Below are 115,343 nucleotides of genomic sequence, written 5' to 3' on the forward strand. Positions count from 1 at the left end.
CCTCGCCTTGGCAAGGCGATGCTCTACCACTGAGCCACTTCCGCATAAATGGCGGAACTGACGGGACTTGAACCCGCGATCTCCGGCTTGACAGGCCGGCATGTTAACCACTACACCACAGTTCCACTTTAAATTTTTAGCTGGAGCGGAAGACGGGATTCGAACCCGCGACCCTCGCCTTGGCAAGGCGATGCTCTACCACTGAGCCACTTCCGCATAAATGGCGGAACTGACGGGACTTGAACCCGCGATCTCCGGCTTGACAGGCCGGCATGTTAACCACTACACCACAGTTCCACATTTTATATTTAGGTGTCTTAGCGACAACTAATAATTTACACTTTTTTAGCCAAAAAGTCAATATGTATTTTGATTTAAGCCGAACTTTATCCAGTTCGGCTTAAATTTAGCCTTTAAGTCAGCTCATTTAACAGCCTTTTTAAGTCTTTTTCATTAAAATTATATTTATCAGAACAAAAATGACATTGCACTTCTGCCATGGCATCTTCGTCCAGCATTTTTTGCAATTCATCTCTGCCAATACTAATCAAAATCCTTTCCAATCTGTCCCGGCTACAATTACAGCAAAACTGAATTGGGTTTTTTTCTAATATCTTAAATGGCACCCCGGCGCACACCATGGCAATAATATCCTCGGGGGTTTTCCCTTGGTTCACCAGGCCGCTAATGGGCGGCAAAACCGATAGGTTTTGTTCCAGTTGATCCAACAGCCCCTCATCAGCCCCGGGCATCAACTGCAGTATTAAACCGCCGGCAGCCAGAACACTGTTGTCGGTTTCCACCAATACCCCTAAAGACACTGCGGAGGGAGTTTGCTCTGATTTGGTTAGGTATAAAGCTAAATCCTCCCCTATCTCACCGGTTACCAATTCCACAGATCCAGAGAAGGGTTCTCTTAACCCCAGATCACGACTAACGGTTAATAAGCCGTTGCCCACCGCTGCACCCACTGCCAGCTTTCCTGGTTTGGGGCTGGGCAAGTGCACATGGGGATTTTGTACATAGCCGCGCACGTTTCCTTTGGCATCTGCGGTGACAATTACCGCCCCCAACGGCCCGTCACCAATTATCCGAATGGTAATTATATCTTCACCTTTCATATTGGCTCCCAACAGAAGGGCTGATATCATCGTTCTACCCAAAGCAGCGGTGGCAATGGGCCAAGTATTATGTCTTTCCCTGGCCTCCTCCACTAAGTCAGTGGCGGTACAAGCAAAAATTTTAAATTGTCCTTCTGCACCAATGGCCCGCACTAAATAATCATGCACAATTATCACTTCCTTCTGTAACATTATAACATCAGCAAGCCCATTCCCAAAAAGTTATATCAGTTTTTAAAAATGATAATAATAAAGTTTGAGCACATACTATGAACAAATTATTGTTAGGAGGCAGAAGCTTATGCACAAACGCGAAATAATTTTTACCGAACAGGCACCGGCAGCCATTGGACCCTATTCCCAAGCGGTTCGATTTGGCCCCATGGTATATGTATCAGGTCAAATACCCGTTGATCCCACAAGTGGTAGCATCCCTACAGATGTAGAACAACAAACCCACCAATCATTAAAAAACCTGCAGGCCATTTTAAAAGCCGCCGGCGGAAGCTTACAGGATGTGGTAAAAACCAGTGTATTCATTAAGGATATGAATGACTTTGCCAAGGTGAACGAGGTATACGGTCAATACTTTACTGAAAACCCACCGGCCAGAGCCTGTGTGGAAGTTGCCCGCTTGCCCAAGGATGTATTGGTGGAAATTGAATGTATCGCTGCCATACCACCTACATCCTGTGGCTGTAATCACGATTAAGCTGGAAAACAAACGATCCTCCCTTTGGTGGATCGTTTACTTTATTACATGTCTTTATATTTAATCAGTTGATGGTAGTTATCCAACAGCAATTCTACCCACTTACCATCTATGTCTTGGTGCTGCGCCTTATCGAGCAAAATCTTCTCCACTTTTTCCCGGGATAAACCAGCGCGATAGGGACGGTCTTCCGCTAAGGCTGTAAAAATGTCGCTCACTGCCAAGATTCTGGACTCCGGGCTCAACTGGTCCGCTGTTATTTTAAAGGGGTACCCATGTCCATGTAAACATTCATGATGATAAGAAGCCCATTTGTTTATGTCCTCAAAACCTTTAACTAACTCTAAAATATGGAAGGTGTAATAAGTATGGCCTTTAATTACATTAAATTCTTCCTTAGTCAGTGGGCCGGGTTTTTCCAATATTGTTTCCGGGATGGCCAGTTTCCCTAAATCATGCAATAGACCCGCCAGCCGAATGGCCTGGCACTTATGGTCATCAGCACCCGCTAACATCGCCATTTCACCAGCCACTGCCGACACCATGCGGGAATGATTATGAGTAAAACGACTTTTTTGGTCAATGACTTGGGCAAAGACTTCGCCAATACTTAACATCCCCGGTAAGTCCACATCTATCAGGTCAGCACTAATCCCTTTAGCCAGCAACTGGCCCTGTCGACCATTAACTAGATCTAACCAAAAGCTTTCCTTATCCACCAGATCGGCCAGTACATACACCAGATCTGGGTCAAACACTTTGCCAGCCAAAGATTTGATTTTGATTAAAATGTCATTCCGTTGATTTAATATATATTTATCTTTATTTATCAACACTTCCACCCGGTCGGCCAGGTGAATAATTCTGCTGGCCAAAGGAATACTTGCACCGGCTAGACCAGAAGGATTTTTCCCATCCCACCGATCATGATGAGATATAATAATATTAACCAGAGGTTGAAACAAAGGGGATCTGTTTAAAATTCTTGCCCCCACCAAGCAATGTTCATCTGGATGCTCCAATTCAAATGCCAACAGTTTTTCCTTATCACTCCATGTGATGGAACCAATATCATGGATAATGGCCGCTTCAACCACTTGTTGAACATTCTGTGGACTTAAACCGATTTTTTCTGCCAACCGTTGAGCAATTAAAGCTACCCGCACATGATGGCGCATTGCCCCTTTACCACCAAAATCCAACGCCGTGGACAAAGCACACAATAGTTTGAAATAATCAACCTTCAAATTTTGCAACCGATAACGCCCCTTTGTACTTAATTACTTGCTAGAATATAATGGATATTTTATCATAAATTGTGGAGGGATATATATGGAAAGATTTTTGACACTAGGTAAATTTTCTCAAACAGAAATTATTATAAAAAAATCTAAGTTTATTGCCTCGGCAACTCCGGTTTGTGATGAAAATGAGGCTAACAATTTTATTAAACAGATCAAAAAAGAGCATAGTCAAGCCACCCACAACGTATTTGCCTATGTAATTAATGATCAGATTCAGCGCTCCAGTGATGATGGTGAGCCCAGCGGCACCGCCGGACGACCGATGTTAGAGGTAATTAATCGCAAAAACTTAATTAAAACCGCCGTTGTGGTCACTAGATATTTTGGTGGCATTATGCTGGGGGCCGGTGGTTTAGTGAGGGCATATACCGAAGCTACCATTAAAGGCATTGAACAGGCGGGGATAATTGAGAGACAAATCTATCAACAATTACATATTCAATTAGATTATCAGTGGGTCGGTTTGGTCAAACGGGAATTGGAGAGCGCAGAAGGAAAAGAACTGGCCATTAACTATGGTCAACAGGTGGAAATGTCGGTATATTTGTTGCCAAAAAACATTAAATTAATTACTGAAAAACTGATTGAGGCAACTGGCTCCCAAATAAGTATTGAGGAAGGTTCCCTCAAGTACCTTTAATAAATTTAACTATCTATAAAAAGGATTTTTATGTAAGTTGTTTAATATGTTATTTAACGGTTTAATAAAGGAGTGTATATTTTGTACAAGAACGAAAATGAAATTTTACATGTTTTATTAAATTTAATTCGTGGCTTGCATAAAGCCATTGATGAAGATTGGCGCAAAGCGGCAGCTAAGTCCGGCTTAACGGTATCCCAACAGCATTTACTATGGATACTTAATTTTGAAAACGGCAGTACACTGTCAGAAATCAGCGAGTACGGACTGTGGCATTTATCCACCGTTATGGATCTGGTGGAACGAATGGAAAAAGCCGGCTTGGTACACAAAGAAGTGGATCAAAGTGACGCCAGAACAAAACGAGTATATATTACTGACAAGGGAAGAGAAGTGCTTAATTCCACTGCCAAGCGTATAGACAATTATAAATTCCTAGATGTGGTTTACAATGAAAGGACCAAAGACTTATTGGCAGAAAGAATTAACATGCTATATAACCTAAACAAAGCCTTTCATGGCGAAAAATTTGTTAACTATGTAGAGCAAAGTACCAATAGAGTAAAGGAAGTCACTCAATAAAAATTTAATAGCACTAATAATCCACACTCTCTAGCAATAGTTTAAATAGAAAGAAATCACCTTTAGGAGGTTAAATGTCAGAGAGTGTTTTTATTTTAATTATTATTATATTGGCATTGGTATTTGATTTTATCAACGGCTTCCATGACACCGCCAATGCCGTTGCCACATCTATTGCCACCGGAGCGCTATTGCCCCGGCAAGCCATAATACTGGCATCAACCTTGAACTTTATTGGGGCACTGGTTTTTACGGGTGTAGCCCAAACCATTGGAGATGGCATAGCCAATCCTAAACTACTTACCAATGGACTGGGGGTTGTTTTAGCCGCGCTATTGGCCAGCATTATCTGGAACCTAGCCACTTGGTACTGGGGGTTACCCAGTAGCTCATCCCACGCCTTAGTGGGTTCTCTGGCCGGTGCAGTAACAGCAGCTGTGGGGTTTAGCGCCGTTAACGTACCAGGTATTTTAAACATTATAAAAAGCTTATTATTTTCGCCTTTGCTAGCCCTTTTCACCGCCTCAATATTAATGTTATTATGTCAACTGCTAATTTTATCGCTAAATCTCCCCAAAACAAATCTGTATTTTAAAAAAATGCAAATCTTCACCGCTGCTTTTCAGGCCTTTAGTCACGGTACCAATGACGCCCAAAAAACAATGGGTATTATTGTCTTCACGTTAGTAACCGCCGGCTGGCAACCGGATTTAACCATCCCTTTGTGGGTTAAAATCTCTGCCGCCACCGCCATGGCATTGGGCACATCTGTTGGTGGGTGGAGAATAATCAACACTGTGGGCCAAAAAATTACACCCCTTCGACCAACCAATGGCTTGATAGCGGATATCAGTTCCGCAACCATTATCATCACTGCCACACTATTAAAGTTACCGGTGAGCACCACCCATGTGATTTCTTCTTCGGTCATTGGTGTGGGCATAGTCAGTAATGGAAATAGCGTAAATTGGCAAGTGGTCCGTAAAATGATTACCACTTGGGCAATTACCATTCCCAGCAGTTTTCTACTGGGGATGTCACTTTACAATTTAATGACCCTTACTGGTTAACAAAAACATCGGCGGGTGTACCAAAGTTCATACTACGCACCTGCACACCACTTATCTGTTGTAATTCTTGATGCATTTCTTCCCGCTCCTGTTCCGATGCTTCCATAGTTAAGGTAATAATGCCTCGGTTTTTACTGGGAGCAGGCACTCCACTGCGAGACAATATTTGGGCACCATAACGGGTTAACACCTGCTGCACTTCCGGTGCTCGCGAGGCCCGTTCATCCACAATTAAACCAAATATTGCAATGTTACGCTCCATAGTGGTTACCTCCATTCAAAATATACTTAATTTTAATCGCTCAGATAATTGCTGTAATATATAGACCCCGGCGATACTGTTTCCCTTTTCATCTAATGCCGGTCCATAAACACCGATACCAAATTTTCCTGGGACCACAGCCATAATACCACCGGACACCCCGCTCTTGGCCGGTATCCCAACCTTTATTGCAAACTCTCCGGAAGAATTGTACATACCGCAGGTGACCATAAAAGTAATGATAATCCTTACTATCGTGGATGGCACTATGACTTCACCTGCCAATGTGCGTCCACCATTGGCCAAGCATAGTGCTATTTGGGCAATATCATGGCAACTTACTTCGATTGCACATTGCTTAAAATATACATCCAGTACCTCTTCTACATCACCAGCTAACACCCCGGTATCTCGCATAAAGTAAGCCAGTGCTCGGTTGCGGTCTGCCGTTTCTTTTTCTGACAGATATACCTCTTCATTAATTTTAATATTATCATTGCCGGCTAATGTCCTTATCAGTTGCAATAAACGCTTAAATTTTTCATTACTGTCGCCACCTTTAATTAATGCAGTGGTTGCTATGGCCCCGGCGTTTATCATGGGGTTTAATGGTTTGCCCAATTTTAAGGTTTCTAATTTAATAATTGAATTAAAGGGGTCACCGGTTGGTTCCATGCCTACTTTGCTAAAGACCTCATCGGCCCCTCTGTCCATTAACGCCAGCATCAAAGCCAGTGGTTTCGAGATACTTTGCAAAGTTAAATTGCTACCACAGTGACCAACGGTGACTGTTTCCCCATTGAGATCAGCCACTGAAATTCCTAAATGTTTTGCATTGGCCTTGGCCAAGGCCGGGATATAGGTAGCTACCGCCCCTTGATTTACCCAATGTCGACTATTCTCCATTACACTAATTAGTAGTTCCCTCATAAATTAACCTCTCATAACCTTTTTATTATTTTTCCTAAAAAGATATAAAAAAATCGCAAAGACTATATATCTTTGCGATCTGTAAAAATAAGACTTCATTTTATTCATCCAGCATGCGAATAGCACTTGCTGGACAGTTAACCTCACATTCCATACAGCCAATACAGGCCTCGGGATGAACAACTTGGGATTCATGATCGTCGGTTTCAAAAACGTTTGGCTCAGTGGGGCAAACATTATAACAATTACCGCATCCAATGCAGGTTTCCTGATCAATAATTGGTCGCACAATACCACCTCATTTATTAGACTATAAAAATATTTTAATAAACTTTAGACAATTATACAATCTAATTGTCTAACAGTTAGTTAAATAATTTCTATATTCGATGGTAGAGGCTGTTGCAAAAAGCGGTGTCGAAGCAGATTTTCATGCCTGCCTCCAGTACCAAACCTTGCAACAGCCCCATTTTAGCGAATTATTGACATGATAAATAATATCACTAATCCCAAAACTAGGTTGGCATTGGATAAAACAATAAATTGTTTTTGCATGTTCATTAATGCCACTGATGGTTGTTCGCCCGGTGCCGGGGCCATTGCCGGAATCCTTTTAGCCATATAAAAACTTACCACCGCTGTAATAATAATCATTATTGCCACCAGTGTTAGCTTTAAGGTCATCAATTGTCCATAGCGACTCATGCTAAAAAGCTCCCACCCCTGATAACGCAACCGAGGAATTAGTTGATAAGATCCGCTGATTAACAATAACGCGATACTACCCCAGGCAAAATTGCGAAAACGTTGAATGCCCATTAATCTTAAAAATTGAGGTGGCACTCCTTTGCCACCCACCGCTGGAGTTAATACCAGCATCATAAAAATCATACCGCCAATCCAGGTTGTTATTCCAACATAATGCAGTAAATTCATCAGGTTAGCAAGGTTCATTGCACTAACTCCCCACTGTATGGATTATTTTACTGCTTCGTTTAATTCCTTTAATAATTTATCTATATCAAGACCGTGCAAAGCTGCACCCTTTTCCAAACTTTCCAACTGGGCAGTGGGGCAACCTAAGCAACCCATTCCCTTACTTTGAAACACAGGCACTGTTTCTGGGAATTCTTTAGCAATATAACCCATTGTCATGTCTTTGGTAATTTTCATAAAGCATATTCCTCCTTTGGTTTATATAATAACCATTTGAATTTAAGTTATTGCACAAAAAACACAAAAATTGTTTAACTAGGTTAATTACCTTACTTTAAGATTACTACTTTAGATATAAAATCACAGTGATAAATTTAATAGAATCAGTGTGATTTTAATCACCCGCACAAACAATTGCAATTTATTATTGGATGTGATATAGATCATTTATTAACATTGTTAGCAGTGTTATTATATGAAATCATATAGGGCAAATTATATATTAAAAGGAGGAAGAATAATGGCTAAAATCAAAAGACAAATTGTTAAAATAGACGAGGACAAATGTACCGGTTGTGGTAATTGTGTATCTCCCTGCGCAGAAGGTGCCATTGAAATTGTTAATGGCAAGGCCAAGGTAATTAAGGAAGAGTTATGCGACGGGGCAGGATTTTGTATTGGCACTTGCCCCACCGGCGCCCTTTCTCTCGAGGCCAGGGAAGCCGAGGCCTTTTCTGAAGAGGCTGTAGAGGAGCATATCAAAAATAAAGGTCATGTGCATATTGAGATTCAAAAATGTCATCGTTGCGGCAATACCGAAGAACAGTTTACGCTGTTGCCATGCCGCACCCAAGGACAAAGTTTATGGGTATGCACCAGATGTTTACCTGCCCTAATCCACGGATAATGTCACAAGCGCGCCGGCAAAAGCCTGCGCGCTGTTTTTTAGTGTTAAAGCTCCCCTTGTAATTGTATATCTTCCCTTTGTTTGTGGGTTTGGGTAAACATCTTTAACCCCCCTAGGGAGTAACGGTATTTAACCGGTATCGCTTCCTTGAGCCACGAGGCGGTAATCCCTTTAAATTTAAAAGTTTTTACATTGCCAAAGGCTTTGCCCCGCCCAATGGAAACCAACGTTCCCAATACCACCGGTTGATAAACTCGTTTTTCTTTGCCGGTGATATCTGCATAAATATTGTAAGCCGCCACTGCCCCCTGTTGTATTGCCGCTTGGGCTGTGGGCGTAACCACTTTGTTGTCTTTAGGGTCCTTAGCTAAAGCACTGTCACCCACCACATATACCTCGGGATCAACTAAAGATTGTAGATATTGATTAACCTCTACTCTGCCCCGGGCATCGGTTTTAAGACCAGACTGGGCTAGAACTTTATTTCCTTTGATGCCACCGGCCCATAATAGTAGAGAATAGGAAAGATCTTTGCCGGAAGTTAAATGTATTTTATGCTCTGTCACTCGTTTAATCAAGGCACCGGTTATAACCTGTACCCCCATTTCCTCCAGCGTTTCTTTGGCATAGTGAGCCATATTACCATCCATACCCGGCAGCAGTTCCTTTGCTCCTTCCACCACAATGATTTGGTAATCACCCGGAAATAAGTTATATTGGCTTGCACTCCTTTTAAGCTGAAAGGCCAATTCACCTGCAAATTCAATACCGGTTAAGCCCCCACCGCCCACCACAAAGGTTAGCGGTTTTTTATCGGTTTGCCGCAATATTTGTTGGATGCTTTTTCTGACGTGCCGCGCACTATAGAGGCTCCGTATACTCATGCTATATTCTTTTAAACCCTCAATATTGTAATACTCCGGCTCACTGCCCAAAGCAACCACCAAATATTTAAACGGTAGTTTGATGTCGCCGTGGTCCACCAGCACCTGGCGATTTATTAAGTCGATACCATCTACCCATCCCTTAACAAACTTGACGTCCTTGCCCTCAAGAATGGTGTCCAAAGGTACCATCACTTGATCAGTGTCACTGGTACCCGCTGCGTGTTGGTGGAGTTGAGTCATAAACATGTGGTAATTGTGCTTATTGACCAACAGCAACTGGTACCCTTTGCTCCCTTTAAGATAACCGTGCAACTGTTGCAGCGCCTTAATGCCACCATAACCAGCCCCCAAAACCACTATGTTATGTTTGTCCATCTACATTGCCCCCTAACCGTAACTGTGTAATCCAGACATAAAAATGGTCACTCCAAACAGAGTAAATAGCACTGCCAAAAAACCAACTATTGCCATCCAAGCAGCCTTTTTACCCCGCCACCCTTGGGCAAATCGAGCATGTAGGTAAACGGCATAAATAATCCAAGTAATTAAAGCCCAGGTCTCCTTGGGATCCCAGCTCCACCAACGTCCCCATACCTGTTCGGCCCACACCGCCCCGGTTATCAACACCAGAGTAAGCAAAGGAAAGCCAAAGGCAATGGATCGATACAGCATCTTTTCCAATACAGCTAACGTGGGCATTCCATGGATAACCTTTGCCAATTCATCCCTAAGTAAATATATTATTGCCACAGCAAAGGAAACGCCAAAGGACCCATAGGATATGATGGCTGTAAGCACATGAAACTGTAGCCAATTGCTTTGCAAAGCCGGCATTAACGGGCGAATCTCTTGGCTAAGGACCGATGAGTAGGCCAGAAGTATCAACGCCAAAGGGAGCACCAACATTCCCAACAAAGGCACTTTAAATCTGGCTTGAACAAACAAGTAAATCATCACCACGCCCCAGGAGAACAACAACACAAATTCATACATGGTGGCAAAGGGCAACCGGCCAGCGGCAACCGCCCGCAAGGTAATGGCAATGGTATGAAACCCAAAGGAAAGCACCGCTGTCCAATAGGCCGCTTTACCAAAAAGATCCCTTTTAATCCAAGTAACCAAAAGGTAAAACAGACCACTGATTAAATAGCCAACAAAGGCCAAATTAATTAATGATAACCCCCAATTATAAAACATTTAACAGCCTCCTTTGGGTTTGCCACCATATAGTCTAACCATTAAACCGGCCGTTAGTAGCAAAAAGCCAGTCCAAACCACCGGCACCCCTGGATCATGCCTCACTTCTAAACCGGTATAGGGTTTAATATCGCTGAACTCCACTGTGCCAAAGGGTGTTTTTATCTGTTCGCCCGGCTCGGCACTGCCGGTAAATGCCGGATGACCAGCAGTGCCAAATCTATAAAGTAAGTTTCCTTTGGCATCGGCTGTGGCGGGAATGGCCTGCAAAATATAATCGTTGTTTATCGCCAGTGTGTCACCTGCTGGAACACTAAATTGATTTGTCCGCCCGTTGGCTGTAACAGTTCCTTCCATCAACCATCCATAGCTGGATTGATATATTTTGGTACCACCATGCTGTAATGGATGATTAACTTTAATTTCCTCAGTGTTAAAGGGTTGGTTGTTTTCGATCAATGTTAGGGTTGTTCGATACTGTTTAGGTGACTGTTGGCCCTGTTGCTCGTCAGTACTATAATAATCAATGGTGAAGTCCTCCACTTTAATGTCAAATGAATAACCCTTTTCGGTTAACGTAACGGTGCTACCAATTGGCACTTCAAAATAGTCGCTGAGGCCTAAAAAACCGCTCACTAAACTACCGATAATGATTACCACTAAACCTAGGTGCAGTATGGGAGAGCCATACTGGCTCCAATGCCCTCCGGCCTTTAGGTTTTGGCATCTTCTGTATGTGCAAGCCATGAGGTTAATCAATAGCAACAGCGATAAGGCAACAAACCAGGAACTTTTAAATACCTCAGTTAAACCAACGTGAAAAATTAAACTTCCTAACCCATCGCCATAGACAGACTGATAGTAAATTTTAGCTTCGCCCTGGGGAATTATCGTGCCGCAAAAAACAGCCATGGCAATGACCATTAATAACGTGATACCAAACTTTAGTGACGCCAGAATGCTTAAGACAGAGCACCAAACGTTGGATTTTACCCTCATAGTAATTTATTGACCTCCAAGCAATATCTGCTAATTTGTAATATAGTTTCTCTTTTTTGGTATCTTTATACAGTTGTCATTGCTTTGGATATTAAAAATCTGGATAATTGATAATAATTAAGATATGTTAAAATAACTACAGTGGCTAGGAGTGAGGGACATTGTATAATAATTTAGCCCAATACTATGACTATATTTTCCCTGCGGGACAAAACCAATTAAACTTCTTTAAGCATATGTTTGCCGAGCACAAAATTAACAGCGTGCTTGATCTGGCATGTGGTTCGGGGAATTACAGTCTAGAGTTCGCCCGTTGGGGATTAGATGTAGTCGGTGTGGATTTTGAAGAGGCCATGGTCCGCTTAGCGAAGCAAAAGGCCGTAAATGCCGGCATAGAGCAAGTTAACTTTTTGGTGGGTGACATGAGGGATTTATCCGATTTACAACAACCCTTTGACGCCATTATCTGTATCGGCAATTCCTTGGTTCATCTCTTAACCGATGATGACCTTAACAAAGCTTTGCATGAAATGAATCGGTTGTTAAAGCCCAATGGGTTATTGATACTGCAAATACTCAATTATGATTACATTATCGAAAAGGGCATCACCACGCTGCCGGATATCACCAACCAGGCAGCAGGCTTAGTCTTTACCAGACAATATGAATCTAGAGCCGATGGTTTAATCGATTTTAATACAGCCTTAATTCTAAATGATGGTTATAAGCAAAGATCATTGGATACCGGCACCGTTCCACTGCGCCCATTGCGCCCCCAGGAATTAGAAAAGTTTTTATTAAATAATGGCTTTAAAGCAGCTAATTTTTACGGTGACTTTAAAAGCACTCCGCTGCAAATTAAAAATCACATGACACTGGTGGCCACAACAATTAAAGGATAGGTGAGCAATGGTAAAAACAAATATTACCTATTTAAAAAAGTGTTTTCTTTTTTCAGAACTCAATGAAGAACAGCTTCTTAAAATTGCTAAACTGATCCAAGACCGCCACTACCAACGGGGACAGTTTATTTTTATTGAAAGCGAACCAGGGAAAGCCCTGTTTATTTTGAAGCAAGGGTTAATCAAATTAACCAAGCGCACCGAAGATGGTCGAGAGCATATTCTACATTTTGTGCATCCAGGGGAGATTTTCGCCGAAGTGGTGCTTTTCGGTGATGCCAGTTACCCGGCAACAGCAGAGGTACAACAGAATTCCATCGTGGGATCGATAGGCAATGCTGACATGGAACAGTTAATCAAAGATAACCCAGAAATCGCTGTTTCCATGTTGCATATTATGGCCCGCCGCCTGCGCATCGCCCAAGACAAAGCGATGAATCTGGCGCTAAACGATGTCCGGAGAAGATTGATATTTGTATTACTGGATTTGGCCAGCGAAAATGGCTGTGCCACTGAAAAAGGTATTGAAATTAATTTATCCTTAACCAATCAGGAACTGGCCAACATGGTTGGTACCTCCAGAGAATCTGTCAATAGAATCATCAATGACTTAAAGAAAGGCGGCACGCTGGATGTAAACCGGCAACAAATTATTATTCTCAATAAACAAAAGCTGCGCAGCCTGATGTAAGCACATTTTAATCAAGCAAAAAATCCGTAAGGTGGTAGCATATGGTAAATACTAATGACGGGCAAAGGAAACCGGGTGTCTTTTGCTGTCTCCGGCAGGGTTCCCGGCAAATTCGCCGTCCATGGCTCAGTTGCCGGTGGCGCACGTCCTATGCGCCACCCTGCCTCCGACAATCTCCTTCGCTAACTTCGGTTCGCTGCGCCACTATATGTCGTTCGCTAACTGCAGCAGGTGCCAGGTTTTTCAATTTTTTATCTCAAAAGCAAAGGCAAAAGACACCTGGTTTGGTGCTTTTTTAATGTAGATTTTTACCTTCCATCTGGCTAATGATGGTTTTTAATATTTTTAAATGATCGTGATCTTCGGACAGATTTTCTTCCACCAATTTTTTATTCTCTTGATCCAATTGGTCCATCAAATTTTCAGTAGATGCAGTACCTTTATCTTCTCCGTCATACAGAGTCATTAAGGCATCCAATTCATCCAGTTTACCTAGGGTCTGTAGTTTAAACATAGATTTTGCCAACATGCCTTTAACCCCCAAATCATCCTCTACACTGCCGCCAATGTCTTTAATCCGTTGGGTTAAGTTTAAGACATGTTTTTCATGCTGTTGTTGAATTTGAACCAATAACTGACGCAAGTCCTCGTTATCTAACTTTTCAATAATCATATTATAGAAATCTATAGCCATATGCTCGCCAATAAGCACTTTATTTAGTACATCAACCTGCTTGTCCAGTACACTCACCTCCAAGACTATTGTTGCCATTAGCATAGCTCGGCATACACAATTCCTTGGCGGCCCCCTTAACCATGCCAGCATAAAGAAAGCACCCTATCTTTGAATAGGATGCTTTCTTAGTTTACTTATCTGGGTTCCAGTTCCACCTCTTTATAGGTGGTCAGTGGCAGGGGTTCATCAATATCTCTTCCTGGCACATATTCAAATAAATCTTGAACCTTCTTACTCATTACTTGGAACATGGCGCTCACTGGTATATTACTTGGACACGCCGCTTCGCACTGGCCACAGTTTACACAGGATGATCCCATATGGTTAGCTCTGGTTAAGTGGAACAGCACAGTATCGGTGGGCATTTCGATTTTCCCTTTGCGAGTTGCCCAAGTTAAATATTTGCTGGCGTCGTGGTTAAATGTCGGGCTTAAAAATACACATTCACGACAGAAACAAATGGGACAAGCTTGACGACAGTTGCCACATTTTAAACAAGTGGCCAATTCGGTCATTAAATTATCCATGCTGCTAAATCTTTCGTTATATTCAGCCAGAGCTTTATCCTTGGCTGCGCTTCGGTCATCGAGCAATTTTTTAATTACTGCATTGCGCTCAGATTTTTCACCAACCTCTGTCAGCCCAATGCTATTAATTTGGGCAGCGTACTGATCGTCAACTTCTATTAATAGTTCATTGGCAGCGTCCATACCTACCCAACCGATATGAATGGTGCCGTGCTCTGCGGTGATATGGTCACATATTTGGCAAGCCGGTCGCACATTAACACCATCTATTACAGTATCACCGGCAACAGCGCTTATTGCCCACTCTGACGGATTTAGTTTGCCTGATTTGACCAATTGGCTATAATCACTGGGGTTAAAGGTACCTAGACAGTCAATACCGATAATCACCAAGTTGTCTAAATTGGCTTGCTTTAGCTTAGTTAGCTCGATTAACGCCCTAACTTCGCAAGAACGCAACACTACACCTACTTTTTGATCCAACTCCCGATTGGAAAAATCAGCAACCAAACGGGCAGCATTTTGCAAACTAATAGGTGCCAGTGGGTTTGAGTCGGCCAGTGCCTCTGGGTTCTTAACCAATGCATGAACTGTAGCCCCACCCCGAGCAATTTGCTGGACAAACAATGCTTCCACAACACCTTGGGTTAACAACCCCTTCATAAAGCCAGCAACGGCAGCTACAGGATCTTTGTTTTCAACCTTTAATATAAAGTTTTTCACGGGATTCACCTCCTTAAGTCTGCCACTCTTTACCCAATGGGTTGGGACCTAATTGTTTTAATTTATCAACCATTTCGGTGATGGTTTGACCAAAGTAGTTAGCCTCGGAAGCGCTGATAAAACGGAACCATAAGCGATCTTCCGCTATGCCGTACTGCTTTAACAGTTCTTTGACCATCGCAATTTTGCGACGGGCTTTATAATTGCCACTACCATAGTGGCAGTCACCAGGGTGTCAGCCACCTACTAAAACTGCATCAGCACCCTCTAAAAGTGGTCTGATTAAATAAAGCGGGTCAACTGAACCGGTGCACATAACCCGTACAATGCGCACGTTAGGGGGGTATTGAATACGATTTGTACCCGCCAAGTCAGCACCGGTATAAGAACACCAGTTGCACATCATGCCAACAATTTTAGGTTCAAATTGAGCATCATTTTTGGGTTCTGGTATGCTCACAATTGAGCCCTCCCTTCTAATTAATTAGTTGTATTAGAAAATAGCTGCATCCAACATGGTAAGAATTTGTTGCTTTTCAAAACTGTTTTGCTGACTGGCGTTGCTCGGGCATGCTGCTACACAGGCGCCACAACCTTGACACAGTACTTCTCTTACCCGGGCAACATGGTTAATCTCATCTATATAGCGAGCGTCGTATGGGCAAATGTTAACGCACAGCCCACAACCTTTACACCATTTTTCATTGACGGTAGCCACTGTACCCAGGCTCTCCAAGCGATCTTTACCCAACATGGACAGTGCCCTAATGGCGGCAGCATTACCTTGGGCTAAGGATTCACCAATTAGTTTGGGTGAGTGCGCCAAGCCACATAAATATAAACCATCGGCGGCAAAGTCAACGGGGCGCAACTTCATGTGGGCTTCTGAATAAAAGCCATCGGCATTTAAAGTAACTTTAAACATTTGCGACAGTTTTTCGCTATCGGCCCGGGGAACTATACCGGTGGATAATACCAGCAAATCTGAATCCAATACTAACTGACGGTTTAGTACCGGGTCTTTTATTTCAACTTTTATTTTATTGTCATTGACAGACACTACCGGTTTGTCGTCCAGTTCATAACGAACAAAAATTACACCTTGTTCTCTGGCCTGACGATAATACTCCTCCTTCGTACCATAGGTACGGATATCGCGATACAGCACAAATACATTGGCTTTTGGCTTTGATTTTTTAATGCGTAAAGCATTCTTGATGGCATGGGAACAGCAGACCCGACTGCAGTAAGGCCTTCCCGGCTGCCGTGATCCCACACATTGAATCATCACTACGTTATTGATGCCAGTTAAATCTTCTTCGGCCAAACGTTGTTCCAGTTCCCGTTGGGTGACCACTCCAGCATTTTCGCCATACAAATATTCGGTGGGTGTGGCTTCTTCGGCACCGGTGGCGATAATCACCACCCCATGCTCCAACACTCTGGGAATGTCACCGATTTTAACAGTGGTGCTGTAGTTACCAAGGTAACCAGCAACCTCTGTAATTTCAGCATCAGTTAAAACCTCTATCATCGAGTTTTCGTTTACTTGTCTACTTAGATCGGCCACCAGCTGTTGCGGATCGTTACCGTCCAATGTATAGCGCAACTGATTAGCATTACCACCCAAAACCGCTTCCTTCTCCACCAGGTAGGCACTAAAGCCTTGGTTGGCTAAATTAAGGGCGGTGGTCATGCCGGTAACTCCGCCACCAATAACCAGCGCTTTGCGGTTAATTTCAAAGGAAGAGGTATGAACTGGCTTGGCTAATTTAACTTTGGAAACCGCCATTTTCACCAAATCCTTAGCCTTTTCGGTGGCTGCATCGGGGTTATCACGGTGAACCCAACTGGCATGCTCACGAATATTTGCTTGCTCAAACAAATATGGGTTTAAACCAACTTCCCGAATACTGGCCATAAATAGCGGCGCGTGGGTTCGCGGTGTACAGGATGCCACCACCACACGGTTTAAATTGTGTTCCACTACCCGTTCCTTGATCCGTTCAATACTATCTTGGGAACAGGTGAATAAAAACTCCTCGGAATGAACTACGCCGGGTATTTTTTTAGCATATTCCACCACTTCAGGTACTCTCACTATTGAACCAATATTGATACCGCAGTTGCAGATAAAGGCACCGACCCTAGGTTCTTCAGCGGAAACATCCCTTTCCGGCGGGTATTCTTTAACCTTGGTTAATGTCCCCCGCACTTCGGCCAATGCAGCCGCTGCCCTGGCGGCAGCACAACTGGCGTCGCCAACGGTTTCCGGAATATCTTTGGGAGCTACAAAGGCCCCTCCGGTATACACACCGGGTCTAGTGGTGGCACCGGGATTAAATTCATCGGTTTTGCAATACCCATATTCGTCCAACTCAATGCCCGCAGCCTTGGCCAACTCAGAAGCGGAACTGCTGGGTTTTAAGGCCACCGAAAGAACCAACATGTCGAACTCTTCTTCAACAAACTCGCCGTTAGGGGTCCGGTAACGAATTAACAAGTTGTTACTTTGCTGCAGTTCTTTAACAGACGAAACCATGCAACGTTTATAATTAACACCGTTCTCCAATCGGGCACGATCATAGTACTTTTCAAAATCCTTACCATAGGCTCTGATATCCATGTAGAAGATGGTGGTATCAACCTCACTCATATGTTCCTTAGCAATGATGGCTTGTTTAGTGGCATACATGCAGCAAACAGCAGAGCAATAACTATTGCCACGATTGCAATCCCGAGAACCGACACATTGAATAAACGCTATCTTCTTCGGCTCCTGATGATCGGAAGGTCTACAAACGTGTCCTTGGAAGGGGCCAGAAGCAGACAACATCCGTTCAAATTGAATACTGGTCAATACATTTTTATAAATACCCCAACCATACTCACCATAGGGAGTCGGTTTCAGCGGTTCAAAGCCAGGGGATAAAATCACAGAACCTACTTCCAGCACCAATTCCTCATCTTGCATTTGGTGGTTAATGGCTCCAGCTTCACAGGCCTTTAAACATTTACCACAGGCCTTGGGGTTCTTTAATCTTAAACATTTAGTGCTGTCGATTGCATAGGCATTTGGCGTAGCCTGGGCATACAATTTGTAAATGGCTTTTCTGATCCCCAATCCACCATCAAACTCCGATGGCACTTTAACAGGACATTCATCTGCACAACGTCCACAAGCTATACACTTAGTTTCATCAACGTACCTTGCTCGTTTGTATACTTTGGCTTTAAAATTTCCCGGTTGGCCTTCCAGATTTACTAAATCAGTGTTGGTTAGGATTTCAATATTTAAGTGCCTGCCAACATCCACCAATTTAGGAGACATTGTACACATCGCACAGTCGTTGGTGGGAAAAGTCTTATCCAACATGGCCATGGTTCCACCTACGGCTGGCTTAGTTTCTAACAGATACACCTTATAACCAGCCTCGGCTAAATCCAAAGCGGATTGCATGCCAGATATCCCACCGCCAACCACTAAAACTGCACCGGTAAGCAGTTTTTGATTACTATTCATTCTTTGCCACACCTCCAGTCTTTAAAAACAAATGTCGTATATTTAGTTAATTAATAACATTATTTTTCGATCTTATTATTAGCGAACATGAGAGCGTTAACTTTCCAAGGTCATCGATCTGATTAAAGGTGTGGGATCAACCATGTGCTTTTTAAACCAACTGTTAGTTTCCTTTAGTCCAAATGCTAGGCCCATTAATTCAGTAAAATAAAACACTGGTATATTTACTCCAGCTTGACGTCTGGTTTCTAAATTTGTTTGACATAACGGGCATGTGGTAACAATGGCTTGAGCCCCAGCTTCTACTGCTCCGGCAAGTATTTTTCCGGTCATCCCATAGACCATATCAGACTTGGTTATAGAAAAACTGGCCCCACAGCAATCAGTTTTATATGACCAAACCAACGGTTCTGCCCCTAAGGATTTCATCAATTGATCCATACTTTGTGGATTTTCTGGGTCTTCAAAGGCCACTGCCTCTTTGGGGCGAGATGTCAAGCAACCATAATAGCAAACCACCTTAAGCCCTGTTAACTTATTTTCAACCCTTTTCTTGATGGCATCCAGGCCAATATCCTTTACAAAAGCTTCTAAGGCAGATTTGGTGTTAATTTCACCGCTAAATCGGTGCCCCAGTAAACCTTCCACTTGACCCCTCAGTTGTTCACTTTTTTTGATCTCATGTTCCGCTGTTTTTAACCTGTTGTAGCAGGCTGAACAAGGAACCAGTGGGTTCAGTCTTAATTCTTCGGCAATCAACAAGTTTTGCGCTGGCAGAGCAATGGCCAAGTCATGGGAGGTGGCGTGGGCTGACGTTGAACCACAACAAATCCAATCTGGTAATTCTACCAGGTCAACCTCTAGAGCTTTACAAACTGCTCTGATTGAATAGTCAAACTCGATGGCGGTGGACTCTAAGGAACAACCAGGGTAATAAGCGAATCTCATTTAAACTACCCCCTTTCTTCCACTGACACTGTCGTATTGTTTTTAGCACAAACATTTAGATGGGTTTGATTATCATTAATTTTATTAAAAATTTGTTTGACTTTATCTTTGTTTTTAACCTTGCTGGGTAAAAGGGGCAGCTTACCACGGGTAAACAAGTCTAATCCCATTTTTATATCAGAGAATAAGTCCCCGCTCCTCAACTTATATTTCATCAACATAGTGACTTCGTGCACCCTAGCACCGGATTTTACCGCATTCAAGAAGTTATCGTGGAATACGTGCACCCGTTTCTCACTGGCCGCAACATTTTGTTCTATTGCCATTTCCCTTAATGCGTCAGTTACTGCAGAAATGGAAATCTCGTTGGGACAACGTGCTCCACAAGTATCACAGTTTACACAAAGCCAAATGGCTGAGCTTTTTAACAGCTCATCCTTAAGCCCAAACTGAATCATGCGAATTATTTGATTAGGTTGAAAATCTATGTATGAACCCACTTGGCAACCCGAAGCGCACCTTTGACATTGGTAACACAAATCAATCGGTTGGCAGCTCCGTTCTTTTACCTCTTGCATAAAATTAAAATCCATCTGTTGCAAACCGTTATTTGTGATTATATTCACTTTGACTTCCCTCCTTTATAATAATTTGCTGGAAACATTCTTTGCTTTATGAAAATTCTAACATATATTTAGATATTTTGGTACCCTAAATTCTGCTTTTTTTAAAATTAGCAAAATATAATTTCACTATAGTAGGAAAATAAAATATGTATTTATTAAAGCAACCAATTATTAGCAAGCTTTTCTACAATACTATTATAAACGTTTCGCTATATATTTAGTTGTAGCAGAAAGATATTAGTACTAGTATTGTTTTTCACAACCCATCACTTAAAAAAAACAGGCTATTTTTAGCCTGTTTTTTAATCCTCTTTCATGTATATTTTATATTCGGTACTATTTAATGTTCGGGTATTTGACCCCGCCGCCAGTAATACATTAGAGTAAGCCTTTTCTATTTGGATTACCTTACCGCTGGTTTTAATGCTTGTCTTCGCTCCAATTTCAGAACCCACTTCCTTAATTTTCACTGTCCCTTGACAGGTAATGGCACCGCCGCGAAAAATTGAATCAATAATCACATTGCCTTTAGCTTTGATAATGGTATTGATACAACCTTTGCCCACTACCCGAACATCACCGGCAGATTCTATGGTGGAATTTAAAGCATAACTGACAACCACATCGCCTTTGCTTTCACCTAGCGCGTCTAAATATGTTAGGGCTGTAGCTACCCGTTGTTGCATGATTTGTACTTCCTCAATTCCTTTGGCCTTATGCCAACCTAAGCGACGAAACTTAACTATTAATTCACTTATTAAGTCTTTAATGTTGGCTGAGATCACAGCATTCTGTTTACTCAATGTATACAATTCGTCAACTATTTTGGGCAAATCACCAAACTTTTTGCCAATTAACGCGGCAATCATCTGGCCAGTGGGAAATTGTTTGCCCAGCTCATTAGACCTTTGTTTTAAAACAACCAAAAGTTGATATAACTCAATAAGGGATTTATTTACAATTTGCAGTTTGGTTTTTAAATCATCCTGAAATTCAAGCATGCCACCGACACTGATAAAAGAACTGATCACATTTTTATGTATTGTTAGGTTACCTAGGGCGATTACTTTTGCTTCATATACCGACCCACCCACCTCTACATCCGCACTACTGAATACAGACATTCCTTCGGCAACATCTTTATTTATTCTTAAATTGCCATTAAACTCAATGTTTCCGGTGCTGAGGTTTACATCGCTATATTCCAGTAGCGGCAACACTTGAAAAGTCCACACATCTTTTTTAATGGCTACCGACGGCAACCCGCTATCCAATGCTACCACACTAAAGCCATCTTGCTGTAGCATTGTGCCCTGGCCGGCTTTTAATTCTAGGGTTTTGTAAGCCGGTGGTTCTATCTTACTGCCGTCAACAGCCATCCCTGGCTCTCCCGGTTTACCGGCAACTTTAACAGCCAACACTTCGCCAATATCAACCGAGGCTATCTTTTTCTGCTTAAAATCCACTCTACCATCGGCCAAAACTTTAGGACGATCATCTTTTTTGGTATCAAACAATATGGTAATGGATTCATCCACCCCTGGCTTTGGCTTTACGCCCCTGGCTATCAGCACTCTATCATCCGAGGGGTTTTGCAATAATGTTTTTATTGCCTGCTGGTCTATACCATAGGTGATACCCTTTTGTGCCAATGTACTTAGTATCATTGATAAATCAAACTGATACTCCAATTTAGTTTGCGGATAAATTTCCACCAACATTCCTTGTAAATTGTTTTTTAGGCCTAATTTAGGAGTTATTTTCTTGGTGGGTTTTAACTGGATGTAAGCCAATAATTTATCCTTAGAAATATCCACCATTACCTCACCGGCAACCTCTTTAATGGCAGCCTCAATCTTTACCGCATCACTTTTATCCACCGTTACCGGTGCAAAGGCTCGTTTACCGTTTATTGTAGTTATAATTTCCGCATGGGGAACCAGTTGTACAGACCCTAGCAAACCATCGGGTAATATGAGGTTGCCGCTAGTATCCAACTCTATTTGTCTAGCCTGCATAGCATTTGCCCCCTTAGTAAATATAGTTTGTTATAATTATAACATGAAATAGCTACCAATTTATGCATAAATCGATAGCTATTGCAATTTTATTTTACAGGTATTAACTTTACTCGACCTTTCACCGCAAGTTTGTCTTCCAACACTGCCACCGCACCCATTACACCGGAAATGGAGGTGGCATACTCAACCGCTTTATCAAGGTCACTAACTTGTTGTACTTTGTTGGCGGCCGAGGTTGCCACCGCATCGGCCAACATCACCGATGGAGCAAGTACAACCACTGCATCGGCTTTGCCAAAACTCAGTGAGTGCCCCACCGTTCCAGATGAAGTGCAAACCCCCATTGGCGTATGGGCTGGTATTTCCAGTCCAATTCTATTGGTGAAGGGTGACTGAGCGGCAAATATGCCAATGCATCTGCTTTTTTGGCAACAAATATAGATGTCGCCACCATTTTCTATGATCACCTCATCGGAATGACGCAATAATTCATTGCCAATGAGCTGAGAAAAAGCCCCCGCCACCGCCGCCATTGGACCCACTCCAGCCAGTTTAGCTGCCTCGGCCATTTGAATCACCATTGGCGGTGCTTCCGGTAACACTGGATGGGGTTGCAGCGTGGTGGCATATTCAGGATCGATTGCTATATATTTTTCTAATTGGTTGCGGTATTTCTCAATCAGAGCCTTGGTCAATTCTACCAACTCTGAGTTAAAACATTGACGTTGTACCGCCACATCCAAATCAGTTTCTTTCACCGCCACTTGGAAGTGAATTAAATCCTGCTGCCGGTGCAATTTCCGATATGTTCTTTCAACATATTCCAAGTTAGAACCTAACCTCCATAGCCTTTAGCGGGCAAACTTTAACACACAATTGACAAACAACGCATTTATCGCTGTCAAAGGTAACTTGCATCGAAGGACGTTGCAAATAAAGCGCTCCGGTGGGACAAGCATCTGTACAGGCACCACAACTGCTACAGCGTTGATGGTTATGGGTCACTTGTTCGGCCAGTGTCTGCACCTTAATATTTTGTTCCTCTAAATAATTGATGCCTTGTTGATAATTGTCTCCGGTGAGCTCAAGTATTAACGTTCCTTCTTTTTCCGGATTGATGTGGCCTTTAATGATATTGACAACCAGATCATAATCCTTCACCAGATGATAAATAATGGGCTGGTCCGAGGTGTCGGCAGAAAAGCGTAAAATTATTTTCTTGGGGGACATAAAATACACTCCTTATAAGCGAATTTAAAGTCTAAACTAATCCTTTAGCGCTTTGGCCACTATGTTATCTTTAGCCGCTGGCAGTGGCTGAACCGGTTGTGTCAACTGGAAATCTCCTTTTATAATCCATTCTTTAAGCTCAGTGGCAATTTCTACTGCCATGGGATAACTGGACATGGGGGCAGTTTTAACCTTTTTGCCTTGAATAGTAATCTCTCCGGATTTTAAGTCAGCATAACTGGCATAACCGAGACATTCCCCGGTGCCGTTCGGATAGGCATCGCTGTAATCCACAATGGGGGCATATAACTCTTTGTCGGAACGGGAAACCCAACGCAATACTTCTTCGTTAAGGATTGGAATTGGTATGCCAATTCCCACTGACAAAGAACAGCCATAGCCTAACATACTTGCACCCCGAAGGTAGCGGGGATTCATTTGTTTTAAGTCGCCAATTACCGCCAGAGTACCGCCGCTGGGATGCAATTCCACCCCCGAGGCATTTTGCATAGCAGGAAAATGTTGTGTTCCATGCCAAGCCACATATCCTACCCCGCCACCCAAGAAAATACGGGTACCAATGCCAATGGTGATAAAATTGGGGTCCTTTAACAATGGACTCAGCTGACCCGATGTACTGTAATGGGCGTTACCCAGCTTAGGTTGTAGCATCCCCATATAAGTATAGATGGTTTTATCACTTAGGTTTACTGCACAGTTATAGTTTTGGTATGCATTTCTGGGGTTAAATAAAAACGCTTCATTAATATCATTAATGGTGATATCCGTTTCCAGCTCTCGGCGGGGATAGCAATCAGTGCCATAGGATTGGGCCTTTAATCGTACTTTATTTCCAGACACCAAGTCTTCAATCACATGTCCGCCACCATAAAGGAACTTGCCGGGATGATCATTATTCAGTGGGTCATCTTCCGCCGCCTCGGTGGCCCCAATGTAAGCATCAACCGCAGCAATACCGGCGTAAGCTGGCACATTATTCAGCCAAACCTTACTCATTCTCATCCGTGGTTTGCTGTGACCAAAATTAAGAAAAGCGCCAGAAGAACACATTGGCCCAAAGGTCCCGGTGGTAACAACGTCCACTTCTTTAGCGGCCTGGGTTGCTCCCTTCTCTTCCACTAAAGAAATAACTTCTTCTGCTGTTAACACCACCGCTTTACCGCTTTTAATTTTCTCATTAATTTCTTGATAGGTTTTCTCGACACCCATACTATGACCTCCCAAAACTTATTTAGGTAAACAAAAAACCTCTTCTAACAGAAGAGGTACTGGCAAACAAGCTGAATTTGCTAAACCTCTTATCTGCCAAGATTGCAAAACCTTGCAGGAATTAGCACCGGACCGTTAGCTAGAGCTAACGCGGTTGCCGGGTATCATAGGGCCTGTTCCCTCCACCACTCTTGATAAGAGAATGAATATTTAATTAATGGACATAGTTTATCAGCTAAATTTACTATTGTCAATTGGTAAAAATGCGGTGATAATAATTAAGTGTCGACATAAACCCAGATATTACAAAGAAGATGTAGGCAATTTAAGTAGAATAACATAGTATTACTAAGCTAAAAGGAGTTCACCATGGGTAAAAACAAGAGCAATATTTTAAAATTTGCATTGAGTGAAACGGTAAAAGCAATAGCCGATTATAAAATGATTGAAAACGGAGATCGGATTGCCGTTGGTCTTTCCGGGGGCAAAGACAGTAGTTCTTTATTGTACATCTTAGCCTATTACCAAAAATATTACCCCTATGATTTTGAAATTGTACCAATCCATGTAACCATGGGGTTTGACGATATGGACATCACACCATTAAAAGAGTTTTGTGATTCCTTAGGGTTACCTTTGCATGTGCAACAAGGGGATATCGGCAAAATCGTTTTTGACATTCGTCAGGAGAAAAACCCCTGCTCATTGTGCGCCAATTTACGGCGCGGCGCATTAAACAGCGCTGCGGTAGAACTAAATTGCAACAAAGTGGCCCTAGCCCATCACTTAGATGATTGCATTGAAACCTTCTTTATGAGCTTAATTTACACAGCACAAATTGGCACTTTTTCCCCCCGCACATTTTTGAACCGCACCGGTTTAACAGTGGTGCGTCCCTTTGTTTATTTGCACGAGCGGGATGTAATCAGGTTGGCAAACAAATATGAAATACCCATCATTCACAACCCCTGTCCCGCCGATAAAAAGACCAAAAGGGAAGAGGCTAAAGCATTGGTGGATGAGCTTTCCAAACGTTTTAACCATCGGTTAAGGGATGATTTTATTACTGCATTGAAAAATTTTGACGCTAACAAACTTTGGCCAAAGGTAATGCGGTAAATTTTAGAATTATTGCATATGCAAGCACAAAACCTTCCCTTCCTCCATATTATGTTGCAAGCCCAGCACTTGTATCTGGTTGGATACCCTTTAGACTGACCTTCGGGCAGTCTATTTTTTTTACGGTATAATTACAGGGAGGGGATAGCTTGAGTTTAAATGTATACCAAGTTAAAAATCAGTACCAATTTGATATATTTTTAAATATGTCTCAAACCATATATTATGATGATCCCTTTTGGCCTGCCCCACCGCCCAGTGAAACTGCTCAGCAATTGCTAAACATACCGCGAAAAGATGTTAATTTATATGTGGCGGTAAATAACAATGCAGTGATCGGTAGAGTGGCAGGAATGCTCAACAATACTTTAGCCGATAAAAACACAGCAATATTTGGTTATTTTGAATGTATTAATGACCCTAATGCGGCATCTGCTTTAATGAAGGCTGTGGAAAGTTGGGCCAACGACAAAGGTTGTCGCTACTTAACCGGACCAGTTTGTTACAATACTAACGACAGTATTGGGATATTGGTTGACGGCTTTCACTTGCCGCCCCAATTTGGTATGCCTTACAATCATTACTACTACCAAACACTATTAGAACAATCTGGCTACCACAAATACTTTGATTTACTGGCCTACCGTTGGTCAGCCAATCACCCGATGCCGGAAAAATTGAAGCGGATTGCTAAAGGGGCGCAAAAAACACCGGGGTTGGTATTAAGGCCTTTTAACCTACACTTCCCTAAAAGGGAGGCCCAGATATTGGTTAAAGTGCATAATCAGACCATGGAAGGGAATTGGGGCGCTGAAACGCTAACAGTTTCCGATGCAATTCATTACTTAAACAGTTACCGTTCCTTTGCTGATCCTGATTTGCTGTTAACAGTAATTATTAACGGTGAACCGGCGGGTATTTGCTTAACTATACCCAACTTATCCGCAAAATATCATAGTTGTCGGGTGGCAGTACTGGGGGTGGTGCCAAAATTCCGCACCAAGGGTATTGCCGCTTTGCTAATCTATGAAACGATGCTTCGTTTAATCAAAAAAGGTTATCAAGAGGCTGAATTGTCGCTGATTATGGAAAATAACACCATGATGAATCGAATTTTAAGAGATACGTTAAAGTTTGACATTATAAAGCGGTTTAGGGTCTATCGGAAGGAATTGTGATGAAGTTTGTTAAGCCCATTGAAGAAAAAAGTAAGTGGATGGGTTGAACCGTCCACCTACTTTCTACCTCTTCTACTTTTTGGGGTTTGCTTAGAATTGTCCACGGCAACCCTGAGTTGGTTGTTCGCTTTATTCCGCAAGTAAAGTCCCACTACACTGATAATAATTAAAGTTAAACTAACCAATTGAGCAACTCTGAAGGGACCGGCCATTAAACTGTCTGTTCTTAATCCCTCTATAAATAATCTGCCCAGAGAATATAACCCCAAGTATAATAAAGCAATTTCACCTTCAAACCGCTTTTTATTCCAATATAAGAACAAGAATATAAATACGCTAAAATCCCATAATGATTCGTAAAGAAAAGTGGGATGATAGTACTGGCCATTGATAAACATCTGATTGGCAATAAATTGGGGGAATTTGGCGATAAACTCTGGACTAACGGGGCCACCGTGGGCTTCTTGGTTAAGAAAATTACCCCATCGACCGATGGCCTGTCCTAAGATGACACTGGGGGCACAAATATCCGCCATTTGCCACACCGATAATTTATATTTTCGCACATATAAATACCCAGCCAGTACACCACCGATTAAACCGCCATGAATAGCCAGTCCACCATGCCAAATGGCCAATATTTCTAATGGGTTGGCGGCATAACTTGACCACTCAAAAATCACATAATATACCCTGGCACCAATAATAGCTGCCGGAATAACCAATGTCACCATATTTACTATATGATCGGGATTTAGTCCCACTTTTTTTGCTCGTATGTATGCTAATATTATGCCAATTACAAAGGCCGCAGATATGATAATGCCGTACCAATAAATATCTCTGGGGCCAATGGAAAATGCCACTGGGTCTATCAAATTATTCACCTCACAATTTTTATGATAATTTAGCAGGAATTTGGTAACATTATATCGAATTAGCATAGGGTTTGACAAATTTAAGATTTTTAACTAAATTATATCATAGTAAACTTATCATTAATATAAGTCCAAACATCTTAGTTTGATCATCGCCACCAGCACTCGAAGGAGGAGTACATTTGAAAAATGTAACTGTAGTTAAACATCCAGTTGCCAAACACTGCTTAAGATACCTAAGGGATAAAAACACAGATATCGTGATTTTTAGAGATCACCTAAATAGATTAGGTACCTTTTTAGCTATGGAGGCCACCACTGATATCCCGACCAAGCAAATTCAGGTTGATACACCTTTGAACATAGCAACTGAGGCCACCGAAGCCATGGACGACAATGTATTATTAGTACCGATTTTAAGAGCAGGACTGGGGTTTGTTGAAAGTTTCTTAAAAGTAATTCCCCGGGCTAAAGTGGCTCATGTTGGCATGGCTAGGGATCACGAAACCCTCGAGGCCAAAGTATACTTGAGTACACTGCCCGATCATGTATCTACATTTGACAAGGTTTATGTACTGGATCCAATGCTGGCCACCGGTAACAGCTGCGTTAAAGCACTGGAGATCTTAGTGGAAGCCGGCATTAAACCAGAAAACATTGTGGTATCCTGTGCCTTCTCAGTAGAAGAAGGTATTCGACAAGTCCACAGCAAGTTTCCGGAAATCAGAATTGTAACCGCCACTGTTGACCAAAAATTAAATGAAGTTGGTTATATAGTTCCGGGTTGCGGAGATGCCGGAGATCGGTTATACTTGTTATAGCAATTTAAAAACTTAATAGTGTCTACCTTTAAATTAGTCCTGAGAGGCTAAAAAGGTGTGAGTTAGGGTAATATTGCTAACTGGCTACAGATCTAAGCAGTGTCTTGTCTGTAGGTAGTTAGTTAGGTAATATACGTCTAATTTATGCTTCCTGTCTCTCTAGGCAGGAAGCATTTTTTATTTGTGTTTCAAATTATCCTGGGGAAAGATAATTCTAAGAGGAGGTCTCTCGATGACAAAAAGAGAAATTCAAGTAGATGAAAAATTGCCTATTCTTCAAACACTGCCCCTTTCCTTTCAACACTTATTTGCCATGTTTGGTTCCACTGTTCTGGTACCATTCATATTCCAAGTGGACCCGGCAACAATTTTACTTATGAATGGTATTGGTACTTTAATCTATATTATATTGTGTAAAGGTGGCATTCCCGCCTACTTAGGTTCCAGTTTTGCCTTTATCTCTCCGGTGCTGGTGGTGTTAGCTAATAGAAGTTACGAAGCTGCCTTGGGTGGATTCATCGCTGTCGGTGCGGTCTTTTGCCTGGTGGCTTTAATCATCAAGGCCATTGGTACCAAGTGGATTGATGTTATCTTCCCTCCGGCTGCCATGGGTGCCATTGTGGCGGTAATTGGTCTAGAACTGGCACCGACAGCTGCTGAAATGGCTGGTTTGATTTTGCCCGCAGATGCAGCCGCTGACGCCGTCAAAGATCCCCAAGCAATTATGGTGGCGTTACTGACACTGGCCATTACCATCTTTGGTTCGGTAGTCTTTCGAGGCTTTCTGGGAATCATTCCGATTTTAATTGGTGTGTTAAGTGGTTACGCAATTTCCTTTGCTTTAGGCATGGTGGATGTACAAGCCATCGCTGAAGCAGAAATGTTTAAAATACCAACTTTTTATCGCCCGGAATTTGATTGGGCTGCCATTGGTGTGATTCTGCCCGCTGCTTTGGTGGTAATAGCTGAGCATGTAGGTCACCTCTTTGTTACCAGCAATATTGTCGGCCGCGACTTGGCCAAAAAGCCGGGCTTACATCGCTCCCTTTTAGGTAACGGTATCTCAACATTGGTTTCCGGCTTTGTGGGTTCAACCCCAAACACCACTTATGGCGAGAACATCGGTGTAATGGCACTGACCAAGGTGTATAGTGTCTGGGTAATCGGTGGCGCCGCAGTGCTGGCAATTTTTCTCTCATTCTTTGGCAAATTAGCTGCCGCCATTAGTTCCATTCCAGTTCCAGTAATGGGCGGTATCTGCCTGTTGCTCTTTGGCTCCATCGCCGCCTCGGGAATTCGGATGTTGGTGGAGGCTCAGATTGATTATAGTAAAGCCAGAAACTTAATTTTAACCTCGGTGGTATTGATCATTGGTATCAGCGGCGCCGAAATCACCATGGGCGCTGTCAGCTTAAAGGGAATGGGCTTGGCAACTGTGGTGGCCATTATTTTAAGCCTGTTCTTTAAACTGCTAGATGTATTCAACCTCAGCAACGATAATATTTAAATGGTGTGGCACAAATGTTTCAGCACAAGTCACCTGTGTTAAATGGTTAAAGCGCAGGTGGCTTTTGCTATTGCTTTAGGAATAAAAATAATTTAAAAACCCGGCGTCGACTGCAGTAAGCGAACGACATATAGTTAAGCAGTGAACCGAACTTAGCGAAGGAGGTTGTCGGAGGCAGGGTGGCGCATAGGACGTGCGCCACCGGCAACTGAGCCATGGACGGCGAATCTGCCGGGAACCCTGCCGGAGACAGCCGGATAAGCTTTAGTTCGGTCTGCGAAACTATCTAAAAAGTGAGCGGTGCAGTCGCAGCCGGGTTCTACCGCAACCTAAATTCCAACAGCTAAACAAAAATCCAACCACCGCAAAAGACACCAGTTTTAAATATCAGTATATATACCCATTTGCCTGCCAGCCTCTCGGTCATTGTTTACTTGGCTGTGAAAAAGTTGTTCTAAACTGGGCTCTTTGGCTTCGTGATGTATTTGGGAGATTACCTCTGTCACACCCCTGGCCTTTAAGGCCGCTTCCATCGCCGCTTGCTCTTCCATGGCGTTGGTACAGTGCCCCATCAAGAACACTTTGCCACCAACGCTTTTAACGCCTATATGTTTTAAATTCACCCGCGGGTCAGCATTGAGTTCTTCCATAACTTCGAAGGCAACGCCCCGATCGGTTATTTGGCCATCGGTGGAGATGGCAATACCATTTTCTATCCTTTTAATACCATTTACCCTAGATACAACTTCATTAGCCCGGTTTTTATCTGAAACTGTGTCCACAATCCCGGTAAGTTGCACCTCACCGTCAACAACGTCGGCCTTTATATCATAAGCCCTCATTTCAGCATCTGCTTCCAAATAAGCATTTACTAAACGCTTTAATTCGTCATCCTTTGATTTTTGCATACTAATCTCCCTTCTTAAAATGATTATTTTCCTTTCATATTATCCCCGGTGTAAGTTTAAATAAATGACAGCGTTCAATATCACCCTTGAAAATATTGTATCTTTAGCTTTATTCTGTTCAACATAAAAAAACTATATTAGCTAAAAATATTAAAAATAGCGTGAGGAGGATTTGTAAAATGGCAGGAGGTTCAATAGATATTAACCCAGGCTATCAAAACCCTAAACTGGAAGAAAACCTGCACCGGCCAGTGGGTGCACCTCGGGCCAGAGAAATTAAGTCCCAAAAAGCACAGTTAAATAGCACTCACCGTCATGGTACCCAAAAGGATTATAAAATTGGCATGGAATTAAAAACCGGCGTTAAAGAAAGAAAATAATTAAAAATTTCTTTGAAAAATGCCTTGACTGATTATAACAAGGCATTTTTCTTTATCACTTTCTGGCCTAATAAAGTATAATGGTGTACATAATAAATGAATAAGGAGTATGATCTGTATGAAATACTCTTCGGTTTTCGATATAGTTGGACCTTCAATGATTGGTCCTTCCAGTTCCCACACTGCTGGGGCTGCAAAAATTGGTTTAATGGCCCGCAATATTTTTAATGCCCAACCGGATAAATTAGAAATAACCTTTTATGGCTCCTTTGCCAAAACCTACCGGGGGCATGGCACCGATTTAGCAATTATCGGCGGTCTTTTAGGATATAATGCTGATGACCCCCGAATAGTTAATGCTATAGATGATGCAACTAAATTGGGCATAGAAATGGTGCTACTCACCGGTGAAGAAGAAACCGAGCACCCCAATACCGTGAAAATTATTATGCATGAGAAAGACCGAACCTTTGAAGTGATTGGCATTTCTCCCGGCGGTGGACGGGCTGAGATCATTGAAATTAATGGCTTCAAATTAAAGGCTGAAGCGGACAGCAACTTTTTACTGGTATTCCACCATGACCGTTACGGTGTCATTGCAGCGGTGGCCAACCTATTAGCTTGCAACGGTATCAACATTGGTCATATGGAAGTGGCTAGAAAATCAAAGGGTGCCGAAGCTTTAATGATGATCCAGACAGATCAACATGTACCAGAAAATATTGCTTCCGATATGAAGGTTCTGGCCAACGTTACCAGCGTAATCGTCTTTAATAAACCTTAGAGAAAGCGGTGCAGAAAATGGAGTTTCATTCAATTGAACAACTGTTGGCATTGTGTGCCAGCAAAAATTTAAAGATCTCTGATATTATGGTGGAACACGAAATCATTAACAGCGGTTTAGACAGGAAACAAGTTTATCAACAAATGGATAAACAATTAAAGGTTATGGAAGATGCGGTCCAGAGAGGTCTAAAGGAAAATCTCAAGTCCCGCAGCGGCTTAGCCGGTGGTGATGCTAAGTTATTGGCAAATTACCATCAAAAGGGTAATCACCTCACCGGTGGCGTTGTAATGGATGCCTTAACCATGGCTTTGGCCACCTCAGAAGTTAACGCCTGTATGGGGGCGATAGTGGCTACCCCCACCGCCGGTTCCTGCGGAGTGGTGCCAGGTTGTATTTTTGCCGTTGGTAAACATTTAAATTCTAACCGTGATGATTTAATTGATGCTTTATTTACTGCCGGCGCCATAGGTATGGTCATTGCTAACAATGCCAGCATTTCCGGTGCTGCCGGTGGCTGCCAAGCAGAAATAGGCACCGCCGCAGGAATGGCTGCAGCTGCCGTGGTGCAATTGGCCGGCGGCACCCCAAAACAATCTGTAAATGCCGTGGCCATTGCGTTAAAAAGTATGTTGGGATTGGTATGTGACCCAGTGGCCGGGTTGGTAGAAGTGCCTTGTATCAAACGCAATGCCACAGGATCTGCCATTGCGCTGACAGCAGCAGATATGGCCTTGGCAGGAATTGAAAGCGCTATCCCCTGTGATGAAGTGATAGATGCCATGTACCGGGTGGGGCGCTCGATACCGGTAACGTTGCGAGAAACTTCTATGGGGGGCCTAGCAACCACCGACACCGGACGTAGATTCGAAAAAGAAATTTTAAAGTAGCCACCGGCACTTTGGTAAGAATAAATATAAACAGCCAGTGGCGGAACAGTCTTAACTGTCACGCCACTGGCTTCAGTCATTAGTTTAGCCCCGCAGCATGCTTGGCATTGATTCTTTCTACCAGATACATGGTAGAAAAAACGTGATGCACTTGATTGGCCACACTTTCCACCGGCCCTTGATAATCATATAATCCTTCCACAAGTACCGGTTCAAAACCAAAGTCTGTTATTATACTTTGCTTCACTTTATTTAAAATAGCTTTGCGTGTTTCTAAGTCACCAACATCCTGCCATTCAGTGTAAGCATCTATACCATCACTTCCGGTTATTTTCTTTACCGTTTCTAAAAAGGTCACTCGAAATTGTATAAATGTCGGTTGTCGCTTATCAAGCACACCCATGTACTTACCTCCCATTACTATTTTCTAACAAATATGTTTCAATATACTTAAACAATTTCCTTTATGTCAACCCAATTTCTCTATATTCTGAATAATGAAGTTTTTTGTATTTGCCAGCAGGATATTTGTAAATGCAGCGAGAATATCATATTTCATTGGGGCGGTTAATAGAATATTCTAAAAAATTAAAAAAGGAGTGATGTTTTTTAAATGAGTTTTTCAGAACTTATAAGTACTTTAAGTGACTTTGTTTGGGGCCCTTATATGTTGGTATTCATTGTAGGTACTGGTATTTTCCTAACTATCCGCCTTGGATTCCTGCAAGTTTTTTCTCTACCCTACGCCCTGAAACTGGCCTTTGGCAGAAATCAAGACAAAAAGTCAACTGGTGACATTTCCCACTTTCAATCCTTAATGACTGCGCTTTCAGCTACCATAGGTACCGGTAACATTGCCGGTGTGGCAACCGCCTATGTGCTTGGGGGACCCGGTGCTATTTTATGGATGTGGATTACCGCTGTCTTTGGTATGGCCACAAAATACGGTGAAGCAATTTTAGCAGTTAAATATCGGATTGTAGACGATAACGGCAACATGGCTGGTGGCCCGATGTACGTGTTGGAAAGAGGCTTAGGTCAAAAATGGCTAGGCTGGCTGTTCGCCTTTTTTGGTGCCGTTGCCGCCTTTGGTATCGGTAACATGGTGCAAACCAACTCCGTTGCGGATGTTGTGCAATCTAACTTTGGTGTATCACCATATATAACCGGTGTTATCTTAGCAGCTGGTACTGCCGCAGTTATTCTTGGTGGTATTAAGAGTATTGGTAAAGTTACCAGTTTTATTGTCCCTTTTATGGCCTTATTCTATGTTTTAGGCGGTTTGGCAATTGTAGCACTGCACATAGATTTAGTACCAGAAGCCTTTGCTTTGATTTTTTCAGACGCCTTTACCGGTCAAGCCGCTGCCGGCGGTGCTCTTGGTACTGTAATTCGTTGGGGTGTTGCCCGCGGTGTATTCTCTAACGAAGCTGGTTTAGGTTCCGCCCCCATTGCTGCTGCAGCAGCAATAACTGACCACCCCGGTCGTCAAGCTTTAGTATCCATGACCGGTACTTTCCTTGACACCATTATTGTATGTTCCATTACCGGTTTAGGTTTGACAATTGGCGGTTTAACTGGTGCAGTTGAACCTGGTTTAGAAGGTGCTACCCTTACTGCCGCTTCTTTTGCAGCACTGTTACCTGGTTCTAACTTTGGTGCATACTTAGTTACCATCGGTTTAATGTTCTTTGCTTATTCAACAGTTCTTGGTTGGTCTTATTATGGCGAAAAATGTTTCCAATATCTTTTAGGTACAAAGGGTATTACTTTATACCGCTGGGCCTTTGTATTGGTGGCCTACTGGGGTGCAACCGCACAATTAGATATCGTATGGGGCATTGCCGACGTATTTAACGGTGCGATGGCCATTCCAAACTTAATTAGCTTAGTACTGTTATCAGGGGTAATTGTGTCTGAAACCAAAGACTTTAAGAAAATTCGAGAGAAAGAAAAACAGCAAGCAAGTACCGGCATCAGTGCTTAAAAATTGATCATTAAAGAGGTTGTTCAAACAACAGCCTCTTTTTTGTTGTCAGAAAGTATTTAATTTTTAAAAAGATTTTTAACTTTAAAATAATTTCCTTTTTTAGTGTTAGATAGGTATGCTGAACATATTTATTATATAGCTTTCTCTTTTGGAGGTTAATTATGGGATTGCGTACCGCCAACAAAAAATTATGTCTGTTATTTATATTGTCCTTGATTATATTAATTGTGGGCATTAATAATCATAGCTTTACTGTTATAACCAAAACTGAGGCCGGCTCATTGGAGGGAGAAATAAAATTTATTCTGCCCATTAAGCTAGAAAAATCAAGCACCCATCTATACCCAGAGTACCCGCAACATGCGCCCCAATGGTCTGTAGAACAAACAAAAGCAAATGTAGTAACAATAAAAGTTCAGGAACATGTTCCCTACGGTCAAAATCTTAAACTGAAACTTGGCTATCGCCCTTTAGGACTACCAATTACATTCCACATCCAGCAAGACATAGTCAATGACGTAATACCAAAGCTGATGGACCCTAAAAACAAAGTGGTTTCATCAGATAAGCCGTTAATTTTTCAATTTAACACCTTTATCGATCCAAAAAGTATGACTGCTGGCACCAGCACAAGTATACCTGGATATTTTAAACCTACAGATTGGGACGGTGTAAAAAATTATAGTCGGTGGCAATTTACCCCGGAGCATCCCTTGGCAGAAAATCATTCTTTTAGCGTAATTTTTAAACCCAGCATTTATAGCACCAATAATAAATACCTAGAAAAACAAATTATATGTCAGCTCATCACTGGAGTTAAACCCCAGTATGTCAGCGGTAGTGTAATTGATAATGCTAACAACATTAGCCTGTACCCTAAATTGGAGTTTACTTACAACCAAAAGCTAGCCAAAGCAAATATTATTTTAAAAGAAACCCACAGCAATTGTAATGTTTCCGGTCAGATCACGGTAACTGATCATACTGCGTCATTTATTCCCGATAATGTCTTACTTCCCAATACCAAGTATTTTTTAACTATCAAGGTGGAATCAATTGAACAACAAGCCAGCAATGAGCTACAAATTAATTTTACTACCGAAGAGGTGGCCAGTAAATATTGGGTGGATGTAAAACTGGGGGCGATACACACAGTAACCATTTATCAAGGTCAATATCCTATCCGCTTTATGTTGGCTTCCGGGGGACGCAGTGGCCATGAAACCCCACTGGGAAAATACTATATCCAAGACCGGGGTAGCAGTTTCTGGGCAGCTAGATTTGGTGAAGGAGCAAATTACTGGGTAAGAATAGTGGGTAGTATATTAATTCATTCGGTTCCTAAGGATGCTAACTGGCAAACAAAGGAAGAAGAACACGCCAAACTGGGGTTACCAGCCAGCCATGGATGTATTCGCCTTGCGGAACCGGATGCCAAATGGGTTTATGAGAATCTACCGGCAAATACCATGGTAATCATTCATAACTGATATAGCCGATAATTTAATCCCGCTAATTATTCTAAAATTATGTTTTTATGGTATAATAACCTTGTGAAGGGGGTATGCCGGAATGTATGATGTTATTTGCTATCGTCTTAAAGGTCACTTACATTATCAAACCGAAGTGGTGCCGTCAGGTACGCCTGTCAATGATGCCATAGAAAATATTCAAAATGTAGAAGAAACCCTCAGATTTACCGGCTATTCCACCAAGGAAGATGCACAAAAATTTATTGAAAAATTTCAATCCAGCGCTAAAAAATAGTCCAATTATTTTTTACAGTTTCACCAGTTGATATTTTCTAGTGCCTAAGCCAATTATTTCTCCGTGGGCTAAACTTTTCTCGTAATCTGCATTAGGGTGTAGTGCCTTTAGTTTGTCGACGTCATTCCCTTTGCCGTCCAGTTTTGATCCTGGCAGTGCCGGTTCTTTATTAACCAAATCACATGCTGCTTGATCTAAGGCAACTGGATCTAAAGAGGCAATGATGCCAATATCACGCACTATCGGCGTATCATTCCAAGCACAACAATCGCATTCCGGTGATACCTGGGTAATAAAAGTTATAAAACCACATTTTTCACGCTTATCTTTAATTACCCCCAAAGTATATTCAGCCATTTTTTCTTGAATAGCATGGGGCTCAGTCTTCCAGCTCACTGCAATGGCACCTTCTGGGCAGGATACAGTACACTCTCCACAGCCGATACATTTAGCCCGAATAATATTTGCTTTGCGTTCAATGATTTCTATTGCTCCCCTAGGACACCACTTAGCACACCTACTGCAACCAATACATTTTTCGTTATTTAATGATGGCAGCACATCTGAGTGCATCATTTGCTTACCGCTGCGTGATCCCAAACCCATGCCAATATTTTTTATGGTGGCTCCAAAGCCAGTGACTTCATGCCCTTTAAAGTGGCTCACTGCAATAAATGCATCGGCGTGGATAGCAGCACTACCTATTTTAACCTCTTTGAAATGTTTACCGTTAATTGGTACGTTGATATAATCTTTACCAGTTAAACCATCGGCAATTACTATTGGCGCCCCCACCACTGAGTAGTTCCAACCGTTTTCAATGGCAGTCACTGTATGATCCACTGCATTTGATCTGCTGCCGACATATAATGTATTGGCATCAGTTAAAAAAGGGTTTCCTCCTAACCCCTTAACCCGATCCACCAATCTTCTGACAAATTGCGGCCTTATATAGGCCAGGTTTCCCTTTTCGCCAAAATGAACCTTAAAGGCCACCAAGTCCTTTTCTTTGATCAGATCATCGAAACCCGCTGTCCGCCACAGTTTTTCCAGCTTGTCCAACAAGTTTTCTTTCATATTGGCTCGCAGATCAATAAAATAAACTTTAGCTGCCACTATATCTGCCCCCTTAACATCATTATATGTTTACCCCGCTTATGTAAATTTACTCCTGCAACTCTATATTATTTCGGTCTCAATAGCTAGCACTTGGGCGATACCTAATGATTCTATAAATTTTGCTACATTGCTTAAGGTACTCTGCACATGGGTGGTTTCATTGCTAATGCAGGCTATCCCCAATGTGGCCCGTTGCCAAGTATGCTGCCTACCAACTTCAGCTACCGAAACATTATATCTGTTTTTAATTCTATCAATAATGCTTTTAAGCACCCGCCTTTTATCCTTTAGATTATTGGCTTCCCCAATATACAATTCAACAATTAGCGTACCCACAATCATTGCTCCCCCCCCCAATCTTTGGTATTGACCAAGTTTTAAATCCACGCCCTTTAGTTTATACTTTGTTTGTTAAAAGTATAAAAACATGAAGCCCAAGCATATCGAAATAGCTGGGCTTCATGATAATTTGATTATTTTTTATAAAAGGCCATTCCCACTGCACCGGGTCCGGTATGGCACCCAATTACCGAACCAATTTGACAAATAACCAGTTCATCAATATTTAAGTTTTGTGTGGCTTCTGCCTTAAGCTGTTCCAATGCCATTGGATCATGGGCATGTACTAAATAACATACCATCCTTTCATTACCACATTCTTCAACAGCCTGCTGAACTATTTTTTTAATTCCCTTATTTTTACCACGTATTTTGGCCCAAGGTTGTAAAATGCCGTCCTTGACAACAATCATTGGCTTGATATTTAGTAGCGATCCAACAAAGGCTTCGGTTTTACTAATCCTTCCACCCCGCTGCAGATACTCTAGCGTGTCTACTAAGAAATTAACTCTCATTTTATTTATTATTTCATTGATTAGTAATATAATTTCCTCTTTGCTCTTCCCTGCTTCCACTGCCTTGGCAGCGGCTAAAGCAATTAATCCTAAGCCACCACATACATTTCTCGAATCTATGACAGTAATATCCTGATCCGGCAACATACTTTGGGCTATTTGGGCAGCACGGTAAGTACCACTTATGCCCGAAGATAAGTGGATAGATATAATAGACTGAACGCCCTCTTCCTTTAAACGCTGATAGGTTTGTAAAAATTCACCCGGTGAAGGTTGCGATGTGGTAGCTCTTTCATTTGCGGTCACTAACCGTTCATAAAATTGCGTTGGCTTTATGTCTACACCATCTTTATAAACCTGTTGTCCAAATATAACTTTTAATGGCACTACTGCTATTTGATGTTGTTGATACAGCTCATCATTAAGATCAGCAGTGCTATCTGTAACAATTCTAATAGAGGACATTATCGCTCTCCCTACGATTGATTTATTACTCTGCAGAAATTAAATATTGATATAAAGGTTGACCCCCGTAGTGAACTTCTATTTCTAAGTGCGGAAATTCCTGTTGCAACTTATCGGCAGTCTGTTGGGCAGCCTCACCAGTTACATCATCACCATAATAAATAGTGATTAATTCTTCATCATTGGCAGTTAATGCTTGCATTAGTTGCCTCAGTACATCATCCATTTTCTTGCCGCTGGTTACAATTTTATCATCTAACAAACCGATAATATCGCCTTGATTAATGGCTTGACCTTGAACACTGACATTTCGAACAGCAGTTGTTATTTCGCCCGTTCGTACCAGCTCCCGTCCATCAGTCATGGCTTCAACGTTTTCGCTGATGCTGGCTTCCGGGTCCAGTGCCAGCAAAGCAGCTATCCCTTGTGGTATAGATAACGTCGGTATCACCGCAACTTCTTTTTTACTAATGGCAGCCGCTTGATTGGCTGCCATGATGATGTTCTTATTGTTGGGCAACACAATTACGCTATCGGCCGGTGCTGCCTCTACCGCCTTTAGTATATCATCGGTGCTAGGGTTCATAGTTTGGCCGCCCCTAACTATCACGTCAACACCCAAGCTTTCTAATATATTGTCAATACCCTCACCAATGCTTACCGCAACCACAGCTAAGTGCTTATGCTGTGGTTCTTCACGCAGTCCTTCATTTTGTTCACGCATATTACTTATATTCAGTTTATGTAGTGAACCATAATTTAGACATGTTTCAATTACCAACCCAGGATGATTTGAGTGAATATGAACCTTTGCCACCTCTTCACTGCCCACCACCATTAAACAATCACCATATGGTTTTAATTGATTTTTAATCTCTGCCAGTGGTAACAGGTTTCCCTTGAGTAAGAATTCGGTACAATAGGTGAAGTTAATGTCATCTTCAATATCCTGGACATTAAATTCCGCCAACCGCTTCTCTTGATTACTGGTAAAATCGTGTAATAATTCAATATGCTCTGCCTGCCGCAAGGAGTATAACATTCCTTGCCAAATGGTCACCCAACCCTTACCTCCGGCATCCACCACTCCTGCTTCCTTTAATATCGGCAGTTGATTAGGGGTTTCATCCAATGCCTTTAGTGCTTGTCTTAAGGTAGCAACCATAAATCGAAACAATTCAGGACTGCGATCTGCTGCCTGCTGAGCCGCTTCAGCAGACTTCCTTAACACTGTTAAAACGGTACCCTCCACAGGGTTAGAAACTGCATGATAAGCTAACTTTGCTCCTTCTGCAATGGCCATTGCAATGTCATTAGCATTGGCCGCAGGTTTATCCTTTAACGCATTGGAAAAACCTCTCACCACTTGAGATAAAATAACCCCGGAATTACCCCGGGCACCCATTAAACAGCCACGGGCAGCCGCCTCGGCCACTTCCCCCAAATGGTCCCCTTCCACCTGCTGGGCTTCCTTTGCCGCTTCCAGCAACGTCAGATACATATTGGTTCCTGTATCACCATCCGGCACAGGAAATACGTTCAAAGCATCAATCTCATGCTTTTGCTTAGCTAAAAGATTTGCACTTCCGGTCAACATTAGTTTAAAACCAATTCCATCCATTGTATATATGCCCAAACTAAACGCCCCTCTACATGAATTAACTGATTCTTCAACTTTACATTAATTCTATTTTTTTTGCACGTTTCCTGCCTAATACACTTTTTTACTAGCCTATACATTAGTTTATCATTTTATTTTGTAGTTCTCACTATAAACACAATTAACCCCTTGGCTTAAGCCAAGGGGTTATTATAGTTGAATTACATTTTAAAACCAGTGAGTTCAAAGATCATTTTACCAAATACATATGATGTTCCCGTATAAGTGAGGATTACTGCCAAAGCGGCTTTCAAATATACAGCCTTGATCATTTTGGATAATTTAACACCTAAATAACTACCGATACAGATACCAACTATTTCCCAGCTAAGCAATGCGTAATCAATGACACTGCCCATTTGAATGTAGTTAAGTACACTGGTAATTGATGTAAACAGGATTGAGAAGGTTACAGTGCCTGCCACAATAAACATCGGGAATCCCATAAAACTGGCCACAAAGGGTACCAACAGGAAGCCACCGCCCACGCCCATTGATGCAGAGATAATTGCCACTATAAAGCCAGCCGCAAAGGGTACTAGGGCGTTGAATTGGAACTCTTCACCCCCAAAGGTAAACCTGTTTTTAATACCAATTTGCTGAAAGTTAACACCAAATTCTTTAATTTCGTTCAGTTTTCCAGCGGCCCTTAGTTCTTTAACTTTATTTTCAAAGTTTTTAGTGGCTGCCTTTACCTTTTTCTGACTATCTCTAAATTTAGGAGTAATTTCGTACCACATGCGGAAGGCAATAAAGTATGTCAATAGTCCAAAGACCGACTTGTAACTACTCATGTCCGATAGATAAGTATGGGATAGGTAGGAGCCAACCAAAGCACCGATAATACCACCGGCTGCCAGCATTAATGAAATGGGAATAATTATTCTTTTTTCCCGAATATACATCGGTGTTGAAATAACCGGCGATATGATGGTTAAGATTTGGTTCATTGGTTTAATCATGTTGGCGTCTTTAATGCCAAAGACTGTGATGTGTCCCATACCAGCCAGAATGCCACCGGCGGCACCCACAGAGGAAAATACAAAGCCCGTTATCACTGACCATAAAATTAACATCACTGGGCTAACCGTTACACCTGCAATTTCAAAAGTCATAAAATACCCCTCCCTAATTATTTAATGCTAACACCCTATGTTTTTTAACCAATTTCTTTGCTACCAGATAAATGATAATTGCCAAAGGATAATAAATAATTACTTCCAAAGTAATGTCAAAGATGGTGATTTGTCTAAATTTTAAACTCAACAACCACATGATGATAAAGTGAGGTACTAAGGATGTTAAAGATTCTAAAACCGATGCCGCCAACATTTCAAAGTAGATTTCGCGAATTCTTTCCTGCAGAGCATGATAAGCCTCACCATCGCCCATTTGCAACGCAGATTCACTAAGTTCATTGTACTTTTTAATCTCGGCAAGCAATTTTTCTTTCTTTTCTCTATGGGGTTGCTTTAATTTATCAATTACAGAAAAGAACATCTATCCCTATCACCTCACTTTAAAATTGTGTTTGTTATAGTTATTTCAATAACTAGTCAAGCCAGAGCTTTACAGGTTTTTCAATTTTTTAATCTTTTTGCGATTATAGCTGGAATAAATGACACCCAACGGATTATGGGCCAGCACCCTGTCCTTGACTGCAAACACCGTCACTGGTGCCTCTGCAAACTGATGGAATAAAATATCATGACCGACACATAGACCTAGTTCTATGTTAAGGTCAACTTTAGCTTTGTTAAGTAATTCAGCCTGCCCCACCGGATTGCATAAAACTTCAACTTTGTCATCCTTAACATTTGGCACTTCATAATCTTTTTTATTTAGTCCACCACATTTACAACAAACCGATTCCACTTCAAACCCCAGATCAACCAAAATATCATTTATTGCTTTAGCTTCATCAGCCAGCCCCACGCAAAAGGCCAACCCCAACTTTTTATAACCAGATTTTTTACTGAATCGCACCAGTTCTTCCATGCGGGTAAGGTTATTGCCAAATTCTTTTTGTAAATAACCACTGATTCTGTGCTTGGGCTTGTTTTCATCTCGCTGGTAGGGTGACAAATCCAATTTACCACCAGTGCAATCAAAACCTTCTTTGTCACAGCGGTTATTAATTTTACATAGCGCACATTTCATTTAATTCCCTCCCTTATTATTGCTTATAGAGGATGGTGCTAATTAATTGAATAATTGATGATTAGCTAATCGTCATTATATGGATAGTGTTTGTTTTCACTTTCCTATTACGTTGGATTATAGCAAACAACCTGACATAAGTATGTCGCTTCTGTGACACAAAAAGTGTCACATTTATGACCCCGGTCTGTCATTAACGTGACACTTTTATTGTGCTAATAATAATATTCTTTTACATTATCCATTTGGTAAGTTTGTCTAGGTCAGTGATAAAAATATCTCTACCTTCCATAGTAATACTTTTCTCATTTTTAAAATTATTTAAAGTGGATGTTACCGTTTGCCTTGAAGTACCAATCATATTGGCCATTTCTTCATGGGTTAAACGTAGGTTAATTTTTAAGCCCTTGTCGGTTTTTACACCAGTTAGTTCCGATATTTTCAAAAGCATTAACGCCAAACGACCAGGCACCTGCCAACACACCAATTCGTGTACAATGGCTTCCGCCTCCCTCATTCGGGCCCCCAACAATCTAGCCACTTTAACTGCCAATCTTGGTTTAGCCTCCAAAAGTTCTTCAAACTTATTCTTTCTAACCACCACCGCCTTGACATCATTTATTGCCCCGGCAAAACATGTCCGTTCACCATGATGCAGTGTTTCAGCTAAACCCATTAATTCACCGGGACTGCGCATACATCCAACGGTTACCCTACGCCCATCGCTGGCAATGCGGTATATCTTAACATACCCTTCCTCAACCAAGTAAATCCGATCTGCAATATCCCCAGCAGAAAACAGCGTGTGTCCTTTAGGATAATGCATTAACATCCCCGCTTCGCGGATTAACTTCTTTTCAGCCTCATCTAATCTCAACGCTTCACCATTATCATTTGTTGTCATCAACTAACCCTCCCCTCCTAAAGATATCATTATATACCAAGCTTATCCAAAGCTGAATCAACATAGGTTCTAATTCTATCGGCACTGGATAGCACCAGCGCTTTAGCCGCAATTCTAGCTGCATTTTCTGCATCTAACTTATCTATCACCTTTAGGGTATCTGATATTTTGTCGGACCTAACCGCTATCCCGGCAATGCCAATTCCTTTAAATATGGGAAGCACCTGTTTATATTCTGTGATGGCACCACAAACCATAACATCTAACGGGTTTTCTGGTTTAACATCTATTATTTGCTTAATTGCTCGCAGCAACGCCGGATGCATCGGGTCTGTTAGCTGTGTCAACATCGGACCATCGGTATCCAATGCCATCAAGTACTTAAGTAATTTATCAGCGTCAACAATGTAAAAGTTAACTTCATGGGTTAACATCTCCAATGAGATAACTAGCGATGGTATTTCTACCATTATACCAAGGGGTGTATTAGCGTTATAGGTAAACCCCTGTTCACTAAGCTGTTTGCGCACTAAATGAAGTTGTTCCTTCGCCCATTTAAATTGCTCTATATCGGCAACTCCGGGAATGGCAATTCTAACATTGTATCCTTCACTTGCCCGCAGCACTGCTCGCAACTGTCCTTGGAAAGTGTCAGGGTTTGCAATGCTATTTCTTATTCCCCAAAGGCCAAAGGGCTGTACCGTAGAACCACCATCAAAGGTACGAATGGTGATGGGGTTATTACCACCCTGGGCAAAAACCTGACGGTAATATTGATATTGTTCTTCTTCATTATATTCTTTATCTTGATATAATGATTCGGTTCTTAATATTCCAATCCCTTTTGCGCCCTTTTCTATAGCATTTTCTATCTCATTAACATTTTCGATATCGGCCTGTACTCTAAAATCAAACCCACGGTTACTAAATAGCATAAATAACACTCCAGACGGTTTAGTGTCCACATATCACTGTATAACATAGTATTATATCATATATAAACTATGTCTAATATTAAATTCTTCCGGTTTTATTCTATATAGTGGTTTAATGCTGGGTTTGTAGTAAATAATTAAATATGTTATTTAAAAATGTAGTATAATAAACACACCATTAGTTAGAGGGTGGTATATTTTGGGTAAAGTTTTAAATAATATTCTGGACGCCATTGGCAATACGCCAATGGTTAAATTACATCGGGTGGTGGACCATTGTCCCGCTAATATTTATGCTAAAATTGAATCGTCTAACCCCAGTGGCAGTGCCAAGGCCAGAACTGCCCTGGGCATGATCCTGGCTGCTGAAAAGGAAGGCATCCTTAAACCGGAATCAATAATTATTGAACCCACCAGTGGCAATCAGGGGATTGCCTTGTCAATGGTGGGAGCAGTGCGAGGTTACCGCACAATTATTGTGATGCCTGACAACATGAGCGTTGAGCGACAACAACTTATAAAAGCATATGGCGCTGAAATAGTATTAACACCGGCAAATGAAAATGTAGAGGGGGCTGTAAAAAAAGCACAGCAACTTGTACGCACAACTCCCCATGCCTGGATGCCCAATCAATTTGAAAATAGTGCTAATCCCAAATTCCATGAACAAACAACAGCCCAAGAAATTCTAGAGCAACTTGATCAACCGATAGACGCCCTTATTGCCGGGGTGGGTACTGGGGGTACTCTGTCGGGGGTTGCCCATGTATTAAAGAAACACTTTCCCCAGCTAAAGGTTTATGCAGTGGAACCCAGTAATTCGGCGGTAATAGCAGGAAAACCAGCTGGACCCCACAAACTGCAAGGCATTGGTGACGGATTTGTGCCGGCTAATTTAGATATGTCAATCTTAGACTCCCCTATTTCGGTATCCGATGAGGATGCCATCAACACTGCGCGCCGTTTAGCCAGAGAAGAAGGTTTACTGGTGGGAATATCCAGTGGTGCCGCAGTGTGGGCAGCATGTGAAGTTGGCAAGCAACTGGGGGCTGGGAAAAATATTTTAACGATACTGGTTGATACCGGCGAACGTTATTTAAGTACCGATTTATTTAAAGATTTATAATTCTAAATTAAAAGTAGTAGTGGCAAATATGTCCTACTACTTTTAATATTAACTTGAATTAATGATAAAGCACAGTCTTGAAAAGAGATTGTTATGTTAACTTGGCCAAAATCCTTTCAATCCAAACCCTTTCCATTTCAACCTCCAGCTCCACTCCGTCCGGCTGGTATTCTTGATGCAACACCTGACCATGGTGGTGCAACATTTGGATAACAAAGCTCTTATTAAAGGGGACAAAAATTTTGGTAGTGGTTCTACCGGCGGATAATGCTTCCGATATCGCCTTTAATAAATCATCTAAACCATATTTATTTTTGGCGGAAATGTTTACAGATTTAACGTAATAACTGTGATTAATATCACCAAACATTAATTGGTTGTCGTTATTTACATCAATTTTGTTCAAAACTAAAATAGTTGACTTTTGCTCCACCCCTAGCGATGTCAACACCTTTTCCACAGCCTGAATCTGGCAGCGATAATTGGGATGACTGGCATCCACCACATGCAGCAGCAGGTCGGCTTCCACAACCTCTTCTAAGGTTGCCCGGAAGGCCGCCACCAAGTGATGAGGTAAGTTCTGAATAAAGCCTACGGTATCCGTTAATAAAATTGTTTCGTTTGTGGGCAACACCACTCTCCTAGTGGTGGGATCTAATGTGGCAAATAGCTTATCTTCAACCAATACATCTGATCCCGTCAAAGTATTTAATAGCGTGCTCTTACCAGCATTGGTGTAGCCCACTAAACTTACCAAAGGAAAAGGCACCGCTTGGCGATTCTTTCGATGTAACGCCCGATGTTTTTTTACCAGTGCTAACTCCCGTTTTAAATCCGTTATCCGTTGTCTTATTCTTCTCCGGTCAACCTCCAACTTAGTTTCACCCGGACCCCTGGTACCAATCCCCCCGCCAAGGCGAGATAATTCTGTACCACGACCAATTAATCTAGGCAACATATAATTTAATTGTGCCAACTCCACTTGTAATTTACCTTCTTTGGTCTGGGCCCGCTGGGCAAAAATATCTAAAATCAATTGCGTCCGATCTATTACCTTGACACCGATAATCTCTTCAACATTTCTCTGTTGAGAGGGGGTCAGTTCTTGATCACAAATAACCAATGACACGCCCTGTTGTTGACAACGCTCTGCCACTTGATATAATTTGCCCCGACCAAAAAAGTATCTGCTATCAGGTTTGCTGCGCCTTTGTACCATTACATCTACAACAACTGCCCCCGCCGTTTCGGCCAATCCCTTTAGTTCATTTAATGATATATCTGAACCACTGGCATTTAAATCTAAACCAATCAGTAATGCTTTTTCCTCAACTTCATTATTTATACTCTCCATTGCTCCCCCTAAAATTTTTCTTTCATTATGTTCAAATCAATCACATTTTATCATTTTACCTTGTGATTGTTAATTGAATTACATGGTCTAAGTGGTTAAGAATATTTTAGTAATCAAAACCTCTCTTAATCAATATCTATATTTTAGATTTGATTAAGGAGGTTTCGGTTTTGTACAAAAATCTTATCCCATCATTAGTTATTGCCCTCTTATTATCAATACCTGTGTTGGCGGAAGGTGCTGCCGAACAAATACTCATTAACAAAGGTACTAATCAACTGGCTTTTTACCAAGACAACCGATTGACAAAGGTTTTCCCCATCGCCACTGGCAGTCATCCGTCATTTACGCCGGAAGGAAATTTTTATATCGCAAACAAAATCATAAATCCACCCTATTATAAAAAAAACATTCCCGGTGGCAGTCCTTATAACCCATTAGGCCCCCGCTGGTTAGGCCTTTCATATCCGGGAGGCGCCTATGGAATTCATGGTAACAGCAACGCCGCCTCCATTGGCACCTATGCTTCAGAGGGCTGTATCCGTTTATATAACCAAGATATTATTTGGTTATATGACCAAGTTTTCATTGGCACGCCAGTAAAGATTGTCAACAACAATACTGACCTCAACACATTGTTGGAACCAGAAACCGCCATTCTCACGGTAAACGGTAATTATATACCGGAAAATTGCAAAGCCATTATTGTGGATCAAGATGTCATGATCGCGTTGCGTCCGTTGGCTGAGTATTTAGGATACACCATTAGCTGGAACAATAACACAAACAGCATACTAGTTGCCAACGGCCAAAAATACGCTGAATTAAAAATTAAAGACACCACCGTTACAGTAAACTCAGAACCACATGCTATTTCTAAAGCACCGATAATGTGGAATAATAACACCTATGTACCAATTGATTTTTTCGACAACATTCTCGGTTTTAAAGCAAGTTGGAATGTCCAGGAAAAACATGTAGATATTACTAATCCCTCCCTGTATTTACCAACAGAATAAGGGTTAAATTTGTGTTAACATACTGATAAAAGTTCCTTCCTGAAAATCGACACAATATTTAAAAAATCGACATAATAATATTTTCTAATTTTTATTTTTTCAGGAAGGACTTTTACGAAATATATTGAATATTGTTTTATCGGATTAGTGGTCATACCATCATAATATTAGAAGGGAGGATAAGCTGAATAAATGGATTATAAAATGGTAAGGGAAGAAGCTAAGCAAAAACTCAAAGGTTTTTGTAGAGTATGTCCGGTTTGTGATGGTCGCGCATGTGCTGGGGAAGTACCTGGCATGGGTGGCTCTGGAACCGGCGCCTCATTTAAAGCTAATCTGGAAGCATTAAATAAATACCGCCTAAACATGCGTACATTGCATAATGCCAAACAGGTAGACACCACCTTTACGTTATTTGGTAAAAAAGTGGAAACTCCTATTTTAAGTGCACCAATGACTGGTACCTACTATAACATGGGTCCGGCTTTAACCGAACGCGAATTTATTGGTATGATTGTATCCGGTAGTCGCAACGCTGGCAGCATTGGTTTTACCGGTGACGGGGCTGATCCCACCATGTATACTTCCGGCATTGAAGCTATTAAAGAAGAAAATGGCTGGGGGATTCCAGTTATTAAACCTAGGGAACAGGCTGTAATACTTAAAATGCTTAAGGATGCTGAAGAAGCAGGTGCCATTGCGGTGGGCGTAGACGTTGACGGTGCCGGTCTAGTTACCATGGCGCTAAAAGGGCAACCCGTTGGTCCTAAAACCAAAGAAGAGTTAAAAGAAATTATTTCTGCAACTAAATTACCCTTTATATTAAAAGGCATTATGACCGTTGACGAAGCTGAGCTAGCCGCAGAAGTTGGTGCCGCTGCAATTGTAGTTTCTAACCATGGCGGTCGTATTATCGATCACACCCCCGGCGCTGCAGAAGTGCTACCTGACATTGCAAAGGCTGTAAAAGGCAAGGTGACCATTTTAGCAGACGGTGGCGTGCGCTCCGGTGTGGATGTTATTAAACTACTTGCCTTAGGAGCAGATGCCGTACTTATTGGTCGTCCACTGATTGTTGGTGCTTACGGTGGTGGTGCTGAAGGAGTACAGCTAGTGATTGATAAGTACACCAATGAGTTAAAGCAGGCAATGATTATTACTGGTTGCAACTCATTGGCAGATATAACAGATATAATCATCTATTAATTTGTTTTAGGTGCTAAGTTTTTTGAAAACGTTCAATATTTTCATATATTAAATAATTATAAAAATTAACTGCTTAAAATACCAATGTCCTATGGGAATTATCTCAGAGAGAACACAAAAGAAATAACTTAAATGACAAATTATTCTAGAGGAGGTTATCACATGTATGCTTTTATGGCATTCCTGCCCATCTTAGTAACAATTGTATTAATGACCGCATTAAACTGGCCAGCTAAGCGGGCATTACCAGTTTCTTGGGCACTGGCTGTTGTCATTGCGTTAACCATGTGGCAAATGGATGCACAACATGTATTTGGCTATTCCTTATTTGGATTTTTAAAGGCCATTGACGTACTAATTATTATCTTTGGTGCCATCTTAATTCTGAACACCATGAAAATATCCGGTGCTATGACAACCATTAACAACGGTTTTATGGGCATCACCAAAGACCGCCGGGTACAAGCAATTATCATTGGTTTTATGTTTGGTTCCTTCATTGAGGGTGCTGCTGGTTTTGGTACCCCAGCGGCCATTGCTGGTCCGCTACTGGTAGGGCTGGGCTTCCCACCGCTGGCTGCTGCCATTGTGGCGCTGATTTATGACAGCACATCAGTTTCTTTTGGTGCCGTTGGTACTCCGGTATATGGTGCCATGGGTACTCTGTCTACCAACCTAGCACAAAGCGGTGTGGATCAAAACGCTTTCTTAATGGCATTCACCCAATGGACAGCAATTCCACACGCAATAGCTGGTGTGTTTGTTCCTTTGATTGGTATTGCTTTCTTAACTAAGTTCTTTGGCAAAGAAAAATCCATTAAACCAGCCTTAGAAGCTGCTCCTTTTGCAATATTTGCTGGTTTAGTCTTTGTAATTCCTTATGTTATCACCGCCTACTTCTTGGGACCTGAGTTTCCATCTCTGGTGGGTGCGCTGATCGGTCTGGGTATTCTGTTGGTGGCTGCGAAAAACGGTTTCCTGGTACCAAAAACATCATGGGACTTTCCACGTAAAGAAGAATGGCCAGAGGATTGGAAATCTAAAGCTGATACCGGTGACACCGGTGAAGCAAAAATGTCCCTGTTGAAAGCTTGGGCACCATATGTGTTAATCGGACTGATTTTAGCTGTCACCCGTATCCCAACCTTTGGTTTAAAGCCAATTTTGCAAAACTTAACCATTACCCTGCCTAACGTTATGGGCATTGAAGGCTTAGACTATGCTTTACAGTGGGCTTGGTCACCTGGTATACTACCGTTCATGTTGGTAGCATTAATTACCGCCGCTATGCATGGCATGAGCGGCAAACAAGTTAAAGATGCTTGGGTAGGAACCTTCAAACAAATCACCGGTGCCGCCATTGCTTTGTTTGCCGGTGTGGCGTTGGTACAGTTAATGCTTAACTCCGGCGTCAACCAAGGTGGTTTAGACAGCATGATGACTGCCATGGCCAAGGCTGCAGCCGGTCTAGCTGGTAGTGCATTCCCCTTCTTTGCTCCCTTTATTGGTGTGTTGGGTGCCTTTATTTCCGGCTCAAACACTGTTTCAAACGTATTGTTTGCATCATTCCAGTTTGAAACCGCTACCATTTTGGGTATGCCCCCAGTGTTGATTGTGGCACTGCAAAACATCGGTGGTGCCGTCGGTAACATGATTTGTGTAAACAACGTAGTTGCTGTGTGTGCCACTGTTGGTTGCATCGGTGTTGAAGGCCAGATAATCAAGAAGAACTTTATTCCCTGTCTGATTTACGGCATTGCAGTAGCAATTTTAGTCAGCATCTTGATTTATATTGGCTTTGATCCACTACCAATTAAATAGATTTAAAGAAAATCTGTGTCCTGGACAAGCCGTCCGGGACACAGAAATTATAATTTTATAAATTATTTATAGGTATTTTTGTTAAATAACTATAAATAATTTATAAATAAGGAGGCATCAATATATGTCCAAAGAACAATTAATTCAAGATTTACGCCAAGCTTTAGGTCAAGAAAACGTAATTACCGAACACGAAGATCTAGTATGTTATTCCTTCGACGCCACTCCGGACATGCCCAACCCATTGCCGGATGTTGTCGTTACCCCTGCGGATAAAGAAGATGTGGTCAAGATAGTTAATCTTGCCAATAAGTACAAAACACCAATTTACCCCAGGGGTTCAGGTACAAACTTAAGTGGTGGCACCATTCCCTTAAAGGGCGGCATTATAATGTCGATGTTAAAAATGAACAAAATTTTAGAAGTTGACGCAGACAACCTGGTTGCTGTGGTTCAACCGGGTGTAATCATTCAAGACCTGAACAATGCCGTGGCGCCCCATGGTTTAATTTATCCACCTGACCCTGGCACTGTTAACACTGCCACCATGGGCGGCAGCGTTTCTGAATGCTCTGGCGGCTTGCGTGGACTTAAGTATGGCGTAACTAAAAACTATGTTATGGCTCTAGAAGTAGTATTGGCCGATGGTAAAATTGCTCGTTTTGGTGGCAAAACTGTTAAAAACGTTACAGCCTATGACTTGGTTAAATTGTTTACCGGTGCCGAAGGCACTTTAGGTATTATAACTGAAATTACCGTTAAGTTGATTCCTGCTCCTGAAGCCCGTTCTTCCATGTTGGGTACCTTCGATACATTGGAAGATGCAGGTAACGCTATTAAAGGAATTATCAGTGCTAAAGTTATTCCGGCAACCTTGGAAATTATGGACCAAGTAACCATTCGCACCGTTGAAAACTTTGCTAAAGTTGGTCTCCCCACCGATGCCCGTGCTATTCTGCTAATAGAAGTAGATGGCATTCCTGAGGTTGTGGCCAGAGAAGCTGAATTGGTGGAAAAAGTAATCAAAGAAAATAACGGCAATCTACAAAAGGCTAAAGATGATAAAGATCGTGATAATATTTGGGCAGCACGTAGAGCAGCTTTACCTGCGTTAGCCCAAGTTAAACCAACCACTGTATTGGAAGACGCCACTGTACCCCGTAGCAATATTACAGAAATGCTGATGGCCATTGAAGAAATCGCTAAAAAATATAATTTAAACATTGGTACCTTTGGTCATGCCGGCGATGGTAATTTGCATCCAACCATCTTGACCGATGCTCGGGACAAAGAAGAAATGGAACGGGTACACAAAGCGGTGGATGAAATCTTTAAAAAGGCCCTTGCACTTGGTGGTACACTATCCGGTGAACATGGTATAGGTATGGCTAAATCTAAATACCTGGAATGGGAGCTGGGTGAAAACGGCATTGAAGTGCTAAATAAAATTAAAAATGCTTTAGATCCAGAAGGAATTTTAAACCCTGGAAAAATGGCTTCCAAATAAAAAGGGGGGGTAATGGTGAGTTATCTAAAACAATTTCCTGAAATAGAACAAGAAACAGTCAAATGCATGAAATGTGGTAACTGTCAAGAAGTTTGCCCTCTATATAAGGAGACGCGCTTTGAAGGTGCTGTGGCCCGAGGTAAAGTGAAGCTTACTGAATCGGTTTTAAATGGCGACTTAACATATACCGATAAGTTAGCCAAAATATTTGATACCTGTCTGCAATGTAAGGCCTGTTCTGCCCACTGCCCCTGCGGTGTGCAACCAGACAAAATTGTACTGGCGGCCAGAGCTAAACTGGCCAAGGAACGTGGTCTACCAACTGTTAAAAAGCTAATTTTTAAAGGTTTGTCTGCCCCATCATTATTTAAGACTGGTATGTCAGTGGGAGCTAAAACCCAAGGATTATTCTTTAAGAAGAGTAAGGATGGTATGAGCCCCAGGGTACCCATCAGTGGTTTGGTATTACGCCGGGTAATTCCTACTCTGGCAAGCAAATCATTCTTGGCTAGTGTATCGGAAAATAACAAAGTAGCCAACCCCGTTAAAAAAGTAGCTTTTTTTGCCGGCTGTACCACTAACTTTATTTATCCCACAGTTGGTCAAGCGCTGATAGATGTAATGAAAGCCAATAATGTTGAAGTGGTGGTACCTAAAGCCCAACACTGTTGCGGTACACCAGTTTTAATGCATGGTGATACCGACACCGCCACCGCAATGGCCAAATCCCATGTTGATATTTTTAGCCAATATGATGTTGACGCAATTATCTCTGTATGTGGTACCTGTGGTGAGGCCTTTGCTAAACATTACCCAGAATTATTAAAGGATATTCCCGCTTATAGTGAAAAAGCTAATCAGTTAGCTAAGAAAACCTATGACTTTGCTCAATTCCTGGTCGATGTAATTGGCCTGGATAAAAATAAATTAGGTACTGTAGATGCCACAGTCACCTACCACGAACCATGCCATATTGGTCGTGGTATGAATGCAGGCAAACAACAAGTAGAAATTATCAATAGCATTCCCGGAGTGAAATATAAGCCTTTAAAACAACCAAACCGTTGTTGCGGTGGCGCCGGTTCATTTAGCTTAACCCACTATGATTTATCATACAAAGTGCTACAGCGCAAAATGGAAGACGTGAAATCAACAGATGCTGAGTATCTGATTACCGGTTGTGGTTCCTGCCGAATGCAGTTAGGCGATGGTCTAGCCCAAGAAAAGATGCCACAAAGGTTAATGCATACTGTTGAATTATTGGCTAAATCGTATAATAATGGTAAATAAAATTTTATTATAGAAAGAAGGAGAAGAAGCAGTGACTCAAACAGTTGAACGGAGTAACCTTTACGAACTGTTTAAGCAAAAAGCTGAGGCTCTGGCTGCCAACGTATATCGGGTAAAAGATTTACAAGAAGCTGGTTCACTGCTCACAACTCTGGCCGAAGAAAGCGGCGCTAATAAAATAGCCGCCGCTTCTTCACCAATGGTTGATGAGTGCCTCAAAAATGCAAAATTAAAAACTGCAGTACACACAGAAGACCTACGTAAACATGCGGAAGAAGCCCATATGGGTTTATCTGAAGTGGATATGGCGGTGGCAGATATTGGTTCATTACAGCAAGACTGCACCGATCTTAATAAGCGTTTGGTTTCAATGTTGCCAAACGTTCACGTTGCATTAATTAGAAGTGATGCCATCGTCCCCACCCTTAAGGATGCCTTTAATAAACTTGATGCTGCTAAGCCAAATGTACCTGGTTACATGGCTTTCATCACTGGCCCCAGCCGGACTTCTGACATTGAGCGGGTTTTAACCATTGGTGTTCACGGGCCTGCTGAGCTAAAAATAATTTTTGTTGACAATCCAGGGGGTGCGGTAAATGGGTAAAGAGAATTTAAAGGGAGAAATTAAAGGCGCTTTAGATAATGGTATTCTCCAAGGTGCCCTAACCCGCTTTGCCAACGACTATCTTGGCTCTAGGGCCCGGGCCTATGAAGGAAGAGATTTTGAAGCGCTGCGCCAAGAAATTGCTGACCGCAAAAGTGCCTCGGCTAAACGAATGCTGGAGCTGGCCCAACAATTCAAAAAAAATGCCGAAGCCAGAGGAGCAAAAGTATTTATTGCTAAAAATGCTGAAGAGGCCAAGAAATATATCCTGGATGTGGCTTTGGCCAACAATGTTAAGATGGTTATTAAGTCTAAGTCCATGGCATCTGAGGAAATACACCTCAATAAATACCTTGAGGCAAACGGTATCACCGCTGCCGAAACCGACCTTGGTGAATGGATTATTCAATTGGCTGGTCAACGTCCGTCTCATATGGTCATGCCAGCAATACACCTGACAAGGGACCAGGTGGCGGATATCTTTTCCAAAGAAATTAATGAGCGCTTAACCAATGATATTCCAAGATTGGTTAAGGTAGCCAGAAAAGAATTAAGAGAAAAATTCTTGAGCGCCGGTATGGGCATCTCCGGTGCCAACGCAGCGGTGGCCGAAACCGGTACCATTGCCATTGTTACTAACGAAGGTAACGCTCGTTTGACCACCACCCTGCCCCCGGTGCATGTGGCTCTGGTGGGTATGGAAAAACTGGTGGAAAAACTAAGTGATGTTAACGCTATTTTGGAATGTCTGCCCCGCAGTGCCACCGGTCAACAGTTAACAAGTTATGTAACCATGATTACTGGGCCAACACCTGCCAATCTACCTGACGGCACCATCGGCACCAAAGAAATGCACATTGTACTGATGGATAATGGTCGTACAACCATGAAGGATGACCCGGTATTCAGTAATGCTTTGCAATGTATCCGCTGCGCTTCATGTTTGAACGTATGCCCTGTCTTCCAGTTACTTGGTGGACACGTGTATGGTGATGTATATACCGGCGGCATTGGCACCATTTTAACCGCCTTCTTCAATGAATTTGACACCGCCGGCGAGCTACAGAACCTTTGTATTGGTTGCGGTCGCTGTAAACAAGTTTGCCCTGGTAAAGTGGATATCCCGGGACTAATTCAAGAACTGCGCAACCGGTATGTGGCGAAAAAAGGCATGCCTGCCGGTCAAAAATTATTACTTAACAGTGTGCTGCCTAATCGTAAGCTATTCCATAGCCTATTAAAGGTTGGTAGCAAGGCACAAAAACCATTTGTTAGCGATAGAAAAATTAGACACCTACCGTTATTTTTAGCCGGCTTCACCGAAGGCAGAAGTTTGCCGTCATTGGCAGATAAACCGTTCCGTGACCAACTGGGTACGCTGCCCAAACCGAAAAAGGTTAAGGCTAAAGTTGGCTTCTTTGGTGGTTGTTTGGTTGACTTTGTCTATCCAAACCTAGGTAAGTCTGCAGCCAAAATCCTTAAGCACATGGATATGGAGCTGGTATATCCGTTAGAGCAAGCTTGTTGTGGTGTTCCTGCTGGTCACCTGGGGGCAAATGACGCCTTTGCCAATATGGCTAAACAAAATATTGCCGCCTTTGAAAAGGCTGGCGTAGACCATATTGTCACTGTTTGCCCAACCTGTACCAACGCCCTGTTAAATGAATATGTCAAGCTGTTGGCCAACGATCCACAATGGGCACAACGGGCTAAAGACTTTGCTGCCAAAGTGGAAGATTTTTCACACTTTGTGGCCACCCGTACTGATAACGGTAAAACCTTAGGTTTGAAAGTTAAGGGTACTGATACTGTAACCTATCATGATTCATGTCACTTAAAGCGCGGATTAAATGTCTTTGACGAACCACGGGCATTGATTCAAGAGGCTGGCCTTAATCTTAAAGAAATGCAATGGTCAGACCGTTGCTGTGGCTTTGGTGGCTCCTACACTGTCCAGTATCCTGAGATTTCTCAACCAATTTTGGATGCTAAACTGGCAGACATTCAACAAACAGGCGCCAACATTGTCGCCATGGACTGCCCGGGTTGTCTAATGCAAATTGATGGTGGTTTAGACAAAAAAGGCTGTCATGCTAAAGCTAAACACACCGTTGAACTAATAGCTGAAAGATTACCAGACTAAATTAAATCATTGTTCTAAAGGCCAATATATAAAACAAATATTGGCCTTTAGATTTATACATATTACAAAATAAGCATACTTTTAAATCCAGTTAATTTGTTGTTTATAAAATCAGGTCATAGTATAATTATTATACTGCTTAATTATTAACTTATATTTAGAATACCTTGGGGTTACTTGCCTAGGTTAAATATGACAGTGGGGGTTTGCTATGGAATTTCGACCGATTAGAACAAAAAAAATATATGAAGAAATAATAGAACAAATCAAAACAATGATAGCTGAAGGTAAGTTGCGCCCAGGGGACAAGTTAATATCTGAACGTGAAATGGCAGAAAAAATGCAAGTGGGCAGATCTGCCGTGCGGGAAGCCTTTCGGGCTTTGGAGGCAATGAAGATTATCAAAATAAAGCCCGGTGAAGGTACCTATATCCGCGAAGCCAGCTCGGAACATATTATCGAGGCACTATCTTTAGTTCTCAGCGCAGAACAAGACACTGCCAAGGAATTGATGGAATTGAGAATAATACTGGAAGTGCAAAGTGCAGGCTTAGCCGCCAAGCGCCGTAAAGAAAGCGATTTAGCGGTAATGAAAAGGGCATTGCATCAAATGGAATTGGACGTTAAAAATGGTGAATATGGAGAAAAGGCAGATTTTGCTTTTCACTACGCCATTGCTAAAGCCACTAAAAACACTATGGTTTTAAGATTAATGGCCAACATCTCAGACACCATGAGCAATGTCATGCACACCGCCAGAGTGGAATTATTTCGCGATCCCAGCAGACCACAACAACTTTTAGACGAGCACTGGTCAATTTACCAGGCAATAGCCGATTCAAACCAACAGTTGGCACAAAAATCAATGTATGACCACTTACACAACGTGGAAAAAAGCGCCTTTCCTAGATAATATAACTAATCAGTTAAGTAATTAATAAACCGACCACTGTGGTCGGTTTAATTATTCTCTGACGTTGCTTCAAAGTCAATTCCCCTTGGCGGAGTAATTACTCTTTCTTGATCCGCCGTTCCCACGGCAATTACTTCGTTTACTGGATTATAGCGACTTATGGGTAGTTGTTGCCGTTTAATTACTTCTCCATTCTTTAAGACAATTTTTTCTACGTTGACCACATAACCTTTACTTCCCTCCTGCTTTATTACTTTTTGTCCCCGCTTTAAATTGTTGTCTTCTTCATAAATAGTTTCTGGTTCTAGCTCTTGTTCTATCCAGCTGTTCACAATTACCTGCTGTCTTTGGCTACTGTCACCAAATATCTTTACTGTCAGTTGACCAGATTTAACCTCTGTTTTTAAGTATAAACAGCGGCCACTATTATTTATAAACTTAAAATCCACTAAACCATAGACCACAGTGGCATCTCTGCCAATGGGTACATAATTTATTGGCAAGGAATGATTACGCCGTTCAGATATTTCAAGATCTGCCAGCAATACTGCGTTATACAAAGTGGTTGATACTTGACAAACACCACCACCAACTCCTTCTACCAATTCGTTATTCTCAATTACCCCGGCAGTTTTATAGCCGGCCTCTGAACTGCGCGGACCCACCACTTCATTAAAAGAAACTTCTTGACCGGGGGTGATTATTAGGCCATCCAGCGCATTGGCAGCCACTCTGATATTGTAAGAACGGTTGGTTATTTTGGGGTCAAATTTGGTGGTATAACTGGCCAGCAGACCGGTGATACCCATTTCTTGGATATCTTCAGTGGTATATTCCGGCATAACTTCCACCAATGGCAATAAAAGATCAAACCCTTTCCCGGCTAAAGGTTGTTGTTGCAAATTCCTTTGTAATATTTCCATATCGATCTCTTTTCCATTTTTTGATGGAATAATGGTAATTTTATCGTCATCATCAATATTTAATACTGCATTTTTTGCCGGTACATTTAAATGCCCAACCAGTTTGTTTACTTCTTCAACTAACTGCTGCTGATTTATTTTAATCAACGGTTGCACCGTATATCCCTGCTCTTTAATACGGCGGTAGGTTTGCCAACGCTCGCTTATTGAGCCCTGCCGTCCCATTTGCATGGCCCGAGTTATGGTTTGGTCTATATCAATCTGTAGGCCAACTTTCTCCAATGGCAATGACCAGGTTTGATTATTATAGACCAGATTTACTGGTATCTGTAATATTTCCTTCTCTAGTTGATTAAGCCTTTCGGCAGTCTGTTGTTTGTTTAAGCCACCTATATCTATTCCCTTTACCTTAATTCCCGGCAGTATATGTTGGGTTGATAACAATATCTTTATGTCTTCGCCTACAAAAACAAAGGTGGCCATAAACAACAGCAGACATATTAACGGGGTGATGTATGTTGATCTCTTGATCATAAAATTCCTCCAGGTGAAATGGGGCTTTTATAATCTTTATTTAGGATTGTCCCATAATATGTTTAGTTTGGCTTTTATACAACAAAAAAGAGTGCTGTTACAGCACTCTTTTGTTGCTAGTTTTTAGTTAGCGTCGTCACCTTCGCTGGTTACCAGTTCTTCCCAAGCATCGGCAACCTTTTCCCACTCTTCATCTTCTTCAATATCAACTAAGATTTCATTACCATCTTCATCTTTATCAAACTTTAAGATAACAGCTTCATCAGCATCTTCTTCGGCGGGAAGTAAGATAGCATACTCGGAACCTTCAACTTCAATTATATCCACAACTGTAAAGTCGTGTTCCTTGCCTTCTTCATCTATTAATGTAACAACTTCATCATGCTCTGGCACAAATATCACCTCATTTTAACAAATTAATTACATCCTATACCAAGTATAACCAGATGTCAAGAAATTTAAACCAAACCCGAAATTAACTGCCATTTTTTCGGTCTAGGTAACCTTGTAATATAAATGTTGCGGCCATTTTATCAATTACTTTTTTTCTTTTACCCCGGCTGACGTCGGCCCCAATAAGCAATCTCTCTGCAGCAACAGTGGTTAATCGCTCATCCCAAAATTCTACCGGCAAATCAATGGTTTGTTGCATCGCTTCGGTAAAGGCTTGTACCTTCTCAGCCTGGGGACCGATGGTGCCATTCATATTTTTAGGCAGGCCGACGACAATTCTATCAACTTCATATTGTTGAATAATTTCAGCCAGTCTATCTATGTCTTTCTTTTCATCGCTACGTCTGATAACTTCCAATCCTTGGGCAGTCCACCCCATTAAATCGCTGAGGGCAACACCAATGGTTCGGTCACCGACATCTAGGCCCATAATTCTCAAAATAATTCCACACCTTATAAATATTTATTTGTTATGGTTCAAATAATACTTAACCAATTCCTCTAACAGTTCGTCCCTTTCCAAACGTCTAATTAAGCTACGGGCATTGCCGTGGCTGGTAATATAAGCTGGATCGCCAGACAATAAATAACCCACAATTTGATTAATCGGGTTATAACCCTTTTCCTTTAGCGACCGATACACCGTGGTTAAAATATCACGGGCTTGATTCACTTCTTCAGTTTGTACCTTAAACATCACAGTATCTTCCGAAAAATCCCTTGTCATGGCAAACCCTCCCATCCTTTAATATTGCCCATTTTATTTTCTATATTCGTTAATACCATGCAGTTTTCCTCTACATTAATTAAACAATTCTATCCCGTACCAACAAAATAATATTGTTCCGTTTTCATTTTGTAACCGATTGTGGCATATCAACATATTATGTTGATGTAAGTATAAAATTATAGATTCGGAGGAGGTTACAAAATGGGTTACTACGGTGGAGGTTTTGGCAGCAACAATTTGCTATTTTTTCTAATCCTTATCTTATTACTGTCTGGCGGCGGCGGCTATGGTTACGGCCCTTATGCCGAAAACAAATAGTATCTGATAGTGCTAAGAAAACCGGCTCCCTTGGGAGTCGGTTTTCTTTTATTACTGAAGTTGTTCTTCAACCACCCGGTAGCACTTATCAATTGCCTCTTGCAGCTTAGAGGGGTCTTTACCACCGGCTTGAGCCATATCTGGCCTACCACCACCACCGCCTCCTACTACCTGAGCAATTTCTTTAATTATTTTGCCGGCATGAACGCCTTTATTCAGCATATCCTTGGTGGCAGCCACAATTAGGCTTGCCTTGCCGCCAATATCTGCTCCCAGTACAACCACACCGGATCTCAACTTATCCCGCAGTACGTCCGCCATATCGCGTAGTCCGTCAATATCAGCAACCGTTACCACCGCGGCTAACACCTTCACCCCTTTTACATCCTTAACCTGTTCAGTAAGATCACTGGCTTGTTGTTGGGACAACTTCGCTCTTATTGCTTCCAGTTCACACTCAGTGTCCTTTAGTCGCTGTTGCAAATCCTTAATCTTCTTTAAAGTCTCTTGGGGAGTAGCTTTAACAGCAGCAGCAATTTGATCTAATTGTTGTTCTTTAGATGCTAGGTATTTTAACACTCCTAAACCTGTAACTGCTTCAATACGCCGCAAACCAGCTCCAACGCTACTCTCGGATAAAACTTTAAATAAGCCGATTTCAGATGTTGAATGCACATGGGTACCACCACACAATTCAAGGCTGAAATCCCCCATTTTAACTACCCGCACCTTTTGTCCATACTTTTCTCCAAAAAGGGCCATGGCCCCCATGGTTTTAGCGTTGGCAAGGGATGTTTCGGTAACTTCTACTGCTAAATTATTTAATATAGCATTGTTTACTAGCGTTTCTATCTGTTTTAGTTCCTCTGCAGATACCGCAGCATAATGAGTAAAGTCAAATCGCAACCGATCAGGTTCCACCAGTGAACCTGCTTGATTAACATGCTCACCCAAAACAACCTTTAATGCTTTATGTAACAGGTGGGTTGCTGAGTGATTGCGCATAATATCATAGCGGCGTTCAGCAGCCACCTGTACCTGTACTTTTTCGTGACGGCGCACCACACCGGAAATTACTTTGCCGCGGTGAACAACAAAGTTCTCCACGGGCTTATTAACCCCTTGAATTTCCACTTTAAAATCCTTACCAATAACATATCCGTGGTCCGCCACTTGGCCACCGCTTTCAGCATAACAAGGAGTTACATCCAAAATCAGTTCAATTTCTTCCCCAGCCACCGCCTGTAGTTCTTGTAAATTATCTTTAACAATTCCTAGGATATTGGCTTCTGTTTTTAGTTGACCGTAACCAACAAAGTGGGTTTCGCCGTACTCTTCCTTCAGCGCTTTATACATCGCACCCCGTTCAGATAAATATTCGGTCTCTTGGCGGGCATTGCGAGCCCGTTGCCGTTGCTCTTCCAGAGCCTGATTAAAACCATCTTCGTCCACAGTTAAACCCTGTTCCTCGGCAATTTCTTTAGTTAGCTCCAACGGGAAACCAAAGGTATCATAAAGTCTAAAGGCATCGGCACCGGTAATTTCGATTTGACCGGCAGCTTTAGCATCTGTCATTAACTGATTTAATATATCGGTACCTTGGGACAGCGTTTCTAAGAAACGTTCTTCCTCTGTGCGTATAACCCGCAGAATGTGATCCCGCTTTTGGTTCAATTCCGGATAAGCACCAAACATTTTATCGATGACAGCGCCGGCAACCTTGTACAAAAAGGTATCCTCCATGCCCAGCACTCGACCAAAGCGAACCGCCCGGCGCAATAGCCGGCGAATAACGTAACCTCTGCCTTCGTTAGACGGTAGCGCACCATCGCTAATGGCAAAGGTAACCGCTCTGGCATGGTCGGCAATTACCTTTAGTGCTAAGTCGCTATCCCTTTGATCACCGTATTTTACGTTAACCAACGCCGCCGTAAAGTCCATAATGTCACGCAACAGGTCGGTGTCAAAATTGGTGGCCACCCTTTGGATTACCGAAGTCACCCGTTCTAATCCCATACCGGTATCGATACCTTTATTTTTTAGCGGTTTATAGTTACCCTCTTCATCACGGAAAAACTGAATGAAAACTAAGTTCCAGATTTCTAAGAAACGGTCACAGTCACAACCCACTGCACAATCAGCGCTGCCGCAACCCCGTTCTGCACCTAAATCTATGTATATTTCGGAACAGGGACCACATGGTCCAACACCAATTTCCCAAAAGTTAGTATCTTTACCCATCCGAACAATTTTGTCTGCTGGGATACCCACTTGTTTGTGCCAAATGTCAAAGGCTTCATCATCATCAAGATAGATGGTTATCCAGAGCTTGTCCTTAGGTAACCCAAGGGTTTCGGTGACAAATTCCCAAGCCCAGGGGATTGCCTGTTCTTTAAAATAATCACCAAAGGAAAAATTACCCAACATCTCAAAAAAAGTATGGTGCCGGGCAGTTTTACCCACTTCTTCAATGTCAGGGGTACGCAAACATTTTTGACAAGTGGTGACTCTAGTCACCTCCGGTGTAGCTTGTCCAGTGAAATAGGGTTTAAAGGGCACCATACCAGCTGCTGTCCATAAAATACTGGGATCATTATGGGGAATTAACGATGCGCTGGGTTGAATTTGGTGGCCACGTTCTTCGAAGAATTTCAAAAATTTCTCTCTTATTTCATTACCAGTCAAAGGATGTAACCTCCTGTCCTCTATATTAACCTTTGATGAATTTTACTCAAAAATAAAACCTTCCCTCCCAACCGATGTCCGTTGTGGGGCGGAAAGGTAGCAAGTTTATTACTCTAAATAATTATATAGAAGTAGCCTGCTTATTGTCAAGAAATGTACTTGCCTGGATTAGACCTTCTTAAGGGAGATTTTGTAATACAATTTTTTGATACAAAAAGCTTAACAAAATCCGTAAAATTGCAGCCACCGGTACAGCTAACAACATGCCCACAACACCATATAATTCTGCTCCTGCCAGTAAAACCATGATAATAAATAAAGGGTGCAGCCCAACACTCTGGCCCAGTACCTTAGGCGCCAATATGTTGCCTTCTATTTGCTGAATAATTAATATGGCCAACACAACCTTGATGGCCATATATTTTGATTGCATTAGGCCAATTGCCACTGCCGGTATGGCACCTAATATTGGCCCAAAGTACGGAATCAGTTCGGTTAAGCCAGCAATAATTCCCAGCATAACTGAATATTCCAAGCCCAAAAGGGCCATGGAGATACCCGTCATCAAACCAACTATAATTACTAAACTAAGGTGACCTCTAATGAAGCTAATTAGTACAACATTTATTTGGCGGGCCAAATGCCAAGTATCAGAAAAATGACGTTCTGGCAACCAAACTGTCACCTTACTTTTAAAGGAATCGAGATCCTTTAAAATATAAAAGGCCAACACCGGTGCCAAAATAAAGTTTAAACTATGACCCAACAGACTAATTATTGATCTGACCGTGGCCACTAAAAGTTGCTGTAAAGTTGACTCAATCTCAGATATTTGTTGATCTATCGCTTGACGCATAGCCTCAGGTAATTCAGTGCGGTAATAACTTTTTTGCACATTCTGCAAAAATATCTCCACTTGATCGGTGTAACTGGGCAACATATAAACCAACGTATGTAATTGATTTACTAGTCTAGGTATACCATACAATAATATGGCCGAAACAACTATCATTACTCCCATATAAGCCAGTAGTATTGCCAGTACACGGGGGGTTCCCCGTTCCTCCATCGCACAGACCAGTGGATACAGCAAATAAACCAGCACCGCTGCTAAAATAAACGAAACAAACAAATTGCGGATCAAATAAATAAAACCCATCGACATTAATAATAAAACTAAGTAAAACATATAACGATGTATTTTTTTATCATGCCACAGTGTCATTATCTATCTCCATCGTATAAAAAACTTGTATTTGCACCAATCCTTTTCAATTCCGGTAATGTAAATAAAAAGTGAGGTATCACCTCACTTTTTCGAATACCTATTTCATTAAATCTTGAACCCGATGCGACACACCTCTCATCATGCGATTGGCCTGTTTACGACGTCGGGGTCCAATGATGTTGCGGTTGTTTTTTGGCTCCATATACATGCTCATCACTGCTCCTAAAACACTGCCGGCCACCATACCACTCCAAAATCCGCGCAACTTAATTCACCCCCTGTAACATATTGTAATTACAGCAACATTGTTTGATTATTTGGATCAAAGGCAACTAAACTACCATCTTCATCAACTTGAAAAATATCTACTCCTTCTTTGCTTTTTCGATACTCCACGCAACAGTCCCAACAGTAATACTGGTCTACTCCCACTTTGCCGGTGGCTTTGCCACCACATACAGGACAATTCATTATAACCAAAATCCCCCTTTCAAAACGCAACAACAATGGTAATTATATTATTGCCGTAATTACACAAAAAAATGCAATGGGACCAATTTCTTTTACATCCCATTGCATTTTAAAATTAGATAAAAATTATAAAACTTTTTCTATAGTGCCTCCTCCAACCAGGTAATCCCCTTGATAAAATACCACCGCTTGTCCGGGGGTAATGGCCTTTTGTGGTTGTTGAAAATGCACATGCACTTTCCCCGCGGGCAATGGACTGATGATGGCCGGAGAAGGACTGCCATTATAGCGCACTTGGGCTTCTACTTCGGTAGGAGCCAGCAATTCTTTAAATAAAATAAAGTTATTATCTTCAGAAATCAAATCATGTTTAAATACCGCGTCTTCGGGGCCGATAACTACTGCGTTACGCTGGGGATCGATATCCACCACATAAACTCGTTCACCGGCGGCAATACCTAACCCCCGGCGCTGGCCAATGGTATAATGGGCTATCCCCTGATGTTCGCCCAACACATTTCCCTCTAAATCTAAAAACGGCCCTTTGGCAAACTTGCTACCGGTTCTTTCTTCTAAAAACTTGCGATAGTTGTTATCCGGTACAAAACATATCTCTTGGCTTTCTGGTTTAGTGGCGGTGGACAAGCCCAGTTTGGCTGCCATTTCCCGCACCTCCGGTTTGGTATAGGCCGCAAGGGGCATCAAGGTGTGCTCAATTTGATACTGGGTCATGTTGTACAAGACATAGGTCTGATCTTTTTTATCATCAATGGCCTTTCTGATGGTCCAACGCTGATGCTCTTCTGAGTACCCCAAACGGGCATAGTGTCCGGTGGCAACATATTCTGCCCCCAGCGCCACCGCTTTATTTAATAAAGCCTCAAACTTAATATAACGGTTACAAGCAATACATGGATTGGGAGTGCGACCTTTAATATACTCGTCGGCAAAATAGTCTATCACCTTTTGCTCAAAAAGCTCACGGAAATTCAAAACATAATAGGGAATCCCCAACTTGTTTGCCACCCGCCGGGCATCATCCACTGCCGTTAGCGAACAGCAACCAACGTAATCTTCATCAACCACCGTTACGTTAGGGTCCCAAATTTGCATGGTCACACCAATACAGTCATATCCCTGTTGCTGTAGCAAAGCGGCGGTGACAGAACTGTCTACGCCGCCGCTCATAGCTACCACTACTTTTTTATTGTTTGCCAATAAAATTCACCTACGCACCATGAGTTTTACGATAATTTTTAATTGCATCCTGCAGTGCATCAGCAGCCAAGTTTGAACAGTGCATCTTTTGCGGTGGCAGACCGTCTAAAGCCTCCGCCACCGATTTATTGGTAATTTCCATGGCTTCATCCAAAGTCTTTCCTTTGGCCATTTCAGTTACCATACTGCTGGTGGCTATGGCAGCCCCACAACCAAAGGTTTGGAACTTAATATCCTCAATGCGATTTTCATTGATTTTTAAATAAATTTTCATAATATCGCCACAGGTGGGGTTGCCAACTTGTCCCACCGCATCTGCGTCAGCCATTTCCCCTACATTACGTGGATTTGAAAAATGATCCATTACCTTTTCAGTATACATAGGTTATCCTCTCCCACCAATTTATATTATTTACGACCACAGGATGAACATGATCCGCCCGGAGTACAGTTTGGATCAAATCCCCCTGCTGCCAATGGAGACATTTGTCTTAGTCGTTCCACAATTGGAATTAAGCTATCTACAAAATAATCAACATCTTCTTCGGTGGTGTGTTTGCCCATACTAATCCTAAGGCTACCGTGGGCAATTTCCACCGGTATTCCCATGGCTAACAACACATGGGACGGTTCCAGGGAACCAGAGGTACATGCTGACCCGCTGGAAATGGCGATGCCCTTCATATCTAGCGAGAGCAACATTGATTCTCCTTCGACATACTCAATACAAAAACTGGCATGACCCGGTATTCTTTTTTCTGGGTGGCCATTTGATCTGGTATTGGGTATACTGTTCAGCACTCTATCCACTACTTTTTTGTGCAGCTTGGTCAATCTTTCATAATACTCCGGTTGATTGGCCACAGCCATTTCTATTGCTTTACCCAGACCAATAATGGCTGGAGCATTTTCAGTTCCGGGACGGCGGCGACGTTCTTGACCACCACCATACATGATTGGTTGCCACCAAGTACCCCGACGTAGGTACATCGCCCCAATTCCCTTAGGCCCATATATTTTATGACCCGAAAGGGTAAGTAAGTCAACGTTTAAATCATCTACATTTACTGGGATTTTACCAATACTTTGCACCGCATCAGTATGGAAAATAATTTTCCGTCCTTGCTTGCGCAACATTTGCCCGATTTCTGCAATGGGCATTATTGTTCCCACTTCATTATTAGCATGCATAATTGATACCAGGATAGTTTTATCAGTTAAGGCATTGGCCACATCTTCAACACTGACCAGGCCGTATTCATCAACCGGCAATACCGTTACTTCAAACCCCTCTTTAGCCAGCATTTCGCAGGTGGTTAGTACACAGTGATGTTCCACTGCTGTGGTAATAATATGATTACCCTTTTGTTTGTTGGCATAGGCCACACCTCTAAGGGCCATATTTGCTGCTTCGGTACCACCACTGGTGAAGGTTATTTCACCCACATGGGATGCACCAATGGCTACCCTTACCTGCTCCCGGGCATCTTCTACAGCCTTCCTTACTGGCCGGCCAAAGCCGTGGACACTGGAGGGATTACCATAATCCTCAACCATATACTTCATCATTAGTTCAGCCACTGCGGGGTCAGTTTGGGTCGTTGCAGAATTGTCCAAATACACTTTGCGCATAAGTAATGCCTCCTCGTTTACCATAACTTATTCCTGATTTGATTGCTCTATTTTTTTAGCCTCTCGACACATGTCCGCCAGGTTAATAGAATCTATAACATCGGTGATACTATCCCTTACTTTCGCCCACACATTGCGAGAAATACAATAATGAAGTTGGTCACAGTCACCGGGTTCATCTTCATTAACACATTCCAACGGTGCTATCGGACCTTCCAGCACTCTTATTATATCCCCCACAGTGATATCCTCAGGGCTACGGGCTAAAACATAACCGCCTTGTGAACCGCGAATACTTTTAACCAACCCAGCTTTGCGCAGCGAAGCAATTAGCTGCTCCAAATAATTATCTGACAATTGCTGACGTTCGGCCACCATTTTTAGCGGGATTGGACCTTTGCCATAATTTAGAGCCAAATCAAACATCGCCCTTAAGCCATAATGCCCTTTGGTGGACAACTTCAAATAACCACCTCCAGTAAAGCAATCACAAACCCTACTACTTTGATAGGGAATGTTGCTAAACATATCCTAGCACAGCACTAGGATATTTGTCAACGTTAATTCCTACCTATGCACTTGGTTTTTTTCTTTGAGCTAATTTTACTTAATTATACATATGTATGTTATTTCTTCCTTGATTTGGTTAGTTGTATGCATTAATTGTAATTATTTTAAGGGTGTATTGTGGGTTAATTATCGCTATAGTTTTTGCTACTCGCTAAGACATCGTGGCTTTTACTGTGGTTTGAATCTGTTTTGCTGTTGGGATTTAGGTTACGGAAAACCTGACACCTGCTGCACCGCTCACTTTTGGGATAGTTTCGCAGACCGAACTAATGCTCATCCAACCGGCTCCGGCAGGGTCCCCGGCAAATTCGCCGTCCATGGCTCAGTTGCCGGTGGCGCACGTCCTATGCGCCACCCTGCCTCCACCGGTCTACTTCGCTAAGTTCGGTTCACTGCTCAACTATATGTCGTTCGCTTACTGCAGCAGGTATCGGGTTTTAAAATTAATCCTTTGTTCGTAAAGCAAGGGCAAAAGCCACCTGCTTTTGCCACAGCACATGATTGAATAGCTAGTTTTAACAATTCAAAATTCATAATTGCCTTTTTATCCTTCTGATCTCGCTGATTTTATCGTTTAGTTTCTTTTCTAGCCCGAGGTTTTTAGGTTGGTAGTATTCCACTCCCACCAATTCGTTGGGTAGGTATTGCTGCGGTGTCCATGCCCCGGGGTAGTCATGGGGATACTTGTAATCCAGTCCATGGCCAAGCTTGGCAGCGCCCTTATAGTGGGCATCCCTTAAATGAACTGGCACCGAACCACAATCTTTTTTATTGATATCTGCCAACGCTCGATCTATGGCTTGATAGGCACTATTACTCTTAGGACATAGTGCTAAGTATATTACCACTTCAGACAAAATAATCCGCGCCTCGGGCATGCCCACAAAATGCACCGCCTGGGCTCCGGACATGGCCAGCTGCAGTGCTTGGGGCTGTGCCAGACCAATATCTTCTGCGGCACTGATTAACAACCGCCGGGCGATGAATTTAACGTCTTCACCACCGGCAAGCATTCTGGCTAGGTAATGCAAGGCAGCATCGGGGTCGCTACCGCGGATGGACTTGATCAGAGCCGAAGCAACATCGTAATGATTATCTCCAGATTTATCATAGTTAATCATTCTTTGCTGTAAGCAATCCTCAGCCACTGCAATTGTGTATTGGATTACCCCCTGGGCATCGGGTTCGGTGGTCAACACCCCCAGTTCCAAAGCATTTAAAGCCGTCCGGGCATCGCCACCGCTGGCATTAATTAAGTGTTCTTTGGCCTGTTGATGCAGGTTAACTTGATAATTTCCCAACCCGCGCTCCTGATCCTGCAGAGCCTGGTTGATTATCGCCTCAATATCCTGCGGGGTCAATGACTGAAATTTAAACAGGGTGGAGCGGGAACGCAATGCGTTATTCACTTCAAAAAACGGATTTTCGGTGGTGGAACCAATCAAGGTAATCAAGCCCTGTTCCACATAGGGGAGTAATGCATCCTGTTGGCTTTTATTCAGGTGATGGATTTCATCTAAAAACAGTATTACTCCACCACTACGTCTAGCTTTATCTGCCACTTCCCTTAAATCCTTTACCCCGCAAGTGACAGCATTCAATCGTTCAAAGGGTTTATTGGCACTATAAGCTATAATTTCTGCCAACGTTGTCTTGCCAGTACCCGGCGGCCCATAAAAAATAGCTGATCCTAAACGCCCAGCCTTTATCGCCCGATACAAAAGTTTGTTTTCAGCCAACAAATGTCTTTGTCCAATAAATTCATCCAATGTCCGCGGGCGCATTCTGGCAGCTAAGGGTAAATGTTCAGGGTAAAAAAGCAAATTAATTCCCCCCAAAAACATAAACTATATTTAAAAAGAGCACGTGCTCGGCACGTGCTCCAAAATAATACACAATATGTACTAAAATTATAAGTGCTTTTCAATTAATTTCTTTAATTCTTCACCTTTACGGAAACCAATGGCCCGTTCCACTTCTTTACCATCTTTAAATAAAATCATAGTAGGAATGCTCATTACTTGAAATTCACCGGCAGTACCTCGGTTTTCATCCACATTGATTTTACCCACTGTTACTTTGCCCGCCATATCAGCAGCCAATTTTTCTAATTCCGGGGCAACCATCTTACAGGGACCACACCAATCAGCCCAAAAATCAACGAGCACCGGAACATCACTGTTGCTAACCTTATCCTTAAATTCAGCGTCTGTGAGAATGACAATGTTTTCGCTAGCCATATTACTCGCTCTCCTTCCTGGATATATTGTCCAAATACAATACTATATAGCAACTTTAGATATAGTTTCTACAGTTCTAAATTATAATACCTACTAAAAGCCCTTGTCAAATTTCTAAATTTTTAGATTATACCAACAAATCCTTGACCACCACGCTGGCCAAAATTAAACCAACTGTGGCCGGTACAAAGGATATGCTGCCCGGTGGCTGCTTGCGTTCATTAGCACCGTTGTTTTGCGGGGGCTTAATGGCCGGCTCGGTGGAGTAGACCACCTTTACCCCGCTGTTGATACCAGCGTTCCTTAATTCTCTCCGCACCACCTTTGCAAGGGGACATACCGATGTTTGTGATATATCTGCCACTTTGAAGGCTGTGGGGTCCAGTTTATTGCCGGCACCCATACTGGCCACAATAGCTATGTTATTGGCTATACATCTTTTGATCAAATCTAGCTTGCCAGTGACATTATCAATGGCGTCCACCACATAATCCAAATCTGGGGTAATTAACTCCGGGCCATTCTCTGGGGTATAAAATCTTTTAATTGCTTGCACTCTTGCTTGTGGATTAATCAGTTTTATTCTCTCAGCCATTAATTCAACCTTGGCTTTACCAACTGTACTCTCCAATGCATGCAATTGACGGTTGATGTTGGTAATATCCACGTCATCGAAGTCCACCAATATTAACTCCCCAATCCCAGCCCGTGCCAACGCCTCCACAGTATAGGAGCCAACCCCACCAACTCCGAAAACCGCAACTTTACTGCTTTTTAGTTTTTCTAGCCCTTCGGGACCGATGAGCATTTCTGTTCTGGAAAACCTATGGGTATTCATGGTAACCTCCATCTGTAAAAAAGATTACTTAGCGGTGCCGGCATAAAAAATCAGTGTACAGTTAAAAATTATCTGTACACCGATTGATAAATAACCCCGCCCATGCCGTGACAGCTAAGAGTTTTTGAACCTGCTCTCACCAGGTGGGTGTCCTCCTGACTGTTTCAAGTTTCCTTATCATCGTTCAAAAGGCGTACCATCCGCAGTTCAGAGCAAGGACTCCCGTTTACTATAATGTTGGCTCAAAACTTCAAAGGCAATCCGCACACAGCAGGGTGATAAATAATTCATAATTTTGTAACATTTAATTTATTTTATGTTAACACATGCCCATTCAGTTGGCAATATTATTTTTCTTGACTTTTGCTATCTTTATTATCCTTTGTTACAGCAGTGCTTTTTATGTGCAACTCTTTAAGTTGCTTTTTATCCACATAATCTGGGGCAGCGGTCATCAAACAGGTGGCGCTGGCTGTTTTAGGGAACGCAATTACATCTCTAATACTATCTTTCCCAGCTAACAACATTACTAAACGATCGAATCCAAAGGCTACGCCGCCATGGGGGGGAGCGCCGTATTCAAAGGCATCCAACATAAAGCCAAATTTCTCCCGGGCTTCTTCGTCGGTTAAACCAATGGCTTTAAACATTTTTTCTTGCACATCCCGGCGGTGAATTCGGATACTGCCACCACCAATTTCCACGCCGTTTAACACCATGTCATAAGCCTTAGCCCGCACACTTTGGGGTTCGGTTTCCATTAGAGCTAAGTCTTCATCCTTAGGGGCGGTGAATGGGTGGTGTTTAGCCACAAAGCGTCCCTCTTCTTCATCGTACTCCATCAGCGGGAAGTCAACCACCCAGAGGAAGTTGTAGGTATTCTCGGGGATAATACCTAACCGATCGGCCAGATGCAGCCTTAGTGCACCCAGTGAAGCCGCCACCACCGATGGTGTATCGGCCACAAATAACAGTAAATCACCGGGTTTCGCTGCCATTTTATCTAAAATGGTGTTGATTTCTTCTTCGCTAAAGAACTTGGCGATTGGTGATTTAACGCCATCTTCGGTAACAATAAAGTATGCCAGCCCTTTAGCTTTGTAAATTGCTGCATAGGCGGTTAAATCGTCAATTTCTTTACGGCTGAAACCACCGCACCCTTCAGCATTGATACCTTTAACCTGACCACCATTGGCCACCACAGTTTTGAATACTTTAAAGCCACATTGGGCGGCAATTGGGGAAATATCCTTCAGTTCCATGCCAAACCGAATATCCGGTTTATCTGAACCATAGCGATCCATCGCTTCTTGATAAGACATTCTAGGCATCGGCAGGGGTACTTCCAAGCCGATGGTTTCTTTACATATATGGTCAATCATTTCTTCCATCAAGTTAGTCACATCATCCACATCAACAAAGGACATCTCCAAGTCTATTTGGGTGAACTCCGGTTGACGGTCGGCCCGCAAATCTTCGTCACGGAAACAACGGACAATTTGAAAGTATCTTTCCATGCCAGATAACATCAAAATTTGCTTAAATATCTGGGGTGACTGGGGTAAAGCATAAAATTTCCCAGGGTTTACCCGGCTGGGAACCAAATAGTCTCTGGCGCCCTCCGGCGTACTTTTGGTCAACATCGGTGTTTCAATTTCTAAAAATTCGTGACGATCCAGAAAATCCCGCACTGCTTTACCGGTTTTATGGCGTAAAACCATGGATTGTAGCATTTCCGGACGGCGCAAATCAATATAACGGTACTTTAGACGAACGTTTTCATCCACATCAACGCCGTCTTCAACATAGAATGGTGGTGTTTTTGCTTGGTTCAATACCACCAACGTATCAGCATAAACCTCCACCTCACCAGTGGCCATGTTGGGATTAATCGTTCCTTCGGGGCGGGCATAAACCTTACCTTTAACGGCAATTACCCACTCGTTGCGAATGGCTTCTGCCAAGTGAAAGGCTTGTTGGTCAACTTCTGGACTAAACACCACCTGCACCAAACCCCAACGGTCGCGCAGATCCACAAATATTAAACCGCCATGATCACGGCGCCGTTGCACCCAACCCATTAATACCACTTGTTGCTCTACATGGGTACTGTTCATTTGCCCACATTTATGAGTTCTCTTTAACCCTTGCATTTTATTGACCTCCCAATATTTCAATCGCTTTTTGCCAATCTATTTCTTGTTGTTCACCATTAGCCATGTCCTTTAACACCACAGTATTGTTGACTATTTCATTTTCACCAATGATGGCAACATAACGGGCATTAATTTTACCCGCATATTTCATCTGTGCTTTCAAACTACGGCCGTTATAATCTTTGTCGGCAACAAACCCTTGGGCCCGGACGTAAGACAAAAATTTAAAGGCCACCTCTTCGGCTTCTGATCCCGCTGTGACCACAAACACGTCGGGATGCCACTGTTGGGGAATTGCCACTCCCTGTTTTTCCATCACCAATAGAATTCTTTCCAAACCAAGGGCATAACCAATACCAGGGATTTCTGGTCCGCCACAGGCTTCCACCAGACCATTATAACGGCCACCGCCGCCAACGGAACTTTGGGCACCGATATCTTTGGTCATAATTTCAAAGGCAGTATGGGTGTAATAATCTAACCCCCGGACCAAATTGTGGTCCACCACATATTCAATGCCTAACACATCCAGTTGGGCCTGCACTTCCTTAAAGAAGCTGGCACACTCATCGCACAGGCAGTCAGTAATGGTTGGCGCCCCTGCAGACAGTTGATTACATTTTTCATTTTTACAATCTAGAATCCGCAGTGGGTTTCTATCAAAACGCCCCTGGCAATCTTTACAATAATGCTCTAAGTTGGGTCTAAAAAACCCTTGCAGTTTTTCTCTTAGTTTCGGTCGGCAATGGGGACAACCCAAACTGTTAATATGCAGTTCTAAATTCTTTAGACCCAGGCGTTCATAAACTTTCATGGCCATGGCAATTACTTCCGCATCGATTCCCGGGCTGTGGGCACCCAACACTTCTACGCCAAATTGGTGAAATTGCCGATAGCGACCGGCCTGGGGGCGATCATAGCGAAACATTGGTCCAATATAGTAAAGTTTTACTGGTTGTGGTCCAGCATACAATTTATTCTCCAAGTAAGAACGTACCACCGCTGCTGTCCCTTCGGGACGCAAGGTAATGCTGCGATCGCCCCGGTCGGTAAAGGTATACATTTCCTTTTCCACTATATCGGTGGTTTCGCCCACGCCGCGCTTAAACAACTCGGTATGTTCAAAAATCGGAGTGCGGATTTCTCTGTAACTGTAAGTACGGCAGACATCCCTAATTACGTTTTCGATGTATTGCCATTTTTCTACGTCCCCGGGAAGAATATCGTTGGTTCCCCGCGGTTTGGTGGTTAGCACATTGATCCCTCCACTTTTCTTATACTGGCTTTTGTTAGCCTTATCTTTCTGGTGGTAAAAATAAAAAACCCGTCCCTGGCTATGCTTAATTGCGCATACCCAGGGACGGGATAATTTCCCGTGGTGCCACCCTGATTGAACCTATAACGGTTCCACTTAACGGCGATAACGGTGCCACCGGGTAAACCTACTGAAAGATCATTGATATCGTTCGGTCACCACTCATGGGTGTTCTTCAACGCCACCTCTGTGGACAGGCTTTCAGTCTAGGACCTGTCTTCCCTGAACAGATGAAATAACGTTTACTTTTCCCAATCATCGATTTGACAATTTTATAAAGACTAACAAGATTGTAATAAACCAGCATTAATTTGTCAACCGCAGTAACTTTATAAATTTTCCAGTGCCAACGATAAACTGGCACCCGGGGTGAAGGTTTCACCATCTGTAATATCTTCGACAAAACCAATGTTTTTGGGTAAGCAATAGTTCAATTGATAATTATCGCCGTTGTCAAGTTGAATGTTGATAATATGGGTAACCTCATCCTCAAGCACAGTGTCATCGCTGGGCAGAGCTTCATTTATGCCCTGCACTATCATGGCAATGGTGTCCAAATTATCTTTCGGGGTAATTATCTGGTCCCCTTTTTCTTCATCATCTTCATCGGCGGTGATGACATTTACCTGTTGCACCGTCTCCAAGTCAACCCGGCTTTGGGCAACAAAAAGTTTTAGTTGCTGTTCACTCTCCCTAGGCATATCTGTCCTTAAAATATCCACATTGGCAATTTCCGGTGGTGCAGTGGACTTAGTTGTTTCTGTTACCACTTCTTTAGCAGATTCTATTTTGGGCTCTGATTTAGATTCCGATTTTGGATTCATTGCCATCGGCACCGATTCTCCAGCGACCTTTGGCTGTGGTAACTGAACATCTTGAGTGACAGTGTCTTGGTTTTGCTGCTCCCTTTGATCAAGGACTACCGCAGCGGGCGTCTCTTCTTTAGCTAGCTCTTTATTATCATCATTAATCCCCATTGGGTTACCCCAAATTCCCCAACCAATAGCCACCATTAAAAACACCGCTGCAATTTGTCCAATAAATTTGGGCTGCCGCCATTTTTTACTTTTCTTTGATGTGGCTATTTCGGCAACCAGCATTTGTTCCAGTTGATTGCTGAGATATTCCGGTGGTTCGATATTTTGGGCCAGCCCATGCAATTCGCTGATAATTTTCTTCAATGCTTGATGTTCGTTACCACAGGCAGTACAGTTTTGTAGGTGTTCCTGAACAACTTTATTTAGATCAGAGGGCAATTCTCCCATTATATAATCCGTTAGTAACTCAGAAATTTTAGCACAGGTCAAGGATGTCACCCCCCACTTGATTATCCAGATTTAATTTTGCTTTCATTTTTTGCAATGCTCTATAAATGCGTGATTTCACTGTGCCGGTGGGACAGTTCAAAACCTTTGCGATGTCATTGATGGTCATGTCTTGAAAAAAGCGCAACACTATTACCACCCGGTACTGCTCATCCAACTCTGCCACTGCTTGGGATATATCCATTTTAATATCACTGTTATGCTCAACGGTATCCGGCAACCATATTTGCTCAACCGGTGTGGTGCGCTGTCTTTGACGAACAACGTCAATGCACCGGTTGACCAAAATACGGCACAACCAGTTTTTAAACTGTTGGGGATCCCGCAATTTATGGATATCACGATATGATTTTAAAAGGGTTTCTTGGATAGCATCGGCAGCATCGTGTTCATTGCCCAGAATGCCATATGCAGTTTTATACATCAGCCCTTGGTAGCGCTGGCATAGCTTGATAAAAGCAGTGGGATCACCCTTTACTGCCTTCTTTACTAAAATTTCATCTATCATAGCACCCTTCACTTTCTTATGCTTCTTCCTTAAAGATCTATAGTTTTTTGAAAGTGTAAAAAAAGCCTCTATATATTTAGGCGTACCAAACCAGCAAAAGGTTTCTTTAAAATATAAATTTCTTTAAATCTCAGCAACTCTTGGTTATAATGGGTAATGAGGTGATTTGCATTGATTACAAAGGAATTGGTTGACCAAATAAACGCTCTGGCACGCAAACAAAAGAGTGAAGGACTGACAGCCGAAGAAAAGCAGGAGCAGGACCGGCTGCGTAAAATATATTTGGCCGGAATACGGCAACAGGTTATTGATCAACTGGGTGAACCACCAACCAAAAGAGATCAACATGGCCACGGCTGTTCCTGCGGTTGTGGACACCATCATCACCACAAACACTAGAATTGAGGTATATAACTTATGCTAAAAGCAGTACTATTTGACCTGGACGGCACCCTACTACCACTGGATTTAGATCCATTTATGCAGGATTACTTCAAACATTTGTCCGACCACTTTGCCCATCTTTATGAACCAAAGGCTTTTCAGGGCTATGTTTGGGAAGCCACCAAGGCCATGGTTAAAGACAATCGGGCGGATAAAACCAATGAACAGGTATTTATGGAGGCATTTCTGCCGATGGTCAACCATACCCAAGAACAACTTTTACCAATGTTTGACCACTTCTACAGCACCAAATTCAATGAATTAAAGCATTGCACCACCCCCACCCCGCTGGCCAAAAAAGTGGTGGCGGCGGTGATCGAAAAAGGATACCCGGTGGTGCTGGCCACTAACCCCATGTTCCCAGCCATCGCCACCCAAGCCCGGATGCGTTGGGCTGGCATTGAAGATTTGCCTTGGGAATTAGTCACCACCTATGAAAACAGCCATTACTGCAAACCAAACCCAGCCTATTTTAGCGAAATTTTAGAGAAGTTAAACGTTGCTCCATCAGAAGTGCTGTTGGTAGGCAATGACACCACGGAAGACTTGGTGGCCAGTAAATTGGGAATTAAAACTTATTTAGTAACAGATCATTTAATAGACCGCGGTGATTCACCCTTCAAACCCGATGCCAGCGGTACGTTGGAAGAGTTTTATCAGTTGGCTAAACAAGGCTTTGACGGAGTATTTTAAGGTTTTAGGATCAAAAGTAAACAAACAAAACCCTGGTGTCTTTTGCCTTTGCATTCAGACAAAAGGTAATTGAAAAACCCGGCACCTGCTGCAGGTAGCGAACGACATGTAGTGGCGCAGCGAACCGAAGTTAGCGAAGGAGGTTGTCGGAGGCAGGGTGGCGCATAGGACGTGCGCCACTGGCAACTGAGCCATGGACGGCGAATTTACCGCAACCTTTATCTCAACAGGTAAACAGAAATCAAACCAAGCAAAAGACACCGGCTGAGAACGAGTAAAAGTTGTTTGTAATCGAAATTAAAGTTGTGATAGTGCAAATGTTGCGTTTTGGTGGGCTCAATGAATTGAGCCCCTACATTTACATGCCGAAATGAAAGATAAAAGAGCGCGAAAACTGCGCTCTTTCCTTCATTCAGAATTCAAAATTCCTAATTCATAATTATTTTAAGTATGGGTTTCTTTTCATTTCCTGTTCAATGGTGGTGTCGGGACCATGCCCAGGATAAACTGTGGTTTCACCTGGCAATGTTAGTAGCTTTTCTTTAATGCCTTTAATCAAATCGCTGTGGCTACCGCCTGGAAAGTCCGATCTACCCACCGAACCGCTAAACAGAGTGTCCCCTGAAAATAACCGACCTTCCACTTTAATGCAGATGCCACCGGGTGTGTGCCCGGGAGTATTGATAATTTCCAATTTTAAATTGCCCACTGTAATTACATCCCCATCAGCCAGCAATTGATCTGCAGGTGTGGTGGCAAAGGGGTTGCCGATAAATGCAGACAGATTCTTCTGGGGGTCAGTAAGCATAGCGGCATCGGCGCTGTGAATTAGCACCTTAGCACCGGTCACCGTTTTTACTTTTGCCACCGCCCCAATATGATCTGCATGTCCATGGGTGCAAATTATATATTCAACTTTCACCGCCAACCGTTCAACGGTGGCTAAAATCTCAGCTGCATCGCCACCGGGGTCAATCACAGCAGCCCTTTTAGTTTGCTCACAGGCCAAAATATAACAATTGGCCTCCATATGACCAACCATTAATGTTTCTAAGATCACAGGTATTCCCCCAAATAATAATTTTTAAAATTATTTTCTAACTTTCCAACAGTATTGTTACCGGTCCGTCATTAACAATGTTTACCACCATGTGTTCTTGAAATTTACCGGTAGCCACCTTTAAACCTTGTTGTTGTAAAGCTTGGACAAACCGGTGATACAACTCCCTGGCAACTTCGGGTTTGGCAGCGCTGGAGAAACTGGGACGGCGACCGCGCCGACAATCGCCATAGAGAGTAAACTGTGAAACTGCCAGTACTTCTCCACCAATATCCAATACTGATAGGTTCATCTTATTTTGGTCATCTTCAAAAATTCTTAAATTGGCGATTTTATCGGCTAAATATTTAATATCATTTTCAGTATCCCCGTCACCAACGCCTAATAATACCACTAACCCTTTGTGAATTTGGCCAATCACTTCATTATCCACAGTTACCGATCCGCTGGTAACTCTCTGTATCACTGCTCGCATGCTACACCCCCGTTTTAGTGTGCCACAGTTTGACCTCCAGCTACCCGACGCACTCCGTAGACATCCTTGATCCTTTTTACTTTGTTAACCACATACTCCAGTTGCTCCAAACTGCTTAGGTGTAGCGCCAATTCAATGGTGGCCATCCGATCTTTCCGAGTACGGGCAGTAACCCAATTGGTGTTTATTTTCATTTCCAACAGTACGTTGAGTACGTCGTTTAACAACCCAGCCCGGTCAAAGCCGTGGACTTCCAATTTAACATGGAAAGATGAATGGAAATTTTTATCCCACGTCACTTCCACCAGCCGTTCTGTTTCTTCCTTAGCCAGTTCTGCTAGGTTCTGGCAATCGGTGCGATGAATGGATACCCCCCGTCCCCTGGTGATATAGCCAATAATGTCATCACCAGGCACCGGGTTACAGCAGTGGGCTAATCTAATTAACAAATTATCAATCCCTTTAACCCGAATACCCTGGGTCGGTTTGCCCCAATCATCTTTGTTTGATTGTCTTGCGGTTACATCTTCAACAGTAATGGGTTTTTTAACATCAAGTTCCAGTTCATCTTTCAATTTGCCGAGAATCATCAAAGCAGTTACTTGGCCACTGCCAATGGCGGCAAAAACATCGTCTACACTGGAAAAATTAAATTTCTTACCCACTTCCAATAATTTATCGCTTTTGATAATATTGGGTTCCAATCCATGTTTTTTGATTTCTCGTTCTAATGTCTCCCGGCCTCGAACAATGTTTTCCTCTTTTTGCTCTTTTTTAAACCATTGGCGAATCCGGGCTTTTGCTTGGGAGGTCTTAACAATGTTTAACCAATCGCGACTGGGCCCACTGCTTTTATTGGTAATCACTTCAATGATATTACCATTTTTAAGCTTATAGTCCAGGGGTACAATTCTACCATTAACTTTGGCACCAATGCAGCGATGGCCGATGTCGGTGTGAATGCGATAAGCAAAATCTATTGGCACCGAACCCGATGGCAGTTCCACCACATCACCCTTGGGGGTAAACACAAACACCGAGTGGGCAAAAATGTCTATTTTTAGACCTTCCATAAACTCATGGGCATCCCGCAGGTCATGCTGCCAATCCAACAGTTGTCGCAACCAGCTTAATTTCTCATCATAATTCTTGTTACCGCCCTTGACACCTTCTTTATATCGCCAATGGGCGGCAATGCCATACTCGGCAGTGCGGTGCATTTCAAAGGTGCGAATTTGTATTTCAAAGGGTTCACCCTTAGGTCCAATCACGGTGGTATGCAATGACTGGTACATATTGGTTTTGGGCATGGCAATATAGTCTTTAAATCTACCGGGAATTGGTTTCCAAATGGTGTGAGCAATACCTAAGGCACCGTAACAATCCTTTACGGTATCCACAAATATCCGAATGGCCAGCACGTCAAAAATCTCTGTAAAGTCCTTTTGCTGTTCCTTCATTTTTTTATAAATTGAATAAAAGTTTTTGGGCCGCCCGGTTATTTCGGCCTTAATCCCCATTTCCAACAGTCTTTCGTTCAACATATTGATCACTTGTTGAATGAATTCTTCCCGCTTCTTCCGGGTAGAAGCAACCAATTCCTTTAACCGATAATATTCATCCGGATACCGATAGCGGAAAGATATATCTTCTAATTCCCATTTGATATGGTAAATTCCTAAGCGATGGGCCAAAGGAGCAAAGATCTCTAAAGTCTCTTCTGCCTTTTCCCGTTGTTTGGCTTGGGATTGATAGTTTAGAGTGCGCAGATTGTGTAGCCGGTCTGCCAATTTAATTAAAACTACTCTAATATCCTTGGCCATAGCCAAAAACATTTTACGCAAGTTTTCCGCCTGGCGCTCTTCTTTAGATTTAAATTCTAATTTACCGAGCTTGGTTACTCCGTCAACCAATAAAGCAACATCTTCGCCAAATTCTTCCTTAATATCGTCCAACGTAATGACAGTATCTTCTACCACATCATGCAACAGGCCACCCACCAGCGTTCTGGTGTCCAGTTGCAAATCAGCCAGTATTTTAGCTACTTCCACCGGGTGAATAAAAAAATCTTCACCGGATATTCTCTTTTGTCCAAAATGAGCCCATTCAGCATAGCGGTACGCTTTGCGGAGGAAAGCGATGTCCGCATGGGGATTATACTTATTAACTTTGGCAATAATTTCTTCTAAGGACACCGTTCACCCCTCCTTTATATTAGCCCAAAAGGGCTCAATTAAATTGAGCCCTTACAATTAATTTACTAGCTTTGGCCATCGAACATAAAAAATGTTACTAAATGTCGTATTTTATAAGGGATATTATATCATAATTACCTAGTTTAGCTCTACCATTTAATTCGGTTAATTCAATAATAAAGGCAGCGCCCACCGTTTCGCCACCCAATTGCTCTACCAAGCGCTGGGCAGCGGCCAATGTACCGCCGGTGGCCAACAGGTCGTCAACCAGCAGCACCCTTTGTCCAGCAGATATGGAGTCCCGATGGGCTTCCAAGGCATCCTCGCCATATTCCAAAGCATATTTACTTTGAATGACATCGGCAGGTAGTTTTCCGGGCTTACGCAGCAACACCACCCCGGCACCCAACTCATAGGCCAGTGGAGCCCCTAGGGCGAATCCCCTGGCTTCGGGGCAAGCAACCAAATCAATATTTAAGGGGCGGCATTCTTCAGCCAATAACTGGACGGTATATTGGAAGGCCATGGGGTCCTTTAATAATGTGGTAACATCTTTAAAACTGATACCTTTTTTGGGAAAATTTGGTACAATTCTGATAAAATCTTGTAGATTCAAAAATGGTGTCTCCCTTCTACATTATCTAACAATTATAAGTAAGGTAATTTAGTAATATGTTTTAGGTTACCGCTTACCATAATGGTAACAAACTGTAGGCCTTCTAACGCAATGTTATTGGTCCAACGAAATGTTTTTGAGATATCAAGATCTAATTTATGATCCGGCCGGGGCAACATCTTAACTTGATAAAAACCATTTCTATAACTAAACTTAAGTAATCCAAGCTCCTCAAAGATTTTCATTCCCAACAAAGCGGTATAATCCTCCACCAGTCCACCGCCGTCTTCTTTTAAAATTTCCAACAGGTCCGCCACTGGAATTTCTACCACTTTACTCATACCAACTCTGTGCACCAAGTATTTATACAAAATCACTAAGCAGTCCCGTTCGGTTGACAAGGTGGTTAATGCTTTACTGGCTGCAGCAATGTCCTTAATACCAAACATCAAATAAAGATCTCCGCTACCACCGGCAGCCTCTGTGGCCGCCCGTAACCCCTTGGCACTGAAGGGTGGATAATAAAGAACCGCTTTGCCAATGCCACGGATATTTAGTGAACCCACCAGCGCCGGTGTGGTGACTATGATGACCCCGGAATCGGGAGTAGACAATTGACTAATATATTCTTTTGTATCATCGGGAATTCCGCGGCAGTAATAAACTATCCGATGGGCCAAATCTGGGTTTCTCAAGGCCAGCGTATGGGCTAACTCAATGACCTGATAACCACTGGTCACCAAAATAACTATTGACTCGTCGCCAATTACTTCTTCCAAAAGGCTTAGCCGATCTGGACAATCACGATAATCATGTAAATTTATTTTCTCCCAAAAATCTGCCGACATTTCTTTAACTTGGTCATCCACTGGACCATTTCTTTTATATGATTCCAACTTCTGCAATATATAATCCGGGCTAGATAATCTTAGGGCTTTATTGCTTAATAATTTTTGACAATAGCGGGCAATATCCTCTGAAAAGTAGGCACAACTGATACCACCATCATTTTTTATCGCTGCTCGGAGGCTGATATCCTTAACCTTTAGTTGCACTGAACGACGACCGTTCCACTCATTTATTTCCGGCACAAAGGCTACGTCTACAGTTTCGCTGGTGGCCAGCATTTCCCCATAGGCCGCTAAATTAAAACCAATCCCATCGTATACCGACCGATTGCTCTTCAACTTTAGTTTGAGGTGGTTTTGTTTTTCCCCCACCGCCCGCCAATTTACCATCGCCACTTCCCGAACCCCCAATAGTGGTCCAGGATTACAATGTCCAAAGGGGGCCAACCGGCCCATCTCTTCCACCACATGCTCTGTTAACTCATCCAATGATACTATTTTATCCAAAGTAATAGTAGGTATCATCAGCTCTTCTGTCAATACCTGATTGGCAAAATCATTAATTTTTTGTCTAAAATTCTCTATATCCTTAGTATAAATGGAAAATCCCGCAGCATTGGCATGACCACCGAAGTTTATTAAATAGTCCTGACAATAAACCAAAGCATTATACAGGTGGAATCCCTCAATGCTGCGGGCTGACCCCTTGCCTTCTTCACCATCCAGAGAAATCATTAATACCGGTCTGTGATAACGCTCTAGCAACCGGGAAGCAACAATGCCAATGACACCGGAATGCCAGTTTTCAGAAGCCAGTACCAATACTTTATCCTTTAATCTATCGGGTTCATTTTCCAGCATCCCAATGGCTTCTTCCAACACCTGTAGCTCTATGCCTTGGCGTTCTTGATTGCTCCTATTTAACTGCTCAGCTATTTCCATCGCCCTTTCCGGTTCAGGGCACAACAATAACTCGACCCCTAATCTAGGGTCCCCCACCCGGCCGGCGGCATTCAAACGTGGCCCTAAGGCAAAGCCAACATCCTTAGTGTCCACCACCGCTTTTTTAGCAACACCACTGACTTCTTTTAAAGCGGCCAGCCCTAAATTGGGGCTGACTCTCAATTGTTCTAATCCATGTTTAACTATCACCCGGTTTTCTCCTAACAATGGCACTATGTCGGCCACCGTTCCCAAGCAAGCAATGTCCAACAGGTCATACCAAGCATGATTGGGCAGCTCAATTTCTTGATAGATTGCCTGCACCAGCTTTAATGCTACACCAACACCGGCCAGATCTTTAAAAGGGTAGTTACAGTCCACCCTTTTGGGATTTACCACCGCCTCTGCCTTAGGCAATTCCACACCGGGCTCATGGTGATCGGTAATGATTAATTTAAGACCAAGCTGTTGGGCCAGTTTAGCCTCTTCGATGGCAGTGATACCGCAGTCTACAGTGATAACCAGTTGATAGCCCTCTTCTGCTGCCCAACGCAAGGTATCTTGATGCAAACCATATCCCTGTTCACGTTGGGGTATGTAATAGTCCACAACACCGCCTAAACGATGCAAAGCATTAACCAACAGTGCGGTGGCTGAAATACCATCAACATCATAATCCCCATGTACCAATATCGGTTGACCTTTTTGTAGACATTCCATTACCACCTGCAACGCTTTATCCATGTCCTTCATTAGTAAAGGGTCATTTAAGCCATCCAATTTGCTGTTTAAAAATGCCCGGGCTTCTTCCACGGTATGAATTCCGCGATTAATCAACAATTGTGCCAATACTTCCGAAATATTTAACTGATTAGCTAAAATAATCTTCAGTGTAGGGTTATTCGATTTTACTCGCCAAAGTTTTTTGTTTTTTGTAGTTTTATTCATAGCAACACCTACTTAACTGTTCTATATCAATTATAAACTAGCCCAACCATATATTCAATGAATGGTAAAAAATATTGTGAAATCTGACACAAGCCTCGGGCTTAGCTAACGAATAAGTTTAGTTGGTTGGGGAAATAATATGATTAACAAAGCAACTAGTGATTAAAAGGAGTGATTTCAGCAAAGTGAATAACCTAACTATCCATGAATATTTTAATGACGTTGCTAACAGATTACCAGAAGAAGCTGGCAATGTTTTAAGAGCATTATTCACTGAGGGAAAAATGAATAAAGAAGAATTATCGTTAACCGCCAAAGTAAAAAGAGCGGTATTGGACCATATAATTATGCAACTTTATGCATTGGGATTGGTGGATGTAACCTCAGAGGGAAAAAGTAAAATTTGCTCTGTAACCAAACTTGGTGAAGAATACCTCGATTTGCATAAGCTTAAGCCAGCGATTTAACAATTCAAGGGGCTGTTGCAATACCTACAATAGAGGACGGTTTTCACACCGTCCCCACCAAGTAACACAGGTTTGGTGCTCGGGGCAGGTATGGAAACCTGCCCCGAGCACCACTTTTGGCAACAGCCCCTTAATTTTGAATTCTGAATTATAAATTTTTGAGTTTTTCATTTATAATTCAAAATTCTCAATTCATAATTGCCTTCTTTATAATTGCTTTTACAGTATTTTACTCAAGAAGGACTGGGTTCTGGGGTTTTGGGCGTTAGTGAATATTTGTTCTGGATTGCCTTCTTCCACGATTTTGCCTTCGTCCATAAAAAGAACTCGGTCGCCCACTTCCCGAGCAAAGCCCATTTCGTGGGTAACCACCACCATGGTCATCCCTTCCTTGGCTAACTGTTTCATCACCGCCAGCACCTCTCCCACCATCTCTGGATCTAATGCGCTGGTGGGTTCGTCAAACAGCATTACTTTAGGCTTCATGGCCAACGCCCTGGCTATTGCCACCCGCTGTTGCTGACCGCCGGAAAGTTGACTGGGATAAACATCAGCCTTATCCGACAAGCCAACCTTTTGCAGCAGTTCCTTAGCAATTTCCTCTGCCTCTTGTTGGCTGATACCCCGCACTTTCATTGGGGCCAAGGTAATATTATCCAGGACAGTTTTATGGGGAAATAAATTAAACCGTTGGAACACCATGCCCACTTCTTGGCGGACATAGTTAATATCTGTCTTGGGATCAGTAATATCATAACCATCAACAACAATGGTTCCAGCTGTTGGTTCCTCCAACCGATTTATACAGCGCAGAAAAGTACTTTTTCCTGAACCGGAAGGTCCGATAACCACCACCACTTCTTTTTCTTCGATGGCACAGTTTACATCCTTTAATACTTCCAATTTGCCAAAGCTTTTATATAGATTATTAACTTCAATGATCATCGGATTTCAACCTCATTTCTGTACAATCTGCCTGTTTGCTGATGCCAGTTAATCATCAGTTTTTAGTCTCCTCTCCAACCTATCCACCAACCGAGAGAAGGTAAAGGTCATAATTAAATAGATAAAGGCCGCTGTTAACCACAGTTCAAAGGTAGCATAGGTACGGGCAACTTCCAACTGGGTTTTTCGAGACAGTTCCTCAAAGCCAATGACAGATAACAGCGATGTTTCTTTTAATAAAGCAATAAATTCGTTACCCATTGGTGGGATCACTCGTTTAAAGGCTTGGGGCAAAATAACATAACGCATTGCTTGGGTGTGGGTCATTCCCAATGAACGGGCAGCTTCCATTTGTCCCTTCTCAATGGACTGCACCCCGGAACGGAAAATTTCAGCAATATAGGCTCCACTATTTAAGGATATAGACATAATTGCCGCCACCCAAATGTTTAGGGAAAAATCAGACATAAAGGGAGTGCCACCATAGATCACATACTGTTCGTGAAGCAGTTTAAATACCCTGGGCAAACCAAAGTATATTAACATAATTTGTACAAAAAGTGGTGTACCACGCAAAAAATCCACATAAGCGGTACCGATCATGCGGAAGACTTTTCTATTTGATAGTCGAGCTAAACCAGTAATTAAACCAATGATACCACCGAGCAGAATACCAACCACCGTGATGAATAATGATACTCCAGCTCCTTCAATCATCAATGGTAATGCATGTATAATTGTGTCCATAATTCACCTCATCTTTAATCTGTGCCACAGCACAATAAATATGCGTAACCGTTAGGGGGTTACGCATATTTGCTCTTGCTAATTTATTTTACTTCGCCTGGCAAATAATCGGGTGGTGTCACATTAAACCACTTTTCATAAATTTCAGCGTACTTACCATTTTCTTTTAGAGTATTTAAACCATTGTTAATTTTCTCCAACAGTTCTGTGTTTCCTTTAGCTACCGCGATACCATAATATTCACCGTTTAACACATCGCCAACCATTTTAACTTGACCGGCACCCTTTTTGTCAATAAAGTTTTGGGTAACAGGCAAGTCATTAATAACAGCTTGGGCGCCACCATTAACCAGTTCCATAAATACCAAGTCGGTGGTGTTATATGTCTTAACTGTTGCCCCATATTGAGCGGCAATTTCATTAGCTGTGTCTGCTCCGGTGGTACCAATTTGCACGGCAATGGTCTTGCCAGCCAAATCCTCTGGTTTAACAATGTCGTTGTTTCCTTCTGCCACAGCAATCACTAAACCAGCTTCATAATAAGGCATTGAGAAGTCAACTTGTTCTTCACGTTCTGGTTTAATTGTCATACCGGAGATGGCCACATCAATTTGACCGGTTTGTAATGCCGGAATTAAACCGTCAAAACCCAAACTCTTTAATTCAACTTCTAATCCTTCTACTTCACCAATGGCTTTAATTAAATCAATATCAAAACCAACAAAGTCACCATTTTCATCGGTGGATTCAAAGGGAGCAAAGGTAGGTTCGAAGGATGCTACAATCTTCTCTTTAGCCTGCGCGTTATCGCCAGCTTGTTGTTCTTCAGCATCCGGTTTTTCGCCGCCACCACAGCCCACGGCCACCAGCATTAGGGCTAAAATGGTTAACATAACCAGGCCCAGTTTCAACATTTTTTTCATTTAATAGTCCTCCTTGAATACTAATTTCAATTTACTTATAATTATACATGAATTATTCGCTTTATTTTTATCAATTCCTGCTATATCGTAAAATTTTTTTAAATACCATTATTCTTCCCATTTAACTAATTTGGGGCTAAGATCCAATATGGTGCGATACTGCTCTAGAATGCCGTATTTACCTTCGGGGTCCCATTCCATATATCTACGGTACTTTAAAACCCGATCAATTGGGTTTGCCCAACCTAAATGCTTTATTCTTAGTTCGCTGATGGCGCCCGGTAATTCGGTAATGTTATCTGGAAATCTACCACAATGCAACGCCGCCTCTCGCCAACGGTATGGAAAATTAGGCTGATATCTGATTAAAAAAGGGCGGTAATACTTATGCGCCTGCCAATATTCATCCTCTCGATAATGGGTAGCACTCCAAAAATCAAACAACCGAAAGGAAAAATAATCATAATAGGGCTGATTAATTAGCCTAGGGATTTGATGCAAAACAGCATCTTCAAATATTTCATCAGCATCCAGGCATAAAATCCAATCTGGATTATTACTGATGGTTTGCTGCCACAGTTGCTGACGTAGTTTCCATTCCCCTCCTTTAAATTGAGATTGTCTGTTAGTAATTATTTTCAATGGTTTACCCTTTAATATTTCTTTGCATACCGCAACGGTATTATCCTCACTGCCATCGTCTAAAATTATCGCCTCGTCTATATATTGGCGAGCATGTTCCAACACCATCGATAAGTATCGATTGGCTTCGTTTTTTACCACCATACACAGAGAAAGCTTGTTACCCGTAGTCTTTATATTGGTGCGGATTGGTGTTATTGCTTGGTTGCGAACACAGGTGCTTTTAAAATTCTGTACTCCTGGCAAGTCAGATTCGCGGTAAATGTGATAAGCCGGGTAAAGGTTATCAACATATAGCTCTAAGCCCAATGCCACTGCCCGCAGACAAAAATGTCTATCTTCGCCAATAAAACTTAAATTAGACAATTCCTTAAAACAGGCTCCCCTTTGCAACGCTTTTTTACTAATTAATGTACAGGCTCCTAAACCTCCCACCGGGTAAATGCCGGGTATCTTTAAACAATGCAAATATCCATTAATTCTGCTGACTATTTCCTCTCTTGTCAACTGTTCACCCCGATGCTGGTAGTAAAGGGTGTATTCGTCATTTACCCATACTTGAGGCAAAACCGGTTGCTCAGGTTTAAATTGCGTCCAAAAAATCTCCGAAATGATGTCTTTGTTAGTGGACACCAAGTGGACCAAGGTGGCCGGATGCAACACAATATCGGAGTCTATTAAAAATAAATAATCGTAATGATTGGCCAACGCATAATTAATTATTTGATCTTTATATTCCGCCACTTTAGTTACCAAATCTGCCGTCCAATAATGATTGCTTTCATCACACAGGTATTTGCCTGTTTTTACCCCATCAATAATAATTATTTTTGCATTTTGCCAGTGGAAATTGACCAGCAAATCTTTGGATTCCCGTTGCTGATTGTCATCCACAAACATAAAATCCACCACTAGATTAGTTTTGTCCAAAGCCTTTAATGAATTTAAAAACTCCTGTAAAATTGCCGGCTTTTGTCTGACGGGGCTACCAATTAAAACCCGTTGCGTCATGCTGGTCCCCCCTTATTTACTAATTGCTTTATTCTTATTTGATAAATCACAGTTATATGAATAGATGATAAGGGGGAATATTACATTGAAAGCTAAAATACCAAGGTACTGTCCCTTGGTATTTAGTAATAGCCTATTTGTTTCTTTCTTTAATCCGCAACCACTCATTCATTTCCAAAAAACTACCTGCTACGTTGCTTTCCATTTCTAAAAACATTTTATAAGGAACGGTAAAGGAGAGGACATTCTTGTCCACGCATTTGCGGGCCGAAATATCGGTCAAGCCGATAATGGCCCGGGGGGTCTCGGATTCCTCTTCTTTATAGGGGATAATGCAAACACTGTGGCAACCAGCGCCAAAGGGTGCCACAACATTAAGGTTATCTTCCCGAGCATAATTGGCCAGCACCACTAAAGCAGATAGTTGGTCAGGATTGGCCATAAACACCACAACCTTTGGTGTTTCTCCCTCAGCCACTTGCTCTATCGGCTTAAATACAACATATTCGGTGGGTACGTCCACCATTGGCAGGGAGTCAATAAATTTCTTGGCCAGTTCAGGGTTTTTGATGTAACCCTCCCCGTGTTCCAAAGCCGGCATATTCCTGACTATATTCTTGCCCATTTCACTGTTGCAAAAGTCCGGATTACCCGTTGACAGGAAATACTCAATGCCACCGGGAAAATTAACATAGGTGTTGCCAAAACCTAAACCAGTGCCACCGCCAATACAACCGTAGGTTTTACGGTCAAAAACGGCGGTTTTTCCTTTGGAAGCGGCGCTCATCATTGCCACCACACAACCCCATCTACCTTCCTTAAATTGCAGAGCCGACTCCGGTTTTTCATCGGTCAGCATAACTGCCACTGGGGAATACTTCATATCGATAGCCTGTGCAATTTTACTTTCCACTGTGAACACTCCTTTATTTTAAAATTATGCCTGGGCAATAATTAGTTGTCTGTCTTTAACCTGGTGCATTTTTATACCTCGATAACCGGCTTGCTCTAACCAGTCGGTATACTGTTTTAGCGTCCAAGTACCACCGGTTTTGGTATTGACCAACATGTTTACAGCAAATAGCTCAGCCCTGGCACTGACACCCCTGACAAAATCAGATATTACAATGCGTCCACCGGGTTTTAACACGTTGTGTATCCTTTTAAACAGTGCTATATTCTCCTCTTTACCGTAGATATGTGTGATACTGCCTAAAAAAGCCAAGTCAAACTGTCCAGCAATTACTTCTCTGGTGAAATCACCTGGGGCAAACTTAATGTTTTCATCTGGGGAAAGATTCTTTTCCATTATTTGGCACACCCCTGGCAAGTCTTGCACTGTTACCTCCGCCCCCGCTGCTGCAAAAGGGCGGGCATAATTGAGGGGGCCCCCTCCCAAATCCAGCACCTTAGCTCCTTTAGGTAAATCCCTTAAACAAACAGCGGTGATTTCATCTGCCAATTGCTTAGCACTCCTTTTCATCGCCGCCATAAAACCTTTAATATCCTGTTGAGTGCGCTCCTTTGGCACAGGGGCGCCGGTTTTTAATACTTCCGGAATTTGCGTCCAGGATTTAATGACGTTAAAGGTGTGAATCAGGGCATTGCCTATATATTTATCGCTTTCTTCCGCAAACAATATTTCCTCTGCCTCTACTGTTAGGCTGTATTTATTGTCATTAAAGTTTAAATAACCCTGGGAAATTAAAGCCTCGTTTACCGTCCACAGCGCCCGCAAATCAAAACCAAGTTTAGTGGCCAATTCATCCAATGTACAAGGCTCTTCTCTGATGGCATCAAATAACCCCGCTTGTAAAGCTGCACCCACAACCAATAACTCCTGTGGTACCACTGGATTAGTTAAGTTTGGCATAAAACCCCCCCTTTTTTTAATTTAAATATTCTCTTCAATAATTATAAATTCCTGTTGTACTAAATTTAATGTTAGTTCTTGGTCAAATAGGTGTATACTGATCTATATCGCTTACGAATATGGCTACATAAGGAAGGTAGAATGTCATGCTGTCACTATGGCAATTGACTATATTAATTAGCGCCACTATTATTGGCCTTACTTTAGCTTATGTAAACCATCTGCCGCTGGCAGTGGGTTTTTTATTGGGCTTAAGTACACTTATTTATCAGACCAGCAAAATGGGTACCGATAAAGCTACTATCATCAAGGCTATGAAATCTGGCGTGGTGCAAATGAAAGAGGTTGTCTATATTTTAACGCTGATCGGCATCTTAATTCCCGCTTGGACTGCCAGTGGCACCATCCCCTATATGATCCATTGGGGCCTTAATTGGATAAATCCAACCTACTTTTTAACCGGTTCATTCATCATTACCGCTATTGTTTCGATGCTGTTGGGCACTTGTCTTGGTAGTTTAAGCGCCATTGGTATTCCACTATTTGGTGTCGGTGCCTTAATGCACGTTTCTATCCCTGCGCTGGCAGGGGCACTGGTGTCGGGGGCGGTGGTGGGAGATCGCACTTCTCCGGTATCCAGTGCCAACCATTTAGTGGCGGCAGCCACAGGGGTGAGTATAAAAAAGCAGGCCAACGCAATATTGCCCACCACCATTGGTGCTTTACTGATATCCACCTTGTTTTTTCTAGCCTTGGATTTAATGGGACAATGGGACGTGGCCAAAGGGGTAACGTTAGACTACTCCTTTGATCAATGGTTTAACTTTCACCTCAGTTTACTAATCCCCCCGGTATTGTTGATGGCTGGGATTGTTTTGCGTTTTAAAACCATTAATGCTTTTTTAATGTCCATTATCTCCAGCTTGTTGATCGGCAGCATATATCAATACATAGCCATCGGGCAGTGGCTATGTCACTTGGTTTTTGGTTTTAATGGTACCAATATCAGCGTATTACATAATAAGGGTTTATTAAATATGATTCAGTTAGTTGTGTTAATTGTCCTCACCGGCGCCTTCAATGGTATTTTGGAAGAGACGCGAGTAATCGAACCCTATATCAGAAACATATTAGGTAAGTCTGCCAGTTTGTTGTCAGCCACGCTGCGCACATCAATTTTTGGGGTAATTCTAAATCTGATTGCTTGTAATCAAGCCTTACCCATAGTGATCAGCGGTAGAAACCTTAAACCCATTTGGGCAGAACGGTTTCCTGTCAGTCAATTGTCTAGGGTGATTGCAGATTCTCACGTGGTTTACGCTGCAATGGTGCCTTGGAATATGATGGCCATTATGAGCAGCGCTATTTTAGGAGTGTCTGTGAGCGATTATGTACCCTTTGCAATATTTTTGTGGATATTGCCATTGCTGACAATAGCGTTTTCTGGTTATCAAACGGCCACCAACAAAGCAAAGGTATCAAAGAGCACTGCTATTTGAAGGTGCCCTGATATACTGAAGATAAAACAAGAACCGTCCGGTAGCTCAAAAAGAGCATTGAGACGGTTCTTTGTGATCAGGCTATAATTTTTTCTTATAAAACTCCATGTTTTCTTTAACCAATCTTTCTTCCCAAATCATTTGTAACAGAGCCAACTCTTCGCTGTAATCGGTTTTGGTTTCATCTTTTTTGTCATATTCCAAGTTTTCAAGTATCTCAATGGTAAAGTTCTCGGCACTATATTCTGTCCATTCCTTTTGCAACCCTTTATTAGGATGATTACCAGCACCTAATTTGAATTTAGTACTATTGATTTTGCTTTTTAAATCTTGAGTTGCTTCGATATAACATTTATTGCTGAAGTTAGAACGAATGATAAATACGCCCATCGGTGGCTTCATTTCTTTATACTGCAACTTCAGTTCTTTTTTTCTGTCCATTGACCACTTAATACCCCATCTCTTTTAATATACTTGATAATGTACGCAAGCGTTCACCCAGTAGTTCACCATCATCACTGAGGGCCTGGTTAAATAACTTGATATCTTCATTAATCCTTTCATTGTCAGTACATACCGCCACCGTCATGGCATCACCCTGTAAACCCACCCGATCAATAACTGGCTTTTCTGGGTCATATAGGTTTTCATATCGATAAGCCTCTCTAAAATGTTGTTGGGCTCGGCAAACAAGAATAGCCAAATCCAGCACCCGGTGCAGTGGCAATTCCTCAGACTGCCGAGACCATTTCCCACCGGTATGCCTCCATACCTTGGCCGAAATATCCACCTTGCCCCGATCATTCCATTGGGCTAATCCCAACGACAGCCCTTTGGCATCGGTACTATATGCATATCTGCCGTCAACATTTTCATAGTTGTCAGATACAATTACTGGCTTGTGTTTTAAAGTAGTTGGTATTTTCATTATTCAACCTCCAAATGAATTACTAAATTAGTAAATTACTAAATTGCTGGTTTAATTATATGCCTATAACATTACTATGTCAAGGATATACTTATTTGTACTATAAAAAAGAATGGCTAAAGAAAGCAAAAAGCTGCTTCGGGTATTCTATCCCTTGGCACGATTTTTCTTATATAATTTGTCGTAAAACGTTGTCAAAGGGCTAAATGTATAATAAGCTTATTTTGTAGAAACTTGAAATTATTGCCCTTGATGATTTTGGAACAGGTTATTCATCTTTTTCTAGATTAGGAGAACTAAATATAGACACTGCGAAAATTGATAAATATTTTGTTAGCAAAATATCTGCTGTGGAACAAAAAAAATTAATAATTGGTGATATCATATCTATGGTCCATAAACTTGGCCTTACAGTGCTAGCAGAAGGTGTAGAGGTTGAGGTTCAGAAAGATTACCTGATAAAAAACAACTGTGATATCATGCAGGGTTATCTATTCAGCAAACCTATTCCTGAGAAAAATGCCATTGAATTACTGAAAACAAACTATAACACAAAATAGAAACTAAATAGAAAGGATTATTGACAGAGCAAAATATCACTCTTTAACAGTTAGTGAGATTTGTCAACAAATTGGTCAAGCAATAAAAATGCCAGAAACAGAAGTAAGAAGATTAAAGGGAGCTGGCTTTCTTTATGATATCAGCAAGATTGTGCTAGATGAAAGTATCCTAGAAAAAGAAGGTATGTTAAATGTTCGTAGAAATCTTTATTCAACTGTTGTTAGATAATTAATTGATGTTTTGAATAATTATTGGGAGAACCCACAACACTTGGTGGGTTCTCCCTTTTGTGTCAAAAATGTAGTGTGCATGAAATAAGTTAATCATTACCAAAATCTCTAATGATTTTTTTTATGACTGCACGGGCCTCTTTCCCATGGTTTTCCTTTTCCCAGTACATATTTTGGTCAGCTTTTTTAAATGTGTCGCTCAAACTGATGGCATTCCCATTTTTAATGGCAAACCCAACGGATATACTCAGAGGTAATTTGGGATTAGTGGCGTTGTACCTTGCTATGGCAGCCTTTATTGCATCATAGCTATTTTTTACCGTATCATAATCACTATTGGGCATTAGCACCACAAATTCGTCGCCTCCAATTCGGGCAACAATATCATCTTTGCGAGATGCCCTTTTTATTACATTGGCAGCGGTGGTAAGCAAATCATCTCCGGCATCATGGCCCCAAGCATCGTTAACCAGTTTTAAACCATCCACATCACATACAATAATTCCTACCGGATCACAGTGCCCCTTTTCCAGACAGTGCATCTCCTGCTCAAAATAGCTACGGTTATAAATTCCAGTTAGGGAATCGTGAAAACTGATATATTCCAGCTGTTTCTCCATTCTTTTTCGTTTGCTGATATCTCTAATATCCTCAACAATGCCTAGTAGCTCTCCATCGGGAGCTAAAAAACGGGCAGCGGTAACTATGCACGGTATTTTTACGCCGTCATGACGTTCTTTTTCTACATCAACTTCCACCTTTTCCTCACCGTTGATGATTCTGATCAACGGGCAATGGGCAGTGCCGCAAAAACTACTTTTAAGGGTTTGATAACACTTTTTACCCACAGCCTCTTCGGGGTGCAAACCTGCCAAATTGGCAAAGGTATTATTAATGCGTAGCAAATTGAAATTTTTATCAATAACACGCATCGCACTGGCCGCGGTATTAAATATCTGCCTTAATTCCGCATTGACGCGTTTAATTTCGTCCATCGCCTTTTTGCGACTGGTAATATTGTTAAGCATCACAACAGTACCGATAAACTTTTCACTGATGTCAAGCATTGGTTTGAGTTTAATTCTAAAATAAAGAGCTCCCCGTTTAGTATCCAGTTTTTTGACAAAATCTAATTCTTTAGTACCGATTTCTATAAATTCTCTTAACTCATCAATGAGCCAAGGTAAAGTTCCCATGCCTGATTCATCACCATAATAGCTTACTCCAGGGGTACAGTAATCTTGATAAAACAGTTCGGCTGCAGCGTGGTTCATGGTGTCTATACGACCTTTTTCATCCAAAAGGATAACCGGATTGGGCAAGCTCTCATAAATAGTTAAGTACTTATTTTTTTCATTGGTCATAGTCCGGCTATTAACTTGCAATTCTCTAATTACTTTACTTTGGGGTACATTAACCCCTTCGGTACATAACCCAATCTCTATGCGATCAAAAAATCGATTGATTAATAAACGATAATAATTTTCAGGTTCCCGATCAAAACCCGCCGTTAGTATAAGATCAATATAACTCTGGCGGTAGTATTTGAATAGACCAAGAAACATCGCGGTGTCCACTCCGCGCTCCCGGTGCTTTTGTACTTGCTGAATACCGTAAGAGGCAATGGCATCCTGGGTATAATCAGTGTCTGGATTTAGCTCTAAATCCAAATCATTGTCCTGCAACACTGCTAATATTCGCTCGGACAAATCGGCAATTGACTTACGCCAAGCTTCCCTTAATGTAGATGTATACTTCACATAATTATGCTTGATGGCGTAATTGAGAACCTGGTTTATCAGCCATTCTTCATTATTTTTGATAAGTATAAATAATTCATTCATATACAATCTCCCAATATCCACCACCGGCGGCCGCAATATATTAGAGGCTTAGCTTACACCAAACCTTTTAGACACCGACAAAACCTAAATTTCCCTTGATGCTACCTTACTGCATACATCTTATGTTTGGATATTGTTATTTAATGTAATATTTCAACAAATATAGTGTTAATCCTTTAATCTTTGATAATTATTTCCTCCTTTGGTGGTATTGTCCATCTACTGAACCTAGCCACAAATAAACATAGCCAAGAAATAAATTAATATTTCCTGGCTGGCCAACACATCTTATACTATTTTGCATTTTCAGCATTTAACCACTTGTTGTAGATATCTGCATACTCACCGCTTTCCTTTATTTCTTTAAGCCCTTGGTTAAGCTTTGTCAGCAATTCAGTATCGTGAAGGCGAGCGGCAATTCCTAAACTCTCGGTAGTTAATCTTTCTCCTAGTACCTCAAGATTATTTTCTGTTAAATTAATTTTATTGATTTGAAAAACATCATTTTCAATAAAGGCATCCACTTGGTTACTTTTTAAAGCTGCCAACGCCTCATTTACCGTACCAAACGAGCGTAAATGGCCATCTAATTCTTGTTCCGCAATGGACTGGGCAAGTGTACCGCCTATAACAGCAACTGTTTTTCCTGCCAACTGGGTTACACCCTGAATAGTATCGTTGTTAGAATTTACAACAATACATAGACCGGATTCAAAATACGGTTCAGTAAAATTCATTACCTTTTCACGGTGCTCAGTGATGGTCATGGCCGAAATAATGACATCTATGGTGTTATTTCGTAATGACGGCACTAGCTGGTCAAAAGAAATGTTTTTAATTTCTATGTTAAGGTCAGCTTCTTTAGCTATGGCATTGATTAAATCAATATCAAATCCAACATATTCCCCGGTATCTTCATCAATAAATTCAAAGGGTGGGTAAGATATATCCGAACCGACCACTATCCGCGGTTTGTAATTTAGATAAAGTAACAAGTCCCCAGATTCTTCCTTCGTTACAACATCATAATTGATGGTGTCTGTGATTAACGAAAACGGTATCATTGTATTGCCGTTAATAACATCAATGATGGTATTTAATTGAATCTCTTCGCCATTTACAATGGCCTTTGCCTCGCCGATGGGTAATATAATATGCAATCCGTCTTGTTGTGCATTGGCAGTATCATCAGCATTGCTGTACCAAACCTCTGCACCCATTGCTGCAAATACCGGCCTGAAAGGAACCATTATATTGCCGCGTTGGTCAACCTTTGGTTGTCCGTCAAAATGAACCGGTTGTTCATTGACAAACACACTGACGTCCGCTTGAGCGACGGCTGGGGTTAGCAAAATAACCAAACTAAGCACAGTCATTATTAGCACCAGTTTTAATTTCAATGCCGTCACCTCTTTCTGCATCGATATAATCCATTGCATTAACTGTTTCAACCTCCTTTAGGACAGCTTTAAAAGCTTCAGTTGTAGTTATCTAAATCCTTTATTAACAATACTATTTTCAGTTTCCAAATCCTTCTTTTTCTTGGGTTTCCTTACCTGCAATCTTGACAGCACCACTACTATGCAATACAATATAGCCAGTATATTGTATTGTATAGTAGTGGCGAAAGAGGTGGCGTTATTGATACCGTCACAAATGTTAAAGGGAATATTAGAGGGCTGTATACTAAAAATAATCAGCGAAAAAGAGACTTATGGTTATGAGATCTCCCAACAATTGCAGAAATATGGTTTTAGTGACATTGCCGAGGGTACCATTTATCCCCTTTTGCTTAGACTGGAAAAAAACCAATTTATTACTGCACAATATCGTCAGTCTTCTCTAGGGCCTAAGCGTAAATATTTTTCCATTACCTCCAAAGGGAAACAGGACTTAGAAGCTTTTTGGGCCAGCTGGCAACAACTGCAAACTGCGGTAAATCAATTGTTTAATAATGGGGTGGAAACTAATGCGCAACCAAACCAAGTTGTTAAATCGAAGTAATAATGAATTGGATAAACAGTTAAACGATGAAAACAGCAAAGTAATGACAGATATGGTCTGCTACCTGCGGGTGGCCAACATATCGGAATACCAGCAAGAAATGATTCGGCAGGATTTATTAGAAATGGTTTTGTCCGCCCAGGCACGGGGAGACGATATCAAGACAGTTATCGGTAAGGATTATAAATCATTTTGCGATGAGGTGATTGCAAGTCTTCCTCAAAAAAGTATTAAAGAACAGGTCTTAGATTATCTGGATATCTTTCTGTTATGCACAGCCATTCTTGCAACAATAAATGTAGTATTTTCAAAAACCACCATTGATTTATTACGCAACTTACTTACCGATCAGCCTTTGAATTTCCAAATGCCTGTCACAATCGGTAGTTTGCTGTCCTACTGCATTATTCTAATGGTCGCCATTGCCATTGTTAATTTCATTGGCAAAACAGCTTTTAAACCAGAAAAAGAACATCCACAAAATAAGCTTAAAAGGTTTATGCTTGGTGGATTTATCGGCAGCGGGGTAATGACCATTTTTTTATTAATTGCCTGGTTTGGAAAACAAACGCTCTTTACAGTTAATATTTTTGTTGCCTCTGCATTCATTTTGTTGCTATATGTTGGCCATATATTGCTGCAAAATATCACCAATCCGTAAGCAATGGGAAGACAGGGGACCTGTCCCTTTGTCTTCTCGAGATATGACGCTAACTTTAGCGCCGAAAACTGTTGGTCAGGGCAACTGGATTGGCACAGGTCATGGCTTCGGACATCACACATACGCCCTTTGCCCCAGTCTTTATTATATTCGCCACTTTATCTTGGGTAATGCCGCCAATGGCATATACCGGGATGCTAACTGCATCACAGACCGCTCTAAGAAAGGAAAGCCCTCTGGGTGGCATACCTTTTTTGCAGTGGGTGGCAAAGATATGTCCCGCCACTAAATAGCTAGCACCTAATTTTTCTGCTTCCTTAGCTTCCTCCACCGAATGAACAGAGGCGCCAACAACAAATTCAGCCAGTTTATTTTGATATTGTCTTAGGTCAGACATTGACAAATGAACATTGGTCAGCTCAAGTTGGGCGGCAACGGTAACGTTTTGATTGATAATCAGGGTTACCCGGTGCAAGTCACAAATTTGTTTTACTTCAGTGGCCAAGGCCTGATATTCCGTTAAGCTTAAATCCTTTTCCCTTAGCATTATGGCCTTGGGATGGCCTTGGGCCAGTAGATTAAGCCGATTTAAAAAATCTTCGGGGCAAAGTTTTCGATTAGTAACGCAAATTAACATCGACTGCTCCTAAACCCTTATATAATCTGTATAAACCGGTTGCAACCCTCTACTAACAATCATTTGGTGAACTTCGGCTACACTGCGGGGATCAGAAATTTCAAATTGTTCGTCTCCCTTTTCCTCTTCATTGTGTCCGCCAACACCAACACTGACACCGGCAGAGATTTTGGTTGCTGCCATGCCGATTACGTGATCACGAAAACCAGCCCGCTCTCTGGTGGAAATGGTAATACCGGCAAAGGGCATAAACAAGCGGTAAGCCAGCATCACCTGTAACAGTTGGGTTTCATGGACATCATTCGGATTATTTTCCACGTTATTGATATAGGGTCTTAACCTTGGAGTAGAAAACGAAATTTCCGCATGGGGATATTTTTGTTGAATAAAAAAGGCATGCAAGCCGGCAGCAAAGGCATCCTTTCGGAAGTCATCCAATCCCAGCAGCGCTCCAAAAGCAACCCCCCGCACGCCACCAAGCAAAGCCCGTTCTTGGGCATTAAACCGATAGGGGTAAATTCTTTTTGGTCCCCTTAAATGCACTTGTTCATATTTATCGGTGTTATAGGTTTCCTGGTAAACAGAAACAAAATCTGCACCACAATCCTTTAAAATGGCATATTCATCAATATTTAACGGATAGATTTCAATGCCCACGGTGGAAAAGTATTTATTGGCCAATTTAACTGCCTGACCAATATATTCTAGATCGGAACGAATGCGAGATTCTCCGGTTAAAATTAAAATTTCTTTCAAACCTGTTGCCGAAATGGCTTGCAGCTCGTCTTCAATTTCCGCAAATGAAAGGGCACCACGTTTTATTTTATTTTGGCAGTTAAAACCGCAATAAACACAATGGTTTTCACAATAGTTAGCGATATACAAAGGAGTAAACAGGTAAACAGAATTGCCAAAGTGTTTTTGCGTTTCGCTGGTGGCTTTACGGGCCATGGCTTCCAAATATGGCAAGGCAGCTGGCGATAGTATGGCTGCGTAATCTTCTATAGTTAGATGATCTTTAGTCAATGCTCTTTTGACATCATCACTATTATATTGCTGGTAATCATACTTTTTTACTAACGCCAATACCTTGTCCATAATGTCCGTGTCTACCACATCCATACCGGGTAAGTATTCCATGTGATTTATTTTGTTCATCATTAATCCTCCAAAAAACCAGTTAAAGGGCTGGATGCCTCGGCTTGAAAATTTAACGCTCGTCCCAGTCCGGCTAAATAGGCTGCCCGACCGGCTTCAATGGCTTGTTTAAAGGCCTTGGCCATTAAAGCCACATCATTGGCGGTGGCAATGGCTGTATTACACATCACCGCATCAACACCCATTTCCATGGCTTCACAGGCTTGGGATGGACGACCGATACCGGCATCCACTATGATGGGTAAATCTATTTCATCCACTAAAATTTTAATAAAATCTTTAGTGCACAACCCCTTATTGCTGCCTATGGGAGCCCCTAAGGGCATTATTGTAGCGGCACCGGCATCTACCAATGATCTGGCCACATTTAAATCCGGATACATATAGGGCATGACAATAAATCCTTCCTTGGCTAGGATTTCTGTGGCTTTGATGGTTTCATAGTTATCGGGCAATAAATATTTAGTGTCGCGAATTACTTCCAGTTTTATAAAATCGCCGCAGCCAATCTCTCTGGCCAAGCGGGCAATTCTCACTGCTTCTTCGGCATTTCTGGCACCGGAGGTGTTGGGCAATAAGGTAATGCCTTTGGGGATGTAATCCAAGATATTTTCTTGACCCCCTAAATTGGCCCGCCGCAAGGCCAGGGTCACCATTTCAGCGCCGCCTTTTTCAATCACTGCTTTGATAAAGTTGAGCGAGAATTTACCTGACCCCAGGATAAATCTGGATTGAAACTCATGTCCGCCAATAATTAATTTGTCACTCATTTTTTGCACCCTTTCTTATACCTCTTCAATTCCGATTAATAATCGCAGCACCATGTTTGCCTGATGGCCAGCACAAATTTGTACTCTGGGTGCCATCAAGCCGTTACCTACTCTGGCTGCACTTTCCTTATCTCCACACACATATAAACGCTTCATTGGTCTGGCTGTCTTAATTAAATTAGCACTGTCATAACCAGCCATGCCGGATGCAGACACTATTTTAATATCGTTAAGCTTAGTTAAGGCCTCGTTCACCAACGTTGACTTAGCCTCAGGTTTATCAAAGGCTTCGCAAATAATGTCATAACCCTGGAAAAGTTCTACAATATTTTCTGCGGTCACTTTTACTTGCTGAGTTTCAATTTTAATAAAGGGATTAATATCCTCCAGTTGTTTTTTTAGGGCCAGCGTTTTGGGTAGACCTAGATGGCTGATACTGTAGTTTTGCCGATTTAAGTTACTTGGTTCCACAATGTCAAAATCCACCAGCAGTAACTGTCCCACACCAATTCTGGCCAACATCACGGCAATATTAGACCCCAGACCCCCTAAACCAGCAATGGCTACCTTGCCTGCTTTGAGCTTTTGATGTACTTTGGGTGTATGGCGAGCCATCATCATGCTCTCAAGTTCTTCTTGTTTAGGCATAGTGCCTTTGGGGATGATGGTTAAGATATCATTTTCTGTTAATGGACAGTCAGCTTCAATTTGAAAACCATTTAAAATTACAATATCCGTTTCATTACCAATTTGCTTTCTCACTGCAAAGGCTGTCTCACTAACCAGCTCTAACTGTTTGCCATTAACTTCTAACTTCATAGATTAGCCCCCACCCACAAATTGCACAATTTCTAACGTATCTTCATCCCGTAGCAGCACATCCTTGTAGGTAGCTCTGGGAGTAATTTTGCCATTATGTTCCACGGCAATGGTGTTAATATCAAATCCTTGGGCTTCTAAAAACGCCAATAATGTTTGGCTTTGTTCTAGCAAAATAATGGTACCATTTACTTTCATTTGCTACCCTCCTTTAAATTCGGACAAAAAAAGCACAAAACAAGCAACACCCTTTCGGTGGTGTTCCCCATTTTGTGCTTCGCTTTATTATTTTTTTGCTAGTAATATATTATAATCTGCCACTAATTTAGTCAAGCCCAGTTGCTTTGTATCATCGGCGGCTTAGCAGTTGCTTAGCTTTATTTAGTTCTTTGGCTGTTGATAAAAACCTTTCATTTAGGCTGGCCTTTTCTTCTTCATCTAAAACTCCGTTTAGTTTACCGCCCAGAAAGGCCAATTCAATTTCCAGTTGTCTGACAGTATCGGTTAACTGTTGGTAGTCTGCACCAACTTTGGCTTTGGCCTGTTGTTCTTGCATTTTTGCTAAATAGTAATGATAATCACCGTCGTAGCGATGTAACCTTTGGTTATCTATCACCAGCACAGTATTGGCCAATCTTTGAATAAAGTAGCGGTCGTGGGATACAAACAGCATGCTGCCGCTAAAATCGGCCAGTACCGCTTCCACCTTTTCTTTGGATTGCATATCCATATAGTTTGTGGGTTCATCTAACACCAGCAAATTGGCACCGGATAAGATCAATTTGGCAAAGGCCACCCGACCCCTTTCCCCCATGCTGAGCTGATTTATCTTTTTAAAAACATCGTCTCCCCTAAAGAGCAAACAGGCCAAAAGTAGTCTGGCCTCGGCCACGGTTGGCCCTTGGGTTAAAGCCTCATCCAATACGGTGGCCCCGGGGTTGAGGTTATCCAGTTGTTGGGCAAAGTAGCCAATTTTTACCGAGGGGTTAATGGTGACATGACCACTGTAATGCTGGTCCAGCTGACAAATGATTTTCAGTAAAGTGGTCTTGCCCGCACCATTGGCACCGATGAGGGCAATTTTATCACCCCGCTTGATGTCGAAGGATATCTGTTGCAACACCGGTTTATCACCAAAGGATTTGCTGACGTTTTTTCCCTGGAGCAAATATTGGGGCAGTTTGTTGTGATTTATATTTTTGTTGATAATCTCAAAGGCCGGAGAAACCGCCTTTACCGGTTTATCCACTTTATTCTCTTCTAGCCGGGCCAGCTCCCGTTCCTTTGCTTTCAGGACATGGGCGTGTTTTTTGGCCTTGGAGCGATAAAAGTCGTTTTGCCCTGCCGCTTTATGGGCGCTGCTGTACCAATTTTTGCGCTGGTTAATTACTTCTTTCAGTTGTTGAATTTTCATTTGCTGCTTATTGTACTGGCGGGTGAGGCTATCTTCCTCAATTTCCTTTTGCATTCTGAAAGCAGAGTAATTGCCAGGGTAAACCCTTAACCCGTGGCCGGTCAATTCCCAAATTTGATTAACCACATTATCCAGAAAGTAGCGGTCGTGGGATATAACCAATAGGGGTTGGCTTAAACCCGTGACAAAGTCCTCCAACCACTGATAGCTGTTAATATCCAAATGGTTGGTGGGTTCATCAAGAATCAGTAAATCAAAGTCACTGACCATTGCCCGACAGAGGGCCAGCTTGGTTTTTTCACCACCACTTAAGGTGAGCGCTGGCTGTTGCCATTTTTCCTCGGCTAAATTAATCCGGTGCAGCGCCTTGGTTACGGTAGCTTTAACATCCTTGGTTGGTTTATGGCTGGCTGCCACCACCCGATAAATTTCCTGGTAAACTGTTACATCGGCGTCAAACACTGGGTACTGTTCAACATAAAGAATTTTACCATGGTCTGGCACACAACTGATTTTTCCCCCGTCGTACACCTCTCGCCTCGCTAAAACTGCGGCCAAGGTTGTTTTACCAATGCCGTTTGCCCCCACTAAACCAATTTTATCGGCGCTATTAATTTTGCCGCTGATATTCTTTAGCACCGTCTTTCCTTTATAGCTTTTGCTTATATTATCAAAATGTAGATTCATCATATCATCCCCTTATCATTAAAAAAGTTAAAGAAATGATAGTGTAAAAAACAAAAACTGCAGTAAACACCCAGGTGTTATACTGCAGTTGGTATACAATATTATAAAGCTACCTAAACAATAGCTTTAAAATTATCGTTTAATTTTCCTGTTAGTGTTTTTTAACTATCATTTCTAAAAAAGTACACACTACCCCTACGGCGGTGATGAACACTTTTTAGAAACTATTGAATTTTGTTTAGTTAAAAAACACTTTCTTCATTGGAATCCTCACTTTGTTTTAGTTTAAACTCAGTTTGATTTTACTAAACAACCGCTGTGCTGTCAACAAGTCCGGACTTGATATCTGGTTGATCTTACTGTTGACTAAGTATGGTTAATCACCTAAAATTTTTTGCAAAAAACTTTCTCTATTTTGTAAAAAATATTTTGTTATTTGATAATGGTCTGTCATCTCGTAATCTATCTCTTTAATGGTACCATTATCAAAACTAAAGATTGTGGCGTTGGGATAACCCATAAGGATTGGAGAGTGTGTAGCAATAATAAATTGACTATCACCGGACAAAACCAGCTTGTGTAAGATTCTTAGAAAAGCCAGTTGTCGTTGAGGTGATAATGCAGCCTCTGGTTCGTCCAATAAATAAATTGCTTTGCCCTTAAACCGATTGGCAAAGAGCGCTAAAAAAGATTCTCCATGGGATTGTTGATGTAAGGAACGTCCACCATAAGCATCATAGTATCCCACTGTATCAATATGAGAAGCAAAATTATAAAAAGTCTCCGCCCGTAGAAAAAAGCCCTTCGTCAATTTAGGCAACCACGAAAGTCTAACATATTCACCAAGGGCTGATTCAGCGGCATGGACATCATAATAGTTATTCCGTCCCCCACCAGCTGTATTAAACCCGCATCGATCAGCAATTGCTTCTAACAGTGTGGATTTGCCTGTGCCATTTTCGCCAACAAAAAAGGTCACTTGATTATTAAATTCTAATTGATGAAGATTTTTAATTGCAGGAATCGAAAAAGGATATTTATTAAAAGATGGAATTTGTTCATGCTGCAGTTCAATTTTCTTTAACATACTATCACCTACAGTTGCTATAGATTATATATGAACCAACAACTTGTTGGGAAGGGGTATAATTTAAAATCAGAAAGCGTAACCACATTTACTAGAGGTTACGCTTTCCTTTAGTACTATCTGCGCTTATTCTTTTCTTTTAAAAATTTTCTTGCCTGTTTCATACCACCCATACCGGCAAACATTCTGTTAATTTTTTCATGCTCAACTTGACGTGAGTTCAGTTCTTGGTATTTCATCTCAGTCTGCAGCTTATTATAACTATTCAGCCGATCAACAGCGAGAATACCCTTTGCAATTGCTTCTCTAACTGCACAGCCTGGCTCATTTTGATGTGTGCAGTCGTTAAAGCGACAGTTTTGCGCCAGGTCATCGATATCAGCAAAGGATTTAGATAGATTAGCACTTTCTATTTGCAATTCACGCATCCCCGGAGTGTCGATGATGACACCCCCCTGTGGCAGTACAATTAGCTGTCTGTGGGTGGTGGTATGCCTGCCTTTATCGTCCGCCCCGATTTCGTTGGTGGCAAGTATTTCTTCACCCAGCAGGCAGTTGATCAGCGTAGATTTGCCGACACCAGAGGAACCAATGAATACAGCGGTTTTACCTTTACCAATATATTGGGATAAAGTTTTATATCCATCAGCGCCTTTGCAGCTGGTAACCAGTACATCTACCCCAATGGCTACATCCTGCACCTGTGAAAGTTTAACTGGTATATCATTACAAAGGTCTGATTTTGTCAGCACCACCACCGGGGTGGCCATACTGTCCCAAGCAATGGCCAGGTATCTTTCTAATCGACGCAGATTAAAGTTGTTATTTAACGACATGCAAATAAAAACAATATCAATGTTGGCGGCCACTACTTGTTTTTGATGGGATGTACCCGCTGCCTTCCGTACAAAAGCGCTTTTGCGATGCAAAATATGATGAATAATGGCATTGCCACCACTGTCATCCCGGCGGTCCACCATCACCCAGTCACCAACCACGGGGTAATCTGAGTTGTCCCTGGCAATATAGCCCAGTTTGCCCGAAATCTCAGCTTGGATTTCGCCGATTTCTGTAACCACTTTGTATAAATCTTTGTGCTGTACCGCCACTCTACCCAGATATAATCCCTCATACATAGTGGCCTGTTGTTCAAAGCGGTCAGTCAGTGCTACCCGATATAAATTAGCCTTTGTCATTCTTGCCTTAACCTCCCATATATTTGTGGTTTAACTGGTGGGGAGGTCGGAGAGTCTGCTTACTCTGCAGCTACCTCCCCGCAAGATACCGACTCAGCTTTATATGTTTTAAACATAAATTTCAACTCCTTTCATTTTTCTTAGTATAACAGGTCATATTCACTAATAACAAGTGCAGTAAAAAAATCCAGACACCACAAAGGGTGTCTTCAACAGGGCTATTCATTTAATTAATTTAATTAATCCATTTCCACTCTTACTGCATTTGTATAACCCATAATGGCATGCCGGTGTCCGTCGTCATAGGTTGTAACAAAATCACCATAATGGTTGTGGTAACCGCCCGGCAAATTAACAGCCAAACTGGTGGTTGCTCTGTAGCGGTGATAATGTCCGTCTTGGTAAGTGGTTCCACCAACTATTTCGTGATAATGACTATCTCCGTACGGTATCGCAGGTCCTGTGATACCAGGATAAATATGACAGTGTCCATCGTTACAGCTGGTAACGCAGGTATGATCGTGAACATGGCTGTCATTATTGTTGTTATTGTAGTTATTGTTATTATTATTAACCATTTTCCAATACCCCCACAATTTGGTTTTAGTTACTTTATGAAGGGCATAGAAAAAAGGTTACAACTTTTCTAGTTAAAATCAATGTCTATCCGCTTTTTATCTTTCACCATCTTGGGCATTCTTACTTCCAATACTCCATTTCTGTAAGATGCCTTAACCCCCTCATGCTCCACCGGGCTTGGCAACGAAATGGACCTTTGAATATGACCTACATAACGCTCTTTTCTGTGCATATTTTCTTCTTTAACTTCACTGGTTCTGCTGATAGAGGCACTAATACTTAGTAGATTATTGTCAATAACATCAATGTCGATATCCTCTTTCTTTTCCAATCCTGGAATATCACAGGTGGCCACCACTTCGGTATCGGTTTCATGTACATCCACTCTAATACTACTATTTTCAAAGGCTGAAGGGAAATCCGACAGCAATCGGTCAAACTCCCTTCTGATATTACTTAAATGCCTAAGCGGTTCATAGGGTACCAGTGCCATTTCTCTTACCTCCTTGTTTTTTAATCAAGGATATTATTTCTAAATGAGATAAATATTATTCAAAGCAGTGGCCGCTGTTTATTATGTTTGCAGATGCTATAACAACACACAGACCCCCAATGCCTCATGTTTAACGCATAGCGTTATTCATTGTTAAAGGTTAGCTGAATTTGTTATAATACTGAATAAAAAGGAGTTTGCATACATGTCAAAAATTACCCCATTTTTAATGTTTAAAGGAAACGCCGAAGAAGCAATGAACTATTACATTTCTTTAATTGATGACTCAGAAATAACCAGCATTACTCGCTATGGTGCCCACGATGTGGGAGATGAGGGGACTGTTATGCAGGCTACCTTTTCCTTAAATGGTCAACAGTTTATGTGTATAGATAGTAATGTGGAACATGCCTTTACATTTACACCTTCCTTTTCTATGTACTATACCTGTGATAGCGAAGAAGAAATTAACCGACTTTATGAGGAATTGTCTAAAGCCGGAGGCGTACTGATGGAATTAGGCGAATATCATTTCAGCAAGAAGTTTGCTTGGGTGGTGGACAAATTTGGTATTTCTTGGCAGCTCAATCTGCCAAAATAAAAGACAGTAAATCTTAAATAAAGTCAAGACCTAGTGTGCTTTGCTTAACACTAGGTCTTGACCTTATTGCCTATTCCCCCACTATTTTATTGATTTTATCGATATACAAATCCGTTAACTCTTCAGCTATTTCCATGCTGCTACCTTCGCAGTAAACTCGGCAAATTGGCTCTTCGGGGTCCGGCAACACCAGTGCCCAGCCATCGGGATGAAAGACCTTAACACCATCCAACAATTCTAGCCGACCGGGCTTTTGTTCTATTAGTTTGCGGATCACCTTCCCCTTGGCCTCCCAGGATACCTTAACCTGCTTTTTGTTGACGAAGAAGGTGGGAATCTCCTTTACCAGCGTTGACAGAGTAAGTTTTTCTTTTGCACAGTATTCCAGCACTTTGGTCAAACCCGCCAGGGCATCAAAGTTGAGCAAAAACTGTGATAGGTTTTGGCCCCGCTGATCATCTTGGATGATCACCTGTTCAATAAAATCTTGTATGGCTGTTTTGGTGCGCACCACTGTGCTGTTGTAACGCTGGGCCAAATCCTCGATGGCCATCGGTGCGGTCACCGGCACCACCACTGGGCCGCCCCGTTCCTTTAAAACAACCAAAGCCAGCAATGCGGTCAACATATCCTCTTGGATTGCCTGACCCAGCTCATCAACTAAAATCATGTTATCGCCGTTGGGGTCGATAATGGCACCGGCATCGGCCTGCTTGTCAATTACCGCCTGGCCCAATTTGGGCAGTAGGCTTTGGTATGTCTGCCAACTGGCGGGTTGCTTGGCATCAGCATGTTCAGCAATATTTTCTACAATCAGATTAGCGTTCAATGCCAACCGGGAAACGTAGGGTTCAAAATTTTTGTAGTCGTAAGCCATCACCACCCGATAGGCTGCTCCGCGCAATGCCCTAATATCCAAATTATCAGTTAGGCTTTCAATGTAGGCTTCGGCCACACCGGGCACCAACGCGGTGGACAATATATTGGTATAATCTGCCCGGCAGTAATCGCCCTTGGTCAATTTGTTCTCAATTTTACGTTCTTCATTGCGATTCAAATTGCCCCCCCGGGAATTAATAAACACCAGCGTCACTTTATCTGGTCTCCAGGGGGATACTTTAACATGCACCCCGGCATCACAATTCAGTTTTCGCGCCGCATAGCGATGAATGGGTGTAATTACCGACCCAATATCCTGTACTTGAATCCCCATGGACTGCAAACCAGCGCCTAAAGACTGTTTTATCATTCGGCACACCGGATAACTGTCACTAGATAAAGTTACATTGGCATTGGAGCCCAGCATAGAGCCCAACGCACTGCCAATGCGGGAGGCAAATTCCGGGTTGATTTCAATATTGGCTAAACCAGTGATGCCATCAATGCCAAAAATATTTTTAGGCGTGTTGGTGCCCCAAACAACATTTCTGTGCACCGTGGCCCCTGCCTCCACCAGCTTATTAGGCCATAATTTTACATCGGGCTTAATCAAGCCCCGCTCTTTAATGGTGGAGTCGTCCCCCACAACAGACCCTTCATAAACCGCGGCATTGGCATACACTTTAACGCCATTGCCCAATACCGCTCCTCTAATAGAACTATTTGGCCCCAAATAAACCCCATTACATAAAACACTTCTTTTAACAGAAACACCCGTCTCCAAAATACATCCTTCCCCCAGGATGCTATAGGGTTCAATTCTGGCGTGGGGGCCAATTTGACAACCATCCCCAATTAATACCGGCCCCTTTATGTTGGCCGAAGGATCAATTGTTACCCTGTCACCAATCCATACCCCGGGGCTTACTTCTCGTCCGGGAATTGCTGTCAGCACCTGCTTATCCAGCACATCCAAGTGAGACTGCAGGTACTGTTGCAGATTGCCAATATCGCACCAGTAGCCGTCAAGTACCATGCCATACATTGGCCGGTTGTCCCTTAGCAACAGGGGAAACAAATCCTTACTAAAATCAAATTTTTCTCCCATTGAAAAATAATCTAAAACCTCAGGTTCTAAAATGTAAATACCGGTGTTGACGGTGTCGCTAAAAACTTCCCCCCAACTGGGTTTTTCTAAAAATTGACTAATTCTACCATCCTTTTCGGTAATTACTACACCATATTCCAATGGCATATTGACCTTTGCTAGCACCAAGGTGGCCACCGATTTATTTTGCCGGTGAAACTCCAACGCTTTAGTTAAATCAAAATCTGTCAGGGCATCACCACTGATCACGATAAAGGTTTCATCCAAAAAATTTCCAGCATTTTTGACACTGCCGGCGGTACCCAATGGCACCTCTTCTACAAAATAGCGCATGCTAACACCAAATTCAGAACCATTGCCAAAGTGATCACGGATAGAATCAGGAAGATATTGGAGAGTGACACCAATCTGATCAATATTGTGTTTTTTAAGAAGATTGACGATGTGCTCCATCATTGGCTTATTAACCACCGGCATCATTGGTTTGGGACGATTACAGGTCAGTGGTCTTAAACGGGAACCCTGACCACCGGCCATAATAATTCCTTTCATTAGGTTAACCCTCCTGTATCAATTGTTGCCCGGCTAAAACTTTTTCCATCATACCAGTGTGATTTAATAACCCTTGATACAACGCCAGTGTTTGTTTAGCAATGCTGCCCCAGTTATATTTAGCCATCACTTGCTGGTATGCTTGTTCTTTCATTCTTTTTGCCGATTCCGGATTCAGAAGTATATGTAAAATATTGTCTGCCAAAGAGTTTTCATTGCCCACATAGGCTTTCAAGCCATTGATGCCATGGTTAATGATTTCCCCTAAGCCACCAGTATCTGAAACCACCACCGGGGTTTGGGCTGCCATACCTTCCAGCGCCACAATGCCAAAGGGTTCATATAAACTGGGGAAAACCGCCACATCTGACAGTTGATAGAGGTTGTTGCGGGTATTATCATTAACATAGCCAGTAAAGTAAATGTGTTGCTCCACCCCCATTTTCTTTGCTTGACGTTTAAGGGCAATTTCATTTGGCCCTTTGCCAGCGATAATAAATTTAGTATTGGGATGATAGTGCAATATTTTGGGAATGGCATCAATTAATACCTGCACGCCCTTTTCCCTCACCAGCCTGCCCACATAAAAGACTATTTTTTCGTTGGCAGCGGCGTAATTTTCTCGGTTAACGTTAGTCTCTTTAACTGTAAAGTTTTCTACATCTACACCATTGGGGATGACAATTAACTTATCCTCAGGTACTTGAAACACATGCCGCAACTCGCCCCGCATATAATTACTACAAACAATAACCCGCCAAGCTTCATAGCAAAGCCACCATTCAATATCACTAATGTGGCGCTGCAATTCATTATGCAACCCGTTGTTGCGTCCATATTCTGTGGCGTGAATGGTAGCAATTAGGGGAACGTTCAAAGCGTGTTTCAATGCCCGGGCGGCATAGGCCACCAACCAATCGTGGGCATGGATAATGTCAAAGGGTTTGGTCAGATCTTTAATTAACGATAAACACTTTTCCAAAATTGCCACGTTAAGTTGCATTACCCAGGTAATAAAGTCCGGTGACGATACTTGGTAGGGAATTACCCGATAAACATGAACACCGTCAACAAGTTGGTAATCCGGCACCCCTGGGGAACCAATGGTAATTAGATGAATTTCTGCCTGCTGTTGGGCCATTGCCTTTGTCAGGTCATATACATGCTGGGCCAGCCCGCCCACACTTTTAGGCGGGTATTCCCAAGACAACATTAAAATACGCATCCCTCAACCTCCTGCCGTCATTCTTCTCTATTATTTTCTAGATACAGCAAATTATTCAAAAATAAAAAAGGGGGTGCTACCCCCAAAATATATGCAAGCTTGCTATCCGTTATGAACTTCAAAACTCCAATTCAAACCATTATTGTTATCCCAATTATTAGCTGGGTCGTGGAAACAGAAGTTCATTCTGGTGCCAACCTCTGGCACTCTGATGGTCTTGACAAAACCATAGCCGGTTTTAGCCATTTTCACATCTTGCACTGCATTCCATTTGGTTGAATCACCATAACCATAATGCAAATACATATCCTTGGCACCACTGTTAGCTAACAACCCATTATACAAAACACATATTTCTTCACCGGCAGTGATCGGTGTGGGATCAACAACAACTCCGCCAGGATAATCCGCGTCGTGCATATCCTTTAACCTAAATGCACCCATTGAGTGATCGCCAAAATTGGTGCGACTGGCCATATGCAGCACCTCCAAGATATTTTTTCAAATTTAGTATTGACCGTCCCAGTCTTTTTATCACAGGAAAATAAAAGTTATAGTTGCTTATTGTAACACCCATGGAAAGCAAGCCATATAATGTAAAAGCATTAGAATTTTATGAAGGAGGTTTTTTTTGTGGAGCGTGATCATGACGACAAAAAAAGGAAATGTGAATTCGATGAATTGAGCGAACAGCTTCATAAACAAATAGAACTACTAAAAAAATTGGTCAATTATTTAAACGCAATACTGGATGACAAACTGGACTGTGGATTACCTAAAATAAATAAAAGCCTTCGCGAGCTCGATCACAAAATGAACTATGTGCTTAGCAAAAAATCACAATTCGGGCTATACGAAATCAAAAAAGGCATTCACGAACTGGAAAAGCTAATTAAATCAGAATTCGGCAAAATAGACAGAATAAAATTTTTACTAACGGACAAAGACTTTGGCCTGAAAGAAATTAAAAAAGAAATCAAAGATATTGAAGATGCCATTAACGACCCGAAATTTGGCCTGAAAGAAATCAAAAAAGAAATTAAAGACATTGAAGAGGACATTAAAAAAGTACGCTTCCCTAAACTAGGTATATCTGAGATCCTTTTAAACCCCACCTTTGGCCTGCCGGAAATTAAAAGAGAAGTGGCCGGTATTGAGGACATTGTGCTTAGCCCCACTGTTGGTTTAAGTGAAATCAAAAAGGAAATTAAAGAGATCGAAGATATCGTTAAGCACCGTAAGTTTGGCTTAGAAGAAATCAAAAAAGAGGTACAGGATATTCAAGACAAGGTTAACGATAAAAAGTTTGGACTAAAAGAAATCAAGTGTGAAGTTTTTGACATTGAATGTAAGTTAGATAACCCCGAGTTTGGATTGAAGGAGATTAAAAAAGAAATTAAAGAAATCGAACGTAAGCTGGATTGGATCATTGACGATATGAAAAAACATCATAAGGACTTCAAAGACTTTAAGGATCACAAAGAACATAAGGACCATAAAAAGAAGGACAAAGATCATCACTGCGGTTGTTAACAAAGCGCCCACATGATGAAACAGGAGGAGATCTTTTATGAGATACGATGGTGGGCCGCCCTGGGCAGATGAGTATCGAGACTGTTATCACGACCTACAAATTCTTAAAAAAATAGCTGTTTTACTGGATAAAATCCTTGATGAAAAGTATTGTCACGGCCTTCCCAACATAGCCAGAGATGTTAAAAAGCTAGAACTTAAATTCAATTATCTGCTTGATAAAAAATCTAAATATGGCCTCTACCAAATTAAACATGAGCTGAAGCGGGAAATTATTCAGTGTGCCAAAAACATGAAAAACTTTGTAGATAAAATTGAAAATATTGAAGATGTTGTCAAACATTCAGCCATGGTAGTTAATGAAATTAAAAAAGATGTGCGCAGAATTGAGGATGTGGTCACTGACCCGAAATTTGGTGATACCGTAAAAAATTCAGCACTGATACTAAATGACATTAAAAAAGATGTAAAGAAAGTTGAGAAGATAGTTGCTGACCCCAAATTTGAGGATATGGTCAAACACGCATCGATGGTATTAGGGGACATTAAAAAAGAAATTAAAAAAGTGGAAGAGCTGGAGGATACTTCAAAAAACGCTGCGCTATTATTAACTGACATTAAAAAAGATGTAAAGAAAGTAGAAAAGATAGTTGCTGACCCCAAATTTGAAGATATTGTCAAACACGCATCCATGGTATTAGGGGACATTAAAAAAGAAATTAAAAAGGTAGAAGAACTGGAAGATACCTCAAAAAACTCAGTGCTGTTATTAAACGACATTAAAAAAGATGTGCAGAGAATTGAAGAAATTGTAGCGGACCCTAAATTTGAAGATATTGTCAAGCACTCATCCATGGTATTGGGCGAAATTAAAAAAGAAATTAAAAAAGTAGAAGAAC

Annotated in this window: 117 protein-coding genes, 3 tRNA genes, 1 other RNA gene, 1 riboswitch and 1 other annotated feature (1 of these 123 running past the window's edge); of the genes, 37 read left to right on the top strand and 84 right to left on the bottom strand. The window is 42.0% G+C overall.

Annotated features, from left to right (window positions below):
• Positions 1–49 precede the first annotated feature (49 nt).
• The 4 genes from V6C27_06140 to hslO form a co-directional block, all read right to left on the bottom strand.
• A tRNA-Asp gene (locus V6C27_06140) sits at positions 50–125 on the bottom strand.
• A gap of 16 nt (positions 126–141) precedes the next feature.
• A tRNA-Gly gene (locus V6C27_06145) sits at positions 142–216 on the bottom strand.
• Between the two features lie 5 nt (positions 217–221).
• Positions 222–297, bottom strand: a tRNA-Asp gene (locus V6C27_06150).
• Between the two features lie 116 nt (positions 298–413).
• Positions 414–1,313 carry an Hsp33 family molecular chaperone HslO gene (hslO, locus tag V6C27_06155; protein MEG6616008.1) on the bottom strand — a complete coding sequence of 300 codons (900 nt, stop codon included), beginning with the start codon at positions 1,311–1,313 and terminating at the stop codon, positions 414–416.
• Positions 1,314–1,422: 109 nt separating this feature from the next.
• Between hslO and V6C27_06160 the strand changes: the two genes are divergently transcribed.
• Positions 1,423–1,833, top strand: a complete 411-nt coding sequence (locus V6C27_06160; protein ID MEG6616009.1) for a RidA family protein — start codon at positions 1,423–1,425, stop codon at positions 1,831–1,833.
• A gap of 44 nt (positions 1,834–1,877) precedes the next feature.
• On the opposite strand, the gene V6C27_06165 is transcribed toward V6C27_06160, so the two are convergent.
• Positions 1,878–3,089, bottom strand: a complete 1,212-nt coding sequence (locus V6C27_06165; protein ID MEG6616010.1) for an HD domain-containing phosphohydrolase — start codon at positions 3,087–3,089, stop codon at positions 1,878–1,880.
• 76 nt (positions 3,090–3,165) lie between these two features.
• Between V6C27_06165 and V6C27_06170 the strand changes: the two genes are divergently transcribed.
• The 3 genes from V6C27_06170 to V6C27_06180 all read left to right on the top strand — a co-directional run bounded on the left by V6C27_06170 (position 3,166) and on the right by V6C27_06180 (position 5,429).
• Positions 3,166–3,777, top strand: coding sequence for a YigZ family protein (locus V6C27_06170; protein MEG6616011.1), 612 nt, complete (start codon positions 3,166–3,168; stop codon positions 3,775–3,777).
• A gap of 81 nt (positions 3,778–3,858) precedes the next feature.
• A complete protein-coding gene (locus V6C27_06175) occupies positions 3,859–4,359 on the top strand; it encodes a MarR family transcriptional regulator (GenBank protein ID MEG6616012.1) in 501 nt (166 codons plus the stop codon).
• Positions 4,360–4,433: 74 nt separating this feature from the next.
• Positions 4,434–5,429, top strand: a complete 996-nt coding sequence (locus V6C27_06180) for an inorganic phosphate transporter (protein ID MEG6616013.1) — start codon at positions 4,434–4,436, stop codon at positions 5,427–5,429.
• Here V6C27_06180 and V6C27_06185 read toward each other — a convergent pair.
• The 5 genes from V6C27_06185 to V6C27_06205 form a co-directional block, all read right to left on the bottom strand.
• On the bottom strand, positions 5,419–5,691 hold the full coding sequence (locus V6C27_06185; GenBank protein ID MEG6616014.1) for a TM1266 family iron-only hydrogenase system putative regulator: 273 nt from the start codon (positions 5,689–5,691) through the stop codon (positions 5,419–5,421). The two genes, V6C27_06180 and V6C27_06185, sit on opposite strands and share 11 nt — an antisense overlap.
• 15 nt (positions 5,692–5,706) lie before the next feature.
• Complete coding sequence (gene glsA / locus V6C27_06190) at positions 5,707–6,621, bottom strand: glutaminase A (GenBank protein MEG6616015.1); 915 nt, start codon at positions 6,619–6,621, stop codon at positions 5,707–5,709.
• 100 nt (positions 6,622–6,721) lie between these two features.
• Entirely contained in the window at positions 6,722–6,910 is a 189-nt protein-coding gene (locus tag V6C27_06195) for a 4Fe-4S dicluster domain-containing protein (GenBank protein ID MEG6616016.1), read from the bottom strand.
• A 182-nt stretch (positions 6,911–7,092) separates the two neighbouring features.
• Positions 7,093–7,575: a CopD family protein gene (locus tag V6C27_06200; GenBank protein MEG6616017.1), complete on the bottom strand. Its 483-nt coding sequence runs from the start codon at positions 7,573–7,575 to the stop codon at positions 7,093–7,095.
• Positions 7,576–7,599: 24 nt separating this feature from the next.
• Positions 7,600–7,794, bottom strand: coding sequence for a DUF1858 domain-containing protein (locus tag V6C27_06205; GenBank protein MEG6616018.1), 195 nt, complete (start codon positions 7,792–7,794; stop codon positions 7,600–7,602).
• A 283-nt stretch (positions 7,795–8,077) separates the two neighbouring features.
• Here V6C27_06205 and V6C27_06210 point away from each other — a divergent pair, with 283 nt between their 5' ends.
• Entirely contained in the window at positions 8,078–8,464 is a 387-nt protein-coding gene (locus V6C27_06210) for a 4Fe-4S dicluster domain-containing protein (GenBank protein ID MEG6616019.1), read from the top strand.
• A 44-nt stretch (positions 8,465–8,508) separates the two neighbouring features.
• Here the strand turns inward: V6C27_06210 and V6C27_06215 are convergent, their stop codons facing one another.
• The 3 genes from V6C27_06215 to V6C27_06225 are packed head-to-tail and all read right to left on the bottom strand — an operon-like array spanning position 8,509 to position 11,547.
• On the bottom strand, positions 8,509–9,726 hold the full coding sequence (locus tag V6C27_06215) for an NAD(P)/FAD-dependent oxidoreductase (protein MEG6616020.1): 1,218 nt from the start codon (positions 9,724–9,726) through the stop codon (positions 8,509–8,511).
• Positions 9,727–9,738: 12 nt separating this feature from the next.
• Positions 9,739–10,548 carry a c-type cytochrome biogenesis protein CcsB gene (gene ccsB / locus V6C27_06220; protein MEG6616021.1) on the bottom strand — a complete coding sequence of 270 codons (810 nt, stop codon included), beginning with the start codon at positions 10,546–10,548 and terminating at the stop codon, positions 9,739–9,741.
• Entirely contained in the window at positions 10,549–11,547 is a 999-nt protein-coding gene (locus tag V6C27_06225; GenBank protein ID MEG6616022.1) for a cytochrome c biogenesis protein ResB, read from the bottom strand. It abuts the gene before it with no gap.
• Between the two features lie 161 nt (positions 11,548–11,708).
• On the opposite strand from V6C27_06225, the gene V6C27_06230 reads away from it, so the two are divergent.
• Both V6C27_06230 and V6C27_06235 read left to right on the top strand, forming a co-directional pair.
• Complete coding sequence (locus V6C27_06230) at positions 11,709–12,449, top strand: class I SAM-dependent methyltransferase (GenBank protein ID MEG6616023.1); 741 nt, start codon at positions 11,709–11,711, stop codon at positions 12,447–12,449.
• A 7-nt stretch (positions 12,450–12,456) separates the two neighbouring features.
• Positions 12,457–13,140, top strand: coding sequence for a Crp/Fnr family transcriptional regulator (locus V6C27_06235; protein ID MEG6616024.1), 684 nt, complete (start codon positions 12,457–12,459; stop codon positions 13,138–13,140).
• 295 nt (positions 13,141–13,435) lie between these two features.
• Here the strand turns inward: V6C27_06235 and V6C27_06240 are convergent, their stop codons facing one another.
• The 10 genes from V6C27_06240 to V6C27_06285 all read right to left on the bottom strand — a co-directional run bounded on the left by V6C27_06240 (position 13,436) and on the right by V6C27_06285 (position 24,704).
• Complete coding sequence (locus tag V6C27_06240) at positions 13,436–13,912, bottom strand: DUF2383 domain-containing protein (GenBank protein MEG6616025.1); 477 nt, start codon at positions 13,910–13,912, stop codon at positions 13,436–13,438.
• Between the two features lie 98 nt (positions 13,913–14,010).
• A complete protein-coding gene (locus tag V6C27_06245) occupies positions 14,011–15,126 on the bottom strand; it encodes a Coenzyme F420 hydrogenase/dehydrogenase, beta subunit C-terminal domain (GenBank protein MEG6616026.1) in 1,116 nt (371 codons plus the stop codon).
• A 13-nt stretch (positions 15,127–15,139) separates the two neighbouring features.
• Positions 15,140–15,532, bottom strand: a complete 393-nt coding sequence (locus V6C27_06250) for a hydrogenase iron-sulfur subunit (protein ID MEG6616027.1) — start codon at positions 15,530–15,532, stop codon at positions 15,140–15,142.
• Positions 15,533–15,619: 87 nt separating this feature from the next.
• The gene (locus V6C27_06255; GenBank protein MEG6616028.1) at positions 15,620–18,649 is read right to left on the bottom strand and encodes a CoB--CoM heterodisulfide reductase iron-sulfur subunit A family protein; all 3,030 of its coding nucleotides are present in this window, start codon (positions 18,647–18,649) and stop codon (positions 15,620–15,622) included.
• Positions 18,650–18,745: 96 nt separating this feature from the next.
• The gene (locus tag V6C27_06260) at positions 18,746–19,597 is read right to left on the bottom strand and encodes a CoB--CoM heterodisulfide reductase iron-sulfur subunit B family protein (protein ID MEG6616029.1); all 852 of its coding nucleotides are present in this window, start codon (positions 19,595–19,597) and stop codon (positions 18,746–18,748) included.
• 5 nt (positions 19,598–19,602) lie between these two features.
• Positions 19,603–20,223, bottom strand: coding sequence for a 4Fe-4S dicluster domain-containing protein (locus tag V6C27_06265; GenBank protein ID MEG6616030.1), 621 nt, complete (start codon positions 20,221–20,223; stop codon positions 19,603–19,605).
• A gap of 302 nt (positions 20,224–20,525) precedes the next feature.
• The gene (locus V6C27_06270; protein MEG6616031.1) at positions 20,526–22,241 is read right to left on the bottom strand and encodes a FapA family protein; all 1,716 of its coding nucleotides are present in this window, start codon (positions 22,239–22,241) and stop codon (positions 20,526–20,528) included.
• A gap of 89 nt (positions 22,242–22,330) precedes the next feature.
• Positions 22,331–23,071 (bottom strand): UPF0280 family protein, encoded by a 741-nt coding sequence (locus V6C27_06275; protein ID MEG6616032.1) that lies wholly within the window; start codon positions 23,069–23,071, stop codon positions 22,331–22,333.
• 1 nt (position 23,072) lies between these two features.
• Positions 23,073–23,474, bottom strand: a complete 402-nt coding sequence (locus V6C27_06280) for an NIL domain-containing protein (protein MEG6616033.1) — start codon at positions 23,472–23,474, stop codon at positions 23,073–23,075.
• Positions 23,475–23,510: 36 nt separating this feature from the next.
• A complete protein-coding gene (locus tag V6C27_06285; GenBank protein MEG6616034.1) occupies positions 23,511–24,704 on the bottom strand; it encodes a homocysteine biosynthesis protein in 1,194 nt (397 codons plus the stop codon).
• 86 nt (positions 24,705–24,790) lie between these two features.
• A riboswitch (SAM riboswitch) is annotated at positions 24,791–24,905 on the bottom strand.
• 168 nt (positions 24,906–25,073) lie between these two features.
• Here V6C27_06285 and V6C27_06290 point away from each other — a divergent pair.
• On the top strand, positions 25,074–25,823 hold the full coding sequence (locus tag V6C27_06290) for an ATP-binding protein (GenBank protein MEG6616035.1): 750 nt from the start codon (positions 25,074–25,076) through the stop codon (positions 25,821–25,823).
• Between the two features lie 149 nt (positions 25,824–25,972).
• Positions 25,973–27,001: a GNAT family N-acetyltransferase gene (locus V6C27_06295; GenBank protein ID MEG6616036.1), complete on the top strand. Its 1,029-nt coding sequence runs from the start codon at positions 25,973–25,975 to the stop codon at positions 26,999–27,001.
• 56 nt (positions 27,002–27,057) lie between these two features.
• On the opposite strand, the gene lgt is transcribed toward V6C27_06295, so the two are convergent.
• On the bottom strand, positions 27,058–27,879 hold the full coding sequence (gene lgt / locus V6C27_06300; GenBank protein MEG6616037.1) for a prolipoprotein diacylglyceryl transferase: 822 nt from the start codon (positions 27,877–27,879) through the stop codon (positions 27,058–27,060).
• 182 nt (positions 27,880–28,061) lie between these two features.
• On the opposite strand from lgt, the gene upp reads away from it, so the two are divergent.
• Together upp and uraA are read left to right on the top strand one after the other, a co-directional pair.
• Positions 28,062–28,700: a uracil phosphoribosyltransferase gene (gene upp, locus V6C27_06305; protein MEG6616038.1), complete on the top strand. Its 639-nt coding sequence runs from the start codon at positions 28,062–28,064 to the stop codon at positions 28,698–28,700.
• Between the two features lie 232 nt (positions 28,701–28,932).
• Complete coding sequence (uraA, locus tag V6C27_06310) at positions 28,933–30,207, top strand: uracil permease (GenBank protein MEG6616039.1); 1,275 nt, start codon at positions 28,933–28,935, stop codon at positions 30,205–30,207.
• Positions 30,208–30,587: 380 nt separating this feature from the next.
• Here the strand turns inward: uraA and V6C27_06315 are convergent, their stop codons facing one another.
• Complete coding sequence (locus tag V6C27_06315; GenBank protein ID MEG6616040.1) at positions 30,588–31,115, bottom strand: BON domain-containing protein; 528 nt, start codon at positions 31,113–31,115, stop codon at positions 30,588–30,590.
• Between the two features lie 179 nt (positions 31,116–31,294).
• On the opposite strand from V6C27_06315, the gene V6C27_06320 reads away from it, so the two are divergent.
• From V6C27_06320 to sdaAA, 3 genes are all read left to right on the top strand, one after another.
• Positions 31,295–31,495: a hypothetical protein gene (locus V6C27_06320; protein MEG6616041.1), complete on the top strand. Its 201-nt coding sequence runs from the start codon at positions 31,295–31,297 to the stop codon at positions 31,493–31,495.
• Positions 31,496–31,613: 118 nt separating this feature from the next.
• Positions 31,614–32,279, top strand: a complete 666-nt coding sequence (gene sdaAB, locus V6C27_06325) for an L-serine ammonia-lyase, iron-sulfur-dependent subunit beta (GenBank protein ID MEG6616042.1) — start codon at positions 31,614–31,616, stop codon at positions 32,277–32,279.
• Between the two features lie 17 nt (positions 32,280–32,296).
• Positions 32,297–33,169, top strand: coding sequence for an L-serine ammonia-lyase, iron-sulfur-dependent, subunit alpha (gene sdaAA, locus V6C27_06330; GenBank protein ID MEG6616043.1), 873 nt, complete (start codon positions 32,297–32,299; stop codon positions 33,167–33,169).
• Between the two features lie 79 nt (positions 33,170–33,248).
• On the opposite strand, the gene V6C27_06335 is transcribed toward sdaAA, so the two are convergent.
• Positions 33,249–33,572, bottom strand: a complete 324-nt coding sequence (locus V6C27_06335) for a hypothetical protein (protein MEG6616044.1) — start codon at positions 33,570–33,572, stop codon at positions 33,249–33,251.
• 210 nt (positions 33,573–33,782) lie between these two features.
• On the opposite strand from V6C27_06335, the gene V6C27_06340 reads away from it, so the two are divergent.
• From V6C27_06340 to V6C27_06350, 3 genes are all read left to right on the top strand, one after another.
• Entirely contained in the window at positions 33,783–35,156 is a 1,374-nt protein-coding gene (locus V6C27_06340; GenBank protein ID MEG6616045.1) for a sodium:alanine symporter family protein, read from the top strand.
• A gap of 164 nt (positions 35,157–35,320) precedes the next feature.
• Complete coding sequence (locus tag V6C27_06345; protein MEG6616046.1) at positions 35,321–36,649, top strand: L,D-transpeptidase family protein; 1,329 nt, start codon at positions 35,321–35,323, stop codon at positions 36,647–36,649.
• Positions 36,650–36,731: 82 nt separating this feature from the next.
• Positions 36,732–36,926: a hypothetical protein gene (locus V6C27_06350; GenBank protein MEG6616047.1), complete on the top strand. Its 195-nt coding sequence runs from the start codon at positions 36,732–36,734 to the stop codon at positions 36,924–36,926.
• 12 nt (positions 36,927–36,938) lie between these two features.
• On the opposite strand, the gene V6C27_06355 is transcribed toward V6C27_06350, so the two are convergent.
• The 9 genes from V6C27_06355 to V6C27_06395 form a co-directional block, all read right to left on the bottom strand.
• On the bottom strand, positions 36,939–38,042 hold the full coding sequence (locus V6C27_06355) for a DUF362 domain-containing protein (protein ID MEG6616048.1): 1,104 nt from the start codon (positions 38,040–38,042) through the stop codon (positions 36,939–36,941).
• 63 nt (positions 38,043–38,105) lie between these two features.
• Positions 38,106–38,387: a DUF503 domain-containing protein gene (locus V6C27_06360; protein ID MEG6616049.1), complete on the bottom strand. Its 282-nt coding sequence runs from the start codon at positions 38,385–38,387 to the stop codon at positions 38,106–38,108.
• A gap of 131 nt (positions 38,388–38,518) precedes the next feature.
• Complete coding sequence (locus V6C27_06365) at positions 38,519–39,364, bottom strand: DegV family protein (GenBank protein MEG6616050.1); 846 nt, start codon at positions 39,362–39,364, stop codon at positions 38,519–38,521.
• 25 nt (positions 39,365–39,389) lie between these two features.
• Entirely contained in the window at positions 39,390–41,000 is a 1,611-nt protein-coding gene (locus tag V6C27_06370; GenBank protein MEG6616051.1) for a DAK2 domain-containing protein, read from the bottom strand.
• Between the two features lie 185 nt (positions 41,001–41,185).
• Positions 41,186–42,139 (bottom strand): sulfite exporter TauE/SafE family protein, encoded by a 954-nt coding sequence (locus V6C27_06375; GenBank protein MEG6616052.1) that lies wholly within the window; start codon positions 42,137–42,139, stop codon positions 41,186–41,188.
• Between the two features lie 13 nt (positions 42,140–42,152).
• Entirely contained in the window at positions 42,153–42,524 is a 372-nt protein-coding gene (locus tag V6C27_06380) for a hypothetical protein (GenBank protein MEG6616053.1), read from the bottom strand.
• Positions 42,525–42,593: 69 nt separating this feature from the next.
• Positions 42,594–43,184, bottom strand: coding sequence for a DUF1847 domain-containing protein (locus V6C27_06385; GenBank protein MEG6616054.1), 591 nt, complete (start codon positions 43,182–43,184; stop codon positions 42,594–42,596).
• A gap of 232 nt (positions 43,185–43,416) precedes the next feature.
• Entirely contained in the window at positions 43,417–44,088 is a 672-nt protein-coding gene (locus tag V6C27_06390) for a Crp/Fnr family transcriptional regulator (protein ID MEG6616055.1), read from the bottom strand.
• 29 nt (positions 44,089–44,117) lie between these two features.
• Positions 44,118–45,023, bottom strand: coding sequence for a putative PEP-binding protein (locus V6C27_06395; GenBank protein ID MEG6616056.1), 906 nt, complete (start codon positions 45,021–45,023; stop codon positions 44,118–44,120).
• A gap of 199 nt (positions 45,024–45,222) precedes the next feature.
• On the opposite strand from V6C27_06395, the gene cysK reads away from it, so the two are divergent.
• A complete protein-coding gene (cysK, locus tag V6C27_06400; GenBank protein MEG6616057.1) occupies positions 45,223–46,149 on the top strand; it encodes a cysteine synthase A in 927 nt (308 codons plus the stop codon).
• Between the two features lie 91 nt (positions 46,150–46,240).
• Here the strand turns inward: cysK and hflX are convergent, their stop codons facing one another.
• Entirely contained in the window at positions 46,241–47,503 is a 1,263-nt protein-coding gene (hflX, locus tag V6C27_06405; GenBank protein MEG6616058.1) for a GTPase HflX, read from the bottom strand.
• Positions 47,504–47,673: 170 nt separating this feature from the next.
• Here hflX and V6C27_06410 point away from each other — a divergent pair, with 170 nt between their 5' ends.
• From V6C27_06410 to V6C27_06445, 8 genes are all read left to right on the top strand, one after another.
• The gene (locus V6C27_06410; protein MEG6616059.1) at positions 47,674–48,522 is read left to right on the top strand and encodes a L,D-transpeptidase family protein; all 849 of its coding nucleotides are present in this window, start codon (positions 47,674–47,676) and stop codon (positions 48,520–48,522) included.
• A 192-nt stretch (positions 48,523–48,714) separates the two neighbouring features.
• The gene (locus tag V6C27_06415; protein MEG6616060.1) at positions 48,715–49,728 is read left to right on the top strand and encodes an alpha-hydroxy-acid oxidizing protein; all 1,014 of its coding nucleotides are present in this window, start codon (positions 48,715–48,717) and stop codon (positions 49,726–49,728) included.
• Between the two features lie 162 nt (positions 49,729–49,890).
• Positions 49,891–51,549, top strand: coding sequence for an L-lactate permease (locus V6C27_06420; GenBank protein MEG6616061.1), 1,659 nt, complete (start codon positions 49,891–49,893; stop codon positions 51,547–51,549).
• A 124-nt stretch (positions 51,550–51,673) separates the two neighbouring features.
• Entirely contained in the window at positions 51,674–53,056 is a 1,383-nt protein-coding gene (locus V6C27_06425; protein MEG6616062.1) for an FAD-linked oxidase C-terminal domain-containing protein, read from the top strand.
• Positions 53,057–53,071: 15 nt separating this feature from the next.
• Positions 53,072–54,346: a (Fe-S)-binding protein gene (locus V6C27_06430; protein MEG6616063.1), complete on the top strand. Its 1,275-nt coding sequence runs from the start codon at positions 53,072–53,074 to the stop codon at positions 54,344–54,346.
• Positions 54,347–54,377: 31 nt separating this feature from the next.
• A complete protein-coding gene (locus V6C27_06435) occupies positions 54,378–54,950 on the top strand; it encodes a lactate utilization protein (protein ID MEG6616064.1) in 573 nt (190 codons plus the stop codon).
• Positions 54,943–57,093 (top strand): LUD domain-containing protein, encoded by a 2,151-nt coding sequence (locus V6C27_06440; protein MEG6616065.1) that lies wholly within the window; start codon positions 54,943–54,945, stop codon positions 57,091–57,093. The genes V6C27_06435 and V6C27_06440 overlap by 8 nt, the downstream gene beginning before the upstream one ends.
• 211 nt (positions 57,094–57,304) lie before the next feature.
• Positions 57,305–58,006 carry a FadR/GntR family transcriptional regulator gene (locus tag V6C27_06445; GenBank protein ID MEG6616066.1) on the top strand — a complete coding sequence of 234 codons (702 nt, stop codon included), beginning with the start codon at positions 57,305–57,307 and terminating at the stop codon, positions 58,004–58,006.
• Positions 58,007–58,053: 47 nt separating this feature from the next.
• Here the strand turns inward: V6C27_06445 and V6C27_06450 are convergent, their stop codons facing one another.
• The 20 genes from V6C27_06450 to V6C27_06545 form a co-directional block, all read right to left on the bottom strand.
• On the bottom strand, positions 58,054–59,463 hold the full coding sequence (locus V6C27_06450) for a VanW family protein (protein ID MEG6616067.1): 1,410 nt from the start codon (positions 59,461–59,463) through the stop codon (positions 58,054–58,056).
• Between the two features lie 123 nt (positions 59,464–59,586).
• On the bottom strand, positions 59,587–59,856 hold the full coding sequence (locus V6C27_06455; protein MEG6616068.1) for a DUF1292 domain-containing protein: 270 nt from the start codon (positions 59,854–59,856) through the stop codon (positions 59,587–59,589).
• 82 nt (positions 59,857–59,938) lie between these two features.
• On the bottom strand, positions 59,939–60,355 hold the full coding sequence (gene ruvX / locus V6C27_06460; GenBank protein MEG6616069.1) for a Holliday junction resolvase RuvX: 417 nt from the start codon (positions 60,353–60,355) through the stop codon (positions 59,939–59,941).
• Between the two features lie 24 nt (positions 60,356–60,379).
• Complete coding sequence (locus V6C27_06465) at positions 60,380–60,643, bottom strand: IreB family regulatory phosphoprotein (GenBank protein MEG6616070.1); 264 nt, start codon at positions 60,641–60,643, stop codon at positions 60,380–60,382.
• 372 nt (positions 60,644–61,015) lie between these two features.
• Positions 61,016–63,649, bottom strand: a complete 2,634-nt coding sequence (gene alaS, locus V6C27_06470) for an alanine--tRNA ligase (protein ID MEG6616071.1) — start codon at positions 63,647–63,649, stop codon at positions 61,016–61,018.
• 178 nt (positions 63,650–63,827) lie between these two features.
• Positions 63,828–64,874 (bottom strand): AI-2E family transporter, encoded by a 1,047-nt coding sequence (locus V6C27_06475; protein MEG6616072.1) that lies wholly within the window; start codon positions 64,872–64,874, stop codon positions 63,828–63,830.
• Between the two features lie 100 nt (positions 64,875–64,974).
• Positions 64,975–65,142: a YtxH domain-containing protein gene (locus tag V6C27_06480; protein MEG6616073.1), complete on the bottom strand. Its 168-nt coding sequence runs from the start codon at positions 65,140–65,142 to the stop codon at positions 64,975–64,977.
• 29 nt (positions 65,143–65,171) lie between these two features.
• Complete coding sequence (locus V6C27_06485; protein ID MEG6616074.1) at positions 65,172–65,348, bottom strand: hypothetical protein; 177 nt, start codon at positions 65,346–65,348, stop codon at positions 65,172–65,174.
• Positions 65,349–65,474: 126 nt separating this feature from the next.
• The gene (gene mnmA / locus V6C27_06490) at positions 65,475–66,566 is read right to left on the bottom strand and encodes a tRNA 2-thiouridine(34) synthase MnmA (GenBank protein ID MEG6616075.1); all 1,092 of its coding nucleotides are present in this window, start codon (positions 66,564–66,566) and stop codon (positions 65,475–65,477) included.
• Between the two features lie 10 nt (positions 66,567–66,576).
• Positions 66,577–66,948 carry a Fe-S cluster assembly scaffold protein NifU gene (gene nifU / locus V6C27_06495; GenBank protein ID MEG6616076.1) on the bottom strand — a complete coding sequence of 124 codons (372 nt, stop codon included), beginning with the start codon at positions 66,946–66,948 and terminating at the stop codon, positions 66,577–66,579.
• A gap of 26 nt (positions 66,949–66,974) precedes the next feature.
• Positions 66,975–68,198, bottom strand: coding sequence for a cysteine desulfurase NifS (nifS, locus tag V6C27_06500; protein MEG6616077.1), 1,224 nt, complete (start codon positions 68,196–68,198; stop codon positions 66,975–66,977).
• A gap of 27 nt (positions 68,199–68,225) precedes the next feature.
• Complete coding sequence (locus V6C27_06505) at positions 68,226–68,663, bottom strand: Rrf2 family transcriptional regulator (protein ID MEG6616078.1); 438 nt, start codon at positions 68,661–68,663, stop codon at positions 68,226–68,228.
• A 635-nt stretch (positions 68,664–69,298) separates the two neighbouring features.
• Entirely contained in the window at positions 69,299–70,552 is a 1,254-nt protein-coding gene (locus tag V6C27_06510; GenBank protein ID MEG6616079.1) for a replication-associated recombination protein A, read from the bottom strand.
• Positions 70,553–70,678: 126 nt separating this feature from the next.
• A complete protein-coding gene (trxA, locus tag V6C27_06515) occupies positions 70,679–71,008 on the bottom strand; it encodes a thioredoxin (GenBank protein ID MEG6616080.1) in 330 nt (109 codons plus the stop codon).
• A 127-nt stretch (positions 71,009–71,135) separates the two neighbouring features.
• Positions 71,136–71,846 carry a tRNA threonylcarbamoyladenosine dehydratase gene (locus tag V6C27_06520; protein ID MEG6616081.1) on the bottom strand — a complete coding sequence of 237 codons (711 nt, stop codon included), beginning with the start codon at positions 71,844–71,846 and terminating at the stop codon, positions 71,136–71,138.
• An 89-nt stretch (positions 71,847–71,935) separates the two neighbouring features.
• Positions 71,936–72,126: non-coding RNA, 6S RNA (ssrS, locus tag V6C27_06525), on the bottom strand.
• A 67-nt stretch (positions 72,127–72,193) separates the two neighbouring features.
• The gene (gene aspS / locus V6C27_06530; GenBank protein MEG6616082.1) at positions 72,194–73,999 is read right to left on the bottom strand and encodes an aspartate--tRNA ligase; all 1,806 of its coding nucleotides are present in this window, start codon (positions 73,997–73,999) and stop codon (positions 72,194–72,196) included.
• 1 nt (position 74,000) lies between these two features.
• Complete coding sequence (hisS, locus tag V6C27_06535) at positions 74,001–75,257, bottom strand: histidine--tRNA ligase (GenBank protein ID MEG6616083.1); 1,257 nt, start codon at positions 75,255–75,257, stop codon at positions 74,001–74,003.
• Between the two features lie 98 nt (positions 75,258–75,355).
• Positions 75,356–75,585, bottom strand: a binding site (T-box leader).
• Positions 75,586–75,646: 61 nt separating this feature from the next.
• The gene (locus V6C27_06540) at positions 75,647–76,624 is read right to left on the bottom strand and encodes a zf-HC2 domain-containing protein (protein MEG6616084.1); all 978 of its coding nucleotides are present in this window, start codon (positions 76,622–76,624) and stop codon (positions 75,647–75,649) included.
• A complete protein-coding gene (locus V6C27_06545) occupies positions 76,611–77,150 on the bottom strand; it encodes a sigma-70 family RNA polymerase sigma factor (protein ID MEG6616085.1) in 540 nt (179 codons plus the stop codon). The genes V6C27_06540 and V6C27_06545 overlap by 14 nt, the downstream gene beginning before the upstream one ends.
• A gap of 171 nt (positions 77,151–77,321) precedes the next feature.
• Between V6C27_06545 and V6C27_06550 the strand changes: the two genes are divergently transcribed.
• Both V6C27_06550 and V6C27_06555 read left to right on the top strand, forming a co-directional pair.
• Complete coding sequence (locus tag V6C27_06550; protein MEG6616086.1) at positions 77,322–77,549, top strand: DUF896 domain-containing protein; 228 nt, start codon at positions 77,322–77,324, stop codon at positions 77,547–77,549.
• An 18-nt stretch (positions 77,550–77,567) separates the two neighbouring features.
• A complete protein-coding gene (locus V6C27_06555; protein MEG6616087.1) occupies positions 77,568–78,287 on the top strand; it encodes an HAD family hydrolase in 720 nt (239 codons plus the stop codon).
• 439 nt (positions 78,288–78,726) lie between these two features.
• On the opposite strand, the gene V6C27_06560 is transcribed toward V6C27_06555, so the two are convergent.
• From V6C27_06560 to recJ, 5 genes are all read right to left on the bottom strand, one after another.
• Positions 78,727–79,347, bottom strand: coding sequence for an MBL fold metallo-hydrolase (locus V6C27_06560; protein MEG6616088.1), 621 nt, complete (start codon positions 79,345–79,347; stop codon positions 78,727–78,729).
• A gap of 37 nt (positions 79,348–79,384) precedes the next feature.
• Positions 79,385–79,822, bottom strand: a complete 438-nt coding sequence (gene dtd / locus V6C27_06565) for a D-aminoacyl-tRNA deacylase (GenBank protein ID MEG6616089.1) — start codon at positions 79,820–79,822, stop codon at positions 79,385–79,387.
• A gap of 14 nt (positions 79,823–79,836) precedes the next feature.
• The gene (locus V6C27_06570; GenBank protein ID MEG6616090.1) at positions 79,837–82,017 is read right to left on the bottom strand and encodes a bifunctional (p)ppGpp synthetase/guanosine-3',5'-bis(diphosphate) 3'-pyrophosphohydrolase; all 2,181 of its coding nucleotides are present in this window, start codon (positions 82,015–82,017) and stop codon (positions 79,837–79,839) included.
• A gap of 97 nt (positions 82,018–82,114) precedes the next feature.
• On the bottom strand, positions 82,115–82,633 hold the full coding sequence (locus V6C27_06575) for an adenine phosphoribosyltransferase (protein ID MEG6616091.1): 519 nt from the start codon (positions 82,631–82,633) through the stop codon (positions 82,115–82,117).
• A gap of 32 nt (positions 82,634–82,665) precedes the next feature.
• Positions 82,666–85,371, bottom strand: coding sequence for a single-stranded-DNA-specific exonuclease RecJ (gene recJ, locus V6C27_06580; protein MEG6616092.1), 2,706 nt, complete (start codon positions 85,369–85,371; stop codon positions 82,666–82,668).
• Between the two features lie 185 nt (positions 85,372–85,556).
• Here recJ and V6C27_06585 point away from each other — a divergent pair, with 185 nt between their 5' ends.
• Positions 85,557–85,838, top strand: coding sequence for a transcriptional regulator (locus V6C27_06585; GenBank protein ID MEG6616093.1), 282 nt, complete (start codon positions 85,557–85,559; stop codon positions 85,836–85,838).
• Between the two features lie 219 nt (positions 85,839–86,057).
• Here V6C27_06585 and V6C27_06590 read toward each other — a convergent pair whose 3' ends face one another.
• The 6 genes from V6C27_06590 to V6C27_06615 all read right to left on the bottom strand — a co-directional run bounded on the left by V6C27_06590 (position 86,058) and on the right by V6C27_06615 (position 91,979).
• A complete protein-coding gene (locus V6C27_06590) occupies positions 86,058–86,780 on the bottom strand; it encodes an amino acid ABC transporter ATP-binding protein (GenBank protein ID MEG6616094.1) in 723 nt (240 codons plus the stop codon).
• Positions 86,781–86,831: 51 nt separating this feature from the next.
• A complete protein-coding gene (locus V6C27_06595; protein MEG6616095.1) occupies positions 86,832–87,530 on the bottom strand; it encodes an amino acid ABC transporter permease in 699 nt (232 codons plus the stop codon).
• An 83-nt stretch (positions 87,531–87,613) separates the two neighbouring features.
• On the bottom strand, positions 87,614–88,453 hold the full coding sequence (locus tag V6C27_06600; protein ID MEG6616096.1) for a basic amino acid ABC transporter substrate-binding protein: 840 nt from the start codon (positions 88,451–88,453) through the stop codon (positions 87,614–87,616).
• Positions 88,454–88,561: 108 nt separating this feature from the next.
• The gene (locus tag V6C27_06605; protein ID MEG6616097.1) at positions 88,562–90,106 is read right to left on the bottom strand and encodes a glycosyltransferase family 2 protein; all 1,545 of its coding nucleotides are present in this window, start codon (positions 90,104–90,106) and stop codon (positions 88,562–88,564) included.
• Between the two features lie 133 nt (positions 90,107–90,239).
• A complete protein-coding gene (locus V6C27_06610; protein MEG6616098.1) occupies positions 90,240–91,019 on the bottom strand; it encodes a DUF169 domain-containing protein in 780 nt (259 codons plus the stop codon).
• A gap of 24 nt (positions 91,020–91,043) precedes the next feature.
• The gene (locus V6C27_06615) at positions 91,044–91,979 is read right to left on the bottom strand and encodes a methyltransferase (protein ID MEG6616099.1); all 936 of its coding nucleotides are present in this window, start codon (positions 91,977–91,979) and stop codon (positions 91,044–91,046) included.
• A 146-nt stretch (positions 91,980–92,125) separates the two neighbouring features.
• Between V6C27_06615 and V6C27_06620 the strand changes: the two genes are divergently transcribed.
• Positions 92,126–93,478 carry a Na+/H+ antiporter NhaC family protein gene (locus tag V6C27_06620; protein ID MEG6616100.1) on the top strand — a complete coding sequence of 451 codons (1,353 nt, stop codon included), beginning with the start codon at positions 92,126–92,128 and terminating at the stop codon, positions 93,476–93,478.
• An 81-nt stretch (positions 93,479–93,559) separates the two neighbouring features.
• Here V6C27_06620 and V6C27_06625 read toward each other — a convergent pair whose 3' ends face one another.
• Positions 93,560–93,919, bottom strand: coding sequence for a GIY-YIG nuclease family protein (locus V6C27_06625; protein MEG6616101.1), 360 nt, complete (start codon positions 93,917–93,919; stop codon positions 93,560–93,562).
• Positions 93,920–93,926: 7 nt separating this feature from the next.
• Entirely contained in the window at positions 93,927–94,406 is a 480-nt protein-coding gene (locus tag V6C27_06630; GenBank protein ID MEG6616102.1) for a DUF6530 family protein, read from the bottom strand.
• A gap of 242 nt (positions 94,407–94,648) precedes the next feature.
• On the opposite strand from V6C27_06630, the gene V6C27_06635 reads away from it, so the two are divergent.
• A complete protein-coding gene (locus V6C27_06635; protein MEG6616103.1) occupies positions 94,649–94,966 on the top strand; it encodes an EAL domain-containing protein in 318 nt (105 codons plus the stop codon).
• An 88-nt stretch (positions 94,967–95,054) separates the two neighbouring features.
• A complete protein-coding gene (locus V6C27_06640) occupies positions 95,055–95,195 on the top strand; it encodes a hypothetical protein (protein ID MEG6616104.1) in 141 nt (46 codons plus the stop codon).
• Between the two features lie 91 nt (positions 95,196–95,286).
• On the opposite strand, the gene V6C27_06645 is transcribed toward V6C27_06640, so the two are convergent.
• Together V6C27_06645 and V6C27_06650 are read right to left on the bottom strand one after the other, a co-directional pair.
• The gene (locus tag V6C27_06645; protein MEG6616105.1) at positions 95,287–97,041 is read right to left on the bottom strand and encodes a sensor domain-containing diguanylate cyclase; all 1,755 of its coding nucleotides are present in this window, start codon (positions 97,039–97,041) and stop codon (positions 95,287–95,289) included.
• A gap of 293 nt (positions 97,042–97,334) precedes the next feature.
• Positions 97,335–98,480 carry a transporter substrate-binding domain-containing protein gene (locus V6C27_06650; protein ID MEG6616106.1) on the bottom strand — a complete coding sequence of 382 codons (1,146 nt, stop codon included), beginning with the start codon at positions 98,478–98,480 and terminating at the stop codon, positions 97,335–97,337.
• Between the two features lie 202 nt (positions 98,481–98,682).
• Between V6C27_06650 and V6C27_06655 the strand changes: the two genes are divergently transcribed.
• Both V6C27_06655 and V6C27_06660 read left to right on the top strand, forming a co-directional pair.
• Positions 98,683–99,045, top strand: a complete 363-nt coding sequence (locus tag V6C27_06655) for a PadR family transcriptional regulator (protein ID MEG6616107.1) — start codon at positions 98,683–98,685, stop codon at positions 99,043–99,045.
• Complete coding sequence (locus V6C27_06660) at positions 99,011–99,706, top strand: hypothetical protein (GenBank protein MEG6616108.1); 696 nt, start codon at positions 99,011–99,013, stop codon at positions 99,704–99,706. Before V6C27_06655 ends, V6C27_06660 begins: the two co-directional genes overlap by 35 nt.
• Before the next feature lie 55 nt (positions 99,707–99,761).
• On the opposite strand, the gene V6C27_06665 is transcribed toward V6C27_06660, so the two are convergent.
• From V6C27_06665 to V6C27_06710, 10 genes are all read right to left on the bottom strand, one after another.
• Entirely contained in the window at positions 99,762–100,343 is a 582-nt protein-coding gene (locus V6C27_06665) for a thiamine phosphate synthase (GenBank protein ID MEG6616109.1), read from the bottom strand.
• Between the two features lie 9 nt (positions 100,344–100,352).
• Positions 100,353–101,504 (bottom strand): 2-iminoacetate synthase ThiH, encoded by a 1,152-nt coding sequence (thiH, locus tag V6C27_06670; GenBank protein MEG6616110.1) that lies wholly within the window; start codon positions 101,502–101,504, stop codon positions 100,353–100,355.
• The gene (locus tag V6C27_06675; protein ID MEG6616111.1) at positions 101,504–102,271 is read right to left on the bottom strand and encodes a thiazole synthase; all 768 of its coding nucleotides are present in this window, start codon (positions 102,269–102,271) and stop codon (positions 101,504–101,506) included. The genes thiH and V6C27_06675 overlap by 1 nt, the downstream gene beginning before the upstream one ends.
• Before the next feature lie 15 nt (positions 102,272–102,286).
• A complete protein-coding gene (gene thiF, locus V6C27_06680; protein MEG6616112.1) occupies positions 102,287–103,090 on the bottom strand; it encodes a sulfur carrier protein ThiS adenylyltransferase ThiF in 804 nt (267 codons plus the stop codon).
• Between the two features lie 3 nt (positions 103,091–103,093).
• Entirely contained in the window at positions 103,094–103,288 is a 195-nt protein-coding gene (thiS, locus tag V6C27_06685; GenBank protein MEG6616113.1) for a sulfur carrier protein ThiS, read from the bottom strand.
• A gap of 151 nt (positions 103,289–103,439) precedes the next feature.
• Entirely contained in the window at positions 103,440–105,191 is a 1,752-nt protein-coding gene (gene abc-f / locus V6C27_06690; GenBank protein MEG6616114.1) for an ABC-F type ribosomal protection protein, read from the bottom strand.
• A 376-nt stretch (positions 105,192–105,567) separates the two neighbouring features.
• Positions 105,568–106,278, bottom strand: coding sequence for an AAA family ATPase (locus tag V6C27_06695; protein ID MEG6616115.1), 711 nt, complete (start codon positions 106,276–106,278; stop codon positions 105,568–105,570).
• Positions 106,279–106,394: 116 nt separating this feature from the next.
• A complete protein-coding gene (gene rsgA / locus V6C27_06700) occupies positions 106,395–107,474 on the bottom strand; it encodes a ribosome small subunit-dependent GTPase A (GenBank protein ID MEG6616116.1) in 1,080 nt (359 codons plus the stop codon).
• A gap of 239 nt (positions 107,475–107,713) precedes the next feature.
• On the bottom strand, positions 107,714–108,052 hold the full coding sequence (locus tag V6C27_06705) for a YmaF family protein (GenBank protein ID MEG6616117.1): 339 nt from the start codon (positions 108,050–108,052) through the stop codon (positions 107,714–107,716).
• A gap of 68 nt (positions 108,053–108,120) precedes the next feature.
• Positions 108,121–108,546 (bottom strand): Hsp20/alpha crystallin family protein, encoded by a 426-nt coding sequence (locus V6C27_06710; GenBank protein MEG6616118.1) that lies wholly within the window; start codon positions 108,544–108,546, stop codon positions 108,121–108,123.
• Positions 108,547–108,751: 205 nt separating this feature from the next.
• On the opposite strand from V6C27_06710, the gene V6C27_06715 reads away from it, so the two are divergent.
• A complete protein-coding gene (locus V6C27_06715; protein MEG6616119.1) occupies positions 108,752–109,147 on the top strand; it encodes a VOC family protein in 396 nt (131 codons plus the stop codon).
• A 70-nt stretch (positions 109,148–109,217) separates the two neighbouring features.
• Here V6C27_06715 and V6C27_06720 read toward each other — a convergent pair whose 3' ends face one another.
• The 3 genes from V6C27_06720 to V6C27_06730 all read right to left on the bottom strand — a co-directional run bounded on the left by V6C27_06720 (position 109,218) and on the right by V6C27_06730 (position 113,388).
• A complete protein-coding gene (locus V6C27_06720; GenBank protein ID MEG6616120.1) occupies positions 109,218–111,686 on the bottom strand; it encodes a mannose-1-phosphate guanyltransferase in 2,469 nt (822 codons plus the stop codon).
• Positions 111,687–111,690: 4 nt separating this feature from the next.
• Positions 111,691–112,911 (bottom strand): glycosyltransferase family 4 protein, encoded by a 1,221-nt coding sequence (locus tag V6C27_06725; GenBank protein ID MEG6616121.1) that lies wholly within the window; start codon positions 112,909–112,911, stop codon positions 111,691–111,693.
• A 102-nt stretch (positions 112,912–113,013) separates the two neighbouring features.
• Entirely contained in the window at positions 113,014–113,388 is a 375-nt protein-coding gene (locus tag V6C27_06730) for a carbohydrate-binding protein (protein ID MEG6616122.1), read from the bottom strand.
• A gap of 156 nt (positions 113,389–113,544) precedes the next feature.
• Between V6C27_06730 and V6C27_06735 the strand changes: the two genes are divergently transcribed.
• Together V6C27_06735 and V6C27_06740 are read left to right on the top strand one after the other, a co-directional pair.
• Positions 113,545–114,444: a hypothetical protein gene (locus V6C27_06735; protein ID MEG6616123.1), complete on the top strand. Its 900-nt coding sequence runs from the start codon at positions 113,545–113,547 to the stop codon at positions 114,442–114,444.
• A 37-nt stretch (positions 114,445–114,481) separates the two neighbouring features.
• Positions 114,482–115,343, top strand: partial view of a hypothetical protein gene (locus V6C27_06740; protein ID MEG6616124.1) — the 5' portion only. The gene runs 818 nt beyond the window's last position; only the first 862 of its 1,680 coding nucleotides appear in the window; it begins with the start codon at positions 114,482–114,484; the stop codon falls past the right edge of the window.

The organism is Peptococcaceae bacterium 1198_IL3148 (genome assembly GCA_036763105.1).
Lineage (GTDB): Bacteria > Bacillota > Desulfotomaculia > Desulfotomaculales > Desulfohalotomaculaceae > JBAIYS01.

What these genes read in the sequence shown, in the direction of transcription:
- hslO (MEG6616008.1), bottom strand. Translation starts at nt 1,313, where the DNA reads ATGTTACAGAAGGAAGTGATAATTGTGCATGATTATTTAGTGCGGGCC.
- V6C27_06160 (MEG6616009.1), top strand. Translation starts at nt 1,423, where the DNA reads ATGCACAAACGCGAAATAATTTTTACCGAACAGGCACCGGCAGCCATT.
- V6C27_06170 (MEG6616011.1), top strand. Translation starts at nt 3,166, where the DNA reads ATGGAAAGATTTTTGACACTAGGTAAATTTTCTCAAACAGAAATTATT.
- V6C27_06180 (MEG6616013.1), top strand. Translation starts at nt 4,434, where the DNA reads ATGTCAGAGAGTGTTTTTATTTTAATTATTATTATATTGGCATTGGTA.
- V6C27_06185 (MEG6616014.1), bottom strand. Translation starts at nt 5,691, where the DNA reads ATGGAGCGTAACATTGCAATATTTGGTTTAATTGTGGATGAACGGGCC.
- glsA (MEG6616015.1), bottom strand. Translation starts at nt 6,621, where the DNA reads ATGAGGGAACTACTAATTAGTGTAATGGAGAATAGTCGACATTGGGTA.
- V6C27_06200 (MEG6616017.1), bottom strand. Translation starts at nt 7,575, where the DNA reads ATGAACCTTGCTAACCTGATGAATTTACTGCATTATGTTGGAATAACA.
- V6C27_06205 (MEG6616018.1), bottom strand. Translation starts at nt 7,794, where the DNA reads ATGAAAATTACCAAAGACATGACAATGGGTTATATTGCTAAAGAATTC.
- V6C27_06210 (MEG6616019.1), top strand. Translation starts at nt 8,078, where the DNA reads ATGGCTAAAATCAAAAGACAAATTGTTAAAATAGACGAGGACAAATGT.
- V6C27_06215 (MEG6616020.1), bottom strand. Translation starts at nt 9,726, where the DNA reads ATGGACAAACATAACATAGTGGTTTTGGGGGCTGGTTATGGTGGCATT.
- ccsB (MEG6616021.1), bottom strand. Translation starts at nt 10,548, where the DNA reads ATGTTTTATAATTGGGGGTTATCATTAATTAATTTGGCCTTTGTTGGC.
- V6C27_06225 (MEG6616022.1), bottom strand. Translation starts at nt 11,547, where the DNA reads ATGAGGGTAAAATCCAACGTTTGGTGCTCTGTCTTAAGCATTCTGGCG.
- V6C27_06235 (MEG6616024.1), top strand. Translation starts at nt 12,457, where the DNA reads ATGGTAAAAACAAATATTACCTATTTAAAAAAGTGTTTTCTTTTTTCA.
- V6C27_06240 (MEG6616025.1), bottom strand. Translation starts at nt 13,912, where the DNA reads ATGGCAACAATAGTCTTGGAGGTGAGTGTACTGGACAAGCAGGTTGAT.
- V6C27_06255 (MEG6616028.1), bottom strand. Translation starts at nt 18,649, where the DNA reads ATGAATAGTAATCAAAAACTGCTTACCGGTGCAGTTTTAGTGGTTGGC.
- V6C27_06260 (MEG6616029.1), bottom strand. Translation starts at nt 19,597, where the DNA reads ATGAGATTCGCTTATTACCCTGGTTGTTCCTTAGAGTCCACCGCCATC.
- V6C27_06270 (MEG6616031.1), bottom strand. Translation starts at nt 22,241, where the DNA reads ATGCAGGCTAGACAAATAGAGTTGGATACTAGCGGCAACCTCATATTA.
- V6C27_06280 (MEG6616033.1), bottom strand. Translation starts at nt 23,474, where the DNA reads ATGTCCCCCAAGAAAATAATTTTACGCTTTTCTGCCGACACCTCGGAC.
- V6C27_06285 (MEG6616034.1), bottom strand. Translation starts at nt 24,704, where the DNA reads ATGGGTGTCGAGAAAACCTATCAAGAAATTAATGAGAAAATTAAAAGC.
- V6C27_06290 (MEG6616035.1), top strand. Translation starts at nt 25,074, where the DNA reads ATGGGTAAAAACAAGAGCAATATTTTAAAATTTGCATTGAGTGAAACG.
- uraA (MEG6616039.1), top strand. Translation starts at nt 28,933, where the DNA reads ATGACAAAAAGAGAAATTCAAGTAGATGAAAAATTGCCTATTCTTCAA.
- V6C27_06315 (MEG6616040.1), bottom strand. Translation starts at nt 31,115, where the DNA reads ATGCAAAAATCAAAGGATGACGAATTAAAGCGTTTAGTAAATGCTTAT.
- V6C27_06320 (MEG6616041.1), top strand. Translation starts at nt 31,295, where the DNA reads ATGGCAGGAGGTTCAATAGATATTAACCCAGGCTATCAAAACCCTAAA.
- sdaAB (MEG6616042.1), top strand. Translation starts at nt 31,614, where the DNA reads ATGAAATACTCTTCGGTTTTCGATATAGTTGGACCTTCAATGATTGGT.
- sdaAA (MEG6616043.1), top strand. Translation starts at nt 32,297, where the DNA reads ATGGAGTTTCATTCAATTGAACAACTGTTGGCATTGTGTGCCAGCAAA.
- V6C27_06335 (MEG6616044.1), bottom strand. Translation starts at nt 33,572, where the DNA reads ATGGGTGTGCTTGATAAGCGACAACCGACATTTATACAATTTCGAGTG.
- V6C27_06340 (MEG6616045.1), top strand. Translation starts at nt 33,783, where the DNA reads ATGAGTTTTTCAGAACTTATAAGTACTTTAAGTGACTTTGTTTGGGGC.
- V6C27_06345 (MEG6616046.1), top strand. Translation starts at nt 35,321, where the DNA reads ATGGGATTGCGTACCGCCAACAAAAAATTATGTCTGTTATTTATATTG.
- V6C27_06350 (MEG6616047.1), top strand. Translation starts at nt 36,732, where the DNA reads ATGTATGATGTTATTTGCTATCGTCTTAAAGGTCACTTACATTATCAA.
- V6C27_06360 (MEG6616049.1), bottom strand. Translation starts at nt 38,387, where the DNA reads ATGATTGTGGGTACGCTAATTGTTGAATTGTATATTGGGGAAGCCAAT.
- V6C27_06365 (MEG6616050.1), bottom strand. Translation starts at nt 39,364, where the DNA reads ATGTCCTCTATTAGAATTGTTACAGATAGCACTGCTGATCTTAATGAT.
- V6C27_06375 (MEG6616052.1), bottom strand. Translation starts at nt 42,139, where the DNA reads ATGACTTTTGAAATTGCAGGTGTAACGGTTAGCCCAGTGATGTTAATT.
- V6C27_06380 (MEG6616053.1), bottom strand. Translation starts at nt 42,524, where the DNA reads ATGTTCTTTTCTGTAATTGATAAATTAAAGCAACCCCATAGAGAAAAG.
- V6C27_06385 (MEG6616054.1), bottom strand. Translation starts at nt 43,184, where the DNA reads ATGAAATGTGCGCTATGTAAAATTAATAACCGCTGTGACAAAGAAGGT.
- V6C27_06390 (MEG6616055.1), bottom strand. Translation starts at nt 44,088, where the DNA reads ATGACAACAAATGATAATGGTGAAGCGTTGAGATTAGATGAGGCTGAA.
- V6C27_06395 (MEG6616056.1), bottom strand. Translation starts at nt 45,023, where the DNA reads ATGCTATTTAGTAACCGTGGGTTTGATTTTAGAGTACAGGCCGATATC.
- hflX (MEG6616058.1), bottom strand. Translation starts at nt 47,503, where the DNA reads ATGGAGAGTATAAATAATGAAGTTGAGGAAAAAGCATTACTGATTGGT.
- V6C27_06415 (MEG6616060.1), top strand. Translation starts at nt 48,715, where the DNA reads ATGGATTATAAAATGGTAAGGGAAGAAGCTAAGCAAAAACTCAAAGGT.
- V6C27_06420 (MEG6616061.1), top strand. Translation starts at nt 49,891, where the DNA reads ATGTATGCTTTTATGGCATTCCTGCCCATCTTAGTAACAATTGTATTA.
- V6C27_06425 (MEG6616062.1), top strand. Translation starts at nt 51,674, where the DNA reads ATGTCCAAAGAACAATTAATTCAAGATTTACGCCAAGCTTTAGGTCAA.
- V6C27_06440 (MEG6616065.1), top strand. Translation starts at nt 54,943, where the DNA reads ATGGGTAAAGAGAATTTAAAGGGAGAAATTAAAGGCGCTTTAGATAAT.
- V6C27_06445 (MEG6616066.1), top strand. Translation starts at nt 57,305, where the DNA reads ATGGAATTTCGACCGATTAGAACAAAAAAAATATATGAAGAAATAATA.
- V6C27_06450 (MEG6616067.1), bottom strand. Translation starts at nt 59,463, where the DNA reads ATGATCAAGAGATCAACATACATCACCCCGTTAATATGTCTGCTGTTG.
- V6C27_06465 (MEG6616070.1), bottom strand. Translation starts at nt 60,643, where the DNA reads ATGACAAGGGATTTTTCGGAAGATACTGTGATGTTTAAGGTACAAACT.
- V6C27_06475 (MEG6616072.1), bottom strand. Translation starts at nt 64,874, where the DNA reads ATGACACTGTGGCATGATAAAAAAATACATCGTTATATGTTTTACTTA.
- V6C27_06485 (MEG6616074.1), bottom strand. Translation starts at nt 65,348, where the DNA reads ATGAATTGTCCTGTATGTGGTGGCAAAGCCACCGGCAAAGTGGGAGTA.
- nifU (MEG6616076.1), bottom strand. Translation starts at nt 66,948, where the DNA reads ATGTATACTGAAAAGGTAATGGATCATTTTTCAAATCCACGTAATGTA.
- nifS (MEG6616077.1), bottom strand. Translation starts at nt 68,198, where the DNA reads ATGCGCAAAGTGTATTTGGACAATTCTGCAACGACCCAAACTGACCCC.
- V6C27_06510 (MEG6616079.1), bottom strand. Translation starts at nt 70,552, where the DNA reads ATGCGCCCGCGGACATTGGATGAATTTATTGGACAAAGACATTTGTTG.
- trxA (MEG6616080.1), bottom strand. Translation starts at nt 71,008, where the DNA reads ATGGCTAGCGAAAACATTGTCATTCTCACAGACGCTGAATTTAAGGAT.
- V6C27_06520 (MEG6616081.1), bottom strand. Translation starts at nt 71,846, where the DNA reads ATGAATACCCATAGGTTTTCCAGAACAGAAATGCTCATCGGTCCCGAA.
- aspS (MEG6616082.1), bottom strand. Translation starts at nt 73,999, where the DNA reads ATGCAAGGGTTAAAGAGAACTCATAAATGTGGGCAAATGAACAGTACC.
- V6C27_06545 (MEG6616085.1), bottom strand. Translation starts at nt 77,150, where the DNA reads ATGATAGATGAAATTTTAGTAAAGAAGGCAGTAAAGGGTGATCCCACT.
- V6C27_06555 (MEG6616087.1), top strand. Translation starts at nt 77,568, where the DNA reads ATGCTAAAAGCAGTACTATTTGACCTGGACGGCACCCTACTACCACTG.
- dtd (MEG6616089.1), bottom strand. Translation starts at nt 79,822, where the DNA reads ATGCGAGCAGTGATACAGAGAGTTACCAGCGGATCGGTAACTGTGGAT.
- recJ (MEG6616092.1), bottom strand. Translation starts at nt 85,371, where the DNA reads ATGAATAAAACTACAAAAAACAAAAAACTTTGGCGAGTAAAATCGAAT.
- V6C27_06595 (MEG6616095.1), bottom strand. Translation starts at nt 87,530, where the DNA reads ATGGACACAATTATACATGCATTACCATTGATGATTGAAGGAGCTGGA.
- V6C27_06600 (MEG6616096.1), bottom strand. Translation starts at nt 88,453, where the DNA reads ATGAAAAAAATGTTGAAACTGGGCCTGGTTATGTTAACCATTTTAGCC.
- V6C27_06605 (MEG6616097.1), bottom strand. Translation starts at nt 90,106, where the DNA reads ATGACGCAACGGGTTTTAATTGGTAGCCCCGTCAGACAAAAGCCGGCA.
- V6C27_06615 (MEG6616099.1), bottom strand. Translation starts at nt 91,979, where the DNA reads ATGCCAAACTTAACTAATCCAGTGGTACCACAGGAGTTATTGGTTGTG.
- V6C27_06620 (MEG6616100.1), top strand. Translation starts at nt 92,126, where the DNA reads ATGCTGTCACTATGGCAATTGACTATATTAATTAGCGCCACTATTATT.
- V6C27_06625 (MEG6616101.1), bottom strand. Translation starts at nt 93,919, where the DNA reads ATGGACAGAAAAAAAGAACTGAAGTTGCAGTATAAAGAAATGAAGCCA.
- V6C27_06630 (MEG6616102.1), bottom strand. Translation starts at nt 94,406, where the DNA reads ATGAAAATACCAACTACTTTAAAACACAAGCCAGTAATTGTATCTGAC.
- V6C27_06640 (MEG6616104.1), top strand. Translation starts at nt 95,055, where the DNA reads ATGCCAGAAACAGAAGTAAGAAGATTAAAGGGAGCTGGCTTTCTTTAT.
- V6C27_06645 (MEG6616105.1), bottom strand. Translation starts at nt 97,041, where the DNA reads ATGAATGAATTATTTATACTTATCAAAAATAATGAAGAATGGCTGATA.
- V6C27_06650 (MEG6616106.1), bottom strand. Translation starts at nt 98,480, where the DNA reads ATGCAATGGATTATATCGATGCAGAAAGAGGTGACGGCATTGAAATTA.
- V6C27_06660 (MEG6616108.1), top strand. Translation starts at nt 99,011, where the DNA reads ATGCGCAACCAAACCAAGTTGTTAAATCGAAGTAATAATGAATTGGAT.
- V6C27_06665 (MEG6616109.1), bottom strand. Translation starts at nt 100,343, where the DNA reads ATGTTAATTTGCGTTACTAATCGAAAACTTTGCCCCGAAGATTTTTTA.
- thiH (MEG6616110.1), bottom strand. Translation starts at nt 101,504, where the DNA reads ATGATGAACAAAATAAATCACATGGAATACTTACCCGGTATGGATGTG.
- V6C27_06675 (MEG6616111.1), bottom strand. Translation starts at nt 102,271, where the DNA reads ATGAGTGACAAATTAATTATTGGCGGACATGAGTTTCAATCCAGATTT.
- thiF (MEG6616112.1), bottom strand. Translation starts at nt 103,090, where the DNA reads ATGAAGTTAGAAGTTAATGGCAAACAGTTAGAGCTGGTTAGTGAGACA.
- thiS (MEG6616113.1), bottom strand. Translation starts at nt 103,288, where the DNA reads ATGAAAGTAAATGGTACCATTATTTTGCTAGAACAAAGCCAAACATTA.
- abc-f (MEG6616114.1), bottom strand. Translation starts at nt 105,191, where the DNA reads ATGAATCTACATTTTGATAATATAAGCAAAAGCTATAAAGGAAAGACG.
- V6C27_06695 (MEG6616115.1), bottom strand. Translation starts at nt 106,278, where the DNA reads ATGTTAAAGAAAATTGAACTGCAGCATGAACAAATTCCATCTTTTAAT.
- rsgA (MEG6616116.1), bottom strand. Translation starts at nt 107,474, where the DNA reads ATGACAAAGGCTAATTTATATCGGGTAGCACTGACTGACCGCTTTGAA.
- V6C27_06705 (MEG6616117.1), bottom strand. Translation starts at nt 108,052, where the DNA reads ATGGTTAATAATAATAACAATAACTACAATAACAACAATAATGACAGC.
- V6C27_06710 (MEG6616118.1), bottom strand. Translation starts at nt 108,546, where the DNA reads ATGGCACTGGTACCCTATGAACCGCTTAGGCATTTAAGTAATATCAGA.
- V6C27_06715 (MEG6616119.1), top strand. Translation starts at nt 108,752, where the DNA reads ATGTCAAAAATTACCCCATTTTTAATGTTTAAAGGAAACGCCGAAGAA.
- V6C27_06720 (MEG6616120.1), bottom strand. Translation starts at nt 111,686, where the DNA reads ATGAAAGGAATTATTATGGCCGGTGGTCAGGGTTCCCGTTTAAGACCA.
- V6C27_06725 (MEG6616121.1), bottom strand. Translation starts at nt 112,911, where the DNA reads ATGCGTATTTTAATGTTGTCTTGGGAATACCCGCCTAAAAGTGTGGGC.
- V6C27_06730 (MEG6616122.1), bottom strand. Translation starts at nt 113,388, where the DNA reads ATGGCCAGTCGCACCAATTTTGGCGATCACTCAATGGGTGCATTTAGG.